Below are 112356 nucleotides of genomic sequence, written 5' to 3'. Positions count from 1 at the left end.
ATTCGGCCTGGGCTGCCGGCCTGCGCAACCAGGTCGATGTCTGGGGGCCGCCGACGCTGGATGCGATGACCAAGGCCTTCATGGAATCCATGAAGTTCGACATCGATATCCGCATCCCCGACGAGAGCAAGCCCGATCTGCGCAAGATGGTGAAAACGCACGAGTTCTCCAAGCCCGGCGTGATTCTGGAGAACGACAAGGTCAAGGTGACGGCGGTGCGCAATATTCATCCGCCCATCGCGGACTCGTTTGCGCTGCGCTTCGACACCAAGGACCGCTCGGTGGTCTTCTCGGGCGACACGACCTACTGCCCGGCCGTGGCCGAGCTGGCCAAGGGCGCCGATGTGCTGGTGCACGAGGTGATCTATGTGCCCGCCGTGGACGCCATGGTCAAGCGTGTGCCCAATGCCGCCACGCTCAAGGAGCATCTGCTGGCCTGCCACACCACCTCGGTGGATGTGGGCCGCATCGCTGCGGCTGCCGGCGTCAAGAAGCTGGTGCTCTCGCACATCGTGCCGGGCGACGACCCCAGCATCACCGACGAAATGCTGCTGTCCGATGTGCGCCAGCATTTCAAGGGCGATGCCGTAGTGGGCAAGGATTTGATGGTGATCTGATCACTTTTTCAAGATAAGGACTGGATTGATATGAGCCAATTTGAAAAAACCCCCGGCTGGCTGGACTGGTATGCCAACCCCAGCAAGCCCCAGTTCAAGCTGCCTGCCGGCGCTGTGGATGCGCACTGCCATGTGTTCGGCCCCGGCAACGAGTTCCCCTTTGCCCCCGAGCGCAAGTACACCCCCTGCGACGCCAGCAAGGCCCAGCTGTATGCGTTGCGCGACCACCTGGGTTTTGCGCGCAATGTGGTGGTGCAGGCCACCTGCCACGGTGCGGACAACCGCGCCATGGTCGATGCCTGCAAGTCCTCGGGCGGCAAGGCCCGTGGCGTGGCCACGGTCAAGCGCTCCATCAGCGATGCCGAACTGCAGGAGCTGCATGACGCCGGCGTGCGCGGCGTGCGCTTCAACTTCGTCAAGCGCCTGGTGGACTTCACGCCCAAGGACGAGCTGATGGAGATCGCCGGCCGCATCGCCAAGCTGGGCTGGCATGTGGTGATTTATTTCGAAGCCGTGGATCTGCCCGAGCTGTGGGACTTCTTCACTGCGCTGCCCACCACCGTGGTGGTCGACCATATGGGCCGTCCCGACGTGACCAAGGGCGTGGACAGCGAAGAGTTCGCGCTGTTCCTGAAGTTCATGCGCGAGCACCAGAACGTGTGGAGCAAGGTTTCCTGCCCCGAGCGCCTGTCCGTCTCCGGCCCCAAGGCGCTTCATGGTGAGCAGAATGCCTACCAGGACGTGGTGCCGTTCGCGCGCCGCGTGGTCGAGGAGTTCCCCGAGCGCGTGCTCTGGGGCACCGACTGGCCGCACCCCAACCTGAAGGACCACATGCCCGACGATGGCCTGCTGGTGGACTTCATTCCTCATATCGCTCCCACCGCGCAGTTGCAGCAAAAGCTGCTGGTGGACAACCCCATGCGTCTGTACTGGCCCGAAGAGGTCTGACGGAGTTCCGGCGACACATACACCCGGAAACAGGCCGCAGCCTTGTCGCATGGGCTGCGCCATCCGTAACGAGGAGAATTTATGGCTTTGGAAAAACCGTATCTGGACGTGCCCGGCACCATCATTTTCGATGCCGAGCAGTCCCGCAAGGGCTACTGGCTCAACCAGTTCTGCATGAGTCTGATGAAGGCCGAGAACCGCGAGCGCTTTCGCGCCGACGAGCGTGCCTATCTCGACGAGTGGGCGATGACCGAGGAGCAGAAGCAGGCCGTGCTGGCGCGCGATCTGAACTGGTGCATGCGCACCGGCGGCAATATCTACTTCCTGGCCAAGATCGGCGCCACTGACGGCAAGAGCTTCCAGCAGATGGCTGGCTCCATGACCGGTATGACCGAAGAAGAGTACCGCGCCATGATGATGGGCGGCGGCCGCTCTGCCGAAGGCAACCGCTATGTGGGCGAGGACGGTGATGCGCAGGCACACCATCAACCCCAGGGCAGCGCAGGCAACCAGAACAAGGAAGGCAACTAAGACATGGCACGCATCACCGCATCCGTTTTCACCTCGCATGTGCCTGCCATCGGCGCCGCCATGGACATGGGCAAGACCCAGGAAGCCTACTGGGCGCCCCTGTTCAAGGGTTATGACTTCTCGCGCCAGTGGATGAAGGACAACAAGCCCGATGTGATCTTCCTGGTCTACAACGACCACGCCACGGCCTTCAGCCTGGACTGCATTCCCACCTTCGCCATCGGCACGGCTGCGGAATTCCAGCCCGCCGACGAAGGCTGGGGCCCGCGTCCCGTGCCTAAGGTGGTCGGCCATCCCGACCTGGCCAGCCACATTGCCCAGTCCGTGATTCAGCAGGACTTCGACCTGACCATCGTCAACAAGATGGATGTGGACCATGGCCTCACGGTGCCGCTGTCGCTGATGTGCGGCGAGCAAGACCCCAAGACCGGCTCCTGGCCCTGCCCGGTGATCCCCTTCGCCGTGAACGTGGTGCAGTATCCCGTGCCCACCGGCCAGCGCTGCTTCAACCTGGGCCGCGCCATCCGCAAGGCCGTGGAGAGCTACGACCAGGACATCAACGTGCATATCTGGGGCACGGGTGGCATGAGCCACCAGCTGCAGGGTGCGCGCGCGGGCCTGATCAACAAGGAATGGGACAACCAGTTCCTGGACCTGCTGGTCGAGAACCCCCACGGTCTGGCGCAGATGCCGCACATCGACTATGTGCGTGAAGCTGGCTCGGAGGGCATCGAGCTGGTGATGTGGCTGATTGCGCGCGGTGCCATGTCCGATGTGGACGGCCCCGCACCGCTGCCCAAGGTGGCGCACCGCTTCTACCATGTGCCCGCATCGAACACCGCAGTGGGCCACCTGATCCTCGAGAATCAGTAAACGTTTCACCACGTTCGCTGCTTCGCGTATTCACTGCCCCCTGTGGGGGGCTTCGCCTCCCTGAGGCGGCTCTACGGAGACCCCAATCATGAGCAAGACCATCAAAGTAGCGCTGGCTGGCGCTGGTGCCTTCGGCATTAAGCACCTTGACGGCATCAAGAACATCGACGGCGTGGAAGTCGTCTCCCTGGTCGGTCGCCGCTTTGACCAGACCAAGGAAGTGGCCGACAAATACGGCATCAAGCATGTGGCAACCGATCTGGCCGAAAGCCTGGCACTGCCCGAAGTCGATGCCGTGATCCTGTGCACGCCCACGCAGATGCACGCCGAGCAGGCCATCGCCTGCATGAAGGCCGGCAAGCACGTGCAGGTCGAGATCCCTCTGGCCGATGCCCTGAAGGACGCGCAGGAAGTGGCCGAGCTGCAAAAGCAGACCGGCCTGGTGGCGATGGTGGGTCATACCCGCCGTTTCAACCCCAGCCACCAGTGGGTGCACAAGAAGATAGCAGCCGGCGAGTTCAACATCCAGCAGATGGATGTGCAGACCTACTTCTTCCGCCGCACCAATATGAATGCGCTGGGCCAGGCCCGCAGCTGGACAGACCACCTGCTGTGGCACCATGCTGCCCACACCGTGGACCTGTTCGCCTACCAGGCCGGCAGCCCCATCGTCAAGGCCAACGCCGTGCAAGGCCCCATCCACAAGGATCTGGGCATCGCCATGGACATGAGCATCCAGCTCAAGGCTGCCAACGGCGCGATCTGCACGCTGAGCCTGTCGTTCAACAACGACGGCCCTCTGGGCACTTTCTTCCGCTACATCGGCGACACCGGCACTTATCTGGCCCGCTACGACGACCTGTACACCGGCAAGGACGAGAAGATCGACGTGTCTCAGGTTGACGTGTCCATGAACGGCATCGAGCTGCAGGACCGCGAATTCTTCGCCGCCATCCGCGAAGGCCGCGAACCCAACTCCAGCGTGCAGCAGGTGTTCAACTGCTACAAGGTCTTGCACGACCTGGAGCAGCAACTGAACGCGGATTGATTGCCTGGCGCATCTCCGCACGAAAGCCCCCGCAGCCTGTGGCTGCGGGGGCTTGTTTCATTGCGCAAAGTCTCTGTCGCGGGAGATCGTGATCAGGCTTTTGCCTGCCCGAATCCAGGCCCTATACCCTATACCGAGGCTATCCCTCCCAGGAGCGATGGCGGAGTTGACGGGGGGATTGGCCAAACCAGCGCTGGCACGCTCGGGTGAGCACGGCCTGGTCTGAATACCCCAGCAGTTGCGCGATATGGCCCAGGCTCAGGTCGGGCTGCGCAAGCAATTGGGCCACCCAGGTCTTGCGCGCGCTATCGCGCAGCTCTTCGAAGGCTGCGCCTTCCGCCTGCAGGCGTCGCTGGAGGGTGCGCGGGTGCTGGCTCAGGGCGCGCGCCACCGAGGGCAGGTCGGCCATGCCCATGCGAACCAGATTGGCCAGCGCGTTGCGCACCTGGTCTGTCACGCCGGTATCTCTGCCTGGCGCTGCTCCCAACAAGAAACGTTCGACAAACTGCTGCAGCAGTCGGTTGTGCCGAGGCATGGGCTGACGCCAGGCCAGAGGGTCGATGGCAATGCCGTCAAAGCTGGAGCGAAAGCGCGGCAACTGACCCAGGTGCCGCCGGTATTGCGCGCTGCTGCCCACGGGGGCATGGCGCAGATGGATGGCCGCAGGGCGCAGTGTGCCTTCGGACAGCACATGGATCAGGCGGCACATATAGGCCACGCAGATTTCCGTACCCTGGGGCATGTGGGCTTGGGAGGGTAGGCGCGAAAGCACTTCCACGCATTCCAGCCCCTCGTCGGGCGCCATGAAGGTTCTGTAGCTCAGGGTGGGGTTGTGGAAGTGGACATACTTGCCGCCCTGCATCATGCCCTCGCGTACGGTGGGCGCGGACTGTATGACCAGTCCCAGCAGGCCCAGGGTTTCGACACCTTGCTGCGCACACAGGCGCAGCCCGAAATCCTGCACGCCCAGCACGCAGGCGGCTTCCTCTATGGCCAGGGCCACGGCGTGGCTGGGCAGGTAGCGCTCGGGGTCGGCCAGATCTTCCGGCACCAGGCCGCAGGCGCGCAGGATGGCGGCGGGGTCGCCGCCCTGTGCGCGCACCAGTTCCTCAAAGCCCGCGAGCGAGGCGGCGCGGACACTGGTCATGACGGCGGAATCAGCGTGTTTGGCTGGCATCGGGGTATGTACTGCATGTCGTTCAACATCAAAATCCTGTCGCGCAAACACAAGTTTTGCCAGAGGGCTAGACCTAGCATGGCTGCGTGACAGACACGATTGACGCAAGTCGGGCCCAGGCTGGAGCTTCACCTCAAGGCCGTGATCCCTGCTCATTCCTGTCGGCTCACGCCCTAGCAGACAAGCAGGAGACACGCGGTATGGCACAGCATTTCGACTTTCTCATCATCGGCGCCGGTATTTCCGGCATTGGTGCGGCCCGTCATCTGCGTGAGCAGTTCGCGGACCGCAGCCTCGCCATCCTCGAAGCCATGGAGGGCTTCGGCGGTACCTGGTGGACGCACCGCTACCCGGGTGCGCGCTCGGACAGCGACCTGTTCACCTATGGCTATGGCTTCAAGCCCTGGACGGGCAATGCCATCGCTACGGCGGACGAGATTCGCCACTACCTGGCCGAGACCATTGAGGAGAACGATCTGGCCCCGCTGATCCGCTACGGCCACAAGGTGCAATCGGCCCGCTGGTCGTCCGAGGACAAGCGCTGGACGCTGGAAGTCACCCACAGTGGCTCGGACGAGGTGCAGACCTTTACCACCGGTTTCCTCTGGGTCTGCGCCGGCTATTACGACCACGGCCAGGGCTATACGCCAGAGTGGCCGACGCTCAAGGACTTCAAGGGCCAGGTCATTCACCCGCAGCACTGGCCGCAGGACCTGGATTACACGGGCAAGCGCATCGTGGTCATAGGCTCGGGTGCCACGGCGGCCACGCTGATTCCCAGCCTGGCGCCGGATGCGGGCCATGTGACCATGCTGCAGCGCTCGCCCACCTTTTTCCTGCCCGCGTCCGAGCATCCGCTGGTGCCGCTGCTCAAGCCTTTGAACTTGCCCGAGGAGTGGTACCACGAGATCATGCGCCGCGCCTTTATCGCGCGCACTGACGAGATCGTGCAAACCTCCAGGCAGTATCCCGAAGCGATGCGCGCCTTCCTGCTTGGCGAGATCCGTTCCCATTTGCCCGAGGGCTTTGACATCGACAAGCACTTCAACCCCGGCTACCGCCCGTGGCAGCAGCGCATTGCCGTGGTGCCCAACGGCGACTTCTTCCAGGCCATGCGAGAGGGCAAGGCCTCGGTGGTGACGGACACCATAGAGAACTTCGACGCCAGCGGCATCCAGCTGAAGGGCGGCGGGCATCTGGACGCCGACATCATCGTTACTGCCACAGGCTTCAATCTCAAGCTTTTCGGCGGCATTGCGTTCAGCGTGGATGGCGCGCCGGTGGATTTTCGCGAGCGCATCTCCTACCGGGGCGTGATGATCGAGGGCGTGCCCAATATGGCCTACACCCAGGGCTACTTCCGCTCCAGCTGGACGCTGCGCTGCGACCTGGTGTGCGACTGGGTGTGCCGCCTGCTTGCCCATATGCACGAGCAAGGCCATGCCGAGGTGCGGCCCACCGTGGCTGCAGCCGATGCCGGCATGCAGCGCCTGTCATGGATAGAGGCCGACAACTTCAACGCTGGCTATGTGCTGCGTGCGCAGGATGCCATGTTCGGCCAGGGCGACCGCCAGCCCTGGAGGCACGACCTGGAGTACGCCGAAGAGCGCGTGGTTCTGTCCTCCGCATCGCTGCAGGACGCTGCCTTGGCCTATCGCTAGGTCCGCCCCCGTATCCGTTCCCTCACTCTTTATAACGACAGGAGACTTCACCCATGGCTCTCGATCCCCATCTGGCCGGCGTCCTGCAGCAACTGGCCGCTGCCAACAGGAAAGCCACCGCAGACGGCACGCCCGAAGAAGGCCGTGCCGGCTATCTGGCGCTGACCCGTGGCTCGCTCACACCGCAGCAGATCGTGCCTGTGGCCAGCGTTCAGGACATCACCGTGCCCGGCGGCGCAGGCCCTGTGGCCGCGCGCATCTATCGGCCCGAAGGCGCCGGGCCTTTTCCCACCGTGGCCTATTTCCACGGCGGAGGCTATGTCATCGGCAACCTGGACACGCATGACAATATGTGCCGCGAGATCTGCCGTGGCGCGCGGGCCGTGGTGGTGTCGGTGGACTACCGGCTTGCCCCCGAGCATCCCTTCCCCGCAGGCATAGAGGACGCCTTCGCCGCCGCCAAATGGGTGGTCGCCAATGCGCATGAGCTGGGGGGCAGCGCCACCGTGGCCGTGGCCGGCGACAGCGCCGGCGGCAACTTCTGCGCCGTGGTGGCGCAGCAGCTGCGCGATGCGGGCATTGCCCTGGCTGCGCAATTCCTCATCTACCCCGCGGTAGACCATGCCGCCGCGGAGTACGCCAGCGCCGAGGAGAACGCCAAGGGCTATTTCCTGGAGGCCGAGACCATGGCCTGGTTCTACAACCATTACGCTGGCACCTGCCCCGATGCGCTGGACCCGCGCCTGGCACCGCTGCAGGCCAAGAGCCTGGCAAACCTGCCGTCCGCTGTGATCGTGAATGCCGAGTTCGATCCGTTGCGTGATCAGGGCGCGGCCTATGCCCAGGCGCTGCGTGCTGCAGGCGGCCAGGCCGAGCTGATTGAAGGTGCAGGCATGATCCATGGCTTCTTCGACATGGGCCGTTGGTCGCCGGGCGCGCAGGCCGTCATCACGCGCAGCATCGAGCGCTTTGCCGCGCTGCTGAAATCGCAAACCCGTTGAGGAGACCAATATGACCCATGTGAATCATTTGACTGTCCTGGGGTCGGGTGTGCTGGGCGGGCAGATCGCCTGGCACAGCGCATTCAGGGGCAAAACCGTTGCCGTCTACGACATCTCGGAAGATGCGCTGGAGCGCTGCCGCACCGCACAGGCGCACTACGCAGCTATCTATCTGACGGAACTCGGTGCGAGCGAGGCCGACATCGAGGCCACGCGCCAGCGCCTGAGCTTTACCACGGACATGGGACGGGCCGTGGCCAAGGCCGATCTGGTCATCGAGGCCGTGCCGGAGATCCCGGATGTCAAGACCAGCGTCTACCAGCAGATGGCGCCGCTGCTTCAGGCCCACACCGTGGTCGCCACCAATTCGTCCACCTTTTTGCCCAGCGATTTCGCGGCTGCCACGGGCCGGCCCGAAAAGTTCTGCGCGCTGCACTACGCCAACTACATCTGGTCGGCCAATGTCGTGGAAATCATGCCGCACGCGGCGACAGCCCGGGCCACGCTGGAGACCGTCACCCGGTTCGGCATCGAGACCGGCATGGTGCCGATTCCGATCGCCACGGAGCACAACGGCTATGTCATCAACACCTGGTTCCCCGCACTGCTCAAGGCGGCCCAGACGCTGGTGACCAACGGCATCGCCACGCCCGAGGATGTTGACCGCACTTTCCTGATCGCCAACCGCGGTGCCCGCATGGGCCCGTTCGGCATGATGGACATTGTGGGCATGAAGACTTGCTACGACGTGTCCTCCTACTGGGGCCGGCTGCAGGGCGATGCGCAGCAACTGGCCAATGCCGAATACGTCAAGACCCAGTTGATGGACAAGGGGCGCACCGGCATGCTGGCGGGCAAGGGCTATTACGACTACCCGAATCCGGCCTATGCGGCGGCGGGGTTTCTGGATGTGCCAGCGTTGTCGCAGCTGTCCGCCATTGTCGATCGCTGTATCTCAAAAGTCTGAGCCCTTGGTGCACAGGTGGCGCATGCGGCCCCGCCTCTGCGCCTGTGCCTGGTGCTGCAGTGAGGCAGTGCCGGGCAGGAGCCTGACGAGCACAGATTTTGATGCGGACATTATTTGGGCTTGGCATCGGCCATACACGAACCGGAAGGCTGCTGCTGGAATAATATTGCTCCAGCTTGTATAGCGGCCTGCGCCCGCGCTTGGTTCGGTTGAAGGCCTTTGGATGCATAAGGAAAGATAATGGAAAACCGCAAAATCGGCCCATTCAGCGTCGCCAATGTCGCGCTGGGCTGCATGAATTTCTGCCATGCCTACGGCAACCCCGTCTCTGCCGCGCAATCGCACGCCGTGCTGCATGCGGCACTGGACGCGGGCGTTACGCTGTTCGACACTGCCGCGCTCTATGGTTTTGGCGCCAGCGAATCGCTGATCGGCCCCGTGCTCAAGCCCCATCGCAACCACATCACCCTGGCCAGCAAATGCGGCATGGCCGGAGTGCGCGGCGAAGACGGCGTGATGCGCCGCGTCATCGACGGTCGCCCCAAAACCCTGCGCCAGAACTGCGAAGACAGTCTCAAGCGCCTGGGCACCGATGTGATCGATCTCTACTATCTGCATCGCTGGGACAGGAACGTGCCCATCGAGGAGTCGGTGGGCGAGATGGCGCGCCTGAAGGAAGAGGGCAAGGTTCGCGCTCTGGGCCTGTCGGAAGTGGGGGCCGATGCGCTGCGCCGCGCGCACAAGGAGCACCCGATTGCCGCGCTGCAAAGCGAATATTCGCTGTGGTCGCGCAATGCGGAGCTGGGCACGCTCGCCGCCTGCAAGGAGCTGGGTATTGCCTATGTGGCTTTCAGTCCCATGGGCCGCGCCTTCTTCAGCGGCAAGCTGCAGCAGGTGGATAACCTGGTCAAGGGCGATATCCGCGCCACCATGCCGCGCTTTGCCGGCGAGGCCTATGCGCAGAACCTGCGCCTGCTGGCGCCCATGCAGGCCGTGGCGGAAAAGGCTGGCTGCACGCTGGCCGAGCTGGCCATCGCCTGGGTGCTGCACCAGGGCGAGCATGTGATCGCCTTGCCCGGCACCACCAGCGTGGAGCATCTGCACGAAGACATTCGCGGTGGCCGCGTCCATCTCGACGCCGAGCTGCTGGCTGAGCTCGATGACATCTTCAAGCCCGAAGCCATTGCCGGCGACCGCTATGCGCTGCAAGGCCAGGGCGAGGTCGATACCGAGAAATACGCCTTTGAAAAACGCCCAGGCTAGTGCCTTTGCGGACGCCCGGTCAGGGGCGGTCTGTGGCGTTGCCTCGCCGGCCGCGCAAATCCTCGCAATAGCACCACTATTGCTGCGGTATCGCGCGCGGGGGGCCGCCCCCTAGCATTCCATCCCGCGAAGGCCTTAGCGCGGAGGGGGAGCGTAAACAGGTTCTGGTTTGCTTCAGGTTTGGGGCAGGGCGTGCAGGGGAATATCCTTCTCCTGCGCCAGCTGCATCAGTTGCGTGCAGCTGCGGGCGGCCAGAAACCGTGCCACGCCCTGATGAATCTCGGGCTTGCGCATATCGGTGGGGTGGCCGAAGGGCAGGTCTGCCGCTTCGCACAGGCGCTGGGCAAAGTGAGGCTCCAGCGCGGCCACGGCCACGATGCCGTCGGCACAGGGATAGATGCGGTAGCCCGCATGGGCGCCACCGACATCGCCTGCGGGCTGGGTCAGGCCCCAGTGCCAGGGCAGGGCCAGCCATTGGGCGGCCTGGGCCAGGCCGACCTCGCGCAGTATGCCGCGCCCGCTGCGGCTGCTGACCAGCACGGCCTGGAGCACGGCTTCGCTGGCCATCAGCGCCCCCGCCATATCGGCAAACAGGCTGGGGGGCAGGGCGGTGCTGCGCACGAGGCCCGCTTCGGCCTGATAGGTGAGATCGTGGCCGGGGACATCGGCCAGCTCGCCTGCGCTGCCGACCACACGTACCAGCGACAGCCCGGGGTAGCGCTGCTGCAGGGCTTCCCAGCCCAGGCCCAGCTTGCTCAGGGCCGATGGACGGAACGAGGTCAGCAGCACATCGGTTTGCGCCAGTTGCGCATGCAGACTGGCCTGGCCTTCGGCGGTCTTGAGATCGGCCTGCAGGGTTTGCACCTTGTCATGCATCTGCGCGTAGGCATCGGGGCAGTAGAGGCCCATGGGGTCGGCGCTGCGGCCTGCGCCGGGGGCCAGAGGCTCGAGCTTGCGGCAATCGGCTCCCATGCCGGCGCAGCGCCACAGTGCGGCGGGGCCGGGCAGGTTCAGAGCCAGGCTGAGTATGCGAATTCCTTGCAGGGGTTGAATGGCGGTGCTGGGCATGAGTGGGAGTCTTCCTTGTCTGGGCTTGTGCAAGCCAGGGTGGCATCAGGATGGCTTGCTTGAAGCGAAGCCCTTGCCTGAGCCTGTTTGACGTGAGTCGTGCTTGTTCAACTGCTGTTGTAGTGCAAGCCAGGCCCTGACCCTGGCACTTTCAGGACAGTCTGTTGCGGTGGCGGTGCTTTCAGGCGCTGTTGCGCTGTGGCAAGCTTGTTCTATCTAAGAACGTGTTTACGATCTCTACGCAGCCGCGTTGGAGCGCAATCGGGATGAGTTCGAAGCGATGGCCCGCCGCTTGCACTGGGGTGCAAGCAAGAGACAGCGCACAGAAATCGCCCGATTTCGCTCCAACCCTCCGGGACAGTGTCTTTGCGGGCAGTCTGCGGCGTTGCGAATCCTCGCAATAGCACGGCTATTGCTGCGGTATCGCGCCTAGCATCCCATCCCGCAAAGCCTCTGTCGCGGCGCGAGGAGATCGTAAACATGTTCTATAAAACGCCCCTAGGGGCGTGTTCGATTGACCGAGATGCGTAGACGTACGCTTTTGTCCCTGGGCGCAGCCTCCATGCTGGCCGCCGGCGGGGGCTGGAAGGCTTTTTCCATGAACTCCACTTCTTCTTCCCTGTTGCCCGAGCAGCTGTTGCAGCAGCTCAAGCCTTCGCCGCGCATGCCGGTGATGTTTCTCGGCCACGGCAGTCCCATGAATGTGATCGAGGACACGCACTGGCGCCAGAGCTGGAAGGCGCTGGGCCAGGAGCTGACGGCCAAAGGCATTGCGCCGCAGCTGATTCTCTGCGTCTCGGCTCACTGGCTAACTGAGTCCGACTGGGCGCTGACCGGCATGGCCCAGCCGCGCACGATTCATGACTTTGGCGGCTTTCCGCAAGAGCTGTTCGACCAGCAATATCCGGCGCCCGGCGCGCCAGAGGTGGCCAGACAGCTGGCGGCCGAGCTGCATTCGCCGCTGGACGGATCGGCCTTGCTGCTGGACCAGAAATGGGGTTTTGACCATGGCACCTGGTCGGTGTTGCTGCCCATGTTTCCCGAGGCCAGCATTCCCGTCATGCAGCTGAGCATGCCCTATGGACTGGCGCCTGAAAAGCATTTCGAGATGGGCCGGCAACTGCGTGCGCTGCGCGACCGCGGCGTGCTGATCGTGGGCAGCGGCAATATCGTGCACAACCTGCGCGCCATGCAGCGCGGTGCCAGCGACAACCAGGCCTATGACTGGACGATCCAGTTCGACACCGAAGTGCAGCAGCGGCTGGACAGCGGCAATCTGGCGGATCTGAGCACCTTCCTGGACTGGGGTCCGCAGGCCCGTCTGGCCCATCCTACGCACGACCACTATCTGCCCCTGCTGTATGCGGCAGGTGCCGTGCAGGAGGGCGAAGCGCCGCGCGTGTTCAACACGGCCTACCAGTATGCGGCGCTGTCCATGCGCTCGGCCATCTGGGGGCTGAACGCCTGATCAGGACTTTGATAGCTTACTACGCTTGATTCAAAAGGTTTTCAGATGATTTCCTTCCTGAAAACAATATGAGAAGAGCGCTGGCAGCTATCAACTAATAGGTGGGCACTGAAGCAGGCATAAAAAAAGAGCAACGGACTTTTAATCCGTTGCTCTTTGGTTTTCAGGGACCAGGCCCTGAATCGTGAGCTTAGATCACGGCGGCGATGGCCTTGCAGACATAGTCGATGTTCTTGCTGTTCAGCGCAGCCACGCACATGCGACCGGTGTCGGTGCCGTACACGCCGAACTCGGAGCGCAGGCGCACCATCTGGTCCTTGGACAGGCCGGAGTACGAGAACATGCCGATCTGGGTGGTGATGAAGGACATGTCCTGGGTCACGCCGGCAGCCTTCAGGCCGTCGACCAGCTTCTGGCGCATGGCCTTGATGCGCACGCGCATCTCGCCCAGCTCCTTTTCCCACAGAGCGTGCAGCTCGGGGTTGTTCAGCACGGCTGCCACGACGGCGCCGCCATGTGTGGGAGGGTTGGAGTAGTTGGTGCGGATGACGATCTTCAGCTGCGACAGCACGCGAGCGGCTTCTTCCTTGTCGGAGGCCACCACGGACAGGGCGCCCACGCGCTCGCCATACAGGCTGAAGCTCTTGGAGAAGGAGGTCGAGACAAAGATGTTCAGGCCGGCAGCCACGAACTTGCCGATCACGGCGCCGTCTTCGGCGATGCCGTGGCCAAAGCCCTGGTAGGCCATGTCCAGGAAGGCGACCAGGCCCTTGGCCTTGACGACGGCGATCACTTCATCCCACTGAGCGGCGGTGATGTCGTAGCCGGTGGGGTTGTGGCAGCAGGCGTGCAGCACGACCACGGTGCCGGCAGCGGCAGCGTTCAGGTCGGCCAGCATGCCGGCGAAGTCGATGGAGCGGGTGGCTGCATCGTAGTAAGCGTAGGTGCCGACTTCAAAACCAGCGTTGGTGAAGATGGCCTTGTGGTTTTCCCAGCTGGGGTTGGAGATCAGGACCTTGGCGTTGGGGTTGAGCTTCTTGAGGAAGTCGGCGCCGATCTTCAGGCCGCCGGTGCCGCCGATGGCCTGCACGGTAGCAACGCGGCCGGACTTGACCACGTCGGACTCGGCACCGAACACCAGGGCCTTGACGCCGTTGTCATAGGCGGCAATACCGTCGATGGGCAGATAGCCGCGGGCGGTGGGCTTTTCCATCATGGCCTTCTCGGCGGCCTGCACGCACTCCAGCAGGGGCAGCTTGCCGTTGTCGTCGAAGTACACGCCCACGCCCAGGTTCACTTTGTTGGGGTTGGAGTCAGCGTTGAATTGCTCGTTCAGACCCAGGATGGGGTCGCGGGGGGCCATTTCGACGGCGGTAAACAGAGACATGAAAAAATCCTTGAGGGATGGAAATAAGTCAGGTCACCCCCAGCTACTGCTCCGAGCGCGTTAGACGGGCAGGGCATTGCCCGGTGCTCGAAAAAACGCATCAGCCTAGGTTAGGCTTGAGGGTTGGGCTGCCATTCTACTCCGCGCTTACCCTATGCGTCATGGACATGAGATCATGCAAGAACAAAATATGAATGCCGAGCCGCAAGGCCGTTTCGTGCAATACCCGGACTCGCCGTTCGAGCTGTTCCAGCCCTATCCACCGGCGGGCGATCAGCCTGCGGCCATCGAAAAACTGGTCGAAGGCGTCAATGACGGCGAGTCTTTCCAGACGCTGCTGGGCGTGACCGGTTCGGGCAAGACCTTCACCATGGCCAACGTGATCGCGCGTCTGGGCAAGCCCGCCATCGTGTTTGCGCCCAACAAGACGCTGGCGGCACAGCTGTACTCGGAGTTCAGGGAGTTTTTCCCGAAAAACGCGGTCGAGTACTTCGTCAGCTACTACGACTACTACCAGCCCGAAGCCTATGTGCCCCAGCGCGACCTGTTCATCGAAAAGGACAGCGCCATCAACGAGCACATCGAGCAGATGCGCCTGTCCTGCACCAAGAGCATCATGGAGCGGCGCGATGTGGTGATCGTGGCCACCGTCTCGGCCATCTACGGCATCGGCGAGCCCGAGAGCTACCACCGCATGATCATGACGCTGCGCGCGGGCGACACGCTCAACCAGCGCGACGCGATCGCGCAGCTGATCCGCATGCAGTACCAGCGCAACGACCAGGATTTCTCGCGCGGCACCTTCCGCGTGCGCGGCGACACCATCGATGTGTTCCCGGCCGAGCATTCTGAGCTGGCCGTGCGCATCGAGCTGTTCGACGACGAGGTCGAGAGCCTGCAGCTGTTCGATCCGCTCACGGGCCGGGTGCGCCAGAACATTCCGCGCTTCACCATCTATCCCAGCAGCCACTATGTGACGCCGCGCGACAAGGTGCTGGCGGCTGTGGAGACCATCAAGGAAGAGCTGGCCGAGCGCCTCAAGCAGCTCGTGGGCATGGGCAAGCTGGTGGAGGCGCAGCGCCTGGAGCAGCGCACGCGCTTCGATCTGGAAATGCTCAGCGAAGTGGGGCACTGCAAGGGCATCGAGAACTACACGCGCCATCTCTCGGCCTCCAAGCCCGGCGATCCGCCCAGCACGCTGACCGACTATCTGCCGCGCGACGCCATCATGTTCCTCGACGAGAGCCATCAGATGATCGGCCAGCTCAACGCCATGTACAACGGCGACCGGGCGCGCAAGACCACGCTGGTGGAATATGGCTTCCGCCTGCCGTCGGCGCTGGACAACCGGCCGCTCAAGTTCGAGGAGTTCGAGCAGCGCATGCGCCAGGTCGTGTTTGTCTCGGCCACGCCCGCCGAATATGAAAAGACTCATGCCGGGCAGGTGGTGGAGCAGGTGGTGCGCCCCACGGGCCTGGTCGATCCCGAAATCGAAGTGCGGCCGGCCATTCACCAGGTCGACGACGTGCTGCAGGAAATCCGCCAGCGCGTGGAGCTGGAGGAGCGCGTGCTCATCACCACGCTGACCAAGCGCATGGCCGAGCAGCTGACCGAATACCTGACCGACAACGGCGTGAAGGTGCGCTATCTGCACTCCGACGTGGATACGGTGGAGCGCGTGGAAATCATCCGCGACCTGCGTCTGGGAGCCTTCGACGTGCTGGTCGGCATCAACCTGCTGCGCGAAGGCCTGGATATTCCCGAGGTCTCGCTGGTGGCGATTCTGGATGCCGACAAGGAAGGTTTTCTGCGTGCCGAACGCAGCCTGATCCAGACCATCGGTCGTGCGGCGCGCAACGTCAACGGCAAGGCGATTCTGTACGCGGACCGCATCACGGAGTCCATGAAGAAAGCCATCGGCGAAACCGAAAGACGCCGCGAAAAACAGATGGCTTTCAATGAAGCCAACGGAATCGTGCCAAAACAGATTGTCAAGAGGGTGAAAGACCTGATTGATGGCGTCTACAGCGAAAAAAGCGGCAAAGAGGCCGAGCGTCTGCAGGAGCAGGCTCTACAACAGGCACGTGTCGAGGATATGTCGGAGAAAGACATCGCCAAGGAGATCAAGCGTCTGGAGAAGCAAATGCTGGAGCACGCGAGGAACCTGGAATTCGAGCAGGCAGCGCGTGTGCGAGACCAGCTTTCACTTCTCAAACAGCAATTGTTCGGGGCGGCGCCGTAGGAATATTTCTTCGCAAATCTCGGGGTTATTAGGTGAGTGCACGCTGTTACCCGACAAAATTGATGGGGAATGTGATATACTCGCCTCAAACACTCAACAACAAACTTCCCTCACAGAAGGGCTCTGAACCTAATCACAGGACGGAGTAAGGGCGGAGACTGTGCTCGTCTAGGTACTGTGACCGGGCGTGCGTTTCTGTAACGAACAATCCTGACTGAAGGAGCTCGTATGCGTCTTACGACCAAAGGCCGCTTTGCGGTCACCGCGATGATCGACCTGGCACTGCGCCAGAACAATGGCCCTGTGACCCTGGCTGCCATCAGCCAGCGTCAGCAGATTTCGCTGTCCTATCTGGAACAGTTGTTTGGCAAGCTGCGTCGCCACGAACTGGTGGAATCCACCCGTGGCCCCGGTGGCGGCTACACGCTGGCCCGTAAGGCAACGGACATCACCGTGGCTGACATCATCGTCTCGGTGGATGAACCTATTGATGCGACCCAGTGCGGTGGCAAGGAAAACTGTCTGGGCGAAGCCGGCCGCTGCATGACCCATGAGCTGTGGGCTGCACTGAATCAGCGCATGGTGGAATTCCTGGACTCCGTCACTCTGCAAAAGCTGGTGGACGAGCAACTGGCCAAGGGCATCCAGATCGAGGACAAGCCCGTGGTGCGCCGCGCCATCTCCACAGCACCCGTGGTCAAGCCCATCCGTGTGAACGCACCGAACTCGGTGTTCGCCCTGGGTAACGCCTTCGCGAAATCCTGATCCGGGGCCGCTTGAGCAGTGCTCGGGCGGCAACCAGATCGGCATGAAGCCCGACTCCGATAGTCAGGGCCTGGATGCATGCATGGCTGTGCGGCATGTTTCTTCGCCCTGATGGCACCACAAGGTGCATCGATTCCTCACGATTTGTCAGCCAAAAACAAGACGAGCCAGTCATGGACATGACCCCGCACTTTCCCATTTATCTCGACTACGGTGCAACCACTCCGGTGGATCCCCGCGTGGCGGACGCCATGATTCCCTGGCTGCGTGAACATTTTGGCAATGCCGCATCGCGCAGCCATGCCTGGGGCTGGGAAGCCGAAGAAGCCGTCGAGAAGGCCCGCAAGCAGGTCGCCGATCTGATTGGCGCCGACCCGCGTGAAATCGTCTGGACCAGCGGCGCGACCGAGTCCGACAACCTGGCCATCAAGGGTGCAGCGCATTTCTACCAGGGCAAGGGCAAGCACCTGATCACCGTGAAGACCGAGCACAAGGCCGTGCTGGACACCATGCGTGAACTGGAGCGCCAGGGCTTTGAAGTCAGCTATCTGGATGTGCAGGAAAACGGTCTGCTGGACATCGAAGTGTTCAAGGCCGCGATCCGTCCCGACACCATCCTCGCCAGCGTGATGGCCGTGAACAACGAGATCGGTGTGGTTCAGGATCTGAACACCATTGGCGCTCTGTGCCGTGAGAAGGGCATCATCTTCCACGTCGACGCCGCTCAGGCTTCGGGCAAGATGGATCTGAACATGCAGACCATGCCCATCGACCTGATGAGCCTGGCTTCGCACAAGACCTACGGCCCCAAGGGCATCGGTGCGCTGTACGTGCGCCGCAAGCCGCGCGTGCGCCTGGAAGCTCAGATGCACGGCGGCGGTCATGAACGCGGCATGCGTTCCGGCACGCTGGCAACCCACCAGATCGTGGGCATGGGCGAAGCCTTCCGCATCGCCAAGGAAGAGATGGCCAAGGATATGGCGCACGCACGTGCACTGCGCCAGCGTCTGCTCGATGGTCTGAAGGACCTGGAGCAGGTGTTCGTGAACGGCGATATGGAGAACGGAGTTCCCCATTACCTGAACATGAGCTTCAACTTCGTCGAAGGCGAGTCGCTGATCATGGGCATCAAGGGTCTGGCCGTGTCCTCGGGTTCCGCCTGCACATCCGCCAGCCTGGAGCCCAGCTATGTGCTGCGTGCCCTGGGTCGCAGCGATGAGCTGGCACACAGCTCCTTGCGCATGACCTTTGGTCGCTTCACGACGGAAGAAGAAATTGACTACGCGATCAAGTCGATCCGCGAAAACGTGCTGAAGCTGCGCGAGCTGAGCCCTCTGTGGGAGATGTACAAAGACGGCATCGACCTCAGCACTATTCAATGGGCTGCACACTAAGCATAGATTACAAAGAGTTCAAGAGGTAGACACCATGGCTTACTCCGAAAAAGTTGTTGACCACTATGAAAACCCCCGCAACGTGGGCTCGTTCGACAAGAGCGATGACTCCGTGGGCACGGGTATGGTGGGTGCGCCCGCTTGCGGCGACGTGATGAAGCTGCAGATCAAGGTCAATCCTGCCACTGGCGTGATCGAAGATGCACGCTTCAAGACCTATGGCTGCGGCTCTGCCATCGCCTCGTCTTCGCTGGTGACCGAATGGGTCAAGGGCAAGACGCTGGATGAGGCTGCCGCCCTGAAGAACAGCCAGATCGCCGAAGAACTGGCGCTGCCACCGGTCAAGGTTCATTGCTCCATCCTGGCTGAAGACGCCATCAAGGCTGCTGTGAACGACTACCGCGCAAAGCGCACGGCGACGGAAGCCTAAGGCCATGGCCATCTCAATGACCGAGGCGGCTGCCCGTCATGTGAACCGCTATCTTTCGCGTCGCGGCAAGGGGATTGGCGTGCGCCTCGGCGTGAAGACCACGGGCTGTTCCGGCTTGGCCTACAAGCTGGAGTATGTGGACGAAGTCCAGCCCGATGATGTGGTGTTTGAAGACCACGGCATCAAGGTGCTGATCGACCCCAAGAGCCTGGCCTATATCGATGGCACGGAACTGGATTTTGTGCGCGAAGGCCTGAACGAGGGCTTCAAGTTCCACAACCCCAACGAGCGTGATCGCTGCGGTTGTGGCGAGAGCTTCAGGATTTGACTCCCCCTGAGTCGCTTCGCGCCTTCCTCCCAAGGGGACGACACCTTCGCTGCGAGGCGGCTCTTGCTCGGTGTCCCTGGCGTGTGTAGCGCCCAAGCGTAAGAACGGAACCGCCTCAGTGCTGCTGCAGGCGGTTTTTTAATGCCATGAATCTGCAATCTGACGACTTTGAATTGTTTGGCCTGCCGCGCAAGTTTGCGCAGGAGCGCAGCCAGATCGACGCACGCTGGAAAGAGCTGCAGCGTGAAGCACATCCAGACCGCTTTGCCGCCCAGGGCGCAGCGGCGCAGCGCGTGGCCATGCAATGGTCGGTGCGCATCAACGAGGCCTATCAGCGCCTCAAGGACCCGCTCAAGCGCGCGGCCTATCTGTGCGAGCTGGCGGGAGCACCAGTGCGGGCCGAAGACAACACGGCCATGCCTGCGGCATTTCTGATGCAGCAGATGGAGTGGCGCGAAGCGCTGGAAGACGCTGCCAGCGAGCAGGAGCTGGATGCTCTGGAGGGCGAGATGCTCGCTGCCAAAAAGCAGATGCTTGGCGAATGCGGTCGTCTGCTGGACGAGGCTGGCGATGCCGCCGCTGCCGTGCAGCAGGTGAGAGCCCTCATGTTTGTTGCGCGATTTGCGCAAGATGTGGATCGCCGTCGCGATCAACTGGGACAATAAGAGCCAGAGCAACGCGCTGTGCCCTAGGCACGCAGCGTATCCACCTTGAGCGGGCCAGCCACGCTGGCCTCTGATGTTTCAAAAGAAGAATTTCATGGCGCTTTTGCAGATTTCCGAGCCCGGCCAATCCCCCGATCCCCACCAGCGACGCATTGCTGTAGGTATCGACCTGGGCACCACGCATTCTCTGGTCGCTGCAGTGCGCAACGGCGTGGCCGAGTGCCTGCCCGACGATCAGGGGCGTGTGCTGCTGCCATCGGTGGTGCGTTACATGGAAATGGGCCGCCGACAGATCGGTTTTGATGCCAAGGCCGCGCAGGCGCAGGATGCCGCCAACACCATCAGCTCGGCCAAGCGCTTCATGGGGCGAAGCCTGGCCGATATCGAATCGCCTGAGAAGCTGCCTTATCGCTTCAAGACCGATGACAGCAGCGTCATCTCTGTCGAAACCGTGGATGGTGCCAAGACGGCCGTGGAAATCAGTGCCGAAATTCTGGCGACCTTGCGTTTCCGCGCCGAAGACACGTTTGACGACGATCTCTATGGTGCAGTCATCACCGTGCCTGCGTATTTTGACGATGCTCAGCGCCAGGCCACCAAGGATGCAGCCAAGCTGGCAGGCATCAACTTGCTGCGCCTGATCAACGAACCCACGGCAGCAGCCATTGCCTACGGTCTGGACAACGCGGCAGAGGGCGTCTACGCCGTCTACGATCTGGGTGGCGGCACCTTCGATATCTCGGTGCTGCGTCTTGCACAGGGTGTGTTCGAAGTGATCGCCACAGGTGGTGACTCGGCATTGGGCGGCGACGACTACGATGACGCGCTGGCGGCCTGGGTGGCGGAAAAGACCGGCACGCAGCTGGAGTCGGCAGCAGACAAGACCGCCTGGCGTATTGCCGCGCGCCATTGCAAGCAGGCCCTGACTGAATCAGAAGTTGTAGCGTTTACCGCTGATATTTCCTCGGGTTCAGTGTCTTTTGATGTCAAGCGTGAGGAATTCATTGCGCTGACTGCTCACTTAACCAGCAAGAGCCTTGCTGCTGTGCGCCGCGCGCTCAAGGATGCAGACCTGGGCCGCGATGAGGTGCAGGGCGTGGTCATGGTCGGCGGCTCCACCCGCATGCCCCAGATTCGCCAGGCCGTGGCCGACTTCTTCGGCAGCGAGCCGCTGACCAATCTCAACCCTGACGAAGTGGTGGCCCTGGGCGCTGCCATTCAGGCCAATCAGCTGGCCGGCAACAATACCGCCGGCGACCTGCTGCTGCTGGACGTGATTCCGCTGTCGCTGGGTGTGGAAACCATGGGCGGCCTGTCCGAGCGCATCATCACGCGCAACGAGACCATTCCCACGGCTCGTGCGCAGGATTTCACGACCTACAAGGACGGCCAGACCGCTCTGGCCATTCACGTGGTGCAAGGCGAGCGCGATCTGGTGGCGGACTGCCGCAGCCTGGCGCGTTTCGAGTTGCGCGGCATTCCGCCCATGGCTGCCGGTGCGGCGCGCATCCGCGTGACCTTCACGGTCGATGCCGACGGCCTGCTGTCCGTCAGCGCCAAGGAGCAGACCAGCGGCGTCGAAGCACATATCAATGTCAAGCCTTCCTACGGCATTTCCGATGACCAGATCGCCCAGATGCTGCAGGACGGTTTTGCCACGGCCCAGGAAGACATGAAAGCCCGCGCCCTGGTCGAGGCCCGCGTGGATGCCGATCGCATGCTGCTGGCCACGCAGAGCGCGCTGGACGTGGATGGGGATGTGCTCAGCGCCGAGCAGCGCGACAGCATCGACGGCCTGATGACAGTGCTACGCGCGGCCGTCGCCAGCGATGATCCGGCCGTCGTGGAGGGCGCAACACAGGCCCTGGCCAAGGGAACCGAGTCGTTTGCGGCCGAACGCATGAATCGCAGCATCCAGCAGGCGCTGGCTGGCAAGAGTGTCAACACCATTTAATTCATAAACAGAACAATGCCCATTATCAAAATTCTTCCTCACGCCGAGTACTGTCCCAATGGCACGGAAATCGAAGCTCCCGTCGGCACTTCGATCTGTGAAGCCATGCTGGACAACGGCATCAATATCGAGCATGCCTGTGATATGAGCTGTGCCTGCACGACTTGTCATGTCATCGTCAAGGAAGGCTTCAACTCCCTGAACGAGGCGGAGGAAGAGGAAGAAGACCTGCTCGACAAGGCCTGGGGTCTGCAGCCTCAGTCGCGCCTGTCCTGCCAGGCGATTCTGGCGCGCGAGAATGTGACGGTGGAGATCCCCAAGTACTCCATCAATCACGCCAAAGAGAATCATTAAGCACCCCCTGAGGCGCTTTGCGCCTTCCCCCTCTCTCTACGCGCTTCGCGCTAGGGGAGGGGGACGACACCCTCGGTGCGCGGCGGCGCTTCCTCGGTGTCCTGGCTTTGGTGCGCGCTTGTTTTAGAAATTGTTGGGCGATGTGAGCGCCGCAGGTAATTGGGAGAAATTGAATGTCGCGCCAAATTGTTCTGGATACGGAAACGACCGGCCTGTCGGCCATCGATGGCGATCGTCTGATCGAGCTGGGCTGCGTGGAGCTGGTCAATCGCAAGCTCACCGGCAACAATCTGCATCTGTACTTCAATGCGGGTCGGGACAGCCATCCAGATGCCTTGCGCGTGCACGGCATCACCACGGAGTTCCTCAAGGACAAGCCGCGCTTTGAGGAAAAGATCGACGAGATCTGGGAGTATCTGCAGGGGGCAGAGCTCATCATCCACAATGCGCCGTTCGACCTGGGCTTTCTGAACAACGAGCTCAAACTGGCCAAGCGCCCGCCACTCAAGCAGTGCGTGGGCGGAGTCCTCGACACCCTGGTCATGGCCAAGGAGATGTACCCGGGCAAGCGCAACTCGCTGGACTCGCTCTGCGATCGCCTGGGTGTCGACAATTCCAATCGCACGCTGCACGGTGCTTTGCTGGATGCGGAGCTGCTGGCGGATGTCTACATCAATCTCACGCGCGGGCAAGATGCCTTGCTCATGACCGAGGAGCCGGCAGATGCTCCGGCGGCTGGAGCGATTGTCGTTCCCTTGGTGGACCTGAGCAGCTTCAAGTTGCCAGTGCTGCGCGCCAATGAGCAGGAGCAGCAATCCCACGACGATGTGCTCAAGCAGATGGATAAATCCAGCGGTGGCAAGACTGCCTGGCGCAACTTTGAAAATGTGAGCGCCAATCCTTGATATAATCACGCCTATCGGGTGATTAGCTCAGCGGTAGAGCACTGCCTTCACACGGCAGGGGTCACATGTTCGATCCATGTATCACCCACCAGATAGCAAGCCCTCTTGAATCACTGATTCAAGAGGGCTTTTTGTTTCGGGCTGCGGGTCGCATTCATCCTGTTGATGCATGCCGAGCTGCTTCAGACCTGTGGTGTTCGGGCTCGCGTGCGAGCCATTGGAACCTGGCGGGCGCCGTGTGCCCAAGAGCATGACTCAGTGGCAGAGCGTTTGCTCAGCCTCAGCAGCTCGCGCAGGACCAGGCAGTCAGTTGCCGGTGATGCGGCGCACAGCCAAGAAGTACCAGGCATCGGGGAGGCAGCGCAGCAGACGCATCCAGCGGGTGAAGCGTCGCGGAAAATTCATCTCGAAACGTCCCTGGGCCCAGCCTTGCAGCATATGCTGGGCGGCCTCGTCGGCATCGATCAGTGCGGGCATGCTGAATTGGTTCTGCGCCGTCAGCGGTGTATCGACAAAGCCGGGGTTGATGATGGATACGCCCAGCCCCCGGTCGTGCAGGTCCAGATAGAGGTTTTCGGCCAGGTTGTTGAGTGCTGCCTTGGTCGGGCCGTAGGCAAGGGACATCGGCAGCCCGCGATAGCCGGCCACCGAGCCGACCAGTGCCAGATGGCCTTGCCCCGCCGCAAGCAGCATCGGAAGCACGGCATCGAGCAAATGCAGGGCGCCGCCATAGTTCACGGCCAGGTGGCGCTGCATTTCGGGGAGCTCGAACTCCGTGGCGCGTTGGGGCTTGTAGCAGCCTGCGCAATAGAGAATCAGGTCGGGAGCCTTGCCGCAATGAACCTGCACCTCCCGGGCTGCAGCAGTCACGGCAGCGGCGTCGGTCACGTCCAGTGGCAGGGCCAGACAGCCGTCGTGGCTGCGCACGAAATCCTGCAGCGCGTCGCCTTGGCGCGCAGAGACGATCAACCTGGCTCCCTGCCTGTGCAGCGCGTCGGCCGTGGCCCGACCTATGCCCGAGGATGCTCCCAGAATCCAGGCCGAGCGACCCTGCCAGTCGCGCAGTGGCGGGTTCAGCCGTGCACAGAGCAGCGACATGATCTTCACTCCTTGACGATGGCAAGTGTCACATCGCCCAGATGCAGGCCCAGCTTGCTCATGGCGGTGCGGTTGAGCAGGGTGCGTCCGTCGATTAGGAACATCCAGTCATCCATGCTGACATTCCAGACTCTTCCATTCACGGGCAGGGCCAGCACATAGCTCCAGTGGATGGCATTGCCAGCGCTTAGGCCCTGGGCTTCGCCCACCACGTCGTCGGCGCGGCCGCTGTAGCGCCCGTCGCCCAGATGGCGGAGATGCCAGACGCGTTGCTGCGTGCTGCCGTCGCTGTAGACAAAGTGCTCGTCCAGCGTGCCCTCGTCACCCTTCCAGCTCCCTGTCATGCGCACGGTGAAGCGCTTGACAACCTTGCCCGAGCGGTCCGTGAACATGCCGTGCGCCGTCAGCGGCCCGTTGAAATACTGGCGCAGGTCCAGTTGCGGCTGCTCCCTGGCATAGTCCTGCACGGAAGGCCCGGCGCAGCCCGCAAGGCTCAACGCCAATGCCGCGCCCAGGAAGGCACGCCGCAGCGGCGAATACGAGGTGGAACGGATGATGTGGCTCATATGTGCCTCCAGGAAGAATGCAGACGCTCGGCGCGCCAGAGCAGGGTCGCTGCTGCGAGCTTGAGCAGGCAGGGCAGGCCACCATAGGCCCAGGCCAGCGCCTGCAGGCCTGCGGGCTCGCTGGCACCGCTGCGGTAGCCGGCTGCTGACAGCAGCGGCAGGGCCAGGCCCGCCGCCAGGGCCAGGTTGAACTTGGTGGCGCAGGTCCACCAGCCCAGGTAGCGGCCTTCGCTGCGGCCGCCTTCGCCGGATTCGTGAATCACGCCTGTGAGCAATGCACTCGGCAGGGCCAGATCCGCGCCCAGGGCCAGACCGCTGGCCAGGCAGATCACGGCAAAAGCCATTCTGTCGCCTTCGCCCAGCCAGGGCGTGAAGCCGAAGGCCAGCACGCTGGCCAGCATGCCGGCCCGCCAGCTGGGTGCCAGACCCCAGCGTGCAACGGCTTTTACCCACAGCGGCAGGCCCAGGGCCGCAGCGCCGAAGAAGCAAAGCAGCAGTACCGGCTGCAGTTCCGAGGCCTGCAGCCGGTCTGCCACGAAGAAAGGCAGCAGGGTGGCGGGAATGGCGGCAGCCACCCCGTTGACCATGAAGATGGCCAGCAGCCGCCTGAAGCCTGCATTGGCCCATGGCGAGCTTGCAGGCCCGGTCACGGACTGCGGTTGTTGTTGTGGAACCGGAGTCTTGAGCCGCAACAGGCCGGTCAGGCCCAGTGCCAGGCCCAGGGCGAGAAAGCCTGTGGTCGCATCCAGTCCCAGCCAGGCCGGCAGCACGCTGGCCAGCAGCACGCCGGCCAGCGTGGCGCCCTCGCGCCAGGCCGTGACGCGGGCACGCCAAGCGGGTTGACCGCCCCAGCGCGTGCCCCAGGCCTGGTGGAGAATGGTGACGAAGCTGTAGGCCAGCGTGCAGGCCAGCAGGCTGCAGGCCAGCCAGCCCAGCATGGCGGCCTGGCCACCGCGCGGCGGATGCCACAGCGCCCAGAAGCCCAGCGCCATCAACAGGCTGGCCAGCGCCGCCGCGCACCATGCTGGGCGTGTACCCCCGCGCAGCAGCCTGTCGGCCTGGCGGCCGATGGCGGGGTCTAGCAGGGCGTCGAAGGCCCGTGTGGCCAGCAGCACGGAGCCCAGTCCCGCCAGCGGAGCGCCCGCCACGCTGGCGTAGTGGTAGGGCAGGTTCACATACAGCGGCAGGGACACAAAGGCCAGCGGCGTAGCCAGAGAGCCATAGGCCAGCCCTGTGCGCCAGGGTAGCGTGGGGGCTGCGGCAGCGGGCGTGGCCATGACAGGGTCCGTTGGTGCTCAGCCCAGGCCCAGCAGCGAACTGCGCATGGCAGGGGCAGAAGTCTGTGGCGACAGCCAGATGCCGAAGAACAGGCGTGCATACTCTGCATCGCGCAGCTGCGCGGTCTGGCGGCCGTTGTGGAAGAAGCGCACCTCGCCCTGGCCGTCGTTCAGGCCCAGCAGCCGGTCCTGGGTCCGTACATCGGGGAAGGCCTGTTTCATCAGCTCCAGCCATTGCCGAGCCTGCTCCCCGGTGAAGCTGCCTACCCTGCGCATTTCGGCGATGGAGCGCTCGGCAATGGCCATGCCTTCGAGCTTGCGGTCATAGACCAGCTCCAGCGCAAAAGGATGGCGGGCGTAGTCTTCGAGAGAGAAGCCGGGAGCGGCCCACAGCCTCGCCTCGTAGACACGCAGCCCGAAGAAGCGCAGCACGCCCGTGCCCACCAGGCGCGCGGCCGGTAGGGCACTGCGCAGCTCGGCTGGAAGGTCTGCAGTAGGGGTCATGGCGTGGGTCAGGTTGGACATGGCGGTCAGTGAAGGTGCAAGAGCGCAGGCAGCGCCCCAGGCCAAGGCCTGGCGGCGGTGTGCGCGGGGTTGAGGTGCGGTCATGGCAGAGGCCTGCGCAGGGTGAACTGGACGACATCAGTGTTGCCGGTGTCGAAGGCCGCTTCGCAATAGGCAAGGTAGAAGCGCCAGATGCGCACAAAGCGCTCGTCAAAGCCCTGGGAGCGAACGGCGTCGAGTTGGTGCTCGAAGGACTGGCGCCAGCGGCGCAGCGTTTCCGCATAGTCGCGGCCGAAAGCCATGCGGCGCTCCACCACCAGGCCGGCACGCCGTGCTTCCTGCTCGAAGGCCGGGATGCTGGGCAGCAGGCCGCCCGGGAAGATGTACTGCTGTATGAAGTCGGTGGAGCGCAGATAGCGCGCGAACAGGTCCTCGCGCAGCGTGATGGTCTGTATGCAGGCCAGGCCGCCGGGTTTGAGGCAGTCGCGCAGTATCTGAAAGTAGCCGCGCCAGTATTCGCGGCCCACGGCCTCGAACATTTCGATGGAGACGATGGCGTCGAAGGGCTCGCCTGCATGCCGCGCGGGCAGGTCGCGGTAGTCCTGGTAGCGCAGCTCCACGGCATCGCCCAGGCCGGCCTGCAGCATGCGGCGCTGCCCCCAGGCCAGCTGCTCGCGCGACAGCGTCACGCCCGTGACGCGGGCGCCGAACTCGTGCGCCGCAGCCTCGGCCAGGCCACCCCAGCCGCAGCCGATTTCCAGCAGGCGCTGGCCGGGCTGCAGACTCACCTCGTTCAGCGTGCGCCTGAGTTTGGCCTGCTGGGCGTCCTGTAGGTTGGCGTGGTGCAAGGCCTCGCCCGTGCGGCCCTCGAACCAGGCTGCGCTGTAGCTCATGCCGGGGTCCAGCCACAGGCGGTAGAAATCATTGCCAAGGTCGTAGTGAGCATGGATGTTCCTGGCGCTGCCGGCTCGCGTATTGCGTTGCAGCAGGTGACGCAGGCGGTAGCCCAACCGGCCCCACCAGCTGCCGTAGATCAGGCTTTGCACATGATCGCGGTTGGCCATGCACAGCCGCAGCAGCGCAGCCAGGTCGGGGCTGTCCCATTCGCCGGCGATATAGCCTTCGGCCAGGCCGATGTCGCCCGACTTCAGGGTGCGCTCCAGAGCCTGCCAGTCATGCAGCACGCAGTGCGCGTCGGCGGGGCCGGGCGCAGAGCGAGGCGGTGGCAGGTGCAGTAGCCGGCCATCGGGCTGCTGCAGGTCCAGGTGACCGTGCGGCAGACGTTCGAGCAGATGGAGCACACGGCGGGCCTGCGCAGGCGTGCGGCGCGGCGCTGCGGCGGTGGAGCTCAGCAGGGGGGCGGCAGTGGTGTTCATCGTGTGACGAAGCGTTTGGGCTTTGAGGGTTTGCCATGGAAAGGCAGGCGCTTGGCCCAAAGGCGCAACGCCTGCCAGTGGATGCGGGAGATCACGCCCAGTGTCATCAAAGGGGTGCCGAAGAAGGCGCGGCGCACGGTGGCGGCGTTCAGCGTCTGCAGCACGCCGCCCACGCTGGTCTGCAGCAGCGGGCCGTCATCGTCATGCAGGTCCACGCGCGTCAGGGTGCGGTCCTCGCTGCGCTCGAAGCGAAAGCGGTACTCCCCGTGCACTTCGCAGAACGGCGAGACATGGAATTGCTTGCGCGCCACCTGCTCACGGCCCCAGCCCAGCTCCGGCCCGGCCAGAAGATAGGCATGGCGCTCGCCAAAGGTGTTGTTGACCTCGGCCAGCACGGCGGCCAGCGAACCATCGGCACGGTGCGCATACCAGAAGCTCACGGGCTTGAACACGTAGCCCAGCACGCGCGGGAAGGTGTGCAGCCAGACTTCGCCGTCGGCATCGTCAATGCCTTCGCTGTGCAGCAGTTGCTCGAACCAGGCCAGGGCATCGGAGCTGCCCTCGCCGTGGTCGCTGTCGTGAAAGCTGATCCAGCCCAGCCGGTTGCGCTGCAGCACTGCATCCGGCCGTGCGCGCAGGCTGCGCATGGGGAGCATGAGGAAGTAGCTCGGGTAGCGAAAGGCATGCTCTAGCGGCCGCAGGCGACGGTGCCAGACATGACCGAAGCCGATGAGGGGGCGGGCGTTCATGCTGCCCCCTTGATGGCAGGGCTGGCGGACAGGACGGGCAAGACGTCCAGCAGGCCATCGGCCGCATCGAGTCCCGAACGCAGACCATCTTCGTGAAAGCCGTAGCCACACCATGCTCCGCAGAACCAGGTCCGGTGCTGGCCTTGCAGGGTGACCACCTGGCTCTGGGCCTCGATGGCGGCCAGATCGAACACCGGGTGGCTGTACTCGATGCGCGCATGGACCTGGCTGTCGTCAATCGGGCGCACCGGGTTCAGCGAGACCATCACGGGCTGTTGCCAGGGCAGGGGTTGCAGGCGGTTGAGCAGGTAGTGCAGGCAGACGCCGGCCTGATTCCCTCCTGCATCTGCCGCGCGTTCGTAGTTCCAGGCGGCCCAGGCTGCTTGACGGCGCGGCAGCACGCTGGCATCGGTGTGCAGCACGGCCTGGTTGGGCTGGTAGCGGATGGCGCCCAGCACGCTGCGCTCCTGGGGCGTGGCATCGCTGCCCAGCAGACGCAGGGCCTGGTCGCTGTGGCAGGCCAGCACCACGGCGTCGAACTGCTCCGTGCCATGCGCCATCTGCAGCAACACGCCATGTTCCACGCGGCGCAGGCCCAGCACGGGCGTGTTCAGACGGGCCTCGTGGCGGCCATCGTGCTGCAGCGCGGCCAGCATGCGCCGCACATACTGGCGCGAGCCGCCCCGCACGGTGTACCACTGGGGCCGGTCCGTGATCTGGGTCAGGCCATGGTTGTGGCAAAAGCGGATCAGCGTGGCCACAGGAAAGCGCAGCATCTGGTTCGTCGGGCATGACCAGATGCAACCCATCATGGGCAGAAGGTAGTCCTGCCGGAAGGCGGTGCCGAAGCCGTGTTCATCCAGAAAGACTTTGATGGAGCTGCGCAGCCGCGCTTCATCGCCTTCCTGCGCAATGCGTGTGGCCAGCCGATTGAAGCGCAGGATTTCGGCCAGCATCTTCAGAAAACGGGGGCGCAGCAGATTGCTGCGCTGGGCGAACACGCCACTCAGCGAGCTGCCGCTCCATTCCAGACCCGCTTGCCCGTCTGCCTGAGGGACCTGTACCGAGAACGACATCTCGGCTGGCGCCGTGGGTACCTGCAGTTCATCTAATAAACGGGTCAGCAGCGGATAGGTGCGGTGATTGAACACCAGGAAACCCGTGTCCACGCCCTGGCTCACGCTGCCCAGCGTCAGATCGACGGTGTTGGCATGGCCGCCGAAATGGCTGCCTGCCTCCAGCAGGGTCACCCCATGCCCGCTCGGCGCACTGGCCAGACGCCACGCTGCGGCCAGACCCGCAATCCCCGACCCGATGACTGCTATGCGATGCATGGGAGCGTCCTTCCTGGTTGAATCGAGTAGCTGGACCATAAAGATCAAACTGTGAACTGATTAGTTCAAACTATAAACCAAACATTTCAACTTTGCACTATCTAGTATTTGGCGTGGCCTATCAGGTCTAAAATATGTCCATGACAAGCCGCTCCTCCATCAAACAGCAGATACAGCGCGTGCGTGAGCAAGCCATCGTGGCTGCCGTCAACCGGCTGCTGGCCACCAAGGGCTATGACGCCATGACGGTGGACGAGGTCGCGGCCGAAGCCGGCATGGCCAAGGCCAGTCTCTACAAGCTGTTCACTTCCAAGGAAGAGCTGGCGGGAGCCGCCATGGTCGGCGTGCTGGACCGAGCCCTGGCCTTCGTGGACGGCCTACGCGACCAAGCCAGCCAGGTGGCCGAGGCCGGTGTGCCCACGCGCCCGCTGGACCAGCTCAAGGCCGTGACGCGCTGGGCCATGCAGACACAGCTGGAGGGTGAAATGCCTTCCCTGCCGGCGCAGAACTCGAATCTCAGCGCCTCTTTGCAATCCAACGATGCCTATATGGATCGGTTGATTGCCCTGAGCAACCGGCTCAGCATCTGGATCACCGAGGCCCAGACCAGCGGCCAGCTGCACGCCGCGCTGCCCCCCGAACTGGTGCTGTATACCCTGTTCGCACGGGCTTGCGATCCCGTCGTGGCCCTGCTCAAGGAATCGGGCCAGTACACGCATGTGCAGATCATTGATTGGGTGACGAGCACCACTTTTGACGGACTGGCTGCGGCGGGTTGACGGGGCGGCGTAAGCAAATACGCCAAGTCCTAGCGCACTCGAAACGAGCAAACAGCGCTGTTTGGAGAAGTCTGTTTCCGGCTCAGGATTGCATGATGACCGGCCCGCCCTTGCTCAAGGCTCGCTGGTATGCCGCACGCTCATGCATGCGCTGGCGATAGGCGATCAGATGAGGCCAGGCGTTCTCGTTTTCGCTGCGGACCAGAGCCGCTTCAACGGCAAAGCTCATCTGGAAGTCGGCCACGCTCAAGTGCTCGCCGGCAAACCAGCGATGCTTTGCCAGATGCTCATCCATGAAGGCCAGCGCGGTCTGCACATTGGGCGCAACAAGTGTTTGCTGGACCCGGCGGCACAGAGCGCGGGCGATGGGACGCACGAAAAACGGCATGGGCTGGCGAGGGATGGTGTCGAAAACCAGTTTCATCAGCAGCCAGTTCATCAGCGAACCCTCGGCATAGTGCATCCAGAAGCGGCACTCACGGTATTCTTTCGTACCGCGCAGGGGCTCAAGGTGAGAAAGCTCCGAAGGCGCCTGATGGCCATAGCGCTCAGCCAGATACTCGATGATTGCACCTGATTCGGCGACAACAATGTCCTCATCGGTGATCACTGGCGATTTGCCCAGAGGATGCACGCGCTTGAGCTCCGGTGGCGCCAAGCGGGTGCCGGGGTCGCGCTGGTAGCGACGCAGTTCGTAAGGAACACCGAGCTCCTCAAGCAACCAGAGTATGCGCTGCGAGCGCGAAGTTTCAAGGTGATGAACGGTGAGCATGGGGCGTCTTCCTGGAAGCAGAACCTGCTTTGCGCAGCCAGCGCATCAAGAATCCAAGCAGTGGCAGCTTTTCATAAAGTTCTTCGGCCGCATCCCAGTAATCGCGATGCTGGCAGACAAGACCTTGTGCATCGAAACTCAATAAGGTTGCGCCACGAATGCATTGCTCGGAGTCGGGCCGCCTGCGTCGAAAGCGAAAGTGAAACTCCCAGGCCAGGAAAGCCTGCCGGCCCTGTACCAAACGCTCGGTGACGACAAAGCGCGGCTCTTGCAGCGTGTCGAACATATGGGCGAATATGCCGGCGATGGCTGTCACACCACGCACTTCATTGAAGGGGTCCTTGAAGTGCGCATCACTTGCGTAATAGCTGTCGAGTCGCTGCAGGTGGCCAGGGGTCAGTTGTTCGTACAGCTGGACAAGCCGCTCAACTGCAGCAGCAACATCGGTTGAGGAGGAGGGGCTTTGCTGCATGCATCAAATTGTAGGCAAACTGCTCCGCATCCCCGTGGCGGCTGCGCCACGGCTGTCCTTCAGACTAGCCTTGCCAGGCTTCCAGTGTCGGACTGCTACGGGTGCGTTTTCTTGGTCAGCACCGGTTCGCTCCGGTAGAGGTCCGGGAAGAAGCGCTTGAGGTTGTTCACCTTGGGAATATCGTTGAAGACGATATAGGGGTGGTGCGGGTTTTCGGTCAAGAAGTCCTGGTGGTAGAGCTCGGCCGGATAGAAGCTGGCCTTGTCCTCGAGGCGGGTGACTATGGGTTTGGGATACAGGCGCGCTGCATCGAGCTGCGCGACGTAAGCCTGCGCTGTCTTGAGCTGGGCCGGGCTGGTCGTGAAAATTGCAGAGCGATATTGCGTTCCTGTGTCCGGACCCTGTCGGTTGAGCTGGGTGGGGTCGTGGACGACAGAGAAAAATATCTGCAGCAGCTTTCCATAGCTCACCTGGGTCGGATCGAAGGTGATCTCGACCGATTCTGCATGGTCGGTATTGCCGCGGCTGACCAGCTCGTAGGAGGCGGTGGATGCAGCACCTCCGCTATAGCCGGAGACTGCGCGTTGCACGCCCTTGACGTGCTGGAATACGCCTTGTACTCCCCAGAAGCAGCCGCCGGCAAAGATTGCACGTTGCGGGGACGGTCCGGTGGCCGGGAGGTCCAGGACAGGGGCAGGAAGGCGAACCGCTTCTTCGGCCGAGAAGGCCATTGGTTGCCAGAGCAGTCCGCCGCCCAGCAAAACGATGCTGCCGGCCAGTGTCTGGAGCAGGCCGCGCCGATTCAAGGCGGCCCCTGGGATGATGTGTGTGTTCATATGGCTATCCGAAAGTGAAGGCATAGGCGGAAACGCCGCTGTCCAGGAACTCGATGCTGAAGGTGTGCTCGGTAATGACTCCGGATTGGCGCACCAGCTGGTAAAGCCGCTGGCCGGTGACAGTGCCGCTGCCGTCGGCGGCCACGTCCACGCCGTGGGCGGTGCCGGGTGGTTTGCCGTCAATGCGGACCTTGAAGCGCACGGGCTTTCCGTCAGGGCCGGGGCTCAGCACCAGGTGTAGGTCACGCGCCTTGAACCGGTAGACGATGCTGCCTGATGGACCGGTCAGCAAGGCGCTTTCCGCTCCAACCATCCATTGCCCGGCAAGGCCCCAGGTGTTCAGCCTGGGCCGTTCCGGTTCCCGATACGTTGCCGTCCTGTCGGGAACGGCTTTGGGTGTGGAGAGAAAGTTCTCGGCACGCTCATAACCCAGATAGGTTTCGGGGGACGCGACCTCATCCATGTTGGCGGCCAGTTGAACGCCCCCGGCATCTACCTCCGTCAGGCCCATGGTTGACTGGGAGCTGCCCGCCTCTTGGAGAAGCTGTTGTATCACCCGCTCCGACTCGGCGTAGCCGCCTTCGCCAAAGTGGTGGTGGCGGATGCGTCCCGTGGCATCGATGAAGTAGTGAGCAGGCCAATACTGGTTCTTGAATGCGCGCCAGATTGCATACTGGTTGTCAACGGCCACCGGATAGTTGATGCCCAGGTCTTTCATGGCCTTGCTCACGTTGCCTATGTCGCGCTCAAAGGCGAACTCGGGGGCGTGCACACCGACCACGATCAGACCTTGATCACGGTATTTTTCTGCCCATGCCTTCACATAGGGAAGGGTGCGCAGGCAGTTGATGCAGGAGTAGGTCCAGAAATCCACCAGCACCACCTTGCCACGCAGGTCTTGCCCGCTCAGAGGCTTGGAGTTGAGCCATTGGGTTGCCTCGCCCAGCGATGGTGCGATGCCTTCATCGGGCAGTGCAGGGGCTTTATTCGATGGTCCGCTCATGCGCATTGCGGCTCCTGCAGACATCATGGCGGCTCCCTCAGCGGGTGCCTGGGATGCTCCCCGCATCATCGTGCCCGGATTGCCGCGCATGGTCGTGGGGTCTTCTCCATGAGGCTGGTTCAGGCGCTCGACCAGTTTCTGCTCCAGGCCGCCGGTGGATGCCGTTGACAGTCGAGCCAGTACGCCGGTATCGATCCCCAGGGCGATGGCGGCCACGCCCGCGAGCATGGCTGCACCGAGGCCGCGACGTACCCATTCACCGGCACCCAGCGAACGCTTGAGCGCGGCAAATACCCGTCCGCCGAGCAGCAAAGCCGCAGCCATGGAAGTCGCAGCCCCGGCGGCATAGGCCAGAAGTAGCAGGGTCGAGGTGGTGTTGGCGCCCTGCAGGGCGGCACCGGTCAATATCAGTCCCAGGATGGGCCCGGCACATGGAGCCCATAGCAGCCCTGTTGCGATTCCCAGCAACACCGAGGAAGCCATCTTCGGTGTACCGTCTTGCTGCACCGACTCGGACAGGCGCGATCCGGCAGTCACCAATGGGCGGGTCAGCCTCTCCGACAGATGCGGTAGCAGCAGTGTCAGCCCGAAAACGGCCACCAGAGCCAGTGCCAGCCAGCGGCCATACTGATTGGCAGCCACCACCCAGCCGCCGCCGACGGCGGCGAGAGAGGCAACGATCGCAAAGGTCAATGCCATGCCTGCCAGCAATGGCAGGCCGTTGCGCACAAAGGGCTGGTTCGCGCGAGAGAACACAAAAGGCAGCACGGGCAGGATGCAGGGACTGACGATGGTCAGCACACCACCCAGATAGGCAAGGACGATCAGCAGCATGGCCTGTTTCTCCTCAGGCCGGCCTGGGCGTGAAAGCCAAGGCCAGGCCGTTCATGCAATAGCGCAGACCTGTGGGAGGCGGCCCGTCTTCGAAGACATGGCCGAGATGGCCGCCACAGCGCCGGCAGTGCGCTTCGACACGCACCATGCCGTAGCTTCGGTCCTTGCGGGTGGCGACGGCGTTGTCCAGCGGCTTCCAGAAGCTGGGCCAGCCGGTGCCGCTGTCGAACTTGGTGGAGGAGGCAAACAAGGGCAAGGAACAGCCTGCGCAGGAAAATGTTCCAGGACGATGCTCCTTGTTGAGCGGGCTGCTGCCGGGCGGCTCCGTCGCCTCCTGGCGCAGCACCGCATATTGCTGAGGGCTGAGCCGTGCACGCCACTGGGCGTCGGTATAGCTGACTTCGAAGGTCTCTGTCGCTGCAGTCGCGTGGCGCTGGAAGATTCCGGTGGCAAGCGCTGCACAGGAGGCTGCTGCGCCCAGCAGCATATGGCGTCGGGTGGTCATGGCATCGGCTTTCTGGGTTCGATGACATTGAGCTTATGGAGTGGCGATCCCGAAGTCCTCACGCAAAGTTAAAAAAAACGTGATAACTCCCCGCGAGCAGTTTGAGCACAATATGAAAGTACGCGGTTCTGCATCGACCGTCCCTCCCGGAGACCTGATTACCCATGACTAACGTCCGTCGCATTCTGCTGGTCGAGGACGATGCCCACATCGCCGATCTGCTTTCGCTCCACCTTCGGGACGAGGGGCTGGAGGTCGTGCATTGCGCCCGCGGCGACGACGGCCTCGCGCATCTGGAGCGCGGAGGCTGGGATGCGCTGGTGCTGGATCTGATGTTGCCTGGCGTGGATGGCTTGGAGATATGCAGGCGTGCGCGTGCCATGACCCGCTACACGCCGATCATCATCATCAGTGCTCGCTCCAGTGAGGTGCATCGCATTCTGGGGCTGGAGATCGGCGCGGACGACTATCTGGCCAAGCCGTTTTCCGTTCTGGAACTCGTGGCACGGGTGAAGGCTCTGCTGCGCCGGGTCGATGCTCTGGCTCAGAGTGCGCGCCTGGAATCCGGCAGCCTGTCGGTCAATGGGCTGGTCATGGACCCGGTGGCGCGGGAGGCCAGTCTGAGCGGGCGTCGTCTCGATCTCACGCCGCGCGAGTTCGATCTTCTGTATTTCTTTGCCCGCCAGTCGGGCAAGGTGTTCTCGCGCATGGACCTGCTCAATGCGGTCTGGGGCTATCAGCACGAGGGCTACGAGCACACCGTCAACACCCATATCAACCGGCTTCGCGCCAAGGTGGAGCTCAATCCAGCACAGCCGACGCGGATCCTCACGGTTTGGGGGCGCGGCTACAAGTTCGCTGAAACTGGAGAGAGCGAATGAACCTGACTCTGACCCAGCGGCTGGCGATCGTGTTTGCCGTGTTGCTACTGGTCTGCAGCGGTACCTCGGCCTGGCTGCAGCTTCGCTCCAACCGCATGCATGAGCTGGAAGTGGTGCAGGCCTTGTCGCGCGATGTCGCCGAGAGTATTGCCCGCGATGCCCAGCTGACCGATGCGAATGGCTTGATGCCTAACGCGGTGCGAAATCTTTTCAACCAGCTGATGATGGTGAACCCGAGTGTGGAGGTCTATCTGCTGGAGCCCGACGGCCGCATCGCCGGCCACGCGGCACCCGAGGGGCGTTTGCGTCGCGACCGGGTCGATCTTGAGCCGGTGCATCGATTTATCGATGGACAGATGCTGCCGATTCTGGGCGATGATCCGCGCAGCCGCGATGGCCGCAAGGTTTTCAGTGCGGCCCCTTTGAGCGTGAGCGGGCGGCAAGTCGGCTTCATCTATGTGGTGTTGCTTGGCGAGGCCCATGATCTTCTTGCTGCCAGAGGCTCGGCAGATGCAGTGTTGAAGACGGCACTGCTGTCGATTGGCATGGTCGGGCTGCTCTGTCTCGCTGCGGGCCTTGTCGCCTTCACCTTGATCACGCGTCCCTTGCGGCGTCTGACCGAGTCGGTTCGGCAGTTTGACATGCATGGCGCTCCCCCCGAGATGCCGGAACGCTCCCCGGATGTGGCCAATCACAGCCGTGACGAGATTGCAGTGCTGGACGCTGCCTATCGGCAGATGGTGCTGCGCATCAGCGAGCAATGGGAAGCTCTCACGCGGCAGGATCAGGAGCGCAGGGAATTGATCGCGAATATTTCCCACGATCTGCGCACACCGCTGTCATCCTTGCATGGGTATCTGGAGACCTTGCTTCTGAAGGATGCAAGCCTGGAGCCTGCAGAGCGTAGGCGCTACCTTGGCATTGCGCTCGACCAGAGTCGAAGAGTAGGGGCCCTGTCCCAAAGCCTGTTCGAGCTGGCCAGACTGGAATACGGCTTTGTGCAACCGGAGCTCGAATCATTCTCTCTGGTTGATCTGGTGCAGGACGTTTTTCAGAAGTTCGAGCTTGCGGCAGAGTCGCGTCATATTGCCCTGCAGGCGGACCTTGCTCCTCAACTTCCGGCAGTTCGTGCGGATCTGGGAATGATAGAGCGCGTCCTGAGCAATCTGCTGGATAACGCCTTGCGCTATACCCCCGAAGGCGGGGCGATCAGGATAGCCATAAGAGCAGTGGGCCAAGAGCTGGAGGTGACGATCAGTGACTCCGGCCCGGGCATCCCGCCAGAGTTGCGCGAAGGCCTGTTCAGGCGTCCATTTACCGTAGGTGGTGCCCGCCGTGACGGTGGCCTGGGCCTGAGAATCGTGCATCAGATGCTGGAGCTGCATGGAGTCTCCATTCATCTTGTCGAGAGTGGCGGACAGGGCACCACGTTCCGGTTTTCATTGCCACGGGCTCCCGCTTAGATGTTCAGTCCCACAGTGAGATGGTGCGGATGAAGTCTAAAGCGACTTGGATCTTTTTCCCACGCCTCGCACATCGCACGGAATGGTGTCTTCCACCTGAGCGCTTTCAAGTGCTTGCCGAAGTTGTAGCTTTGACCAAATGCCTGGACATGCTCCCGTAGCTGCTCCAGGCCCTCGTACTCATACGCCTTGATCGTGGATTCCTTGATGGTCCGGTTCATGCGATCGACCATGCCGTTAGTCCAAGGGTGGTACGGCTTGGTATGTCGTTTCTCGATTCCATTGAACTTGCAGATGCGTTCAAAGATGTGATCGATGCATGTGTCGGTGACGCCACCTTTGAAGCGTTCTTGCCCTGTGAAGGCCATGCCGTTGTCCGTCAGAACGGTATGTATGCGGTACGGGAAGGCCACAAGCACCTGCCGAAGGAACTGCGCTGCGTTGGCTTTCGTGGCCCTGTCAAAGAACGCAACATGCGTAAACTTTGTGACGCGGTCTATGGCAACAAACATGTGCTGTCTGCCGCTGGAGATCTTCATTTCGGCGTTGTCGATGTACACGAAGCCCAGCGTCGTTTCTTCAAACTTTCCGCGCCTTCGCGGCACCTGCATTGCTGGCTGTCGACTGATTCCGTGACGCTGCAGGCATCGATGCAAGGCGCTGCGGCTGAGCTTGGGTGCCGTCTCCAGGAGCTGCCCCATGAGATCGTCCAGCGACAGATGCCCTTGCTTGCGTAATGCAATTGCCAGATGTTCTTGCTCTTGAGAAAGATGCTGGCTTGCTCTGTCCCGAAGACCCATGGGCTCATCGAGCACCGAGGTGCGCGCACGCACTTGGCCACGGCCAAGCTGCTGAAATCCGCGTCTCCCGACATGCCTTTGGGTGCTCGCCTGTATCTCGACAATTGCGCCGCCTGTCACTTTGTCAGTGGCAAGGGCGCTCCCGAGATCTTCCCCGAGCTGCAAGGCAATGCCATGGTGCTGGGCAAGGATGCCAGCCCGCTGGTATCGGTGATTCTCAAGGGCGCTTCATCGCCCGCTACGGAGCGCCGTCCCATGCATCTGGTGATGCAGGACTATGCCGACCGCCTTACCGACGGTGAGGCGGCCGCACTGGCCACCTTTCTGCGCACGGGCTGGGGCAACCAGGCTTCGGATGTGAGCGAAAGTCTGGTTAGCAAGGTGCGCAAGCATGTGCAAGTCGATGCTGCTCCGCCGCGAGCCCTGTAGACAGCATGAGCGTCCGCCAGGTGCCTTGTGCGCCGGGCCGGCTCCCGAAAACCCGGCCCGATGGAAATCCGGCCGGGTTTTTTCATGCCGCTGTCGTTTGCCGGAGTGACTGAGCAGTCCAAATATCAACAGGCCGCACCACTGTGCTTAAGTGATGCGGCCTGTTGCATATGCGTATTGCGGATCAACCAACCGGATGCTGACGGTAAACGGCGCGGTATGTTGAATGGTTTTGCTGCGTCGGTAAACGTGCTTCCATGGACTCAAGTGTGCATGTTGCAGTGCAGAAAATGTTGCTTCAAATTCTGTAAATACAGTGTTGCTACAGAAAATTTTTCTGTTTTTGAATTTTTAGCGGTAAATTCCAAGATATGGATACTCTGGATAAAAAGATTCTTGCTGCATTGCAGGCTAACGCGCGCGCCAGTCTGCAGGAGATTGGCGCGGCCGTGGGTCTGAGTGCATCACCATGCTGGGCACGCATCAAGAAGATGGAGGAGGCCGGCGTGATCGAGGGCTATACCGTGCGTCTGAACCCGCAGGCGCTGGGACTGGCCGATTCGGTTCTGGTCATGGTCACGCTGGACAGCCACTCGGACAACACGCTGGAGAAGTTCGGCGAGGTGCTGGCCACCATTCCCGAGGTAGTGGAGGCGCATCTGGTTTCGGGCGAGTACGATTATCTGCTGCGTATCGTTGTCAAGGACACGCGCGATTACGAGCGCCTGCTGCGCGAAAAGCTCTACAAGATCAAGGGCATACGTCATAGCCAGTCCAGCTTTGTGCTGCGCACGCTGAAGAAGGCCGACCTGCCCCTGGGAGTGTGAAGCAGCATCGCTCTAAGCGGTGCCAGGTGTGGCTGAAGTCATTCAGGTTTCAACTCTCATCGAGACCTGGATGCAGACCGGATCGCTGGCCGCGTTGGCCCATCTGGGGGGCTGCGCGGCGGATGTGATGGAGGAACGGATGAAGCTGATTCGGTGCCTGGGCACCGCGTCAACTGTCTCAACGCATGGCACGGCGCAGGCCGGCGCTGCTCCAGTCCACGGCAATGCTCAGCAAAAGCATGGCCATGATCACGGTGCTGGCCTGGGCATAGTGGAACAGCGAAAGCTCGAAGTACAGCAGCTGGCCCAGACCGCCGGCACCCACAAAGCCCAGAATCGCCGCCATGCGGATATTCATTTCCCAGCGGTACAGCGTGTATGCCAGCAACTGCGGCGCTGCGCCAGGGAGGGTGCCATAGCAAAATGCCAGCAGGCGATTGCTGCCGCTGAGCTTGAGCGCATTCGCGGGGGCGGCCGGAGCATTCTGCAAGGCCTCGGCAAACAGGCGGCCCAGCACGCCGGTGGTATGCAGGGCCAGGGCCAGCGCACCGGCAAACGGGCCCAGGCCCACGGCCAGCGCGGTGATCGTGGCCCAGACCAGCTCGGGCACGGAGCGCAGCACGTTAAGCACCACATTCCATGGCGCACGCCAGCGCGGCAGGGCCAGCAGCAGGCCCGCGATCGCGGCCAGCAAGGTGCCGACTATGGAGATGGCCAGGGTCTCCCAGATGCCTTGCAGCACCTTGAGCAGCCAGGACTGGCTCAGATCGGGCGGGAAAAAGCCACGCACGAAGTCGCCCATGCTGGCGGCAGCATCTGCCGTGAACAGCGCAGAGAAATCAATATCCAGAAGCCGCAGACTGGCCCATAGCGCCGCGCAGGCAGCCAGCAGAAATGTGCCGGTTCGCCAGCCGAAGGGCTGGGCGCGCGCAGCAGGCGCGGCGTCGAGCGCGCGACGCAGCCACCAGGAAAGCAGATCGGCCGCCGCCACCAGCAGCATGAAGGCCAGCAGAATGCTGGCGGCTTCGCCGCCGTTGAGCATCTTCATGGCCTGATCCATGAGCTGGCCCAGGCCCCCCGCCCCGACAAAGCCCATGACCACCGAGGCACGGACCGCGCATTCCCAGCGGTAGACGGTGTAGGAGGTCAGCTCCTTGGCAGCCTGGGGCAGCAGGCCATAGAGCAGGGCCTGGATACGGCCGGTGCCGCTGGCACGCAGGGCGCGGGCCGGGGCGGGGTCGGTGGATTCGAGAATTTCCGCATAGACCTTGGCCAGCATGCCGCCATAGGTCAGGCCCAGGGCCAGCACACCGGCTGCCGGGCCCAGGCCGAAGACACGCACGAACACCAGAGCCCAGACCAGCTCGGGAATGCCGCGCAGGATGGTGAGCACGCTGCGGGCGATGGGGTTGAGCGTGACTCTCTCGCGTGCCGCGCCCGTGGACAGATAGGCCATGGGTACGGCAATCACAAAGGCCAGCGCCATGCCGGCCGTGGCGATGGCCAGGGTCTCCAGCGTGGCCTGAGCCAGATAGGCCAGAAACTCCCTACTGGTCTCGGGCGGCAGAAACTGCGCGAGAAAGCCGCCGATGACTTTGAGATTGTCGGCATCGAAAAGCGGCTTGAGCGAAAAGCCCGAGGTCTGCAGCATGGGCCAGAGCACGACCAGGGTCAGGATCAGGCCGCTCAGGCGGCCGCGAGCAGAGGGGTCGCGGCGTGATGGCCGGGCTTGCTCGAGCATGTCTACCGGCATGCGTTCACCTGGATGGGAGTGGGCGTGATGCTGGCGGGATCGCGCTGAGCCAGGCGGTTGTGCAGCATGGGCAAGTCGGCCGCTCTGCCATCGGTATGGGCATAGAGCGCTTGCAACTGCGCATCGCTGACCTGCGCGGCCGGCAGGTCAAAGGCCAGGCGGCCATCGCGCACGCCGACGATGCGGGCAAAGTTGGCCAGCGCCAGATCGACGGCATGCAGGCTGGCCACCAGCGTGGCCTTGCGCGCGGCGGCTTCCCGCACCAGCAACTGCACCGTGGCCTGCGAGAGTGCAGGGTCCAGGGTCGAGACCGGCTCGTCGGCCAGAATCAGTTCGGCCTGCTGGTAGAGCACGCGGGCAATGCCCACGCGCTGCAGCTGGCCGCCGGAGAGCTGGTCGCAGCGTGCAAACAGCTTGTCCTCGAGCTGCACGCGGGCCAGGGCCTCGCGCGCGCCCGCAATGTCCTGCGGATAGGCCAGCGATGCCAGCGCCTTCCACAGCGGCCACTGGCCGAGCTTGCCGGCCAGCACGGCCGTGACTACGCGCTGACGCAGCGGAATGGGGGCGGCCTGGTGCACGGTGCCGATGCGGCTGCGCAAAGCCTTGAGTTCGCGGGCGGCGGATTGCGCAGACGCGGTCCGGCCCAGCACCTGCATGCGACCTGCCGTGGGCAGGTAGGCTGTGCCTATGGTGCTGAGCAGCGAAGTCTTGCCGGCGCCCGAGGGGCCGATGAGCGCAATGCTCTCGCCCTGGATGGCGGACAAGGAGATATGGGACAGGGCGGTAAAGCCGTTGCTGTGGGTCAGGCCCACATCGTCCAGCATGAAGCTCATGAGACGAATACTCTGAAAACAATAGCTGCCAACGCCTGATAAATAAGCGTTGGCAGTCAAAAAAGCTGAATTTCTTACTTCAGCAGACCGGCGGACTTGGCGGCAGCTTCGATGCCGTCGTAGTTCTTGGAGTCGGTGGCGATGAACTTGGAGGCGCGCTGCAGGTCCATGATGGCCTTGTGCTCTGGCTTGCTGGGGTCCAGTGCCAGGAAGGCAGTAGTCAGTTTCTTGACGATGGCTGGGTCCAGGTCGCCGCGCACCGTCCAGTTGTAGTCAAAGTAGGTGGGCGTCGTGGCGAACACGCGCACCTTGCTCGTGTCCACCTTCTTGGATTCGACCAGCTTGTCCCACACCGAAGTGTTGAGCACGCCGGCCTCGGCCTTGCCTGCGGCCACAAAGGCCACGGTGGCGTCATGCGCGCCCGAGTAGGCCACGGTCTTGAAATCTTTTTCGGGATTCAGGCCGTCCTGCTGCAGGAAGAAACGCGGCATCAGGCTGCCTGAGGTGGACGAAGGTGCACCGAAGGCAAAGGTCTTGCCCTTGAGGTCGGCCAGCGTCTTGATGGCGGGGTCGGCCGTGATGAACTTGCTGGTGAAGACCGCATCTTCGGCCCGTTGCACAATGGGGATGGCCGTGCCGTTGGTGCGAATCTTGGCCTGCACATAGGTGAAACCGCCCAGCCAGGCCAGGTCCAGCTTTTTGGTGGCCAGGGACTCGACCACGGCTGCGTAGTCGGATACGGGGGTGAACACCACCTTCATGCCGGTGGCTTGCGAGAGGTATTCGCCCAGGGGCTTGAACTTGCGCTGCAGCTCGGTCGGTGCCTCGTCGGGAATGGCCGAGACGCGCAGCACGGCGGGGGTGTCTGCATGCGCTGCGGACAGCAGGGAAGAGGAGGCGAGAGCTGCCACGGCCAAGCCGCGCAGCGCCTGGCGGCGAGCGAAAGAGTGCGTCATTAAGTGCTCCGTTCAAAAAGCCACCGCCGTCCGGATACACGGCGGTTTAGTAGGTCGCAAGCGTCTGGCTTGCGGCGAATGGGAACCCATAGGCGGTACACCGACCGCTGGCGCTTATTGTTACGTAATTGAGAAACCCTCGGTGCAGTCTTTGCTTGATTTGAATAGCAAAAAGCCCCGTGGGGACGAGGCTTGGCATGAAAGCGATTGCTTGTCTGCAGGTTTCAATATTGCAGATTGAGCTGGTAGATGGCCGTGGTGCCGCTGACCTCGTTGCCCACCATCAGCAAGGGTTTGCCGTTGGGTGACTTGGCGGCAGAAATGAAGTGCAGGCCTTCGGGGCCCAGATCGCCCACATCGCTGAGTGCAGTGCCTGCCAGCGCGGATTTGCTGTCAAAGCTGGCGGTCCAGTTTTCGCGAGTGTTCAGATAGTCGATCTGCTTGGGTGCCTTGGGGTCGGTGATGTCGAACACCAGAATGCCTCCCATGCGTTCCAGGCCCACAAAGACAAAGGTCTTGGTGCCGATCTGGCCCACGGTCAGTCCTTCGGGCTCGGGACCCTTGGCGCTGCTGCGCGCATCGAGCCTGGCCGTTTCGTCATGACCGGTGTTGAAGTAGGTGGCGCAGGCAATGTCACGTCTGGCGCCCAGCTTGCATTCGGGGCTGGCGATGAATTTTTCGATGGCCGCGCCAGAGTCCCAGACCTGCTTGCCCTTGGCATCCCAGATGGAGATGGAGCGGCCGCCATAGGCGTATAGCCTGTCATAGGTCAGGTAGCCCTTGCCATCCTTGACGGGGCTGCCGCTGCTGTCGGTCTGGTAGCCCATGGTCCAGGTGACCTTGAGGCGGCCCAGTTTGTCATCGTCGCGGCAGGTCTTGGGGTCTGTGCCGACCGCGCCGCACCAGGCAAAGTTGCTGGCATTCAGATAGGCGCCGCTGGCCAGCTGAGCCAGATGGGCAGGCAGATCGTCGCCCGCGCGGCGCAGAAAGCCGTCCTTGTGCACCAGGTGCTTGATGCGCCACTCTTCCACAAAGCCCTTGCTCATATCGCCCGCCGTGGCCGGGGTGTTGGCCGTCTTGTCGGCGGCCGTGCCGAAATAGCTCTTGTTGCCTTCACCCCAGGCGCGTGCATCGCCTTCGTTGGCAGTGACCAGATAGGTCGCACCGTCGGCGGCCTTGTAGGCGGCGATGGAGTCGGGCTGGTACATGCCAAACACATTGGCGGCCTGGGTGATGTTGATGACCGGGCTCTTGCCGTCGCTGTCGGCGAAGTCCAGCTCGTTGCCGGCCGCGCCATGATCCTTGTAGCCCAGAGCCACCACATCGGTCACGGTGGCGCTGGCGATGTCCACGATGGCCAGCGCATTGTTTTCCTGCAGCGTCACCCAGGCCGTCTTGCCGTCCGGGGCCACGGCAATGTATTCGGGCTCCAGGTCGTTGGCCACGGCGGCCGTTCCCAGGCCGTCTGCGGTCGGGCCGAAGATGCGCACGCCCTTGGCCAGCAACTGGGCCTTCTGGCTGTTGAAGGCCTTGAAGTCGGCAGTGCGCGCCACGGGCTTGGCGGGCGTGCTCACATCGATCACGCTGATCGAGCCTTCGGGGTCGATCTGGTAGTCATCGCTGGGCTCGCCCTCGTTGGCGACCAGAATGGTCTTGCCGTCGGGGGTGAAGGTCAGCATATCGGGCAGGGCGCCCACGGGCACTTCGGCGATCACGCCGAGCTTGTCGGCGTCATAGATGACGACCATGCCCTTGTCCGTCTTGACCGATGCCTGCACGGCTGCAGCCACCAGGCCGCCATGCACGGCCACGCTGTTGATGGAGGCCCCCGCACCCAGCGAGAGCTTTGTGGCATCCAGGCTGGCCAGCATGCGCGGTGCGGCGGGGTTGCTCATGTCCAGCACGTCGAGCGCACCCTTTTGGGCGTTGACCACAAAGCCGCGCTTGGTGACAGGATCGAAAGCCGTAATTTCGGCGGCGCTCTGCAGAAAAATGCCCGACTGATAGCTGCCGATTTTCTCCAGCGTGAGCGAGGTGGGCGTCTTCTCGGGCTCGGGTGCCGGCGCCGGGACTTCAGGAATCGGAGCAGGCGCTGGTGTGGTGCTGTTCGTGTTGTTGTCACCGCCACCACAGGCGGCCAGGGCAGCGGCTGTGATCAGGGAAATCAGAAGAGGTTGGCGCAAGGTCTGTGCAGATGTCATTGAGAGTTTGGCAGGTGCAGGAAGAAAACTACGATTTGTAACCAGCCTCTGTTTCATCTCTGTGAAACCGTTTCGTGTTCTTTGCGCAACAAGTTTCGGTCAAGCGCTTGGCAGTTGGGCTTGCAAGCAAATACACTCGCCAGCCTTGCTCCACCTGCGCTATTCGCTCTCATTTTCGAGGTGCACCATGTCCCGCCGTATTCGTTTGAGCTAAACGACTTCGTCACACGCTGATCTTTCTCGCGTGTGCGCTGCGGTGTGGAACTCCCGCTCTGTGAAGGGTGGCAATCTTCCTGCTTGGCGTCTCTGGCCTGAATTGCATTCGGGCTCCAAGCTCCTCCCACTCTCTGAACTCTAGGCCGGCCCTTTGCTTGGCTGCTTGGGTTCTGTCTTTTTCCGATGGCAGCGGAGAGCGGCGCTGTCCATGTCCTTGATTTGTCTGCCGCGCCTTTTTTGCGCGTGGCTTATTCCCTTTTAGGAAAGCACAACATGACTTCACCACATCTATTCAATCTGGAGATCCTCAAATATCCGCGCACGCCGCATCTGCGTGGCTCGCGGCTGCAGATCGGCGATCAGGCAGATGCCGTGCCTTACGATGCGCTGGCCGGCCGGCATATCGTGGTCGAGGAAAAGCTGGACGGCGCCAATGCGGCACTGAGCTTTGGTGCCGACGGCAGCTTGCTGCTGCAGTCGCGCGGCCACTATCTGCAAGCCGATCAGATGGGCGGGCGCGAGCGTCAGTTCAACGCCTACAAGCAATGGGCCCGAGCTCATGAGAGCGCGCTGATGGCGCTGCTGGACGATCGCTATGTGATGTATGGCGAATGGCTGTATGCCAAGCATTCTCTGTACTACGACGCCTTGCCGCACTGGTTTTGCGAGTTCGACATCTGGGACCGCTCGGCGCAGCAGTTTCTGGACACGCCGCAGCGCCACGCGCTGCTGGACGGTGTGCCCGTGGTGTCCGTGCCCGTGCTCTACGCGGGCATCGCACCGAGGCGCATGCAGGATTTGCTGGCATTGCTGACACCATCTCTGGGGCGCAGCACAGGCTGGAAGGCGATGTTCGAGGATCAGGTGCAAAGACAGAAGCTGGATCTGCCGTTGGCCTGGCGCCAGACCGACCGATCCGAGCTGGCCGAAGGTCTGTACATCAAGGTCGAGGAAAACGGCCAGACCGTGGAGCGCTACAAGTTCGTGCGCTCCGACTTCGTGCAGGTGATCCTGGAGTCGGGCTCGCACCACAGCGAGCGGCCCATTGTCGCCAACGGTCTGCGCACAGGCGTCGATATTTTTGCCAACAAGATTCAAAAAAGCTGGTGAGGCTTGTCCAACAAGCGTTGATAGCTATCAAAACCGTGGTTTTCATGAGGAGGCTGCGGTGAAAGGAGAATTTATGTGGAGCTGGAAACAGATCGCGGCCCTGGTGCCGCATTCCGCTCACCATGCGGTGGACTGGGCGGCCTGCCTGGAGGCTTTTCCGCAACTGGAGCTGGCCAAGACCACGCCGCAAGATCCGATCTACCATGCCGAAGGCGATGTCTGGACGCATACGCAGATGGTGGTGACCGAGCTGCTGCAGGACGGCGACTATGCAGAGCTCACCAACGAGGAGCGCGAGACAGTCTTTCTGGCCGCGCTGCTGCACGATGTCGCCAAGTGCTCGACCACGCAGATAGCCGACGACGGCCGCATCTCGCAGCCCGGCCATTCGCGCCGGGGTGCACTCGATGCGCGGCTCATGCTCTGGGAGGCTGGCGCGCCCGTGGCCCGGCGCGAGGCGGTCTGCCGCCTGATTGCAGTGCATCAGGTGCCGTTCTTCGCCTTTGCCGATTCGCGCCGAGGCGTCTCGCCCGAGTTCATGGTCAGAGAGCTGTCCTGGCAGGTCGATCTGCATTTGCTGGTGCTGCTGGCCCGTGCCGATATTCGCGGACGCTTCTGCCCCGATGTGGGCAATGTGCTGGTGAATATCGAGCTGTTCAGGGAGCTTGCGCTGGAAGAGGGCTGTTTGCGCAAGCCGCGCAGCTTTGCTTCGGCCGAGACGGCAGTGCGCTATTTCCGCGGTGCCGAGTTGCACCCGGACTACGCCTTGCACGAAGAGCCGGGCTCGCGCGTCATCGTCATGTGCGGTCTGCCTGCATCGGGCAAGAACCACTGGGTGGCCCGGCATCATGCGGGCCTGCCCGTGGTGTCGTTTGACGATGCGCGCACCGAACTGGGCCTGCGCCACGGCGAGAACGAGGGCGCTGCGGCCCATCATGCGGTGGACAAGGCCAAAGGCCTGCTGCGCGCCAAGGCCGCTTTTGTCTGGAATGCCACGCATCTGTCCAGGCAGATGCGCGGCAAGACGCTGGAGCTGTGCCTGGCCTATGGCGCGCAGGTGGAACTGGTGCATCTGGAGGCAAGCAGGTCCACTTTGCTGGCGCGTAACAGCAAGCGCAACACCACGCTCGGCAATGCCGCATTGCTGGGCATGTTGCACCGATGGGAGGTACCCTTGCCGACCGAGGCGCATGGGCTGCAACTGCTGGTCAACGAGTAGTCCGCGCAAAAACGAAAAGGAAAAAGGGCCTGGAAGTTTCCAGGCCCTTTTTTTGGGGATCGCAATGCCGTGCTCAAGGCTGTTGCATGGCTTGCGGGTAGCCCTGGGGGTTGAAGCGTGTCACCAGCAGGCAGACCAGCGCGGCGACGCCGGCCTGATAAAGCCAGCCCGTCATCCAGCTGTCGCTGATCTGGTGCAGCTGTGCCATGACCAGAGGGGCCAGTGCGGCGAGGATGAAGCCGCCGCCCTGCATCAGCGAGTTGAGGGCACCGGCCTGTGTTGGCGATGGCAGATGGTCCAGCGCCACCAGCATGAAGAGCGAAAAGCAGCCGCCCAGACCCAGACCCAGCACGATGGCATTGAGTGTGGGCATGGCATCGGGCCAGAGCCCGAGGCCGGCAAAGCCGATGATCTGCAGCAGCAAGGCCAGCATGAGCCAGCAGCGACGGTCCAGGCTGCGGCGCGCGAGAGCGGGCATGGCCAACGCCGATGCGGCCTGCGCAATCGACAAGATGGCCAGCAGCGAGCCGCTTTGCGTGGCCGTCCAGCCATGGGTTTGATAGAACGGAGCGAGCCAGGCAACGGTGGAGCCATAACCGCCGTTCATCAGGCCGAAGCTGATCAGCAGCAGCCAGGTGCGGCCACGGCGCAGCAGCCAGCCGGTGTCGCTGTCGGCTTGTACCAGCGGCACGGAGGGTGCAGGGGCAACGGGCTCGTGCATCAGCGTCAGCGCATGCCAGGCCAGCGGCAATGCCAGCAGCACTGGGATGGCCCAGATGGCCAGCGAAGCCTGCCAGCTCAGACCCAGCTGCATGGCCATGGGCGAGAGCTGGGCGCTGAGTGCACCGCCGCCCATGAGCGCGGCTGAATACAGGCCCATCATGGGCGCCACGTTGTGGGGAGACTGGCGCTTGATCAGCCCCGGCAGAATGCTTTGTGCCAGCGCCACGCCCGCGCCGCAGAGGCCGGCCGTGACGATCAGCAGACTGCCGGTCGCAGCTCCTGCAGGCGTCAGGCGCAGGGCGCAGCCCAGCGCAATCAGCAGCAACGAGGCGCAAATGGCGGCGCGCGCGCCCCAGCGTCGCAATGCCGTGGGAGCAAGCCAGCCACCAATGCCCATCAGCGCCATGGGCAGCAGCGTGAGCCAGGAAAAGCTGCGCAAATCCATGCCCGTGGCCTGCTGTATGGTCGGTGCCAAGGGGCCCGGAGCCGTCAGAAAGGGGCGCAGATTGATGGTGACCAGTATCACCACGGCCAGCCACAGCAATGGTGGCACGTGGTGTGTTCGGGAAGATGTCGATGTCATGAAGCTCGGGGGCTGGCTGCGCTGCGGCGCGCCGGTGTGCGCGCCGCTCGTCCTGGGCAGCACGGTTTGTTGTTATGGTTTTGGCGGCAACGAGGATCAGGCGACGGGCCAGGCCTCATCCCCATAGAGCTGGGACGCGCGGATGCCGGTGTCGATGCGGGTGATGGGCAGCGGCTGCGGCGTCAGCGACAGGCGCAGGCGCTGGTATGTCCCCTCGCTGGACAAGCCGTAAGGCGCGGCGTCTTGGTTGTCGAAGGCGAAGAACACCTGTTCGGCGCCATTCATGACCAGGGCGGCCAGGCACATGGGGCAGGGGTGGCCGCTGGCATAGATGGACAGGCCTGCCAGGCTGGGGTTGGCGCGTTTTTGCGTGCCCGCGCGTATGGCCTGCATTTCGGCATGGGTGCTGGGGTCGTGGCTGGCAATGATTTCGTTGACGCCGGTGGCAACGACTTCATTTCCCTGGGCGAGCACGGCGCCGAACGGGCGGCCGCCCTTGAGGCGGTTGGCATGGGCCAGGTCCACGGCCAGGCGCATCAGTTGTTGTGGGGTGGCGGAAGTTGGACTCATGACTAAGAAAGATATGGCGGCGAGCGTCGGATGCTTGATGCATCAGCGTCGAGGTACTGTGTTTGAAAGGGGCGGGGCGGCGCCCGGCGCCGTGCAGCGTACACCTGCACGGCCATGCCGCTACCCGTCTGGAGAGCAAAGCTTATTTGCTCTGAGGACGTTGGCGGCCTATTAGTTCCGCCCAGGCCGAGCAGGCGAGCTCGACCTGCTGACGCGCCGCCGGGCTGGCAGCCAGCATGCGCGCAAAGCCGTGGACCATGGCCGGCGCGCGCAAAAGCTGCAGCGGTGCGCCCAGGGCCTGGGCTGCATGGGCAAAGGCTTCGGCCTCGTCGCGCAGAATATCGTGGCTGGCCGTCATCAGCAGCGTGGGCGGCAAAGCAGCGATGGCTGCGCTGCAGCAGCCCGGCGTCAGCCATTGCGAGGCCTGGCCCTCGGGCCTGCCCAGTTCCTGCCAGTAGCGCTGCATGGCGGCGGGCGTGAGCCCGAAGCCTGTGGCAAAGCGGCGCATGCTGTCATTGTCCTGATCGGGCTCAAGCGGCGGGTAGAGCAGCAGCAGGCCCGCGATGCGGGAGGCATCGCTGGGTTGCTGAATCTGGCGTACGGCCGCTGCCAGCGCCAGATGGGCGCCAGCGCTATCGCCTCCGAGCAGGACCTGCTCAGCCACAAAAGGCAGCAGTCCGCGCATATCGCTCAGCCACTGCAGCACGGCCATCACATCGTCCAGCGGCGCGGGAAAGCGGCTCTCGGGGGTGCGGCGGTAATGCACGGACAGCACGGTATGGCCGCTAAATTGGGCCAGATGCTCGCACAGGTCGTCATGGGTGTTGAGATCGCCCACCATCCAGCCGCCGCCATGCAGCCAGACCAGCGTCCGGCCGCTGCCCGCACCTTGCTTGCGATAGCTGCGCACGCAGATCTCGCGGCCCTCGGCCGCCACGAAATGCTCGGCCCTGGAAATGCCGGGCAGGGCGGAGCGAATCAGCCCTGCCTGCAGCTCGCTGAGCAGACGCCGGCGTTGCACATAGTTGAGCTGCGGGGTCGGCGTCTCCGCATCGAGCCGGGCAAAGCGCTGCAGCGTGCGTGCCAGAGCCGGGTCCACGGGCTGCAGAGGCAGGCTGCGGCCCTGATGTGTGCCCTCGCTCATGGCTGCTGGTCCGCCGCCAGCGCAGGAGCGCGATAGACCATGACCTTGAGGCTGCGCTCTTCGTTCACATCGGCAAATACGGCCGGGTTGGCCAGGCGCTCGACAAACTGCAGCTCGGGAGCGATTTCCGTCATGTGCTCGCGCAGAAAGTCGGTGCCGAGTTCGGGGGCGTTCAGGCACAGCAGCACCTGGCCGCCCGGCACCAGCAGATCGGGCAGGCGGCGCATCAGGCGCGCATAGTCCTTGGTGGCGATGAAGCTGCCTTTTTGGTAGCTGGGTGGGTCCACGACGATCAGGTCGTACGGTCCGCTGCGGTTGATCTTGCCCCAGCTGCTGAAAATATCGTGGGCGGCGAAGCTGGCGCCGGCCTTGACGCCGTTGAGTTGATGGTTGTGCTGACCCGTGGCCAGAGCGCCCTTGCTCATGTCCATATTGAGAACCTGGCCCGCGCCGGCCAGCTTGGCCACGACCGAGAACGCGCAGGTATAGGCAAACAGATTGAGCACCTTCATGCGCTCGGGCCGCTCATGGGCCAGTACCTGCCGGCGCACCCAGTCGCGGCCGGCGGCCATGTCGAGGAACAGGCCGTGGTTCTGCCCGCGTGCGATATGGATCAGATAGCGGGCGCCGTTTTCTGTGACCACATGAGGCTCGGGCAGCTCGCCGGCCATGACGCGGGTTTCGACCTTGCCGCCGCTCTCACGGCTCTGGAAGGCCCAGGTCAGAGGCTGGCCTGCCGGGGCGATCTGCTGCCAGCGCTGCTCCAGCGCCTGACCGATCTGGCTCAGCTGTGTTTCCTCCATGGGGGCAAAGCTGGTCAGCACGATGACAGGCGCAAAAGCATCCAGCGAGATCTGCTCGCAGCCTGGATACCGCCCACCGCGGCCATGAAAGATGCGCTGGGCATCGGTGGGAAAGGGCATCTGGGCAATGGCGGCTAGCAGGGCTTGCATGGAGAGAGAACAGTCACACGGTCAAACAAGCCGCCAGTGTAGGCATTGCAGCGAGCTCCGGTGGCCAGGGCGGCACATGCCCCTTGCAATGGTTGGCGGCCCGGGCCGGCGCTGACGGCCTCGGGACTCGCGCCGCCCGCGTCCGTTCACTCAGTGGTAGATGCGCCGCACATCGAAAAAACAGCTTTCGGTGCCGCCAATGCCTTGCAGGCCGGCCTCGGCCGCGGCGCGAGCCGCTTTCATCCAGCGCTGGAAGGTGAGCTTGGCGTCGTCGGTGATCTCTTCGGGCGGGGTGTCTTCCAGGCCTTGCACCAGAGACAGTGCTTCGCCGACCTGTTCCTCTCCGCCGAGCTGGCGGGCCAGTACACGCGCATAGCGTGCCTCGGCCTGCTGGCGTTTGTCCTCGGGCAGCTCGGGGTAGTCGCAAAGAGAGACGGTGAAATGGGCTTCTTGCATGTCCGTATATCCACAGTGTTTTGACTGTTTAAATATACAGTAATTAGCTGTTTTTGTATCCAGTTATTGGAGAATTTTTAAACAGCCACCTCTGGCTGCGTTTTGTAGACTGTGGCCATGAATCACGCTGCTTCATTGCCTTTCCCCGGACATGCCCTGTTTGTCACGCGCATCGGTGCATGCGGGCTGGCCTGGAATGCCAGTGCCATCTGCGCCGTGCAACTGCCAGAGGCCAGCTGGGGCGAGACCCGGGAGCGCATGCTGCTGGGCCTGAGCAAACGCCATGCGCTGCAGCCGCAGCGCGGGCCTGCGGCCTATGGAGCCGTGACCTCCATCTCCGCGGTTCCGGGCTTTGCGCTGCAGGCCATGGCCGGGGTGCAGTGTCTGCTGGCAGGCCTGAGTTCTCAGGGCGAACAGGCCTGGGCGCAGCCCGGTGCAGAGGCCGTGGCTGCCGGCGTGCTGGGAGATATGCGGCAGGACAGGGGGCAAGGCGCGGTTGGTGTTCTGCCTGACCTGCAGGAGATTGCACTCGACGAGTTCGCCGTGACTGCATTTCACAGCCGGGTCTATGCCTTCACGCGCGCCCTGGCGCCAGGCCGGACCAGCACTTATGGTGAAGTTGCAGCAGCGCTGGGTGAGGCCGGTGCTGCGCGCGCCGTGGGCCAGGCCCTGGGTGCGAATCCGTTTGCGCCGATTGTTCCCTGTCATCGCGTGCTGGCCGCAGGGCGGGCACCGGGAGGCTTCTCGGGCGGTCAGGGCGCTTTGACCAAGCTGCGCATGCTGGAGATCGAAGGCGGGGCCTGGGGCGGCACGCAGTCGCTGTTTGCCGATTGATGCCGATTGAAGGCGCCGGATGCGCTTTGCCTTGCTGCAGCTGGCAGACCCTGCAAGCCGCGCCAGCGCGGGCTCTGCCACCTGCGGGACAGCGCCGACACGCAGGTGACAACACAGCGTCTGAGGCGCCCGCACAATTCATGCAGCTTTTGACGGGCAGGCCTTGCAAGGCACTGCGCACCCGGTTTGAACCTTGAAAACAAACAGGAGACATGAGAATGACACGTACGGTGCAGCAACTTTTCGACCTCTCGGGCAAGACGGCCCTGGTGACCGGCGGCTCGCGTGGCCTGGGTCTGCAGATGGCGCATGCGCTGGGCGAGGCCGGCGCGAAGATTTTGCTGAGCTCGCGCAAGGCCAAGGATCTGGAAGAGGCCGCTGCCGAGCTCAAGGCCGCTGGCATAGAGGCCGACTGGATTGCTGCCGACTGCTCGGACGAGGCCGATATCACGCGCCTGGCCAAGGAGGCCGTGCAGCGTCTCGGCCATGTGGACATCCTGATCAACAATGCCGGAGCCAGCTGGGGTGCGCCGGCCGAAGACCACCCGACGGCGGCCTGGGACAAGGTGATGAACCTGAATGTGCGCGGCTATTTTCTGCTGAGCCAGCAGATCGCCCGCCTGTCCATGCTGGAGCGCAAGAGCGGCCGCATCATCAATCTGGCCTCGATCGCCGGCCTGGGCGGCAATCCCACGGGCATGAAGACCATTGCCTACAACACCTCCAAGGGCGCAGTCATCAATTTCACGCGCGCGCTGGCCGGCGAGTGGGGCGAGCACGGCATCACCGTCAACGCCATCTGCCCGGGCTTTTTCAAGACCAAGATGGCAGCCGTGCTGATCGAGACATTGGGCGAGGACGAAATGCGCTCCCATGCGCCGCTGCGCCGCCTGGGCGACGATGAGGATCTCAAGGGCCTGACGCTGCTCTATGCCAGCGATGCCGGCAAGCACATCACGGGCCAGTGGATGGCCGTGGATGGCGGCGTGAGCGCTCTGGTCGGTGGTTGATAGTGGCGGATGAAGAGTGAGTCATGTTTTTTGTGCGGTGCAGCATTCTGAGGCTGTCCGCCGCGCTTACATTCACGGTTCAGCAGCTGCAGTCTGCGGCGCATCACTCTTCTGAAAGGTTTCGCGGTGTTGTCATTTGGTCCTGAAATTCCCTTTGTGCATGAGCTGGGCTTCACCCTCCACAAGATGGAGAACGGTGAGTCCGAGCTGCACTTCACACCGCGTCCCGAACATCTGAATTCCTTTGGCATCACCCATGGCGGAGCCTCGATGACGTTGATGGATGTGACCATGGCCGTGGCTGCGCGCAGCGTGGACTTCGAGCAAGGTGTGGTCACCATCGAGATGAAAACTTCGTTCATGCAGGCGGCCAATGGCCCGCTGGTGGGCAAGGGCGTGCTGCTGCATCGCACCGGCACCATGGCTTTTACCGAAGGCCGCATCTACGATGCACAGGGCCGACTCTGCGTGCATGCCACGGGCACCTTCAAGTACATGAAGCGCAGGCCTGCGGCCGAAGGCGGATTGCAAGCCCTGCCCACGGATTGAGTACGGATCGGTTGCTCTGTTTTTATGAGCAGCCACCGCTTTTCCTATTGTTGTTTTGTGTGTTATCGGCTTCAAGTGTGAGGCATGTCAAGCGCTTGCAGCTATGAAATCTGAAGTTCAAACAGGAGACGAAACATGACGGTCAATCAGCAAATCCTTCTGGACAATCGCCCCCAGGGCGAGGCGGTGGAGAGCAATTTCAAGCTGGTGCAGTCGCCTCTGCCCGCCGTGGGCGAGGGCCAGGTGCTGGTGCGCCACCACTATCTGAGCCTGGACCCCTATATGCGCGGCCGCATGAACGACTCCAAGAGCTATGCCCAGCCCCAGCCGCTGGGCGAGGTCATGCAGGGCGGCACGGTAGGCGAGATCGTCGAGAGCCGCCACCCCAAGTTCAAGGCCGGCGACAAGGTGGTCGGCATGGGCGGCTGGCAGGAATACTCGCTGCTCGACCCCAGCGTGCCCGGCGCGCTGCGCAAGGTCGATACCACCCATGTGCCGCTGTCCTACTATCTGGGCGCCGTGGGCATGCCGGGCGTGACGGCCTGGTATGGCCTGGTCAAGATCATCAACCCCAAGGCCGGTGAAACCATGGTCGTCAGCGCTGCCACCGGTGCCGTGGGCAGCGCCTTTGTGGCGCTGGCCAAGGCACGTGGCTGCCGCGTGGTGGGCATTGCGGGCGGTGCCGAGAAATGCCGCTACGCCGTGCATGAACTGGGCTTTGATGCATGCATCGATTACCGCGAGCACCCCGATGTCAAGACCATGGCCAAGGCCTTGAAGGATGCCTGCCCCAACGGCATCGACGGCTATTTCGAGAACGTGGGCGGCTATATTTTCGACGCCGTGCTGCTGCGCACCAATGCCTTTGCGCGTGTGGCCTTGTGCGGAATGATTGCCGGCTATGACGGCCAGCCCCTGCCGCTGGCCAACCCGGCGCTGCTGCTGGTCAACCGCATCAAGCTCGAAGGCTTTATCGTCAGCGAGCACATGGAAGTCTGGGGCGAGGCCCTGACCGAGCTGGGCGGTCTGGTGGCAGCTGGCAAGCTCAAGCCGCGCGAAACGATCTCCCAAGGTCTGGCCTCGGCGCCCGGCGCGTTCCTGGGCCTGCTCAAGGGCAAGAACTTCGGCAAGCAGCTGGTGAAGCTGCTCTAACCCCCTGAGGCGCTTTGCGCCTTCCCCTAGCCGGGCGCCCCCTTTCTCTACGCGCTGCGCGCTATGGAAGGGGGGCGACAGCCTCGCTGCGGGGCGGCGCGGCCGGCATAGGCCCTTGCTTGCTGTCCCTTGGTTGTGCCGCACCGGTTTCGAGTGTGGAAGCGCATTTGAGCTGCGTCCAAATAAATACGGAGACAAGAATGATCACGAATTTCGCGGGAAAGACGGCGGTTCTGACTGGTGCGGGCTCGGGCTTCGGGCTGGAGTGCGCGCGCATCGGAGCCGCCAGAGGCATGAATCTGGTGCTGGTCGATGTGCAGCAGGAGGCGCTGGACAAGGCCGAGACCGAGCTCAAGGCTGCTGGTGCCAAGGTGCTGGCGCGCAGGGTCGATGTCTCGGATGCGGCGCAGATGGAGCGACTGGCAGCCGAAGTCAAGGAAACCTTTGGTGCGCCGCACTTTGTCTTCAACAACGCGGGCGTCGGCGCGGGCGGCCTGGTCTGGGAAAACACTGTTGCCGACTGGCAATGGGTGCTGGGCGTCAATGTCTGGGGCGTAATCCATGGCGTACGCCTGTTCACGCCCATGATGCTGGAGGCCGCCAAGGCCGATCCCGCCTTCGAAGGCCATATCGTCAACACCGCCAGCATGGCAGGTCTGCTGGCGCCGCCGAACATGGGCATCTACAACGTCAGCAAGCACGCTGTGGTGTCACTGACCGAGACGCTGTACCAGGACCTGGCCCTGGTCTCGGACCAGGTCAGTGCCAGTCTGCTCTGCCCCTTCTTCGTGCCCACGGGCATAGGTCATAGCGAGCGCAACCGTCCCCAGGGCCTGGAGGCGCAGCCTTTGACGGCCAGCCAGAAGATAGGCCAGGCCATGACCGACAAGGCCGTGGGCTCGGGCAAGGTCACGGCGACCGAGGTGGCGCAGAAGGTGTTCGATGCCATGGCCTCGGGCCAGTTCTATATCTACAGCCACCCGCAGGCCCTGGGTTCGGTGCAGGTGCGCCTGGAAGATGTGGTTCAGGGCCGCAACCCGACGGATCCGTTTGCGCACAAGCCCGAACTGGGCGAGAGCCTCAAGGCAGCGCTGCGCGCTGGCTGAGCCGGCGGGAGTTGAAAAAGCCTTGCCAAAGCGGCAAGGCTTTTTTCATGGTGCGGCCGGAGCCTGGGTGCCGAGTTCGGCCTCGGTGGCAGGGCGCACCAGGCGCAGCAGCAAGGCATTGCCCTTGCCCATATCGGGCACGGCCTGCAGTGTCTCGGTGTTGACCGCCCAGGCCTGCTGGGCCGAGAGGCCGGAGAGGCTGCTGGATTTGTCCACCTGGGCGTAGTTGTAGGTGTTCAGGCGCTGGGCATTCACGGCGGCCGTACCCGTCCAGTGCCAGTCGCGTGGCGCATTGGGAAAGAGTTCCGGGTTCAGGCCCTGGGGCTTGCTGCTGCGGTCCAGCAGGCGTTTGAGTTCATTGACGCGCGGCAGGCGCCAGCGCAGGTTTTCGGCCTTGCTGCGTTCTGCGGCATGGCTCATGGCCTGCTTGTAGCTGAAGACCTCGGCCTGGCCGCTGCAGGCCTTGCCATTCCAGCTCATGCCCTCGGCGCAGCGCGGCCAGGCCAGCCTGGCGCGCGTGTCTATCACCATGCTGGCATCGGGCGAGAGCTGAAAGGCAGGGGCAGCAGGCGCGGGCTGTGCACCAGTTGGTCCAGCCGCCAAGCATAGTGCAGCGAGCGCGGTGGGCAGCGAAAAGGGCAGACGTGGGAAGGAGCTTGCAGCAGTCACGGCGAGAGCAGGGAAGGGTGGTTGAGCCCATTGTGCTGGTTGTCCATGCAGTCATCGCCTGGATGACCGGGTCTAAAGCCTCGTAATTGAAGGCTTAGGCACAGGCGCTGCCCGGCGGACTGGCGTGAGCCTGCAAGGTCATACAGGAAACCGGCAATTGCTCAGCACATAAATCAAGTTACCACGACAATCACACCCCTATGCAAGCTTCTGTCTCCCTGCGTCTGGTTCTGATCCTGGGCCTGTTGTCGGCCATCGGGCCTTTCGCCATCGATATGTATCTGCCGGCCTTGCCCCAGATCGGCGCCAGCCTGGATGCCCAGGTCGGGGCCGTGCAAGCCAGCCTGACCGCGTTCTTTCTCTCCATTGGTGTGGGCCAGCTGCTCTATGGGCCGGTCTCCGACATGCTGGGCCGCAAGCCGCCGCTGTACTTTGGTCTGACGGTTTTTGCCGTCGCCAGCGTGGGATGCGCGCTGGCTCCGAATATCGAGACCCTGGTGGCGTTTCGCTTTGTGCAGGGTCTGGGCGCTGCGGCCTGCATGGCCGTGCCGCGTGCCGTGGTGCGCGATCTGCATACCGGCCACGCGGCCGCGCGCATGATGTCGCTGCTGATGCTGGTGTTCAGCGTCTCGCCGATTCTGGCGCCCCTGGCCGGCAGCGGCGTGATTTCCCTGGCCGGCTGGCGTGCCGTGTTCTGGGTGGTGGCGGCAGCAGCCGTGCTGGGCCTGATCGCCACGTGGCGTGGCGTGGAAGAGACCCGCACGGCCGAGGCGCGGCTGGACAGCAGCCTTGGCGGTGCGCTCAAGGCCTATCTGGTCCTGCTGCGTGACTGGCATTACCTGGGCCTGGTGTTCATCGGCGGCTGCGCCATGGCGGGCTTTTTCGTCTATCTGGCGGGCTCGCCCTTTGTGCTCATCAACTACTACGGCCTCTCGTCCACCCAGTACAGCATGGCGTTTGCGCTGAACTCCATCGCCTTTATCGGCGCGGCGCAGCTGACGGGGCGGCTGGGCCAGCGCTTTGGCCTGGTCAATGTGGTCAAGGCTGCGGCTTCTGCTTCGGGCCTGACCATGGCAGCATTGCTGCTCTATTACCTGCTGGGCGGCGAGAAGCTGGCGGTGCTGATCGTGCTGTACTTCATTGCCAGCGCCTTCATGGGCCTGGTGATTCCCACGACCTCGGTGCTGGCCCTGGAAGAGCATGGCGAGATTGCGGGCACGGCCTCCGCCTTGCTGGGAACGCTGCAGATGCTGAGCGGCGCTGCGGCCATGCAGATCGTGGGGCACTTTTCCAATGGCAAGCCCCTGCCCATGGTGGTGGGCATGGCGACCGGCGCCCTGGTGGGCGTGGCGCTGACCTGGATCACGCTGGGCCGTGTGCACCGAGTCGCCCATGACTGAGAGCACTGCTCAAGCTTCCCCTGCCTACGACGGCCTGCCTGAAGGTGCGCGTGGCCGCGCCATGCTGGTCATCATTCTGGGACTGACGCTGTCGGTGCTGGACAGCAGCATTGTCAATCTGGCCTTGCCCGCCATTGCGCGCGAGCTGCAGGCCAGCTCGGCCCTGACGCTCTGGGTGGTCAACGCCTATCAGCTGGCCGGCCTGGTGCTGCTGCTGCCGCTGGCAGCCCTGGGCGAGCGCCTGGGTTATCGGCGCATCTATCTGCTGGGCATGACGGTGTTTGTCATTGCCTCGGTGGCGGCCACGCTGGCCAGCTCGCTGAGCACGCTGATTGCAGCGCGCGTGTTTCAAGGCATGGGTGCAGCGGGCATCATGAGCGTCAATGCGGCGCTGGTGCGCTTGACCTATCCGCGTGCCATGCTGGGGCGCGGCATGGCCATCAACTCGCTGGTGGTGGCGACCTCGTCCATGGCCGGGCCTTCGGTGGCCGCTGCCATCCTGTCGGTTGCCAGCTGGCCCTGGCTGTTTGCCATCAACGTGCCGCTGGGCTTGATGACCTTGTGGATGGGGCGCAAGGCGCTGCCGGCCAACCCCGTGGTGCGCAAGAATGGCGAGCCGATAGCGGCGCTTGACGTATTGCTCAATATTCTGATGTTCACCCTGCTTTTCCTGGGCGGTGAGCAACTGGGCGTGCGCATGGGGCAGGATCAGGGGGCTGCGGGCAGCCCGCTGATGCCTTCGGGCTGGTGGCTGCTGGGCGCCGGGCTGGTGGTCGGCTATGTCTATCTGCGCCGTCAGTGGCACAAGACAGCTCCGCTGTTCCCCGTCGATCTGATGCGCATTCCCGTGTTCCGGCTGTCGATGTGCGGCTCGGTCTCGGCCTTCTGCGCGCAGATGCTGTCCTATCTGGCCTTGCCGTTCCTGCTGCTGGAGGCGCGCGGTCTGTCACCCATGGAGGCAGGCATGCTGATCACGGCCTGGCCGCTGGCCACCGTGCTGACGGCGCCGGTGGCCGGACGCCTGATCGGCAAGTATCCCGACGGGTTGCTGGGCGGCATCGGCATGGCCATGTTTGCCTGTGGACTGTGGCTGCTGGCGGCCATGCCGGTCGATGTGGCGCACTGGGACATGGTCTGGCGCATGCTGCTGGCGGGCAGCGGCTTCGCGCTCTACCAGTCGCCCAACAATCACACTATCGTCACTTCGGCCCCCATGTCGCGCAGCGGTGCCGCGGGCGGCATGCTCAGTTCTGCCCGCATGACAGGTCAGACACTGGGTGCCGTGGTGCTGGCCACCATCTTTGCCATCTCGGGCGGGCATGGCGGCAATGCTGAACTGCTGGCGCTGGCTGTGGCCGGCGGTTTTGCGGCGCTGGCCGGAGTTTTCAGCATCTTGCGCGTACGTCCGGGCAAGCAGCAGCATTGATTTGGCAGCAAAAGCTGCTTTTGTCCTGATATAGAGAGCGCAGCCAGTTGCCGATTCCGGGGTTTTGCGGGTTCCGGCTCTAGTCCGTTATGACGAGGAGCCTTGCTGCCAAGGTTTTCTACAGTGGTGTCTCAAGCCAGAGACCGCTGCGACGCCGCATGCCCGCATGACAGGAGAATGGCAAGCGGGTGATTGCCGGCATGTCATTGCGCCTTTGGCTACTTTACATTTTATTAATATTGTCGGCGCACAATGTTGACAAGTTCTTTAGTTCAGACCGCTCCACGTATGAAGATTGACCAGCCCGCTTCGCTGAGCCCGCGCCGAGAGGCGCATTTTTCTTGCCTTCCCAGTGCAAGCCAGCAAGGTCATCGCCAGCAGCGCTGGACACTGGCTGTGGGAGCCATGCTGATTGCCGCTGCGCTGGCGGGCTGCTCCAAGTCCGAGGCGGAGCAAAAAGGCCCGCCCAAGTCCGAGCCGAAGGTCGGCGTGGTCACCTTGCAGTCGCAAAGCCAGCAGCTGGATGCCAGCCTGCCGGGGCGCACCCGTGCCTTCATGACGGCCGAAGTGCGTCCCCAGGTCTCGGGCATCATTCAGCAGCGCTTGTTCACCGAAGGTGCTCTGGTCAAACAGGGCCAGCAGCTCTATCAGATCGACGCCGCGTCGTTGAAGGCGGCCGAGGCCAGTGCTGCGGCCGCCGTGGCCAAGGCCGAAGCCAGCCAGCGCACGCTGGCTGCAACGGCACGGCGCAATGCCGAGCTGGTCAAGATCGACGCGATCAGCAAGCAGGCGTTTGACGAAAGCCAGGCGGCAGCGGCCCAGTCCGCATCGGATGTGGCCGTGGCCAAGGCGAATCTGGAAACCGCACGCATCAATCTCAAGTACAGCCGGATCGAAGCCCCTATCGGCGGTCGCATCGCGCTGTCTGCCGTCACGCCCGGTGCGCTGGTCACGGCCAATCAGGCCACGGCGCTCACCACCATCGTGCGGTTGGACCCCATGTATGTGGACTTCACCCAGTCCAGCACCGATCTGATGCAGCTCAAGCGCGATCTGGATTCCGGCCGCTACCAGAAGGTGGAAGGCAACAAGATTCCCGTGCGCATCCAGCTCGACGACGGCAGCGACTACCCGCATCAGGGCAAGCTGGCCTTTGCGGGCGTGATCGTCAACGACACGACCGGCACGCTGACCCTGCGCGCCGAGGTGCCCAATCCCGACGGCATGCTCATGCCCGGCATGTATGTGAAGGCCTTGCTGCCAACGGCCCTGGCACCCGATGCCTTGCTGGTGCCGCAGCAGTCGGTGACCCGCGATCTGACCGGCCGTGCCAATGTCATGGTCGTCAAGGACGGCGATGTGGTTGAAAAGCGGGATGTGGAACTGGACCGCGCCGTAGGCGCTTTCTGGTTGCTCAAGACGGGCCTGAAAGCAGGCGAGCGTGTGATGGTGGATGGCTTTCAGCGCATCAAGCCCGGCGACAAGGTTCAGACCGTGGAGGTGGATCTGAAGGCCAAGGCCGAGCGCAAGAGCCAGCGGGGCGAGCCGCCCGTGCAGGCCGCTGCCGATGCACCTGCCAAGAAGTAAGCAAGGCAGGCGACACACATGGCTCAGTTCTTCATCAATCGGCCCATCTTTGCGTGGGTCATCGCCATCATCATCATGCTGGCCGGGGCTTTGTCGATCAAGCTGCTGCCGCTGGAGCAGTATCCCGAGATCGCTCCACCCCGCGTGACCATAGGCGCCCAGTACACGGGTGCTTCGGCCGAGACGGTCGAAAACTCGGTGACGCAGATCATCGAGCAGCAGATCAAAGGCATCGACAACATGCTCTATATGAGCTCGACCAGCAATGCCTCCGGTCAGGCTCGCATCACGCTGACCTTTGCTCCGGGCACCAATGTCGACGTGGCGCAGGTGCAGGTGCAAAACAAGATCCAGGGCGCGGTCAACCGCCTGCCGGACTCCGTGAAGACGCGTGGCGTCTTCATCAACAAGGGCGGCCAGGATTTTCTGGTCACCTACAGCTTCTATTCGCCCGATGAAGATGTGACCGCAGTGGACATCGGCGACTACATCAACAGCAATCTGGTGGACATCATCGGTCGCATCGAAGGCGTCGGTGACATCAACGTCTTCGGCACGCCCTATGCCATGCGCATCTGGATGGACCCCGCCAAGATGGAGAAGTACGGGCTGATCCCCTCCGATCTGAGCAGCGCGCTCAACGCGCAAAATGCCCAGGTCTCGGCGGGTCAGCTGGGGGCCTTGCCCGCGGTGCAGAACCAGCAGCTGAACGCGACCATTACGGCGCGTACCAAGCTCAAGACCGTGGAGCAGTTCGAGGACATCGTGCTCAAGTCGTCGAATGACGGCTCGGTCGTCACCATCAAGGACGTGGCCCGGGTGGAACTGGGGGCCGACAATCTGTCCATCCAGGCCAAGCTCAATGGTATGCCGGGCGCAGGCATGGGCATCATCCTGGCCGATGGTGCCAACGCCATGGCGGTGTCGGATGCAGTGGCGGCCAAGCTGGCCGAGCTCAAGCCCTTCTTTCCCAATCAGATCGACTATTTCGTGAGTTCGGACTCCACGCCCTTTGTGCGGGCCTCGATCAGCGAAGTGGTGCATGCGCTGGGCGAGGCCATGGTGCTGGTGGTGATCGTGATGTTCGTGTTCCTGCAGAACTTCCGCGCCACGCTGATCCCCGCCATTGCCGTGCCGGTGGTGCTGCTTGGGACCTTCGGCGTGCTGTCCGTCGCGGGCTTCTCCATCAATACCCTGACCATGTTTGCCATGGTGCTGGCCATCGGCCTGCTGGTGGACGATGCCATCGTGGTGGTCGAGAACGTGGAGCGGGTGATGCACGAGACGGGCAAGTCTCCCAAGGAGGCGACGCGCCAGTCCATGAAGGAAATCACGCCTGCGCTGGTCGGCATCGGGGTCACGCTGTCGGCGGTGTTTGTGCCCATGGCCTTCTTTGGCGGCTCCACGGGTGTGATCTATCGCCAGTTCTCCATCACCATCGTGGCGGCCATGGCGCTGTCCGTGTTCGTGGCCCTGACGCTGACACCGGCGCTGTGCGCCACGCTTCTCAAGGCACCGGATCGCAGCCATGGCGACGGCCATGAGCGTCCCATACGCTCCGGGGTGCTGGGCATCAACGACCGGTTCTTCCGCTGGTTCAACCGCAATTTCGATGCCGCCGCCAATCGCTACCAAAGCACCGTGGCCTTCAGCCTGGGCCGGGCCAAGCGCATGATGCTGATCTTCCTGGCCGTGCTGGCCGCGGTCTGGCTGCTGATGGCCAAGCTGCCGACTTCCTTTCTGCCCGATGAGGACCAGGGCTTTGTCTACGTCAACGTGAACCTGCCTTCCGGTGCTTCGAATGCCCGTCTTCAGGAAGTGCTTGACCAGGTGCGCGAGTACCTGGCCAAGCAGCCAGATGTGATCAGCTTCAACCAGGTGTCCGGTCTCAACGGCGACCAGAGTTCGGCGCGCGGCTTCATCCGTCTGAAGCCCTGGAGCATGCGTCCGCTGCCTTCTCAATCGGCCGCGGCCATTGCGAATAAGGCGACCAGGGAGCTGGCCAGCATCCGTGATGCGCGCGTGCAAGTGGTGCTGCCGCCTGCAGTGCGCGGCCTGGGTTCGAGTTCGGGCTACAACTTCATGATCAAGGACATCAATGGTGTGGGCCACGAGGCACTGCTCGCCGCGCGTGATCAGGTGCTTGGCGAAATGCGCGCCAACAATCTGCTGACTGCCGTGCGCACGACCAATCTGGAAGACGCCAGCGAGCTGCGCGTGGATGTGGATGACCGCAAGGCCGCCGCGCTGGGACTGGCGTACAGCGACATCAACAGCGTGCTCTCCAGCGCCATGGGTGGCACCTATGTGAACGACTTCTTGAACAATGGTCGTGTCAAGCGTGTCTACGTCATGGGCGATGCCCAGTACCGCATGCTGCCCACCGATATCGCCAAATGGACGGTGCGCAACAACAAGGGCGAGATGGTGCCTTTCGGAGCCTTCTCCAAAAGCTACTGGGCCTACGGCTCGCCCCAGCTGCTGCGCTACAACGGCAGCCCGGCCTATGAGTTCGAAGGCCGTGCCGCAGCCGGCATCAGCTCGGGTACCGCCATGGAGACGGTGGAAGATATCTTGAAGAAGCTGCCCAACGGTATTGCCTACGAATGGACTGGCGCTTCTTTGCAGGAGCGCCAGTCCGGTGCGCAGGCGCCCATGCTGTATGCCATCTCGATTCTGTTCGTCTTCCTGTGCCTGGCTGCACTCTATGAAAGCTGGACGGTGCCGCTGTCGGTGATGCTGGCCGTGCCGCTGGGTGTGGTCGGCGCACTGCTGGCGACCTATACCCGTGGCTTGACCAACGATGTGTATTTCCAGGTCGGTCTGCTCACGACCGTGGGTCTTGCGGCAAAGAACGCGATCCTGATCGTGGAGTTTGCGGTGCAGCTGCAGGAGCAGGGCAAGAAGCTGTTCGATGCGACGGTGGAAGCCGTGCGTCTGCGTCTGCGACCCATCCTGATGACTTCTCTGGCCTTTGGTTTCGGCGTGATCCCGCTGGCCATCGGCACCGGCGCTGGCGCCGGTGGTCGCAATGCCATCGGCACGGCCGTGCTGGGCGGCATGGTGGCATCGACGGTGCTGGGTATCTTCCTGGTGCCGGTGTTCTTCCTGCTGGTTCGCAGCTGGTTCAAGAGCCGCTCGCGCAGCGATGAGGCGCCTGACGTCAACAAGGAGAGCGCAGCATGAGGCGCCCGAGCATGAAATTTTCTACCATGGCGGCCGCCGCAGTGACGGCCTTGCTGGCGGGCTGCAATCTGGCTCCGGCCTATAAAACGCCTGATCTGCCCGTGCCCGAGACTGTCTCCGGCAACGTCTTGCCGGCCCAGGCGAGCGAGGCGGCGCTGCAACAGGCCCAGGCGCTGCAATGGTTGCAGTCGCCGCAGCTGCGCGAGGTGGTGGCGCTGGCGCTGAGCAACAATCGCGATCTGCGTGTCGCGCTGGAAAACATCGAGAAGGCGCGCGCCCAGTACGGCATCACAAGAGCCGATCTGCTGCCTGGCATCACGGCCCAGGCGCAGAGCAATCGCACGCGCACCGCAGGGGATCTGACGACGGCCGGGCGTTCCAGCATCACCGAGCAATACACGGCTCAGCTGGGTTTCGCCAGCTATGAGCTGGACCTGTGGGGGCGCATCCGCAATCTGAGCGAAGCCTCGCTGCAGCAGTTTCTGCAAAGCCAGGACAACCGGCGCAATGTGCAGATCGGCCTGGTGGCCGATGTCGCCAATGCCTGGCTGACGCTGGCGGCCGATCAGGCGCGCCTGCAGCTGGCCAAGGACACGCTGGACAGCCGCATCAAGGCTTTTGAGCTGACACGGCGCATGCATGAACTGGGCTCGACCTCCGGTTTGGTGCTGGCCCAGAACCAGACCACGGTCGATACGGCGCGCGGCGATGTGGCCAGCTATACCTCCCAGGTCGACAGAGATCGCAATGCCCTGCAACTGCTGGTGGGGGGGGCGGTGCCCGTGCAACTGCTACCTACTGCGCAGACCCTGACGGGTGCGGCAGACACTGCGGCTCTCAAGGTCGTGCCCGTACCCCTGCCATCATCGGTACTGCTCAAGCGTCCCGATGTGCAGGCCGCCGAGCGCAATCTGCAGGCCATGAATGCCAATATCGGCGCAGCCAGAGCGGCGCTGTTTCCCAGCATCACGCTCACTGGCAGTGTCGGTACCGGCAGCAACGAGCTGGACCGTTTGTTCGGCAACAACAACAGCACCTGGAGTTTCATCCCTCTGGTCAAGCTGCCGATTTTTGATGGCGGTCGCAACCGCGCCAATGTACAGGTGGCCGAAAGCAATCAGCGCATTGCGCTGAGTCAGTACGAGAAGTCCGTGCAGACGGCCTTCAAGGAGGTGGCGGATGTGCTGGCCGACCGAGCCCAGTGGGATGAGCGGCTGGCCGCCCAGACAAGCATGGTGGCCAATACCCAAAAAGCCTTCGATTTGTCGAATGCTCGCTTCAAGGCCGGCGTGGACAACTATCTGACGGTGCTGGATGCGCAGCGCAGCCTCTATACCGCGCAGCAGACCCTGATAGGCCTGCGCCTGTCTGAGCAGCTCAACCGTGTGACTCTGTGGAAGGCGCTGGGCGGGGACGAGGCCGCACAGCAGGGTTGATGGGCGGACTCGCTCGATAAAAAAAGCTGCAGCCTGAAAGACTGCGGCTTTGTTTTTTGATAGCTACTAGCGCTTTACCAGAAAGCGATTGAGCCGGATTTCATTGAAATTTCGGCGCGTCAACATCCAAGGTCATGGCATCTTGAATAGCAGAGCCACCTGGAGTCGGAACAGGGTTCCAGCATTCATGGGCACTTCGGGATGGATGACGGTGTTGTTCATCATCGCCAGCCACAGCGGTGCGAGCAGCAATTCCGGGTGCTGCACCAGCTCGGGCGCCTTGAGTTCGCCACGTTTGGCGGCCAGCTGCGCGAGCCGGGTGAAATGCTCGAGCAGGGCATCGTGCACGTAGCGGCGATACATCTGCGCCAGCAGCGGAAACTCCAGGCCTTCGGCGACGACCAGCCTGGCCGTGGCAGAGCGGCCGCTGCTGTCGATGACCTCTGCCGCAGCCCCCACCGTGCGCAGCAGATACTCGCCCACGGATTCATGCTCGTGCATGGGGCTGGACTGCAAGGCCACGGCGGCAGAGGCGATATGTGTCTGGATCACTGCCTCGAACAAGGCTTCCTTGCTGTCGAAATAGCGAAACAGCGTGACCTTGGACAGTCCTGCGCGCTGTGCAACCGAAGCCGTGGTGCCACGCGCATAGCCGTGTTCCAGAAATTCTGCAAACGCAGCCGCCACGATGGAGCGGCGTGTGGCCTGGGTCTTTTGTGGACTGGGGCCGCGTGGCGTGCGCTTGGGGCGTGCGGTGTCTGGTTCAATCATGGACGCAAGAGCTGGTGAAGTCGCAGACTATGCCTGCATGGGAGCGCGCATCGGGGAAAAGCGTGCGCAAGCAATGATGGCACATTTATACAAGCCGATTCGAAGGCTCCATTTTTGCCTTTGTATGGAGCCTGTCCTGCCCGGAATGATGCGGGCAAACCCTTGTTTTTCTAAAAAATGCCCAAGGCCAGTCCCGTGGCCAGTGATTGCCCCAATTCTTCGCAGCGCTGCAAATCGGCGGACGGTATCTGTTTGGGGGCGAGTATGGCCTCCGGCGTCTGGGCATGGGTGCAGATGATGAGCGGCTCTGCCACGGCCTTCAGGCGCCAGCCGGTGGCAATGCGTTCCATCTGCCTGGCTGCGTTATGACCGTCGCTGCCGGCGCAGACCAAACTGGCATAGGGTCGGCCCTGTATCCGGTCGAGCACGCCGTAATAGCTTCGATCGAAGAAGTCCTTCATCAGACCGCTGATGGCGGCCAGATTCTCCGGTGTGGCAAACAGATAGCCCTGAGCTTGCAGCAGGTCTTGCGGGCCGGCCTGGGAGGCATGCAGCACGCGGACCTCGACGGATTCCTCCTGCCGGGCGCCGGTGCTGGCCGCTTCAACCATCTGGAGTGTGCCGCCAGTCAGTGAGTGGTAGACGATCAGCAGGGTCGTGCGTTGTGACATGGTTGCTTTATTGCCGGTGGACAAACCGCAGGCGCTTGCAGGCGGGAATAACCGGGTAGAGCGCTGTGGTTCTGCTTGATTGTTGCTAAAAAGATACGGGTTGCCGTGGTTTGTGATGCGGCCTGAATGGGACTAAGCTCCGACAAATATTGACATTTGTCAATTTTGCGACCTGGGGTTGCTCTTGATTTTGCAGCGCTTTGTATTGGATATACAAGCTTATGCCTATGATTTGATCTAAATCCAGACGCAATCATGCCAAGGCTTTCAGGGTAATCACTTGGTGTGACTGTTCTTTGGATGTAGGTTTGCTCCTACAAACTATGTCGCTCCTCATCTTGGCTCATGGTGCTGCAGCCTTTGCTGCAAGGCGCCACTGCCGACTGGAGCCACCTCGCAACTCAGGAATCTTGTGTTTTTTGCATGTCGCAATTCGCAACTCAGCCAGTGATGAAAATGCGTAAACCCTGGTTGGCGCTGCTGGCATTGGGTTTTGGAATTTCCTGTGGCAGTTTGGGGGGCTGGATGCTCCATCAACGCCAGGAGTCGCGCATGCAACAGCGCTTGCAGCTCAGTGCCGATATGGCGACGCGAGCTATGGAGCAACGCCTGGGCAGCTATGACCGTCTGCTCGTCAAGCTCGCCGAGCAAATGGCCGGCAATGCGGATGCGGGCCAGCAGGTGTTTGCCCAGCATGCCCATGCTCTGCTCAGTCAGGATAGTCTGGTGGGGCTGCAGGCCCTGAGTCTGACCCGTGCAGTGACTGCGGAGCAGCACACCGATCTTGCGCGTGATTCACAGGCCTTCGAGGTTTCCTACGTCTGGCCGTTGATAGGCAACGAGGCGCTGGCGGGAAGCAACGCGCGTCAGCCGGCGGCGGCATTTCATTCCTTGATGCAGGCGTGGAACTCTCGCCAGATGTCGATGTCGGCTCCATTTCGCTTTCTGCAACTGCCCGATAGCCCCAAGGGCGTGGTGTTGCGGGCTCCGCTGTGGGCTGCAGAAGAGGGGGGCGGCGGCGCCGCGATCGGGAAATCTTCCGGAAAGCCGCTCGGGACGCTCAATGCCAGGATCCGTCTGGGCGAATTTGCGAGGGGGCTGGTTCCGGCCAACCTCTACCCTCAGGTCGCCTTCAAGCTGGTGGATCTCAGCCCAGCCGACCCATCGCCAAAGGCTGGTGGGGACCACATGAGACTGACCACACCGCTGTCGATGCTTGCTGGCGGTGCGGAGATCTTGTTCACTGGCTCACTGTGGGCGGAGGCGGAAACCCATCCTGAATTTGCCTTGATCAAGCCGCTGGAGCGGCAGATACAGGTGTATGACCGCATCTGGTCGCTGCAGTTCAAGCCTGCGCTCAGCACTCAGAGACGGTTTGAGAGGTATCTGCCCTGGCTGGTATTGGGCCTGGGTCTGCTGGCGGGGCTGGTGCTGGCTGCCTGGGTCTCGGGCTGGTGGCAGAGCCGCTGGAGCTGGAGCCGGCGCCTCAAGTTCAGTGCGCAGGCAAGGCAGGAGAGTGATGCGCGCTTTCATGCTATGTGCGAGCAGGCGGCCATGGGCGTGCTCGAGCTTGATATCGCCACGCGCAGCGTACTCAAGGCCAACCAGCATTTCTGTCAGTTGCTGGGCTATGAGGCCCAGGAAATTCACAGACGCAGCGTGCTGGAGTTGGTCATGCCCGAAGACCAGGCGCACTGTGCGCAATTGCTTGAAGGACTGGACCTGCAGCAGTTCCAGCACAACGCGGGCGAATTCTGTCTGCGTTCCAAGGAGGGCGCGCCAGTCTGGGTCGAACTCAATGCGTTTCTGACCGGACGTCATGAATCACGGCGCCTGCAGGTGCTGGTGCAGGACATCAGCGGGCGCAAGCGCCTCGAGCAGATGGAGCGGCTGGGTCATCAGCAGTTGCGCAATCTCATGCAGAGACTTCCGGTGGGTCTGGTCATGGAGGATCTGGATGGGCGCCTGGTCTACTGGAACGAAGAGTTTCTGCGTCTGGCCGGCCATGGGGGCAAGCCCGGCGTATCAACCCAGCAGTGGTGGGAGCGCATGTTCCCCGATGCCGCTGAGCGCGAGCGCGTCATCCAGCGATGGGAAGCCGCCAAGGCTCAGGCCCGCCGGACGTTGCAGCTGCGCCAATCCGAGCGTGTCGACGATGTGCAGGCTCAGTGGGACGAGCTCGCCACCGAGGCGTCGGCTTGCACGGTGTCTGCGCAGACATTGATGCTCAGTGGGGTAGACGGCCTGCGCCGCCCGGTCGCGGTCAGTGCCGTGTTGCAAGCCGAAGGGTGCTTGATGGTGCTGCAGGATCAGAGCCAGCGCATGGCGGCCGAGCAGGAGGTCCGCCGTCTGGCCTTCTACGACGCCTTGACTGGCCTGCCCAACCGGCGCCTGCTGGCTGATCGGCTGCAACAGGCTCTGGCCGTGGCGCAACGCAAGGCCCATTTTGGTGGTGTGGTGCTGCTGGATATCGACAACTTCAAAGCCTTCAACGAGACCTATGGCCTGGATCAGGGCGATTTGCTGCTGCAGTCGATGAGTCAGCGCATCCGTGGTCTGCTTCCTTCAGGGGCCACGATTGCTCGTCAGGGCGGCGATGATTTTGTGCTGCTGATCGAGGACCTTGGCAGCGATTCCGTGGCGGCAGCCGCCAGGCTGGAGCAGCAGGCCGACCAGTGGCTGAGCCGCTTGCGTGAGCCCATAGAGATCGGCGGCATTCCGCGCTCCATCACCGTCAGCATGGGCCTGAGCCTGTTTGGCGAGCCAGAGCTGACGGGTGAAGAAGTGCAGCGCCGCGCTGAAATGGCCATGTACCAGGCCAAGAGCCAGGGGCGCAATGTCAGTTGCTTCTTTGACCCCCAGCTGCAATCGGCGCTGCAGGAACGCCGCACGCTTGAGCAAGACATGCGTGCCGGTCTGCAGGCCGGTGAATTCGAGCTGTTCTATCAACCCCAGGTGGAGATGGGCAAGGTGATTGGCGCCGAAGGTCTGCTGCGCTGGAAGCATCCTGAAAAAGGCTTTGTCCCCCCTGCGCATTTCATTCCGCTGGCCGAGGAAACAGGCGTCATCCTCCCCCTGGGCGACTGGGTGCTGCAAGCCGCCTGCCAGCAACTGGCGAAATGGGCCAAGCACCCCCGTTATGCGCAACTGGTGCTCTCGGTCAACGTCAGTCCCAAGCAGTTCCATCAGAGCGGATTTGTCGAACAGGTGCTCAAGGCGCTGGCCGAGCATGGGGCCGATGCGCGTCGGCTCAAGCTGGAGCTGACCGAAGGCATGCTGGTCTCCGACGTGGACGACACCATCGCCAAGATGATGCGTCTGAAGTCCTACGGCATCGGATTTTCGCTGGACGACTTTGGTACCGGCTACTCCTCGCTGTCCTATCTGAAACGGCTGCCGCTCGATCAGCTCAAGATCGACCGCAGCTTTGTGCGTGACGTACTGACCGATCCCAATGACGCGGCCATTGCCCGCACCATTGTGGCTCTGGCCAAGAGCCTGAGTCTGCATGTGATCGCCGAAGGCGTGGAAACCCAGGCCCAGTGCCGTTTTCTCGAAGGCATACGCTGCTATGCGTGGCAGGGGTATCTGATGAGCCCGCCCGTGCCGGTCAGCGAGTTCGAGAGCCTGGTCACCAATGGCAATGTGCCGGGATCTCCGACGCCAGCTCTCAGTCCGGTGTCCATGCGCTGAGGCGGTTCATGCTCTCTACAATGCCCGCATTTCGCTGTGTGAGAGATTGAATTGCCTGAAATCAAGACCCTGCTGTTATTTGTCCTGACCGCCGTGGCGGAGATTGTGGGCTGCTATCTGCCCTGGCTCTGGCTCAAGCAGGGCGGCAGCGCCTGGCTGCTGCTGCCCGCCGCGGTCAGCCTGGCCTTGTTTGTCTGGCTGCTGACTTTGCATCCCTCGGCCTCGGGTCGTGTCTACGCGGCCTACGGCGGCATCTACATCAGCGTGGCGCTTCTGTGGCTGTGGCTGGTGGATGGCATCAAACCCAGCGTTTGGGATATGGCAGGGGTGGCCATCTGTCTGCTGGGGGCGGGTTTGATTGCTTTTCAGCCGCGCACCTGAGGCATCCGCTGCTCTCTTATTCGATCTAAATCTGCCCCAATCCCTTGCCGATCCTGCGCAGGCCGCTATGGTTTGCGTGTATGCAGCAATCTTGGCTGACGAGGGGGCAGGCCGCGTTATGATTCCCGTCTGTTGACGGTTGCGAGCAAGAACAGGGCTTTTTCAAGTTTTGCGTTTGTGCAACCGCTTTTGCCGTTTTTCTTTCCCAATCACAAGCCTTTGCTGGCCAGCCTCTAGACCGACACCGACACCGTGCGCCTGAATTCCATCAAGCTCTCCGGCTTCAAATCCTTTGCCGAGCCCACCAATTTCATTCTGCCGGGGCAGATGGTCGGCGTGGTGGGGCCCAACGGTTGCGGCAAGTCCAACATCATGGATGCGGTGCGCTGGGTGCTGGGGGAGAGCAAGGCCAGCGAGCTGCGTGGCGAGTCCATGCAGGACGTGATCTTCAACGGCACCACGCATCGCAAGCCGTCCAGCCGTGCCAGTGTGGAGCTGACCTTCGACAACAGCGACCACCGCGCAGGCGGTCAGTGGGGGCAGTTCGGCGAAATCGCCGTCAAGCGCGTGCTCACGCGCGAGGGCAACAGCAGCTACTTCATCAACAACCAGCCCGTGCGTCGTCGCGACGTGCAGGACGTGTTTCTGGGCACGGGTCTGGGACCGCGTGCCTACGCCATCATCGGTCAGGGCACGATCAGCCGCATCATCGAGTCGCGCCCCGAAGAGCTGCGCCTGTTCCTTGAAGAAGCGGCCGGGGTTTCCAAGTACAAGGAGCGTCGTCGTGAGACGGAAAACCGCCTCTCGGCCACGACCGAGAACCTCACCCGTGTGGAAGACATTCTGCGCGAGCTCAATGCCAATCTGGACAAGCTGGAAAAGCAGGCCGAAGTTGCGGCCAAGTACAACGGCCTGAACGCCCAGGTCACGCTCAAGCAGCACCAACTGTGGTTCATGAAGCGGGCCGATGCCGAGGCCGAGCAGGACCGCGTGCGTGTCGAAGGCCTCAAGGTCGTCAACGAGCTCGAAGAGCGCATGGCCGATATCCGCAACAACGAGAGCGGACTCGAGACCCTGCGCCAATCGCACTACGACGCCAGCGATCAGGTCAATCAGGCGCAGAGCAAGCTCTACGAAGCCACGGCCGAGGTCGGCAAGCTGGAGGCCGAAATCCGCTATGTGGTCGAAGGCCGCCAGCGCGTGCAACTGCGTCTGCAGCAACTGGCCGAGCAACTGCTGCTGTGGAGCAGCCGCAGCGAAGAGGCCCAGGGCGAGATCGAGAACATCGAGGGTGCGGGCATGGATGCCGAAGAGCAGGCCGAGATGCTGGCTGCCCAGCTCGAGGAGCAAAGCACCCGCCTGCCCGATCTGGAAGATTCTCTGCATAAGGCGCAGAAAGCCGATGCAGACCAGCGCAACTCGGTGGTGCAGGTGCAGCAGCAGATTCAGGTGCTGGCCGCCGAGCAGCGCAGTCTCGATGAGCAGCGCCGTCAGTTTGAAACCCGTTATGAACGTTTACGGGCCGACCGCAATGCACTGGAAACGCCGGACGAAGCGCGCCTGAACAATTTGCAGGCGCAACTGGCCGAGGCGCAGGAGCTGGCCGAGATGGCCGATGCCGTCCTCAATGAGTTGCAGGACAGCGTGCCGCAACTCGATGAGGATAGGCGCGCACGCCAGCAGGCCGTGAATGCCGAAAACAGTCGTCACGCCGATCTGTCGGCGCGGCTGGATGCGCTCAAGGCCTTGCAGGAAAAGGTCAAGACCGATGGCAAGCTTCAGCCCTGGCTGGCCAAGCATGGGTTGGACGGCATGCAAGGCCTGTGGAGCCGCATAGCCATCGAGTCGGGTTGGGAAAATGCGCTGGAAGCCGCACTGCGCGAACGTCTGGGTGCGCTGGAAGTCGGTCGCCTCGACATGGTGCGCGGTTTTCTGGGCTCCGGGGGGCTGGACGCTCCGCCGGCCCGGCTGGCCTTTTTCAGCCAGGCTCAGGCAGCGGGCGCACCTGTGGCTGCGCGCTTTGCGCGTCTCAGCGATCTGCTCAAGATCAATGATGCCGGCCTGCGCGCCGTGCTGGTGGACTGGCTGACGGGCTGCTATACCGCGCCCACGCTCGACGAGGCCCTGGCCAAGCGTGCCGATCTGCAGGCTGGCGAGACCATTTATGTGCCCACCGGCCATGCGGTGACCGCGCACAGCGTGACCTTTTATGCGCAGGACTCCGAACAATCGGGGCTGCTGGCGCGGGCGCAGGAAATCGAGCACCTGGAAAAGGAAGTCCGCGCCCAGGCGCTGATCGCCGATGAATCGCGTTCGGCCTTGGTGCGCGCCGAAAGCGCTTACGCCGATGCCTCGCAGCGTCTGGTGTCCGCACGCCGCGAAGCGAGCGAGTCGCAAAGCCGTGCCCACGAGCTGCAGGTCGAGACCTTGCGCCTGTCTCAACTGGCCGAGCAGGCGCGCGCACGCAATGCGCAAATTTCGGCGGATCTGTCCGAAGTCGAAACCCAGCTCTCCGATATCGAAGAGCGCAAGGTCGCCGCCGAGGCCCGCTTTGAAGAGCTGGACATGCAGTTGGCCGACAGCCAGGAGCGCCATGCCCAGCTGGGGGATCGCGTGCTGGAGGCCGAGCGCCGCCTGAACGAATCGCGCGAGCAGTTGCGCAGTCTGGAGCGTCAGGCCCAGGAGGCGACCTTCTCGCAGCGCACGCTGCACGCGCGTCGCGCCGAGCTGTCTCGCACCATCGAAACCGCCAGCCAGCAGGCCAAGTCCCTGGCCGAGGAGCAGCAACGCGCTCAGGACGAACTGGCAAGACTGTCTGATGCCGCAGCGCAGGGCGGCCTGCAGGATGCGCTGGATCTGAAGATGCAGCGCGAAAAAGACGTCGCCGAGCGCCGCAGCGAATATGAGGATCTGACCAATAAGCTGCGTGCCAGCGACGAGCGCCGCCAGAGCCTGGAAAAGGCACTGGACCCGCTGCGTCAGCGCATCACCGAATTCCAGCTCAAGGAACAGGCCGCGCGCCTGGGTCTGGAGCAGTACAGCAATCTGCTGACCGAAGCCGAGGCCGATCTGGCTGCTGTGGCTCAGTCGATTGCCGAAGGAAATGTGCGCATGCACGGCCTGCAAGGTGAAATCGACCGCCTGCACCGCGAAATCCAGGCCCTGGGGGCCGTGAATCTGGCCGCGCTGGATGAGTTGACCCTGGCGCGTGAGCGCAAGACCTTCCTCGATGCGCAGATGGATGATCTGACCAAGGCCATGAACACCTTGGAAGAAGCCATTCGCAAGATCGATGCCGAGACGCGGGATTTGCTGACCGGCACCTTCGACATCGTCAATCGCCATTTTGGCCGCATGTTTCCCGAGCTGTTCGGTGGCGGTCAGGCCAAGCTGGTGATCACTGGCGACGAGATTCTCGACGCCGGGGTGCAGGTGATTGCCCAGCCGCCCGGCAAGAAGAACCAGACCATTCACCTGCTCTCGGGCGGCGAGAAGGCGCTGACCGCGATTGCGCTGGTGTTTGCCATCTTCCAGCTCAACCCAGCGCCATTCTGTCTGCTGGACGAGGTGGATGCGCCGCTGGACGACGCCAATACCGAACGTTATGCCAAGCTGGTTTACAGCATGAGCAAGGGAACCCAGTTCCTGTTCATCAGTCACAACAAGATCGCCATGGAGATGGCTGAGCAGCTGATTGGTGTGACCATGCAGGAACAGGGCGTTTCACGAATTGTTGCGGTGGACATGGAGTCCGCCCTCTCCATGGCTGAGCTATCCTGAGCCCGGCCATCCCCTATTGAAGAACCGTTTTCTCACATGAGTAACTTGCAAATCAGTCTGGCCGTCCTGGGTGTGGTGCTGTTGGCGCTGATCGTTGCCTACAACTCCTGGACTGCGCGTCGCAATGCGCCCAAGCGGGCCGAGCCTGAGGAAGAAAGCACAGATCCTCAGCGCCTCGAGCCCGGAATGAACACCGTCGGTCATGGTGCGGACCTGACCAAATACCAGCATGAGCCCGTGCTGGGGGATTTCGGCAAGGCCATTCCCGGTACCGAGCCCCTGCAGATGCCCGAATCCGCAGGTCGCTTTGCCGAAGCCGATGCCGAGCTGGCCCGCCTGGTGGCGCGCGAAGCCCATGAGGAAGCGCAGCGTCAGGAAGCTCTGGCGGCCGCCCAGCACAAAGCCGAGACGACCGAGGCTGCGCATGCTGTGCAAGAGGTGAACGCTCAGGGAACGGATGCAGCCATTGCTGCAGTGACCGAGCAGGCCGCGCAGGCTGTGGAGCCCGTGTTGACGGACGCTCCTCTGGCCGCCTCGATTCCTCCCGCCCCGTCAGTGGAGCGACGCGGCCATCTGGATGCGCTGATCGATGCGATTGCTCCGATCACTGTGGCCCAGATTGTTCCTGGTGAAGTGGCCTTGCAGGCCCAACCCAGTACCCGCCGTGCCGGCAACAAGCCCTTTGCCATTGAAGGCATGAACCAGGACAGCAAGCAGTGGGAGCCGTTGCAGACCGGCCAGCGCTATCTGGGCTTTCAGGCCGGTGTCCAGCTGGCCAACCGTACCGGTGCACTCAACGAGATCGAGTTTTCGGAGTTCGTCACCAAGGTGCAGCGCTTCGCCGATGCGCTGGGCGCCATGGCCGACGTGCCCAATATGCTCAACGAGGTCTCGCGTGCACGCGAGCTCGATCAGTTCGCCAGCGAGCACGATGCGCAGCTGAGCTTTATGCTGCGTGCGCGTCAGGCGTCCTGGAGTGCTGGTTATGTCCAGCAAAATGCCCAGCGCCTGGGCTTTGTCATCACGCCCATGCCGGGCCGCATGGTGCTTGCCTCGCCCATCCAGGGCCTGCCTCCGGTGCTGGTGCTGAACTACGACCCCCAGGCCGCCATGGGCGATGATCTGGATCAGTCCGTCGTGCGCGAATTCCTGCTCAGCCTGGACGTGGCCCAGGTGCCGCGCGGGCAGCAGCCGTTTGCGCGCCTGCGTCAGGTGGCGGAGCAACTGTGCCAGACCATGGACGGCGTGCTCTGCGACCAGAACGGCTATCTGCTGCCGGTCTCGGCGCTGGACCCGATTCAGCATGACCTGGAGCTGCTCTACGACAAGCTCGACAGCGCAGAGCTGTCGGCCGGCTCACTTCTTGCCAGAAGGCTTTTCAGCTAAAACAAACAGGCCAACAATGTTGGCCTTTTTTATCCCGGACTTTGAATTTCCAGCGGGCAGAGCATGACCGAGAATTTAGATCTTTTTTCCGCTGAACCCCAGGGCCAGAAGCCATCGACAGCTATCAATGCAGGCGTGCCCGAAAGCGTGACGAGCAAGGTGGCGGCATTGCGCGCCCAACTCCATCAATGGGCACATGAGTACTATGTACTCGATACGCCCACGGTTCCCGACGGGGAATATGACCGCGTCTATCAGCAACTCGAAGCGCTGGAGGGGGCTTACCCCGCACTCGTTACGCCGGACTCTCCCACGCAGCGCGTGATCGGTGCGGTGCTGGACGGTTTGACTCCGGTTCGCCATGCCGTGCCCATGCTGAGCATCCAGACAGAGACCGATAACGAGGCCACGGGTGCCATTGCCTTCGACCAGCGTGTGCGCAAGGAGCTGGGGCTGGATGAGTCCGCTGCAGCCATCGAATATGTGGCCGAGCCCAAGTTCGATGGCCTGGCCATGAATCTGCGTTATGAAAACGGTCGCCTGGTGCAGGCCACCACGCGCGGCGATGGCGAGGTGGGGGAAGACGTCACGCACAATATCCGTACCATTCGCCAGATTCCCCTGACCCTGTCCGCAGGCCGCGATGTACCCCCCGTGGTGGAGGTGCGAGGCGAGGTGCATATGGCCAAGGCCGATCTGGACAAGCTCAACGCGCGCCAGCAGGCCGCAGGTGCCAAGACCTTTGCCAATCCGCGCAATGCGGCGGCCGGATCGGTCCGTCAGCTCGACTCGAATATCGCGGCCCAGCGTCCGCTGTCGTTCTTCGCCTATGGTCTGGGCGAGATCACGCCGCCGCAGCAGGGCGGGCCGGACTTCGGCACGCACTACGCCATGCTGCAGACTTTGAAATCCTGGGGCTTTCCGGTTGCACCGCAAGTCAGTATTGCGCTGGGCGCTTCTGAACTGGTAGCGTTTCACGAACGCATCGGTGCCGAGCGCACCAATCTGCCCTATGAAATCGACGGCGTGGTCTACAAGGTCAACAGCCTGGCTCTGCAGCGTCAGCTGGGCTTCAAGTCGCGAGAGCCGCGCTGGGCCGTGGCGCACAAATACCCGGCGCAGGAGATGCCTACGCTCATGGAGGCCATCGATGTGCAGGTGGGGCGCACGGGCAAGCTGACGCCCGTGGCCCGCCTGGCTCCTGTGCAGGTGGGCGGTGTGGTGGTGACCAATGCCACGCTGTCCAATCTGTTCGACATCCGCAAGAAGGGTGTGCGCGTGGGCGATCAGGTCATAGTGCGCCGTGCGGGCGATGTGATCCCCGAGGTGGTGGGACGGGTGCCGGGCGAGCGGCCTGCTTATGTGCCCAACTTCCGCATGCCCAAGACCTGTCCCATCTGCGGCAGCGAGGTGGTGCGTGAAAAAGGCGAGGCCAACCACCGCTGCACGGGCGGCCTGTTCTGTGGCGCACAGCGCAAGGAGGCCATCTTGCACTTTGCGCATCGCCGAGCCATGGACATCGAAGGTCTGGGCGACAAGCTGGTCGATCAGCTCGTGGATGCCCAGGTGGTGCGCGTGCTGCCTGACCTTTACAGGCTGGGCCTGAGCTCGCTGGCAGCGCTGGATCGCATGGCCGAGAAATCGGCCCAGAACGTGCTGGCAGCCCTTGAAAAATCCAAGAGCACCACGCTGCAGCGCTTTCTGTTTGGCTTGGGCATTCGAAATGTGGGCGAATCCACGGCCAGGGATCTGGCCAAGCATTTCGGCAAGCTCGACGCCATCATGGACGCCAGCGTGGAGGAGTTGCTGCAAGTCAAGGATGTCGGGCCGGTGGTGGCCGACAGCATTCACACCTTTTTTGCCCAGCCCCATAACCGCGAGGTGGTGGAGCAGTTGCGCGCCTGCGGTGTGCATTGGGAGGAAGGTGAGCCGGCCGAGAAGGCTCCTCAGATTCTGGCCGGCCTGACCGTGGTGCTGACCGGCACCTTGCCCACGCTGGGCCGCGACGCCGCCAAGGATATGCTGGAGGCGGCGGGTGCCAAGGTTTCGGGTTCGGTCAGCAAAAAGACCAGCTATGTGGTCGCAGGTGCGGAGGCGGGCAGCAAGCTGGCCAAGGCCGAGGAGTTGGGCGTGCCCGTGCTGGACGAAGCTGGCATGCTGGCTCTGCTAAGGGGCGAGCAGCCCGGTTGAGTCGGCTGTAGAAGCAGCAAGGAGGCTACATGAACAAATTGCGACGCAAACCCGTGGTGGGCCTGGCCCTGGGCAGCGGCTCTGCAAGAGGCTGGGCGCATTTTGGCGTGCTGCGCGCGCTGCGCGAGGCCGGTGTCAGCCCCGACATCATCTGCGGCACCTCCATTGGCTCATTGGTCGGTGCAACCTATGCCGCCGGCGAAATGGATGCCTTCGAGAGCTGGGTGCTGGGCCTGGGCAAGCGAAAGGTCTTCGGCTTCATGGACTTCAATCTGGGCGGTGGATTGCTCAAGGGCGAGAAGATCATCGAGTTCTGGCGCGAGAATTTCGTCCAGGAAACCGTGGAGCAACTGGGCACGCCGTTCGGCTGCGTGGCCACCGATCTGCAGACAGGTGCCGAGGTCTGGCTGCGCAAGGGCTCGATTGCCGAAGCCGTGCGCGCGTCCATCGCCTTGCCCGGCCTGTTCACTCCGGTGATGCGGGAAGGGCGGCTGCTGGTCGATGGCGGTCTGGTCAACCCGGTGCCGGTGTCGCTGGCGCGCGCCATGGGTGCGGACATCGTCATCGCCGTCGATTTGAATGCCGACATCATGCGCAGGCATATGAAGCCCGTTGATATGAGCGAGAGCGAGATCAACCTGCATTCCCGCGAGCTCAGGGTCTCGCAGCTGCATCTGGATGAGGAAGAGCCTCCGGTGCCGCTGGGCCAGATTCCTGAAGCGCTGGCGGCGAATGGCTCACCGCTCGGTTGGGCGGGCGCATGGATGCGCAGTATGACGAGCGTGAAGACATTGTCCTCATCCGTCATGCGCAGGGGGCGCAAGGGGGAGGGAGATGCCGAGGACGGTGCTTCTGTGCCTGTACCCTCGCTGGTCAATGTGGTCATGGCCAGTGTCAACATCATGCAGATGCGCATCACCCGCAGCCGCATGGCGGGTGACCCGGCCGAGGTGCTGATTGCTCCGCGCCTCTCGCATGTCGGGCTGATGGACTTCTACCGGGGGCGCGAGTCCATCGATGAAGGCTATGCCGCAACCCAGCTGGCGTTGCCTGCGCTCAAGGACTGGGGTCTTTAGCCCGGAGTGCGCACGGCTCTGGAGTGCCGAGGACGCAGCCTGCTCAGCTGCGGATATAGGTCCAGCCACCTTGCTGCATGCGGGCGATGGCTTCGACGGCGCCCATGGGCAGCACCTGAATATTGTCCGGTGCGCTGATGCCGGCGTTCCTGAGCGTGTTGGGGCACAGCAGCACATGTGCCAGAGCAGGACCCATGTCGTCCGGCTGGTCCAGCACGGCTTGCACGGCCTGGGCATTGACGACAATCCAGACTTCCAACTCGGGGTTGGCGGCTTTCAGGTTCTTGAAGTTGCCGCGTGCGCGGACCAGTGCTTGTGTGCTGGGTGCGTGCAGCACGATGCGGGTGCTGGGGCGCAGGGCGGGCAGCAGGGTGTTCCAGTCAGGTCGGCTCATGGTGTTGGGGCAGATTTGCTAGCGCGATGATAGCCGCTTGCAAATTCTGTGCAGGGGCTATGCGGTGACTTGAATCCTAATGTGCTGGCGACTTGGCGGGAGCTTTGTCCATCAACTCGTCCAGCAGCCCGGGCGGCATGCCGGTGCGGATCTGCACCAGCCCCTGGGCATTCTTCCAGATCGTCGCGGGTGTGGCACGCAGGCCTGCATTGCTCATCAGCGCGGCGTTGTTGGCTAGTGCATCGCGGGCCGACAGGGGGATGCGCTGCAGCGGTGCAATACCCAGGACATCGGGATTCTTGCCATGAGCGTCGGCATAGGCCATGGCATGGCTGGCAAGGGCCTGCTCGGGTGCCTTGGAGGCCAGAATGGCGGCGGCCTTGCCTTCGCTGCTGGGGCGCAGCATGCCCACCAGAATATGGCGCAACTGCAGCTGGCCAGCTTGCACCAGTGGTCTGGCATCGCGCCAGAGCTGGTTGCAATAGGGGCAGTTGGGATCGGTGAACACATAGGCGATGCGGGCGGCATCGGGCTTGCCGTCGCCAATCCAGTGTGTACGCTCCAGATCGATCCAGAACTCCTGGCCCATGGGCTTTTGCACGGCGTTGTGCAAAGCTTTGGCGTTGACATCCTTGCCCTGGGCATCGATGACGGTGCCAATCACCCAGTGCTTGCCGTCAGGCATGCGGTAGATGGGGATGGGCTGCTGGTCGCGGTAGGCGGCCCAGGCCTTGAGGCCGCCGGCGCTTTGCATGGGGCCCACGATCTGCAGGCCTTGCTCGGCGAGAAACTGCGCTGAGGGCAGGTCGCTGCTTGCCGCACCGCTTGCTGCAGCGCCGCTGGCGGCAATCACGTCGCGGGTATAGGCCACGGCGACTACGGTGGCTGCGGCTGCAGCGAAGATGGGGAGAATCAGCGCCATCCATTGGCGTGACAGGGGCTGTAAACGTGGCACGATAAACCTTTGTCCATCTTGAGTCATGGGGCCTGTGTTGGAGGCGCAATGATGCGCAACTGCTCGCTCAGGCTTGCGCGGGAGAGCTCCCCCGTACGCGTGGACCGCAGGCGTCCGTTCGCGTCATAGAAATAGGTGGATGGCAGGGCGCGCTGCTGCCAGTGCTGACCGGCGAGCTGCTCTGGGTCCAGGAGCACCTGGGCTGGGGGGAGAGGCATGGACTGCAAATAGCGCAGCACTGCAGCGGCGTCTTCACCCTGGTTGATCCAGATGAAACGCACACCTGGATGGTCTTTTTGCGCTTGGGCCAGTACCGGCATCTCGCGCTTGCAGGGCGGGCACCAACTGGCCCAGAGGTTGATGACCAGCGGTTGACCGCCGTAGCTGCGCAGATCCGTGGGCTGAGCGGCAGCGCTGACCAGCGTCAGAGAGGGGAGTGAAGACTCTGAAGGCTCAACCCAATTTCGCAATGTGTAAGCTGCCATCAGGATGAATGCACCCACACCCAGGGACTGCAGCACGCCACGTTTCAGGAGTGCATGGCTGCGGCAGCTCCAGGCTGCCCAGAGAACCGCCACCAGCAGTCCGGCCCAAAGGTTCCAGCCACCGTCGCGAATATCCAGAATCTGCAGCACGCTGGCGGGAGATGCGCTCACGGGCCCCCAGTACTCGGGCCACCATTGCACGACGTAGGCCGTGCGCGCCGCTACCAGTCCGGCAAGCGTGGCGTGAAGCAGCACAGTCTCTACAGGCTGATTGCTTTGCCGCTGCCTGAGCCGCGCCCACCACTGGCTGGCAAACAATGCCAGAAATGCGGCAAGAGCCATGGTAGGCAGAGCGAGAGGGCCTATCCGCACACTGGCGGGCAAGGCCAGTGCCTGCAACAAGCCGGGTTGAGCTGCTTCGGTATTGCCTTCGCCAAGGGCTGGAGTCGGGGCATCCGCATTCCCGTCCATGCCTGCTTGAGCGGCGCTGATGCTCTGCTGCTGTACCGGGTAGCAGATGCCTATCTCGGCACAGCCCTGCCATTGCAGCTCCAGCGGCCATTGCGCCGGCCGTTCAGGCAGCGCGGCCTGAATGCGCAACTCCCGGTGAAAGACCTGCACACGGCCAAAGAAGGCATCGCTCAGGGTCCGACCTTCAGGGATCTGCAGTGGTATTGGCTGACCCTGAGCATCGAGCAGGCGCAACTGGTCGCGGTAGAGATAGTGACCAGGAGCAATATTCCAGCGCAGCTCCAGCAGGCGGCGGCCATCAGCCTCTGTTTGGATGGCGCTTTGCTCGGTGTGGACCAGCTCGAAAGCCTGTTCGGCAGTCAGAACTTCGGGTTGCGCAGCGGGCTTGTCGGCACTCAGGCCGGGCAGGGTCAGCGGCTGTGCCCAGGCAGTCATTCCCGTCAGCAGGACTGAAAGCAGAGCTAGGGCTGCGGCAGAGCGAAGAGACATGAAGGGTGGTGGCTGAGTGTCTTGGATGAGGCAGCCCCGCATCTTGGGCGCAAGGGATTAAGCAGGGGTTAACGCTGCGAAAAGACAAATCTGCGATGCTCGATCGCTTCGGATAAACAAGGTGCGTAACGGGTACTCACATCTCCGGATGTGATGGTGAGGGTGGCGGTTGCGCAGTGAAAAAATGCATGTGCTGTTAGTGGAAGATAACGCTTTGGTCGCCAGCGGGGTGAAGGCGGGCCTGCAGCTACAGGGCTTTGGCGTGGACGTGGTGGGTTGCGCCAGCCAGGCTGATGCGGCACTCAAATCCTCCCACTTCGATGTATGTGTGCTGGATCTGGGTCTGCCCGATGAGGACGGTCTGCATCTGCTGGCGCGGTGGCGCCGTCAGGGGCTGGAGCTGCCGGTGCTGGTGCTGACCGCACGTGATGCAGTGGACCAGCGCATCGAAGGCTTGCAGACCGGAGCTGACGACTATCTGGTCAAGCCCTTCGATCTGCACGAGCTGGCGGCGCGGCTGCATGCGCTGCTGCGACGGGCGGCGGGGCGTACCGTGGACTGGATTGTGCTGGGCGATGTCAAAGTGGATCTGGCCGCCGGCCAGGCCATACGGGAGGGCAGCATCGTGGACCTGTCGCGTCGTGAATGGGCGTTGCTGCGCGCGCTGCTGCAGTCGCCCGGGCGAGTGCTGAGCTTGGAGCAACTGCGCGACAGCCTCTATGGCTACAGCCTTGATGTGGAAAGCAACGCGGTCAATGTGCATGTGCACCATCTGCGTCGCAAGCTGGGCTCGGACATGGTGGAGACCGTGCGTGGTGTGGGCTTCAGATTAGGGCGCGTGCATGGAGGCAGTTGCTGATGCGCAGCCTGCGGGTCCGTTTGCTGGTCTGGCTGTGTCTGGCGCTGTGCACTCTATGGGGCGGTGTGGCGGCATGGATGTTTGCCGACATGAGGCATGAGCTGCGTTCCGTGCTCGACGACCGGCTGATTGCATCGGCCCGCATGGTGGCGGGCATTGTTCACCAGTTCAAGCCGCACAACACCAGTCCCGAGGACTGGGGTCCCATGCTCAATGTGGTGGCACGTGATGGTGTGGCTTGCGAGGTCAGCATGATTCGCAGCGAAGTGCATACCGCACCTACACATGATGCTATGGATGCAGATGCTGTGTCGGACGAGGCGAGCGGCAAGGCGGCTCGCCCAGCCCTGATTCCGGCATCTCCGCTGGATGCACCGCGCGCCAAAACTGCAAAGACCGGCCGCGCCGAGGACTCCGCAGATACGGCCTCCGAGCAGGCGGCCGAGCCTACCGATTCTCAGGTGCTGGCTCGCACTGCGGGTGCGCCCAGCTTCCAGGGGCCGCTGCCGCTAGGCTTCTCGAGCATCACCAAAGGCGGCAAGCCCTGGCGTACCTATGTGCTTGAGGAGCATGGCGTGCGCATTGCCACGGCCGACCGCATCGATGTGCGCGAGGGGCTGATACATGGTTTCGCCTACACCATCATCCTGCCCTTTGTGCTGGCGCTGCTGGCCAGCATGGTGTTGATGTGGTGGGGGGTGACACGCGGCCTGCGCCCCCTTGAGTCGCTGCGCCAGGAGTTGAGCGAGCGTCCGCCCGGAGACGATTCGCCCGTGGCGCAAGGCAGGCAGGTCAAGGAGCTGGCGCCACTGGTGCAGACCATCAATCACCTGCTGCAGCGCGTGCACAAAGCCATTGAGCGCGAACGTCGCTGGAGCGACGATGCCGCCCATGAGCTGCGCACTCCGCTGACTGCCGTCAAAACCCATGTACAGGTGGCGCAGATGGCGGTGGCCAATGCGGGGTCTCAGATGGTCGCTTTGAGGGATCAGCCCGGCGCTGGCAAAGAGGATGCTGCGCCCAGGCCGATTTCGGAGACCGCACAGTGGCAGATGACCCGGCAGGCGCTGGAGCAGGCGGGGGAGGGCGTGGAGCATTTGCAGCACACGCTGGAGCAATTGCTGCTCTTGGCCCGGCTGGATTGTCAGCCGGTGGGCGAAGGTGCAGGAGGCTCTCGTGCCATGGCCTGCGGTAGCGAGCCCGCCTGTGCGTGGGAGGCTCTGGAAAAAGCCTGGGGATTGGCCGCCACGGCCATTCCTTCAGGCTCGCTGCGCTTGCGCTGGTTGCCTCAGCAAGCCCTGAATGACGCCAGGCTGCAGGACTTGCGTGTGGCCGTGCCTCAGCCCCTGCTGGTGTCGGCATTGCGCAATCTGATGGAAAACGCCTTGCGCTATGGGCAGCAGGCAAGTGGCGAGCCGGACGACTCTGCGGTGCTGCTCGGCCTGCGCCACATTCCGCAGCTGGCGCAGGTCGGCGGCGACAAGCCACAGACGATGCCTGTCAATCCTGCCGGTTATGTGGAGTTCACAGTGATTGACCATGGGCCCGGGCTGAGTAGCGAGGACTGTGCCGTGGCGACCCAGCGCTTCTGGCGCAAGCAGCATCAGGCCCATGGCAGCGGTCTGGGGCTGGCGATAGTGCAGCGCATTGCACAGTGCAGCGACGGTGAGCTAGAGCTGCTGCCCTTGGCCCAGTGGCAGCAGCATAAGGGCTATGCATTCGAGCAGGTGCACAGCGGCCTAGCGCCAGAAGCGGTGACAGGGCTGGTGGTGCGTTTATGCCTGCCGGTGAAGTCCTGTGCTGCGCCGCCTGATTAGTCAGATTGGGGGCCAATTGTTTGCAGCATTAATTGGCTCTTAATCTTCTATAAGTATCTTCGGGCAATGTGCTTGCTGTCATTGGGCTGCTTTGGCTCGTGACATTCCAGGTCAGACGTCGGCGTTCAGCACACGCCTGATGTGCGGCAGATCTGAGCCGCTTAAATCTCCATTCCCAAGATGAATCGCTTGAACACAAAGACTCTGCCCCGGTCGTGGGTGGCTGTCGGCATTTCCATGCTGATGGCGACCAGCGCCTGGGCGCAAGAACCTGCTGCCGCCAAGGCTGCATTGAACGGCAATGTCGCTGCCGGTGCAAAGATCGCTCAGTCCGGCTCGGCCGGCGGCGCGGCCGCCTGCGTCACCTGCCATGGTGCCAAGGGCGAGGGCCAGCCTGGCTTCCCCGCACTGGCGGGTCAGCACGCCGGTTACCTGGAGCGTCAGTTGAACCAGCTGGCGGCCGGTGCCCGTCAGTCCGCTGTCATGGCTCCCATGGCCAAGGCCTTGAGCGAGCAGGAACGCGCCGATGTGGCCGTCTATTACGCCAGCCTGCAACTGCCTATCAAGAGCGTGCGTGGTGCCTTGCCCGGCAAGAGCGACGATAGCGGTGCCTGGTTGGTCGAGCGTGGTCGCTGGGCCGACGGCATTCCTGCCTGTGCGCAGTGCCATGGCCCCGGTGGCGTGGGCGTGGGCAAGGACTTTCCGGCCATCGGCCATCTATCTGCCGACTATATGCAAAGTCAGATCGATGCCTGGAACAAGGGGCAGCGTGAGGCCGGCCCACTGGGTCTGATGGGGGCTGTAGCCAAGAAGCTCACGGCCGATGACGTCAAGGCCGTTGCTGCGTACTACCAGCGCCTGCACAACCCCGCTGCTGCCGCAGCAACCGCCAAGCCTTAAGAGTTCGGGAGTTGACAATGTCGGACAAACAACAAACTGCTTCCAAAAGCTCCAATCTCGCTGAATACGCGGTGGTGGCCTGCCTGTTCGCCGGTCTGGGCGGCGCGCTCTGGTATGGCATGAGCATCAGCAGCCCCAAGAAGGCTGAAGAACCAGCCAAGGTGGCCGCGCCTGCTGCAGACGCCAAGGCCGTGACAGTGGCAGCCAAGCCCGGTGAATTCACACCTCCCGGCGTCAGCGACTATCCGGAAGGCCCCATGGGCGAGTGGGTGCGCCGTGGCGAAGCGATCTTCACACGCACGCCGGTCAATGCCGTAGGCTTCTCGGGCAACCCGCTGAGCTGCACCAATTGCCACCTCGACGCAGGTCGTTTGAAGGGCGCAGCCCCCATGTGGGGGGCCTACCCCATGTACCCGGCCTATCGCAAGAAGACCGACCATGTGGACACCTTTGCCGAGCGCGTGCGCGGCTGCTTCATGTACTCCATGAACGGCAAGGCACCGGACGACGGTCATGACGTTCTGGTGGCACTGGAGTCCTATGCCTACTGGATGGCACAGAAGGCTCCCACGGGCGAGAAGCTGCCCGGTGCAGGTTTCAAGAAGGCGGGCAAGCCCGAAGAGACTCCCACCTATGAAGCCGGTGCCAAGGTTTATGAAGCCAAGTGCGCGCTATGCCACGCTGCAGACGGCAAGGGCCAGTTTGTCGGCGATGTGGCCGTGTTCCCGCCGCTGTGGGGCAAGGACTCCTATAACTGGGGTGCCGGCATGCATGACATCGACAAGGCGGCCAACTTCATCAAGAACAACATGCCCTACGGCAATGCAACGCTGAGCGATCAGGAAGCCTGGGATGTGGCGACCTTCATCAACAGCCAGGAGCGTGGCCAGGATCCGCGCTTCAACGGCAATCTGCAGGCCACGGCCGAAAAGCACCATGGAAAGTACTCCATGTACGGCAAGGAAGTGAACGGCAAGCTGCTCAAGGGTCTGTAAATGGACGCTTGATTAGGTCTGCCGGATGCAGGCTCAAGGCCAGCCCTGTAGCCGGGGCCGGCCTTTTTTGGTGATCGGGGTGATCAGAGTGGGTGTCCGGCCAAGCCGCCGTTGAGCCGTCGGCGGTACGTTGCGTCCTGGTCACGGAGCCCGGGGTTTGGCTGGGCTGCACAAGATCCATTCAATCCGCACTCAAACCTAGACTCGGAAAGCACGGGAAGATCACTTTCCGACAGGCGTAGAAAAGCCCGGCGAGCCGGGCTTTTGCAATGGCAGGGCTTGAAAGATCAGGCCATGAACAGGTAGTGATCCACGAGCAGGGCGAGAAACAGCAGGCTCAGGTGAAGCAGTGAAAAACGGAAGGTGCGGCGCGACAGCTCGTCCGAGTAATTGCGGTACAGGGCCACGGCATAGGCGATGAAGCCTGCACCCAGAACGACAGCCGCGAACAGATACAGCCAGCTGCTCATGCCGTACATGAAGGGCAGCAGACCGGCCGCAAACAGCACAACGGTGTAGAGCAGAATCTGCAGGCGCGTGTATTCGCTGCCATGGGTCACGGGCAGCATGGGCAGGCCGGATTGGCGGTAGTCCTCCACGCGGTACAGGGCCAGTGCCCAGAAGTGGGGCGGAGTCCAGAGGAAGATGATGAGGAACAGAATCAGCGCCTCGGGGCCGACATTGCCCGTCATGGCGGCCCAGCCCAGCACGGGTGGCATGGCGCCTGAAGCTCCGCCGATCACGATGTTCTGTGGCGTGGCGGGCTTGAGAACCACGGTGTAGATCACCGCATAGCCGACAAAGGTGGCCAGCGTCAGCCACATCGTCAGCGCATTGGTCCAGACCAGCAAGATCGTGGCGCCAATCATGCAGAGAATGGCCGAGAAGGCCAGTGCCTGCTGACTGGAGAGTTCGCCGCGCGCCGTGGGACGCCATGATGTGCGCTTCATCTTGGCATCGATATGACGCTCCACCAGGCAGTTGAAGGCCGCAGCGGCAGCCGCCACCAGCCAGATGCCGACGCAGGCGACGCCCATATGGATCCACTGATTGGCTGTGGGCCAGCCGGGTACGGCCAGCACCATGCCGATCAGGGCGCAGAACACGATGAGCTGCACCACGCGCGGCTTGGTCAGCGCGTAGAACTGGCTGATTCGCGAGGTGTTGTTCAACAAGGCTTCACTTTGACTCATGCAATCACTCTTTTGCGCTATGCCTCAGGCAGGGCGGTGCGCCATTTCAGGGTCGGGGGCGGTGACGGCATGGCTACGCGTCACGGCTAGGCTCCAGACCACAATCGTTACCAGGGCCGCAGCTCCACCGGTGTGGAGCACGGCCGCCACCAGGGGCCAGTCCAACACCACATTGGACAGACCCGTCAGAACTTGCAGCACCGCAAAAAATCCCAGCAGCCGGCGCTGCCTGGCCAGTGCAGGGGCATGACGCAATGCCCACCACAGGCTGGCCAGTGCCAGAACCACCACATAGGCTGCCAGCCTGTGGGTGTAGTGGATCGCGGTCAGCGCTTCGAAGCTGATGTGGCTGCCGTCCTTGAGCATGCCCAGCGGGCGCCAGATCTGCAGCGCTTCGGCGAAATTCATGGCCGGCCACCAACTGCCCTGACAGCCGGGGAAGCTCGTGCAGGCCAGCACGGCGTAATTGGTGCTGACCCAGCCGCCCAGGCTGACCTGGACGATGAGCAGCGCCAGACACAGCCATAGCGCGATGCGCAAGCGTCCGGCAATCGGGGCCGCAGAGCGACCGGCCTGCTGCTGGCTCAGTCCCGATGCAGGAATGGCCAGCAAGGCCAGCAAGCCGGTACCGCCCAGCAGATGCAGGGTGACGATGGCCGGAAACAGCTTCATGGTGACCGTCAAGGCGCCGAAAGCGCCCTGTATGCAGACCCATACCAGAGCCAGAGTCGGCCACCAGGGGTTGGCCGCGTCGCTGAAAGACGCGTGCTGACCCTTGCGTCTGGCGGCCCGCGCCTGCTTCCAGCTCATGACCGTCATGGCAATGATGAGCACGCCGACCGTGGTCGCCAGATAGCGGTGAATCATTTCCACCCAGGCCTTGCCATGGGTGACAGGGCCGGTCGGCATGGCGGCTTGCGCCTCGGAGATCTGGGCATGTGCTGCGATAGGGCTGGCCGTGCCATAGCAGCCAGGCCAATCAGGGCAGCCCAGGCCCGAGTCCGTCAGCCGTGTGAAGGCGCCGAACAAGACCAGATCGAAGGTCAGGAACAGCGTCAGCACGCAAAGGGCCTGCAGACGTTTGCCGGGGCCGGTGCCGCGACTGCGCCACCAGACCCAGCACAAAGGCCCCAGGGCCAGCACCAGACCGAAAGCCATCAGCTCCAGCGCAGGAGCCAGGTCATAAAGCTGCTGCTCCGTCATGCCGCAGCTCCGCGGGCCGGCTTCCATCGTCCAGCCGCCTGTGCTTCAGACAAGGCACGGTGGTCAGCGGGCAGGAAAAAATCGCAGAAGCAAAGCGGCATGATTCGGCAGGGGCGGTCAGTACTTGGCCAGTATTTACAGAAATTATTGAAGATCTTGGTCAAGCGCAAAACGAGAGCAACCTGCTTGCCCGTAGCGAGACTTGCGTGCTCCAGGACCAGGACTTTGCTCGACGCTTGGAGCAGCAGTTGAATGCAGGCTCTTTGATCCCGCACAATTTTACCCATGTGATTTGAGGCTAGGCAGTCGTGACCGGAGTGTCCCTAACAACGAGGAAGAAAGGCTGGTCCTCAAAACCCTGCTTTCGGGGAAACTCCGAGGCAAAAAATTGCCAAAATGCTCCGATTTTGAACGGAGGCTACACAGCCTTGATGTACGATAGCCCAAGCTCGCAGCCTGGAACTGTGAGTGTGTCGAAGACAGCTGCAGTCGTGGCTTCGTCGCAGACGCGGGTGTCGTTCAATGGTAGGACTCTTGCTTCCCAAGCAAATAACGTGGGTTCGATTCCCATCACCCGCTCCACTCCAGCCTTCCAGGGATTTCCACTAACGTCCGTGGAGCACTGCAAGTCATTGAAAACAAACTGTTTTTCTTCTGACTCAATCCAGTGACTCCACCGAAATCCAAGCCAAGCCAAGACTTTTTAGTCCATTATTTAGTCCATCTTTAGGACGGCGCGACTTTCGGATTGTTGCAGGGAGAGCGGATTGATCGTGATCAGCATCTGGTTCCTGACCCAGGTTCAGGAACTGGAACATGGCACTGTCCGATCTCGCCGTCCGCAAAGCCAAAGCCACCGGCAAGGCATACACCCTTTCCGATTTGGATGGACTCTCACTGGCTGTAGCCCCTGGCGGGGGCAAATCCTGGCATTTCCGCTATCAGTGGTTCGGCAGGCAAAGGCGGATGTCGCTGGGGTGCTACCCAGAGGTCTCTCTGCGAGACGCCCGGATCCTTCGGGATGAAGCCCGCGCCCTGTTGGCCAAGAGCACCAACCCTCACGCTCATCGCAAGCACAAGCGTGCCACTGCCTGACTGACCAACTTCAAGGCGGTCTTCCTAAAATGGCTCGTCCACTGGGGCCTGTCCTGCGACGAGGGGCGCCAGACCAGCCAGTCCCTGATCCCGCGCATCTTCGCCAACGACGTGCTACCCCTCCAGGGAAAGCGGTCCATCTACGAAATCAGGCGTGTGGACCTGCTTGAGGTCATCGGCAACATCGAGCGACGCAAGGCGCTTTCGGTCGCCGAGAAAGTCCGGATCTGGTTCAACCAGATGTTCCGCTATGCCCTGGTGGTCGTGCCGGCCTTGGACACAACCCCGCCTCCGATCTGGATGTGGTGGCTGTGCCGCTGCCGCCAGTCAACCGCAACCCGTTCCTGCGCATGGCCAAACTGCCGAAGTACCTGCAGCGCGTGCGCAGGTACCGTCGCCGGCTGCAAACGCATTGGGACTGCGGTTGCTGATGCTGACCGGCGTGCGCACCGGTGAGCTGCGCCAAGCCACCCCCGACCAGTTCAGCCTGGACCAGGGCCAGCGGTTCATGCCATCGACACCCTGTGACAGCAGATGCGCGCGCAGTTTGTCGGCCACAGTCTTGCTTACAAGCCACAGTGCATCTTGAGTCAGCCATGCGTTGGCCGGCCCTGCCGATTGGGCGGTGCGTGATGCCTCCATAAATGGAACGTCACCCGGCAAGCCGGAAGGCATCTGCCATTCGGTCCTGCTCCCACGCTGATAGGCCTAGGCCCTGAGCCAGGGCTCGCCATTGACCGACGATGTCTCGAAAATCCTCAATGATCTCGTTTGCCTCATGAAGGTTCAGCCGGAAGTAACCGGCAACCTCCCGAGCCAATTCAAGATCGAGAGCGTTATCCGCTTCGGTAATGTTGAGCTTGAGGCCGTCTGCATGAGAGACGGGGTTCATGTCGTAGGCTTGTGAAAGCTTCCAACCAGCGCCCGGCACCAGGATGAAGCCATGGTTGCGAAGGTGGTCGTCAGTGTTGGAGACCAGGATGTTGAAGACGATTCGCGACCATAGTTCGCGCAGATCCTCATTGGGCTGCGAGCCCTGATTCATCAGTACCTCCGCGAGCTCCAGGTAGCTCACCCCTGTCGAGGCATCGTCGCCATCGCTGTGTCCAGTCATGGTCATTGCCGAGGCAAAATGTAGCCGGCGCCCCGCATCGGTACGATCAAAGCGGCGCACCATGAAACAGTGGTAGTCGCTGGCAAACTTCCGAGCTTGCGCCGGAGCGACGTTGAGGCCGCAGCCGTTGGCCAAGGCATTGACCACCATCTCCCATCCACCGACATCGTAGGTATCCCGCGTGCTTGGGAACTTGGCGATGTAAAGATGCCCCGCATCGTCCGCAACGCTCGCCTTGGGCCTGGCACCGCCGAGCGAGCCCCCTGGCGCGATGAGCATGCGCAACCAGTCCTGGCCCTGGGCAGCGACGTTGTCGGGGTCCAGCTCAAGCGCGCGACTGGCCTGCTCCAGGGCGCGAATTTCAGTAAAAGGCGGGGCTGCGACGTTGACTCGGTCATCGAGAAAGTCTCCAGCATCCTCGAGGCGGTACCGCAGCGCGCCCACTCGATAGAGGTCATGCACCCCGAGCAGGAAATCCGATTCGTAGAGACGAGCTCCCGCAGGCACCAAGCCTGCCCGCTTGTCACGCTCGAATCTTCGCCCCATCAGGAGGCGCCCCCAACGGTCAGGGCTGGAGTCATCGAAAACCCCGAATTTTTCCCTGGGTGGGGCGGGGTACTGCGGACCGCCAAAGGGCTGAATGCTCGGGTCCAACTGCAGCCCGGCCAGGAGAGGATCGGCGAGCGCGGCATCGTCGTATTCGAACTCGAATCGCTCAGTCGCTCTGGTCCTACGGCTGTGCAAGAAGCCAAGTCGTCGGGGGCTAGGCAGTCCATCCCAGTCCGCATATACAGCGATCATGCTCATGACGGTGCGTTCCCTTTACGCTTCGGCTTCCGAAGCAAAGAGGCCAAACTGTGCGTGCTCGCGGCGTCGATGAACGCCACCGTTTCTCCTTCGACTTTCTTCCAAGTGCCTTCAGCCACCGGCTTGTCGCCATTCGTTTCCACTCTCTTCGCCTGAGTTGGAGAGGAACTGCGCGGCGCACGGGCTATCGGCTCCGGACCGCGAACGGTCTTCGAGGCAGCCCCTTGGCGGTTACGTACAACGTCATTCCTTATCAAGCGAGCGTCCTGGAGCTGTCGGCCAAGGTCATCCGCAACTGCAAGTTTCGCTAGGTCGCCGGCCAATCCAAGAACTTGCATGACAGACAGGTATGCACCAATCGTGACGCCGGATCCGCCACTCTCCAGCGAACGCAGAGTCATGGGAGACATCCCCGCGCGTTCGGCGACTTGTTTGGCTGTCAACTTTCGGCGCAGACGCGCAAGCCTGAGCCGCTCGCCGAATTCGATGAGAAGCTTGTTTGTCGCCGGCAAGAGTGGGGCTGTCTTCTTGGCCATAGCTAATATTTCATCTCTTTTAACAAAAAACAGCCAAAATAATAGCACTTTGAAGGCTGGATCCCAACATGAGGTGTTGCTGTATCACGTCCCAGCAAGGCTGTGAGTGATAATATTCCATGCTTTTGATGAAAAAAGAGACAGAATATTTACACTTTAGATCGCTAACAAAATCGGCCTCCGTTAGAGTTCTTGAGCAGATTTCTGCCTACTTTGACGTTTTGCATCAAGAGTTAACGTTTTGGGCAGGCCAAGCGAATGCTCATTAGCTCTGGGCAGTCCGCTTCCTGGAGTCCGACCGAACCACACGGAACCGTTGGGGCACTGGCCATTGCTCGGCCTCCATCGGCCGGCATCGCCATAGTGAATGACCGTGCCGTCAGAACCTCGTGTCAAGAAGCGCTTAGCCATCCTTCCCCACCATGGGCAAGCTGCTTGTGCAGTCAATACCAACAGGATGCGCAGACCTGAGAAGAATCGAAACGCGATCAAGTTGGCGACCGTGGGCGCAAAGTTGGTGTGCGCGTGGTCAATGATCTTCTCCACTTCCTCACAGTCGAACGGGTCGGGCGGTTCTCGCTCAGCAGCTTGTCGAGCACGGCCAGGTCCATAGCGGACCTGGGGGCCGACACATAGTTGTTGATGGTCTGCTCGCCCGCCAGTCGCACCAGTTCGCCGCGGTCTGAGGCAAGACTTCTTGGTGATTAAAAAAGCCCGCGTGTGCGGGCTGTTCCATTGATTGCATCCTTAATCTGGGCTTTCTTCGTTTAACGCTTCTTGAGCAATCTGTTCGGCTTCGTTCAGTAGCTCCTCTGTGCAGCCTTTGGCTATGAACATTTTTCGCTTGCTGATTGACAAAGCGCCATCGTTTTGCACGAGTAGTCTTGCGATCAGGTTCATGAGGTTGTTGTTCATGTCAATGGCTTTATTGAGCCGTGAATACACACGATCAAATCGGCCGAGGAAATGAACTTCTTCATGCAGGTCACGCTGGAGTGCCTCTTTGGCCATCTCCAGGCCAAACTGCACGCACTGTGTGGCGTCCCAGAAATGGTAGATCTCGGGTGAGCCCTCAAAGGCGCAGTCGTACTCCAGGTCTGAGACTTTGGCCACTGTCCATAGGTCGCGCGCGGGGGCAGAGAAGGACTTGAGGGCCCTCAGGTAGTGGCCTTCATGGCGTGCCATCGCTGTAGAGATGGGGAGTACCAGACCGTTGGGTAAATTGGCATTGCGGCAGGCAATTTTGTGGAACAAGAAACGCGATAGGCGACCGTTTCCGTCCATGAAGGGGTGGGCGAATACAAATCCAAAGCTGACCAGCGATCCCAGAACCAGTGGATGGATGCCGTTGTCTTTTTGGTTGGCCAGTGTGAGCAGGCCTTCCATTACGGGGAGGAGGTGCTCAGGTGCTGGCGGTACGTAGGTGATGCTGCTGTCGCGTCGCAGCCAGTTTTGCTGGTTGCGGTACTCCACTGCCTGATCCATGGCCGATTGCACGGTGAGATTTTGAAGCTCGACCAGATACTCTTCAGTGAGAAGGATCTCTTCATGAGCGCGAGCAAGAAGCTTGGCAAATGCTTCTGTGCGGTTGCCTGTAGGCGCTTCGCGCTCAATCGCGTATGAACCTTCGGTCTCGCTGAGATACGCCCAGCGCACCGCGCGCTCGACCATGTCGGGGTCCATGGATTGGATGAACTCGCGGGCCTGACCAAGGGTATCTTCGGCCAGCAGAGCCTTGATTTCAGGGGTGAGTCTGACGGTGGGGCTGTACTGTAGGGAACCTATGCCGTTGAAGTCCACGCGCCATCGGGTGTATTTGCTCGATGGGCCGGTGAGAAATAGATTGGGGTCAAATAGCGGCTTGGTCGCACCTTTGGCTGGTGGTGCATTCAAAGTTTGCTGGTTGGCTATTTCCCAGAGGAAGCAGGCTTGCTGGAGATAGCTGCTGCTGGTGGCCTGTGAAAACTGCTCCACCAGCGGTACTGGGTCGATTTTTTTGAGGGCTAGTATCGCGGCTTGCAGATCCAGCTCTTCATGCTTGAGGGCGAAGAGCAGATGCTCCAATGCACTGGCATCGGAGGCAGGAGCGGCGTGCTCAGGTACTTGCACGCAGTCAGACAGTCGCACAAATTTCTGGACAGGGTAGACTTTGGCAGGTTGTGACGGCTCGAATGCCCCTGTGCTCAGGCGCTCACGTAGATGTGCATAACCAACTTTACGGTGATGTGCCATCTGCTCCTCGAGGAAAAAAGTTATTTGGCAAATGCTAAACAAAATTTTTCCGACTTCACTGAAGAAAAAATTACTTTCTTTGTCTTTTTGAGGATTTTTCTTATCTCTGATGCCTCTGCTTAGCTGCGAAGCAATTGTTCGCGGTCTGAGCTGTCGGTCATCAAGATTCCTTGGGAATCAAGAAAGCCCGCCAAGTCTGGAACCTTGCGGGCTTTTGTTGGGGTGAGAGGTGCTTAGCTTTTACAGAAAGGCCTGTCTCTGCGATCTGAGCGCGTCGCGGTCGATGCTGGCGGCGAGCAACTCCATGTCGGACTTGCTGACCCCCAGCGCAGTAAAGTGCGCGGCCCAGCGATCGACGGCGGCGGCCACCTGCCGTATCAGTTCGACGGCGCGGGGCATTTTGATGCCGTACTCGTTGATCTGGGTGAGTGCGTTTTCCAGGCTGGATTCGGAGCCTGCGGTACCCACGACGAGTGCCTGATAGCCAAGGTTTTGCAGGCTGGGCACCACGTCATAGGCGGGCGTGAGGTCGTAGTAGCCGTCTGCCAAATTGAGGCTGATGCTGTGATTGCGCTCGTGGTCGTCGGTGTTGTCCATGAGGATGTTGAAGACCATGCGTTTGAACAGCTCCTCGCGCATGGCGGTCTGCCGGTCCGGGTGGCCCAGGCGCAGCACGATGGTGGCCAGATTGCTGTAGCTTTGCTCCAGCCCCGCAGCGCGCAGGGCGGTGTGGGCGGACTGGCAGTGCACGCGGTAGGGGCCCAGCCGGTCGAAGCGCTCGATGGTGAGAGCGTGCCGAGCCTTGCCGTAGCGTGGTGGCAGTGGCAGCACGGCGGTGTCGGCCACATACATGCCGGCCTGTGCGGCCAGCGTCATGGTGGCATGCTCGATGAGCGGGGTGTCCACGGGGTCGTCGAGCTCGCTGAACTTGATGACGCAGGGGCCGTTATCCGTCTGCAGCAATGCCTTGGGCCGCGCGCCGCCGAGGGTGACGCCGGGCTGGATGAGGCGCTGTATCTCTGCGGTGATCGGGGCCTGGGTCTGCACGTCTTCTACCGCGGCGGCGAGCTGGGCCAGATCCTTCAACTGCGGATACGGCCCGAGGTAGCGGGGAATGTACTGCTCTGCCGAGGTCGACACGCCCAGCGCGCCAAAGCGGTCGTCACCCGCGAAGAGCAGCATTTCCAGAATGGACAGGCGGGCAGGCCGGTCGATGTGACGAATGATGCGCTCGCCCCAGCGGTCGGGGCGGGCGTCGTCGATTGCGCCGGGGGCCGTGTTCCTCTCGCCCGTGCTGAAGATCTGCCCTTGGACGATGGGCATGTCCTCGCTGAGCGCAAAGTTCCACCAGTCCTGTGTGTAGGTAAAAGTGGCGCAGTCTGCCACCAGCTGCGAGAGGCTGAGCTCGCCCACCAGTGTGGGCGCCGCAGGGTTGACCATGGCCCACACATAAAGCTGGTCTTGCGGCGCGTAGGTGCGTGGCGAGACGGCGTTGATGGGCAGGCTCATAGCTTTTGAGGCGTTGATTTGTTCATGAGAGCGGCTAGTCCTGCTGCTGCAGCTGTCTTTTTGTCGCCCTGAGCTTGCATCTCTTGCTCTAAAGCGTACTTGGCCATCTGCTCAACCAGTCCAGCCAAGCCTTTCGTTTCTGAAGTCGATGGCTGAGGCGATGCAGCTTTCGTTGCCGCCGTGGACGGCTTGTTCTTTTTGGGAGCGCTGCTCTTGCGCCTGCTGCCAATCTTCGCGACCTCCTTCTCCAGCGCCGCATGGTCGTTCTGCGGCGCAATCAGGTCGGCCAGGCCGCCGGCCTGATTGATCAGCCACATGCACATCACATACGAGGCCATGGCGACGGACGGGTCGCCGCGCTCTATGCGCGCCATGGTGGGCTGCGATATGCCCAGCTTCTTGGCCCACTGCGCCTGCGACTCGCCGCGCCGTTTACGGGCGATGACGATGTTCTGCGCAAGCTGCTCGATCTGCTGGAGTACGGCTTGCGGGTAGTCTGCGGGCGATGTGTTCTGGCGTGGCATGCATAGATATTAGTGTTTTGGCTAAAACATGTAAATCTATGAATTATTTTTGTCTCTAAAGCATTGCTTGCATGCGACAGCAGGCGACTTCATTGTTGTCTGCGTGCTTGTTTGATACATAGATATATTTAAATATATATTTTTGATTCATCTATGAATAATTTTGTGCTTTCTATATATGAATTTGTGAGCACATTGCGCTTTCTCTAACTGCATTTGAAAGCAGTTTGCTGCCGATAGCTTTGCTGGGCTGGCGGTGGCTGCTTTGCTTTTCATAGCGCGTGGCAGGCGGCTGCGCTGGCGGTCGAGGTGCTGCAGCTCATGCAGCACGGTGTCTATCGGATGCATCGGCAGGAGATACTCAAGCCCAGGTGGCCCGGCGCGGCAAAGCCATGGTCAAGCCATTGCCAGCGACGTTGGCATGTGCCGCAAGACGCCAGTACTACTGGCGCAATGAACTTCTGGCGCAATGAACTACTGAGCCCAGAGGCTCTTTCAATGATTCATTCCTTGTTGAGGTAACTTTTCTGCAGCAAATACATGCGCAACACGCTTCGATATTGGCCGTTGGCAAAGAATTCATCGACCAGTTCACCTTCCGGCTGAAAGCCAAGCTTCGTATAGACATGGATAGCCTTGGCATTCTCCTTGTCCACATGCAAAAAGATCTTGTGCAGATTGAGAACCTTGAAGCCATAGTCAAGCGCCAGACGAGTAGCACGAGTGGCAATCCCCTTACCCTGCTGATCAGGGGCAACAATGATCTGGAACTCCGCTCGGCGGTGTACCAGGTCGATTTCCACCAACTCAACCAACCCCCCACGGGCTCCTTCATGCTCGACTACAAAGCGACGTTCAGTTTGGTCGTGAACGTGTGAGTCGTAGAGGCTGGTCAGTTCATCAAAGGTCGCATAAGGCTCTTCAAACCAGTACCGCATGATGCTGGCGTTGTTATCCAGGTGGTGCACAAAGCGCAAATCGTCGCGCTCCAATGGTCTTAGCTGAATGGATGTCGTCATGGATTCTTTCGTTCAATGATTGGAGAGGCCGCTTGAAGCGACCATGTTGCCAATGATCAATCAATTTTTTGTTTGAGAAAAGTTCAGATCAATCAGTAAAATTGATTTATGGAATGGACACTAGAACGTTTGAGCCAATTCGTCGCCGTGGCGGACTGTGGCTCGATGACCCAGGCCGCTCGGCGCCAGGGCCGAACTCAATCTTCAGTGAGCATGGCCATGGGACTGCTGGAGGCGGATCTCGGGCTGGAGTTGTTTCATCGTGTAGGCCGGTCGGTGCGACTCACGCAGGCTGGCGAAGTCATCTTGCTGGAGGCACGGGCCCTGCTCAATCAGGCCCAGGCGCTAGACCTGCGCGCGCGCAAGCTGTCACATGGCCAGACAGCCAAGCTTTGCGTGGCTATCGACGAAGCTTTGCCCTATCCGCCGATTGCCAGACTGCTGCAGGAGCTGGCGCACCAGTTCCCGGCTTTGGAGTTGACCCTGCTCAATGGCACGGCGGCCGAAGTCGCACGCCAGGTGCAATCAGGTCGAGCTGAGCTTGCCTTTCAGTTTGACCGGGGCCCGGCAGGCGCTCAGTTTGCTCAAACTTATGTGGCTGGCGTACCTCAGATGGTGTTCGTATCGCGCGACCACGAGCTGGCCAAGTGCAATGGAATCAAGCGCGAGGACCTGGCCTCTCACCGGCAGTTGGTGATGCACATCGAGGGTGTTGAAGACCTCGTGATCAGTCCGAGCATCTGGCGCTCGGAGAGCTTCTACGTGCTTGCCGACATGCTGGCCGACGGCATAGGCTGGGGAATTCTGCCGCGCAATATCGCCCAAGCACCCGATATTGAGCCCCGCATCGTGGCACTGGACTGCGCGGAACTGCAGCTTCCGCCGTTAGCCGTGCGTATGCTCAATTTGCAGGGTGCAGAGCTGGGCGCTACGGCCTTGTGGATCGAGCAACGGCTGGCAACGCTGCTGCGTTCGAGTTAGCAAGGAGGCCTCAGCACCTGGGAAGATGAAGCCATGAAGAGGTCGAGGGCGCGGTGAGGCTGGTGCAGGAGCCACATGGGGGAGGGCCCATCACTGTGGGCAAGCATCGAATCCGTCGCTTCCAGTATTGACTGCGTGTCGCAGACCTTGAACGAATGGGTCAAGCGTGCCGAGGTCGATGCCGGCGTACACGAAGGCACCACGACCGGCGAACTTCGGCGCAGGAAGGAACCGGAGCGCGGGTCAAGGAACTGCGCCGGCCCAGCGAGATATTGAAGCTGGTCAGCGCGTTTTTCGCCCAGGTGGAGCTCGGCCGCCGGCTCAAGCCCTGAAGGACTTCAAATCTTGGAGCCGGTAGCCTACAAGTAGCTCATGATGAATATCAGCTCTGAATTTGCTGTTCCAGGCTTGTATCTAGGCTCGTTTGTTAATCGGTAATAGTTCGCCTTCAGCGGTATCTGAAAACTACCACCTTGGCGGGAGTCGTAGCCTGTAAATTTATGGGGAGTATCCAATGCAAGAGGTACGTCATTGCCGTCTCTGATTTGAAGCCCGACTCCAATGGCATCTGATCCATTATTAAGCCCGACGATTCCCTGACTGGCGTCAATGACCTTTGTCAACGCAACAAACGTGTAGTTGACTTTGCCAATTCCAGGCGGACATCGGTTTAGATTCAGGCTGAAGGAGACCGGTATGGTACGGGTGCCTGGTCCACCAAAATCAGATGAAATATAGTCATCCCCCATGGCAACGTTCACGTCCGGACTCTCGCAGGAGCCCGCGATAAAGTTTATGGGTCGAGCCAGTCTATACGTGACGAGGATATCGGGTCCAATCTTTAGGGTTCCTATATCGCCTGCTTTAATCTGGCCGCTAGGCTCAAATGCCGAAGTCTTGAGAAGTTCCAGTGTCATGTTGCCGACCAGCATCCATTGGCCAGCTGATTGCTCTATTATCGGAGGAGGTATGATGTCATCGTTTCGCCCCTTTATTCGAAACGACAGTCCAGGTGTGCCGGTAGGAAAGTAAAACGAATCTACTGGATTAGGTCCTCGCGCAGGAGCGGCGTGAATCCCAAACGAAGTTCCGGTGTAGCAGGTGAAGCGGATGTCCCTAGAGAGTGGCTTAATGTCAGTAAAGACCAAAGTCTCATCCGAGATATCACGAGGCACCATGATTTCCCCCGGGCCATCGAAGGTCAACGTTTGGGAGCCCCCAGTCACATCACACCGCGCCTTCGCCTGAGACGAGATTCCCATCAAGGCCACCACCAACCAACAGAACGTTATTCGCCCCCCCATTTGGCATTTGGCATTTGGCATTTGGCATTTTTTTACCAAGACCTTTTCGTGCGCCTTCCTGCCCGGCGTCTGCACGATGGCGCTCCGTTTGAATGCCCGCACAAGTGCCCAACTCGTACTGCAACATGGCTTGGGAGTGGTGCCAGCCCTTGCTGCTTCAAGCGCGGGCGTGGTTGGAGTGCTGGTCAGCCTGGTCGAACGCCGAGATGCCCAGGTCAATGCCTTGATAGGGCAGGTGTAGGTGGACAGGCAACTGCTGGCGACCCACTGACCAAGCCCGCAGAAAAGGTGAAAGCCCCAGGCGTTCAGACCGACTGAGGCTTTCGTTCCCAACCCTTGAAAGCCCAAGGATCGGAGCGCTGATGATGCTTTCCAAAGTGACCGTCACCACACCATTGAATGCCGCCGCCGCCGCCGCAGACCGCCATGTCCGCCGCATTGCCGTGGCCTATGTGCTGGCCGGATCGGGCATCACTGCCGCAGGCTTGGGCGGCTTGATCGCCTCCATTCGCGGGTTGTGAGTAGCTTTACTCTTTGACCACAGGCCTATGCACCAGCACCGGAATGCCGCTGTTCACCAGCACGCGCTGGGTCTCGCTGCCCAGCAAAATGCCGGCAAGGCCCTTGCGACCGTGGGACGCCATGCAGATCAGGTCGCAGTGGCTGTCCTTGGCCTGTTGGATGATGGCCTGGTGCACCGAGGCGTTCATGACTCGCGCAGTCTTGCAATACACCCCCTCGGCCCTGGCAATGTCCTGCACCTCCTGCAGCACCCTGTCGGCCGTTCTCTCGGCGTCCTTGTTCAGGTCGCTGGTGTTGTAGGTCATCATCGCCTCGCCGCTGTACATCAAGGCGGCATAGTCCGGCATCACATACAGCACCGTCACCTGGGAGTCTTGCTCCTTGGCCAGCTGCATGCCCGCGCGCAGCGCGGCTTCGGAGAGTTTCGAGCCGTCCGTAGGAATCAGAATGTGCATGAACATTTTCAGCCTCCTTGCGCGCCAGCGCCTGTGGGGTTGCCACGCAATCCGAACGATTGCCAAACCCATACTCACACTCCGGGGCAGCTGATGCAACACCCAGAAGTAGGTATTCAAGCGGTTTTTTTGATGGGCAAGAAAAGGCCTGAAATTCAGTGGGAATCGGCTCGGACCTCTTTGACCACAGGCCTATGCACCAGCACCGGAATGCCGCTGTTCACCAGCACGCGCTGGGTCTCGCTGCCCAGCAAAATGCCGGCAAGGCCCTTGCGACCGTGGGACGCCATGCAGATCAGGTCGCAGTGGCTGTCCTTGGCCTGTTGGATGATGGCCTGGTGCACCGAAAAGTTCATCGTCCGCTCCAACTTGCAATCCACTCCCTCGGCCTTGGCAATGTCCTGCACCGCCTTTAGCACTGTGTCGGCCGTTAGTTCGGCGTCCCGGCGCATCTCGCTGGGGTTGTAGGCCACCATCCCCTCGCCGCTATACATCAAGGCCGAATAGTCCGGCATCACATAAAGCACCGTCACCTCGGAGCCTTGCTCCTTGGCCAGCTGCAGGCCCGCGCGCAGCGCGGCTTCGGAGAGTTTCGAGCCGTCTGTCGGAATCAGAATGTGCTTGAACATTTTCAGCCTCCTTGGGCATCAGCGGTAGCTACGCAATCCGAACGATTGCCTACCCATACTCACACTCGAAGGCAGCCGTTGCAACACCTGGCGTCAATATTCAAGCATTCCCCCGCTTGTGCTTGTTGCCGCATGACGGTGGCGGCGGCGCGACAGGGCGCAAGGCAAGCGCCAGGCTTGGGTAGCATGCTGGCAATGTCCTCATCTTTCGGATGACAAGGAAGTCCCATGCTCAATACGGATACCGTTGCGAAGAGGCTGTTTGGTGCCTCCGCAGATACCTTGGATGCCAGAGCGCTCAAGGTCGCCCAGCACATTGCCCGGCGCAAGCACATTTCACGCAATGTGGACCAGGAGCTAGATCAGACACCGCCCACCTTCGGCCAGCGCGCAGCCGATGCCGTCGCCACCTTTGGCGGCTCCTGGGCCTTTGTGGCGCTGTTTTGCGCAACCATGCTGGTCTGGGTGGGCCTCAACGCCTTTCTGCTTTGGGCGCGCGGCTCCACGTTCGACCCGTATCCCTACATTCTGCTGAACCTGTTCCTGTCCATGCTGGCGGCCATACAGGCGCCCATCATTCTCATGTCGCAGAACCGCCAGGCAGACAAGGACCGCATTCGCGGCGAGCACGACTACGAAGTCAACCTCAAGGCCGAGCTGGAAATCATGCTGCTGCACCAAAAAATCGACGAGCTGCAGAAAACGCAGTGGAGCGAGCTCATCACCATCCAGAGCGAACAGCTCCAGCTGCTGCGCCGGTTGGCGGAAGGGCATCGGCCCGTCTAGCCACGCAGGCATTGTGGGAGGTGCTCTCGCATCCACTGTGCAGATCGCCGTCAGTGGCTAGGGCAGTAGTACGATTCGCCAATAGCAACTTGGAGAGGGTATGGGCAAATCGACGTATCGCGCATTGGTGATTGCTTCGCTGGGCATCCCATTATTCGGAATGCTGGTGGAATATGGCTTCGATCTGGTGCCTCATGAGCTAACCGATCTTTCCCAGAGCCTTTTGATGCAGTCAGAGGTCGGCCCCACGGACTGGATCTTCTTGCTGGCGCTTTCGGTGCTCGTGGTGCTCGGCCTCATTTCCTTTTACGGGCTGCTGTGGTTCAGAGCATGGGCGCCTCGGTTTACCCTGTGGTCTTCTGTTGCGACTGCAGTCGTCGCATGTTTCAGCCCGCCGATTGTGCTGTCCGGCCTGGGGAACGCGACATCGGGCTTGGGCTTTGCTCTGTTTGGCGCTGTGCTTGCATTGCCGTACTACTCTCCCGAAGTGCGAGAGATGTTCTGGCCCTCCAAGCCAGAGGCCTGAACAAAAGCCCCTGCCCAGGGGCTTTTTGTATGGCAAAGCGCTTCGGGCTGCAGAGCAGACTATCGGAACGTCATACGCAGCAGGCCTTCATCGGGTGCAGGGAGCTGCTTGGCTGACAGGGCCTGTGCAGACGCGGGGCGCTGGCCGGGGGAATTACCGGGGTAGATCGGCAGCGTCACCTGCTTTTCGCGGTGCTGGGCGCGCTGGGTCAGCCGCTGCGTGCAGGCCGTTGCCAGTGTGGCCAGCTGCGCATCGGTCGCGGCCATGATCTCGCCGTCGGCAATGCGCTGCGGCAGGCTGTTGAAGGACACCACCATCTGGTCGGTCGCAATCGGCTGGGCATGGGGCAGGGTAGGGCGGCCCTGGCTGTCGTAGTTCAGGTTCAGCAAATAGCGGCTGTGCTGCCATTCATCGGTGTCGCCCTGCATCACGGCATTGAACACCGTGCGGTGCACCTGCGCCGCGGCCTCTGCGGCCAGAGAGAAGGCCAGCTCCATACGCGGCGTGTTGGCAGGCTGGTGCAGCTCGGCCTCCATGCGGTTGAATGCGTCGATATAGGCAACCTTCCAGCGTTGTGCCTCTTTGCCGGTAAAGCCCATGGCCAGCAGCGTGAAGCCGTCGCGAGTGATTCGGTAAGCCGGAAGCGTGCGTCCTGTTGAGTCAGTGAAATCGCTCAACGCAAAATTGCGTTCAGTGAATTCGGCAGGGGCGTCGAGTCTTTTGATGGCGCGAATCACATCAGCGTGGCGTTTGCCAAAGTGCTCTGCGATCTGAAGACTGGTGGTGGTGACGGTTCCGTGTTCGACGGAAAGCTCGGGACGAGCGGGGAGGGAGGTTACGGGCGAACCAATGTTGATGCCAGCCATGATGAGGCTCCTTGGTGACGAGTGTGGAACTCATCGCCTTCCCGACCAAGAGAAGGTGATGGACCGTGCAGGGTTGGTCGACCGGACCAAGGAGCCGGCACACCCTCGCGGGTGTCCCCACACGGCCCACCGTAAAGCGGAGCCATGCGCGCGCAGGCATGCTCATAAAAGCAAATAAGCCGCAGACCATGTTGATGGCGCGGCTGCTGCGCCTTGGTTACCGGGCGACCAAGCCCAGATCACGCTTAACGGGCGTGATAGCTTGAATTCTAGCCGCTTTACTGATTGCTTGTAGAAAAATCGCAATCTTTATTTATGCATTATCTTGGGATTTTACGAAAAAGCATTTCCATTAACAAACCAGTCAGATTCAGATAATCCTAAGTACAAGGCGGGTTGCCATGAATGTGGATCGGCTTGGTACCTGGAAATTGCTTGCCGAACTAAATATGACCGAAGACCTTCAGATCCAAAAATTAGGAACTCTTCCCTGGTATACCTAATTATTTGAGCTAGCTCTGATGCAGCCTTGGTAGAATATAGTTCTTGTAAATTAAAAGTTGTGAAATGTGATTCTAAACGTTTCTTTAAGTCGGGATCCCAATGATCTGGAGGTTTCGCTTCGAAAATCACCCCTGTTGGAGAATCCTCAATAATTTCGGCTGTTATCCAAGGTTCATCTGTTGGTATGGTGTCAAAGTATGGATGTAATGTTTGATCTGTTTTTCTTTCAGAAATTCTAGATAGTTTTATTTTGTTGCAGTCAGAGCATGAAGGTATTAAGTTGCTTGGGGTTACAATGAATTCTGCAAAAACAGATTGTGGAAGATAGTGATCTAAGGTACTTGTTACTCTTGAATTGCATAAGGGGCAAGTACTAGTCTTTGATTTGATTTCATTGTAAATTTTTCTGCATGGATGACCAAGCTTCGAAAATTTATTCTTATAGATCCACTTCATTTCGTCTCGGGTAACAGTATTGACTACCGAGTCGGTAGCTGCGAGAGTGAAGAGGAGTGAATTCCCCGCAAGTGCTTTGTAGTTCTTCTCTGAAGTAGATAAATGCTGTTCTGTAGCTATTAATCGATGAACAAGATCTTGATTTTCTATGTTTCCCGTGCATAGGCGAACAGCTTCTGTGACAGTTCTATTCGGGATAGGTAATGAAATCATTCGGTATCCTTTTTTTTCTTGTCGCGAATAGCAATCAAGCTTCTGGCAATTAGTTGGGCTTCGCTGCCTAACTGATTTTCGAAGCGTTGTAGTAGAGTCTCAAATGATGTATCAGATTTAATATTCTTTTTAATAAGTGAATGAAATCCTGCATTAGTCACTTCTAAACCAAATATTTCCCTAGTAAGAACTCCAACTGATTCACCGAAGGTTTCGAGACTTGGCTGAGAAATCTCACTAAAAGATCCAGATCTATTTAAGATGGAAACACATGAAGTAGGGACTTCTTGCAGTACAACTGGCGAGTGAGTCGCAACAATGGCAACACCGTTTCTCTCTATTAGTAGATTACTGACTGCTCTGATGAATGCTGACAGCAAAGGTGGATGAAGATGGCCCTCAGGCTCGTCAAGAATTACAAGTGTTTTCTCATCTACTAGCTCAACCAGTCGGGTAATTGATAAAAGCACTATTGCATGGCCAGAGCTTAGTTTTTTAAAAAGCCAGATGGCATGCTCTTTCCAATCTTCACTTTGATCCGCTAACTCAAGTATGTTCGCCTCTTCAAACATAGGGTCAGAGTAAAGCATGTTAACCGCAGAACGCCAGCGTTGTGCTCGCAATTCGGTTTTGCATGCCTCAAAGCTTTTGACAAAGCTGTTCGCTAGAATCTCTTTGAGTGATTTTGCGTTCTCAATACTTAACAATGGAAGGTCTGCTAACCCAACGAATGTGCCTCTTATCTGATTACTATTCTTTGTAGCAGGAAAGGAGAAAGCATCGAATGCACTAAATGATACGTGAACCAATCCTGAAAAAGACCATTCATTTGAGTTGTGCCCAAGCTTTTCTAACCTTCCCTTCCTTATATCTTCTGAGTCTGGTAGGTCCAGAACTGTTGCGGTTAAGCTTTGAATGCAGCGAGATTTTCCAACCCCATTTCTTCCTATTAGGACGTGAACATTCGATGGAGGGATGGACTCTGGTACTACCTTGAATTTTATGACTGGTTGGGATTCTTCGCTCTGTCCGGGTAAATGGAAATTAAATTGATACTTTGTTAATATGGCATTGCCATTTGCAAGTCTGTTAAATCTATTTTTGATATTCTCTTCTGTTACGTACCTCAATAGTGAGGTCTCCATTACCGGCTCTTTTTTGTATTTTTCAAAAATTTTCAGATTGAATGCGCAATCCTGTAATGCCATTAGTACTGTTTTTTTTGTTTTTACGGGAAGCAAATTTAGAGTTGCGTAATAGTCATCCCCTTGACCTACGGAAAAAAAATTGTCGTCGAGAGTCGCGAATTCTTCAGGTAAGTCGGGCGACCTTTTCGCTGGATCCTTACCCGGTTTGTCGGCACCAATAAGATCCTTTTGGCCTATTTTTAATTCCCCAGGGATGTGGCACTTGCCATTTTCATCAAAAATATAGAGCTCATATCTTGTATCAAATTCAAACCAGTCATCCCATGGGTTTCGAACCAAGTAGGAGAAAGAAAATGCTTTTTTTGGTAATTGTGAAGAAGAGATTATTTTAAATAGCATTTGATGCTCTATATGAATGGTGGTGATTAAATATTATTTAAATAAATAATGCTGAATATTTTGTAGTATCACGTTTTAGCATCGCAACCGATACTGCTCATCTCTCGCGACCTTGCGCTCTCTACGCACCCAGTCCAAGTCGTAATACTGACTACCTGTCCGCCCCATGCTATCCAGCGCTTTGACGCGTTCTTCCAGTGCATCACAGACCTGTTTTTTGCCGGGTTCGGCAGGCTGGGCAGGGCGGGTCTGATAGACAACCGCAGGGGCTGCGGTATTGCGCTGGGTTTTGCGCCATTGGGCTTCGGCTTGGGCTACTTTTTGATCCCAGGGCAGGCCGGAGGGCACGGTTTCCGTGCGTTCGAGAAAAGCGTTGTGCTGGCCGCATTGCGCGCTGCTCCAGAAAAGCCCGCCGCCATGGCCTTTGCACAGATAAACGGTGCTGCCCGAGTGGCCGCTGTGCAGGGTGGTGGTTTTGTCTTCCACCACTTTGCCGCCTTTGCATGCTTCTTGAGAATAGGAATTGCCGCAGCGATAAATAGGCTGCGCTATGGCTTGATTCATAGCGGTGGCTGGCAGCAAAAATGCTGCGGCAGTCAAGGCAGGCAGAAAATGCATGCGGAGCATTATCTGTAAAAATTAGTTACTGGCGCATTAACCCCGGCCCGCAGTGCGATGTTGGGTCACTGTAATAAATCAAAGAAAAAGGCAATGTAGAGAACTACATTGCCTTTCTTCGTTAGCAGGTGCTTTTTTTGGGGCGCTAATCAGATTTCAGCGGCAGCCTGTGTTGTGCTGGCGCGCGCATGTATTCACCTTGCAAAGCGCTTGATGCAGCTGGTGACGACACCCCAGATTTCCAGCGTCTGTCCTTCTGGCGGCACGATGTCGGGGTAGGTGGGGGCGCCTGCCCTGAGCTTGCAAGTGTCGCCATCGCTGTCCAGCGCTCTGATGACGAGCTCGCGCTCGACAACTGCCACGACGATGCTCCCATCACGAGCGCGCAACTCCCTGTCCACCACGACGATATCGCCGTCATCGATGCCGTGTTCCTGCATGGACGGGCCGGCCACGCGCAGCAGGAACGTGGCCTTGGGGTGCGTGACCAGCAGGTCAGTAATATCCAGTCGCTTGCCAGCGAAGTCATTGGCGGGCGAGCCTGCACGTGCGCTGCGATCAGCCAGCGGCAAAGTAACCGGGGACGCGATCAGTTGGACGGGCATACCGCTCATAAGACGATGACTGTGCATATGTACAGTGTAGCGGTTGATGCGACTCCGGTGTCATGAATCCACGTTGATGTCGCATGCTTTCCACTCGATCTTGCACCCGGTTCTGTGCGGAGCCGGGGGGCCATGTTGAGTTGCATATGCTGTGCCGAAAGCTGGCCGGCCCGCAGTGGTGACTGTGGCGGGCGGCCATTAGCGGGCATTAGCGGGCTGGAAAATGACTAGCCGCATGCATTGCAGATGCATAACGGCATTACCGGAATTACTGTGCTACGCAGCGGCTAGAGCAGCCAAGTGAATATCCGCAGCCCCTGCAGTGCTGGCTGCATTCACATGGTCAAAATAATCGTACCAGCCGCTGGCTTTGATGCCCGCCAGCAGAGCGTCACGAGCGTTTTGATCAGGAAAGCGCCAAATACCAAGGAATGTATGCGCGGTTCCTTGGTCAATGTTGGAGTCCGTTTCTGCCAGAGAGAGAACTTCGACACCGAGGCTGGAGAGTTGATTCAATGCGAGTCCGATGCCGCCAAGAAAGTGTTGCCTTTGTTCGGCAGGCAGCGCGAGCCAAGCCGAATTGGGGGTGTAGAGCTCTACAAGGTAATGAGACATGGTTCCACTTTCACTTGAGATTGCGCAGTGCGCGTTGACATATACGTTGTGTGGCGGCGGCTTGGGTGCTTTGAAGCCATTGGGCACAGATGTCACGCACCCAGTTTGGCTGGTCCTTGGCGGCATCATTGAGCCAATTGGCGACCGAGTCCTGCACATAGACCGAAGGGTCGCTCTTCAGAGCTGAGAGCAAAGGCAGTGCCTGCTCGGGCGAGCGTTTGAGCTGCGAGATATGCGTGCTCCACACACCGCGGGGACGCAAGACCTCGCACGCGAATCGTCGGACACGCTCGGAAGGATCTTGTGTCCATGGCATCAGCTGAGCGATAGCCGCAGCCAGGTCTTGCACCAGGTGCAGCCGCATCGCCATCCAAGCCCATTCGCGCACACCAAAATGGGCATCGTCTGCCAGCGGGTGCATTGCGGCCAGCCGTGCACCGAGATCCAGGTTAGGCTGAGCACCGATCATGAAACACGCCCAGCCTCGTGCCATATCGGCGCGGTGCGTTTGGCATTGTGCGATGCCCTCAGTACCCAAGACCTCCAGCAAGACTGCGCCGATACGGGCCATGCGTTTGAGCACACCCAGTTGGCAGGCTTCATCGATCGTGCTCAGTGCTTGAGCCGTAAGTGCCGGAAAGAGTGTTCGTGCCAGTACGGCCTGGTCGACTGCCAGGCACTCAGCCAGCGTCGCACATTGCAACTCCCCGCGCGATAGCGCATGAAGAACGTCCCGAGGAATGTCAGCGGTGCGCGTCGCACCCTTGCGGACTTGATCACTCATGATTCAACGTCCGATTCAGGGCCTCGTACTTTCTCCAGCAACGCTGCCAACTGCTTTCGCTCATCTACAGACAGGTTGCCAAACAAGCCTGCAATCCACCGACCATGCTGGTCGATAACGGTACCGGCTAGTTGTTTTCCTTTTGAGGTCAGCCGAATGCAAAGAGCACGGCGGTCTTCGGCGTTGGCGTGACGTTCAATCAGACCTTCGCGCTCCAGTCCGTCTAAGAGGCCGGTCACCGTGGCGCGTGTCACGCCAGCCTGTTCGGCCAGCGCGTTGGGTGCGAGTCCGTCAGGCGCCACATCGAGAAGGAACAACAGCACAAAGCGCCCCTCAGACAAACCATGAGGGGCCAGCAAGGCAGCGCAGTCGCGGTCGATGTTTGCAGCCATCGACAGCACTTGAAAGCACAGCTGGATGCCATCCACATCGGGAAGTTTGCGTCGTTGTGCCTCTTCAATTAGCGCCTGGTACTTCTGTTCAAGCTTCATTAGTTAGCCAAAATATAATATGGTGGCTAATTATATGGGCAACATCACTTCATGAATAGTGGACCGAGCACCACCTCATCAGATGCCGGCTTGTCGATTGCAGACCTTGGCCTAGCTGAGCGCCGATTCAATGACCAAGCAGAGTAGGGTGGCGGTGAGCACTGAATCGTCAGGGGCGCTCAGGGACGGCGCTTGCTTGCGATCAAGTTGGGCAGCGATGTCGGTGTGCCGGGAGCGTGGTGATCTTCATGGTCTTGTTCAAGCAGGGCAAGCGAGCCCTGCTTGCACTTGGGCGGGCCGAGGCCCGCGCTTTCATCCCGCTCAGTTGGTCGCGAAGCAGTACATCAGCCCGGCACTGCCGCTCTGCTGCAACTGCTCGACGCTGCAGCCGCGCGTGCCGTGCGATGAGTTCCACGAGGCATTGGCCACAGGGTCGGGGTTGGTGCCCTTGTGGTCGTGGTGGCCCACGATGGCAGAGCCGCCGTCGCTCTTGGTCCAGTTGCCGCAGGTGGTGTCTTTGCCGGGCTCGGGCACGGCCAGGGTGCCGTCAGGGCGCGAGCCGGTCAGGATGTCGTGGCGGTTGACCTCATCGCCAAAGCCCGAGACGACTTCGCCCTTCTCGGTCAGCGAGGTTTCCTTGCCAACCTTGGCATTGGCACTGTGGAGGTCGGCCACGCTGGTGGCAATGACCACGCCCTTGGCGTTGCGCCACGGGCCGTTGCCGATGCGGTCGCGCGCATTGACGGCCGGTTGTCCGTTCAGCGCTGCATTGCTCAGGTAGGCGCGCCAGGTCTTGTTGCCTGCGCCCACGCTTGCGGCCAGCGACTGGCAGTAGCGGTCGGCCCCGGCCAGCCCGCCCAGGTCGCCGCCCTTGCCGGGGTTGGTGCTGGTGATGAAGAAGCTCATGGGGTTGCCGCCCGACGACCCCATGGCGCCGCAACCAACAATCAGTGCGGCAGCCGCAAGGGCGGTGCTGGCAGAAAGAACCAAACGACGGGACATGGCAGGCTCCTGAGCAATAGTGGAGCCCGCAGGCTAACGCAACGTGGTGTCAGCGGCAATATGGGCGGGGTTGCGAGTTGAATTCATCGCCATGATCGTTGTTTGGATAAACAGTGCAGCTTTTGCATGTTCGTTCGCTATCATTGCCATTGCTAGATGTCGGGTCCCGGATGATTACGCACGTTCTTGACGAATAAATCAGGAGCTTTCATCTTCCATTTTTTGAGTGCTTGGACTGGGGCTTCATGCCCCAGTGCCTTTTGTGGCAAGTGGTGGTTGTACAG

At 61.5% G+C, this 112356-nt stretch carries 101 protein-coding genes, 2 tRNA genes and 4 pseudogenes (1 of these 107 only partly in view); 54 read left to right on the top strand and 53 right to left on the bottom strand.

Annotation, left to right across the window (positions count from 1 at the left end; translation table 11 throughout):
* The 5 genes from FSY45_RS07115 to FSY45_RS07095 all read left to right on the top strand — a co-directional run.
* Positions 1 to 617: the 3' portion of an MBL fold metallo-hydrolase gene (locus FSY45_RS07115; RefSeq protein ID WP_080944370.1), read on the top strand. 373 nt of this gene lie to the left of the window's left edge; 617 of the gene's 990 nt are visible here — the last part of the coding sequence; the start codon falls outside the window, past its left edge; it ends in the stop codon at positions 615 to 617.
* A 30-nt stretch (positions 618 to 647) separates the two neighbouring features.
* Positions 648 to 1565, top strand: coding sequence for an amidohydrolase family protein (locus FSY45_RS07110; protein WP_046460216.1), 918 nt, complete (start codon positions 648 to 650; stop codon positions 1563 to 1565).
* Positions 1566 to 1646: 81 nt separating this feature from the next.
* On the top strand, positions 1647 to 2096 hold the full coding sequence (gene ligA / locus FSY45_RS07105; RefSeq protein WP_046460217.1) for a protocatechuate 4,5-dioxygenase subunit alpha: 450 nt from the start codon (positions 1647 to 1649) through the stop codon (positions 2094 to 2096).
* 3 nt (positions 2097 to 2099) lie between these two features.
* Positions 2100 to 2969: a class III extradiol dioxygenase subunit beta gene (locus FSY45_RS07100; RefSeq protein ID WP_003054198.1), complete on the top strand. Its 870-nt coding sequence runs from the start codon at positions 2100 to 2102 to the stop codon at positions 2967 to 2969.
* Between the two features lie 88 nt (positions 2970 to 3057).
* Positions 3058 to 4017: a Gfo/Idh/MocA family oxidoreductase gene (locus FSY45_RS07095; RefSeq protein WP_003067562.1), complete on the top strand. Its 960-nt coding sequence runs from the start codon at positions 3058 to 3060 to the stop codon at positions 4015 to 4017.
* A 139-nt stretch (positions 4018 to 4156) separates the two neighbouring features.
* On the opposite strand, the gene FSY45_RS07090 is transcribed toward FSY45_RS07095, so the two are convergent.
* Positions 4157 to 5164 (bottom strand): AraC family transcriptional regulator, encoded by a 1008-nt coding sequence (locus FSY45_RS07090; RefSeq protein WP_223305597.1) that lies wholly within the window; start codon positions 5162 to 5164, stop codon positions 4157 to 4159.
* Between the two features lie 230 nt (positions 5165 to 5394).
* Here FSY45_RS07090 and FSY45_RS07085 point away from each other — a divergent pair, with 230 nt between their 5' ends.
* The 4 genes from FSY45_RS07085 to FSY45_RS07070 all read left to right on the top strand — a co-directional run bounded on the left by FSY45_RS07085 (position 5395) and on the right by FSY45_RS07070 (position 10086).
* Positions 5395 to 6855, top strand: a complete 1461-nt coding sequence (locus FSY45_RS07085) for an NAD(P)/FAD-dependent oxidoreductase (RefSeq protein WP_046460219.1) — start codon at positions 5395 to 5397, stop codon at positions 6853 to 6855.
* Positions 6856 to 6908: 53 nt separating this feature from the next.
* Positions 6909 to 7856: an alpha/beta hydrolase gene (locus tag FSY45_RS07080; protein WP_046460220.1), complete on the top strand. Its 948-nt coding sequence runs from the start codon at positions 6909 to 6911 to the stop codon at positions 7854 to 7856.
* Positions 7857 to 7866: 10 nt separating this feature from the next.
* A complete protein-coding gene (locus tag FSY45_RS07075; protein WP_046460221.1) occupies positions 7867 to 8823 on the top strand; it encodes a 3-hydroxyacyl-CoA dehydrogenase in 957 nt (318 codons plus the stop codon).
* Between the two features lie 240 nt (positions 8824 to 9063).
* Entirely contained in the window at positions 9064 to 10086 is a 1023-nt protein-coding gene (locus FSY45_RS07070) for an aldo/keto reductase (RefSeq protein ID WP_046460222.1), read from the top strand.
* Positions 10087 to 10260: 174 nt separating this feature from the next.
* Here FSY45_RS07070 and FSY45_RS07065 read toward each other — a convergent pair whose 3' ends face one another.
* Positions 10261 to 11154, bottom strand: coding sequence for a CoA transferase (locus FSY45_RS07065; protein WP_046460223.1), 894 nt, complete (start codon positions 11152 to 11154; stop codon positions 10261 to 10263).
* Between the two features lie 541 nt (positions 11155 to 11695).
* Between FSY45_RS07065 and ygiD the strand changes: the two genes are divergently transcribed.
* Entirely contained in the window at positions 11696 to 12622 is a 927-nt protein-coding gene (gene ygiD, locus FSY45_RS07060) for a 4,5-DOPA dioxygenase extradiol (RefSeq protein WP_080944371.1), read from the top strand.
* Positions 12623 to 12812: 190 nt separating this feature from the next.
* Here the strand turns inward: ygiD and FSY45_RS07055 are convergent, their stop codons facing one another.
* A complete protein-coding gene (locus FSY45_RS07055) occupies positions 12813 to 14009 on the bottom strand; it encodes an amino acid aminotransferase (RefSeq protein ID WP_003067573.1) in 1197 nt (398 codons plus the stop codon).
* A 175-nt stretch (positions 14010 to 14184) separates the two neighbouring features.
* Here FSY45_RS07055 and uvrB point away from each other — a divergent pair, with 175 nt between their 5' ends.
* The 10 genes from uvrB to FSY45_RS07005 all read left to right on the top strand — a co-directional run bounded on the left by uvrB (position 14185) and on the right by FSY45_RS07005 (position 23137).
* The gene (gene uvrB / locus FSY45_RS07050; protein WP_012838731.1) at positions 14185 to 16251 is read left to right on the top strand and encodes an excinuclease ABC subunit UvrB; all 2067 of its coding nucleotides are present in this window, start codon (positions 14185 to 14187) and stop codon (positions 16249 to 16251) included.
* Between the two features lie 228 nt (positions 16252 to 16479).
* Positions 16480 to 17016, top strand: a complete 537-nt coding sequence (gene iscR / locus FSY45_RS07045; protein ID WP_003054211.1) for a Fe-S cluster assembly transcriptional regulator IscR — start codon at positions 16480 to 16482, stop codon at positions 17014 to 17016.
* A gap of 173 nt (positions 17017 to 17189) precedes the next feature.
* Positions 17190 to 18410 carry an IscS subfamily cysteine desulfurase gene (locus FSY45_RS07040; RefSeq protein ID WP_003067577.1) on the top strand — a complete coding sequence of 407 codons (1221 nt, stop codon included), beginning with the start codon at positions 17190 to 17192 and terminating at the stop codon, positions 18408 to 18410.
* A gap of 34 nt (positions 18411 to 18444) precedes the next feature.
* The gene (gene iscU, locus FSY45_RS07035; RefSeq protein WP_003054213.1) at positions 18445 to 18840 is read left to right on the top strand and encodes a Fe-S cluster assembly scaffold IscU; all 396 of its coding nucleotides are present in this window, start codon (positions 18445 to 18447) and stop codon (positions 18838 to 18840) included.
* A gap of 4 nt (positions 18841 to 18844) precedes the next feature.
* Positions 18845 to 19168 carry an iron-sulfur cluster assembly protein IscA gene (gene iscA / locus FSY45_RS07030; protein WP_003054214.1) on the top strand — a complete coding sequence of 108 codons (324 nt, stop codon included), beginning with the start codon at positions 18845 to 18847 and terminating at the stop codon, positions 19166 to 19168.
* 146 nt (positions 19169 to 19314) lie between these two features.
* Positions 19315 to 19833 carry a Fe-S protein assembly co-chaperone HscB gene (gene hscB / locus FSY45_RS07025; RefSeq protein ID WP_003067580.1) on the top strand — a complete coding sequence of 173 codons (519 nt, stop codon included), beginning with the start codon at positions 19315 to 19317 and terminating at the stop codon, positions 19831 to 19833.
* Between the two features lie 94 nt (positions 19834 to 19927).
* Entirely contained in the window at positions 19928 to 21787 is a 1860-nt protein-coding gene (hscA, locus tag FSY45_RS07020) for a Fe-S protein assembly chaperone HscA (protein WP_046460272.1), read from the top strand.
* 15 nt (positions 21788 to 21802) lie between these two features.
* Positions 21803 to 22141, top strand: coding sequence for an ISC system 2Fe-2S type ferredoxin (gene fdx, locus FSY45_RS07015; RefSeq protein WP_003054218.1), 339 nt, complete (start codon positions 21803 to 21805; stop codon positions 22139 to 22141).
* Positions 22142 to 22314: 173 nt separating this feature from the next.
* Positions 22315 to 23046, top strand: coding sequence for a DNA polymerase III subunit epsilon (dnaQ, locus tag FSY45_RS07010; protein ID WP_046460225.1), 732 nt, complete (start codon positions 22315 to 22317; stop codon positions 23044 to 23046).
* A 16-nt stretch (positions 23047 to 23062) separates the two neighbouring features.
* Positions 23063 to 23137, top strand: a tRNA-Val gene (locus tag FSY45_RS07005).
* A gap of 215 nt (positions 23138 to 23352) precedes the next feature.
* Here FSY45_RS07005 and FSY45_RS07000 read toward each other — a convergent pair.
* The 7 genes from FSY45_RS07000 to FSY45_RS06970 are packed head-to-tail and all read right to left on the bottom strand — an operon-like array spanning position 23353 to position 29950.
* Positions 23353 to 24144, bottom strand: coding sequence for an SDR family oxidoreductase (locus FSY45_RS07000; protein ID WP_046460273.1), 792 nt, complete (start codon positions 24142 to 24144; stop codon positions 23353 to 23355).
* Positions 24145 to 24149: 5 nt separating this feature from the next.
* Complete coding sequence (locus FSY45_RS06995; RefSeq protein ID WP_003067589.1) at positions 24150 to 24710, bottom strand: DUF3833 domain-containing protein; 561 nt, start codon at positions 24708 to 24710, stop codon at positions 24150 to 24152.
* The gene (locus FSY45_RS06990) at positions 24707 to 25987 is read right to left on the bottom strand and encodes an MFS transporter (RefSeq protein ID WP_046460226.1); all 1281 of its coding nucleotides are present in this window, start codon (positions 25985 to 25987) and stop codon (positions 24707 to 24709) included. The genes FSY45_RS06995 and FSY45_RS06990 overlap by 4 nt, the downstream gene beginning before the upstream one ends.
* Positions 25988 to 26005: 18 nt before the next feature.
* Positions 26006 to 26596 (bottom strand): hypothetical protein, encoded by a 591-nt coding sequence (locus FSY45_RS06985; RefSeq protein ID WP_046460227.1) that lies wholly within the window; start codon positions 26594 to 26596, stop codon positions 26006 to 26008.
* Positions 26593 to 27867: a cyclopropane-fatty-acyl-phospholipid synthase family protein gene (locus tag FSY45_RS06980; protein WP_046460228.1), complete on the bottom strand. Its 1275-nt coding sequence runs from the start codon at positions 27865 to 27867 to the stop codon at positions 26593 to 26595. Before FSY45_RS06980 ends, FSY45_RS06985 begins: the two co-directional genes overlap by 4 nt.
* Complete coding sequence (locus FSY45_RS06975) at positions 27864 to 28616, bottom strand: DUF1365 domain-containing protein (RefSeq protein WP_046460229.1); 753 nt, start codon at positions 28614 to 28616, stop codon at positions 27864 to 27866. Before FSY45_RS06975 ends, FSY45_RS06980 begins: the two co-directional genes overlap by 4 nt.
* The gene (locus tag FSY45_RS06970) at positions 28613 to 29950 is read right to left on the bottom strand and encodes an NAD(P)/FAD-dependent oxidoreductase (protein ID WP_046460230.1); all 1338 of its coding nucleotides are present in this window, start codon (positions 29948 to 29950) and stop codon (positions 28613 to 28615) included. Before FSY45_RS06970 ends, FSY45_RS06975 begins: the two co-directional genes overlap by 4 nt.
* Before the next feature lie 140 nt (positions 29951 to 30090).
* Here FSY45_RS06970 and FSY45_RS06965 point away from each other — a divergent pair, with 140 nt between their 5' ends.
* Positions 30091 to 30729, top strand: a complete 639-nt coding sequence (locus FSY45_RS06965; protein ID WP_171832524.1) for a TetR/AcrR family transcriptional regulator — start codon at positions 30091 to 30093, stop codon at positions 30727 to 30729.
* Between the two features lie 82 nt (positions 30730 to 30811).
* On the opposite strand, the gene FSY45_RS06960 is transcribed toward FSY45_RS06965, so the two are convergent.
* The 5 genes from FSY45_RS06960 to msrB form a co-directional block, all read right to left on the bottom strand.
* On the bottom strand, positions 30812 to 31501 hold the full coding sequence (locus tag FSY45_RS06960) for a glutathione S-transferase family protein (RefSeq protein WP_003067604.1): 690 nt from the start codon (positions 31499 to 31501) through the stop codon (positions 30812 to 30814).
* Complete coding sequence (locus tag FSY45_RS06955; protein ID WP_046460232.1) at positions 31479 to 31973, bottom strand: nuclear transport factor 2 family protein; 495 nt, start codon at positions 31971 to 31973, stop codon at positions 31479 to 31481. The genes FSY45_RS06960 and FSY45_RS06955 overlap by 23 nt, the downstream gene beginning before the upstream one ends.
* Before the next feature lie 95 nt (positions 31974 to 32068).
* Positions 32069 to 32809, bottom strand: a complete 741-nt coding sequence (gene msrA / locus FSY45_RS06950) for a peptide-methionine (S)-S-oxide reductase MsrA (protein WP_046460233.1) — start codon at positions 32807 to 32809, stop codon at positions 32069 to 32071.
* Positions 32810 to 32813: 4 nt separating this feature from the next.
* Positions 32814 to 34646, bottom strand: a complete 1833-nt coding sequence (locus tag FSY45_RS06945) for a cytochrome c biogenesis protein DipZ (RefSeq protein ID WP_046460234.1) — start codon at positions 34644 to 34646, stop codon at positions 32814 to 32816.
* 13 nt (positions 34647 to 34659) lie between these two features.
* The gene (msrB, locus tag FSY45_RS06940; protein ID WP_046460235.1) at positions 34660 to 35151 is read right to left on the bottom strand and encodes a peptide-methionine (R)-S-oxide reductase MsrB; all 492 of its coding nucleotides are present in this window, start codon (positions 35149 to 35151) and stop codon (positions 34660 to 34662) included.
* Between the two features lie 164 nt (positions 35152 to 35315).
* Here msrB and FSY45_RS06935 point away from each other — a divergent pair, with 164 nt between their 5' ends.
* Both FSY45_RS06935 and FSY45_RS06930 read left to right on the top strand, forming a co-directional pair.
* Positions 35316 to 36032 (top strand): response regulator transcription factor, encoded by a 717-nt coding sequence (locus FSY45_RS06935; protein WP_003067613.1) that lies wholly within the window; start codon positions 35316 to 35318, stop codon positions 36030 to 36032.
* The gene (locus FSY45_RS06930) at positions 36029 to 37495 is read left to right on the top strand and encodes a HAMP domain-containing sensor histidine kinase (RefSeq protein ID WP_003067615.1); all 1467 of its coding nucleotides are present in this window, start codon (positions 36029 to 36031) and stop codon (positions 37493 to 37495) included. Before FSY45_RS06935 ends, FSY45_RS06930 begins: the two co-directional genes overlap by 4 nt.
* Here the strand turns inward: FSY45_RS06930 and FSY45_RS06925 are convergent.
* Entirely contained in the window at positions 37492 to 38295 is an 804-nt protein-coding gene (locus FSY45_RS06925; protein WP_046460274.1) for an integrase core domain-containing protein, read from the bottom strand. The two genes, FSY45_RS06930 and FSY45_RS06925, sit on opposite strands and share 4 nt — an antisense overlap.
* A 33-nt stretch (positions 38296 to 38328) precedes the next feature.
* Between FSY45_RS06925 and FSY45_RS06920 the strand changes: the two genes are divergently transcribed.
* Positions 38329 to 38724 (top strand): cytochrome c, encoded by a 396-nt coding sequence (locus FSY45_RS06920; RefSeq protein WP_046460236.1) that lies wholly within the window; start codon positions 38329 to 38331, stop codon positions 38722 to 38724.
* Positions 38725 to 39095: 371 nt separating this feature from the next.
* A complete protein-coding gene (locus FSY45_RS06915; RefSeq protein ID WP_003062481.1) occupies positions 39096 to 39551 on the top strand; it encodes an Lrp/AsnC family transcriptional regulator in 456 nt (151 codons plus the stop codon).
* A 178-nt stretch (positions 39552 to 39729) separates the two neighbouring features.
* On the opposite strand, the gene phnE is transcribed toward FSY45_RS06915, so the two are convergent.
* From phnE to FSY45_RS06895, 4 genes are all read right to left on the bottom strand, one after another.
* The gene (gene phnE, locus FSY45_RS06910) at positions 39730 to 41304 is read right to left on the bottom strand and encodes a phosphonate ABC transporter, permease protein PhnE (protein WP_046460237.1); all 1575 of its coding nucleotides are present in this window, start codon (positions 41302 to 41304) and stop codon (positions 39730 to 39732) included.
* Positions 41295 to 42137, bottom strand: a complete 843-nt coding sequence (locus FSY45_RS06905) for a phosphonate ABC transporter ATP-binding protein (protein WP_148747976.1) — start codon at positions 42135 to 42137, stop codon at positions 41295 to 41297. The genes phnE and FSY45_RS06905 overlap by 10 nt, the downstream gene beginning before the upstream one ends.
* Before the next feature lie 74 nt (positions 42138 to 42211).
* A complete protein-coding gene (locus FSY45_RS06900) occupies positions 42212 to 43093 on the bottom strand; it encodes a putative selenate ABC transporter substrate-binding protein (RefSeq protein WP_003062471.1) in 882 nt (293 codons plus the stop codon).
* 224 nt (positions 43094 to 43317) lie between these two features.
* Positions 43318 to 45294, bottom strand: a complete 1977-nt coding sequence (locus tag FSY45_RS06895; RefSeq protein WP_046460239.1) for a choice-of-anchor I family protein — start codon at positions 45292 to 45294, stop codon at positions 43318 to 43320.
* A 489-nt stretch (positions 45295 to 45783) separates the two neighbouring features.
* Here FSY45_RS06895 and FSY45_RS06890 point away from each other — a divergent pair, with 489 nt between their 5' ends.
* Together FSY45_RS06890 and FSY45_RS06885 are read left to right on the top strand one after the other, a co-directional pair.
* On the top strand, positions 45784 to 46620 hold the full coding sequence (locus FSY45_RS06890; protein WP_057092440.1) for an RNA ligase family protein: 837 nt from the start codon (positions 45784 to 45786) through the stop codon (positions 46618 to 46620).
* A 73-nt stretch (positions 46621 to 46693) separates the two neighbouring features.
* Positions 46694 to 47839: an AAA family ATPase gene (locus FSY45_RS06885; protein WP_046460241.1), complete on the top strand. Its 1146-nt coding sequence runs from the start codon at positions 46694 to 46696 to the stop codon at positions 47837 to 47839.
* 73 nt (positions 47840 to 47912) lie between these two features.
* Here the strand turns inward: FSY45_RS06885 and FSY45_RS06880 are convergent, their stop codons facing one another.
* From FSY45_RS06880 to FSY45_RS06860, 5 genes are all read right to left on the bottom strand, one after another.
* Positions 47913 to 49145 (bottom strand): cyanate transporter, encoded by a 1233-nt coding sequence (locus tag FSY45_RS06880; protein WP_039048935.1) that lies wholly within the window; start codon positions 49143 to 49145, stop codon positions 47913 to 47915.
* Between the two features lie 96 nt (positions 49146 to 49241).
* The gene (locus FSY45_RS06875) at positions 49242 to 49682 is read right to left on the bottom strand and encodes a nucleoside deaminase (protein WP_046460242.1); all 441 of its coding nucleotides are present in this window, start codon (positions 49680 to 49682) and stop codon (positions 49242 to 49244) included.
* 175 nt (positions 49683 to 49857) lie between these two features.
* Positions 49858 to 50859 (bottom strand): alpha/beta hydrolase fold domain-containing protein, encoded by a 1002-nt coding sequence (locus FSY45_RS06870; RefSeq protein ID WP_046460243.1) that lies wholly within the window; start codon positions 50857 to 50859, stop codon positions 49858 to 49860.
* On the bottom strand, positions 50856 to 51812 hold the full coding sequence (locus FSY45_RS06865) for a class I SAM-dependent methyltransferase (RefSeq protein WP_046460244.1): 957 nt from the start codon (positions 51810 to 51812) through the stop codon (positions 50856 to 50858). Before FSY45_RS06865 ends, FSY45_RS06870 begins: the two co-directional genes overlap by 4 nt.
* A gap of 150 nt (positions 51813 to 51962) precedes the next feature.
* The gene (locus FSY45_RS06860) at positions 51963 to 52268 is read right to left on the bottom strand and encodes a hypothetical protein (protein WP_034380842.1); all 306 of its coding nucleotides are present in this window, start codon (positions 52266 to 52268) and stop codon (positions 51963 to 51965) included.
* A 117-nt stretch (positions 52269 to 52385) separates the two neighbouring features.
* On the opposite strand from FSY45_RS06860, the gene FSY45_RS06855 reads away from it, so the two are divergent.
* From FSY45_RS06855 to FSY45_RS06835, 5 genes are all read left to right on the top strand, one after another.
* Complete coding sequence (locus tag FSY45_RS06855; protein WP_046460245.1) at positions 52386 to 53102, top strand: methylated-DNA--[protein]-cysteine S-methyltransferase; 717 nt, start codon at positions 52386 to 52388, stop codon at positions 53100 to 53102.
* Positions 53103 to 53320: 218 nt separating this feature from the next.
* Positions 53321 to 54112: an SDR family oxidoreductase gene (locus tag FSY45_RS06850; RefSeq protein WP_003062433.1), complete on the top strand. Its 792-nt coding sequence runs from the start codon at positions 53321 to 53323 to the stop codon at positions 54110 to 54112.
* Positions 54113 to 54238: 126 nt separating this feature from the next.
* A complete protein-coding gene (locus FSY45_RS06845; protein ID WP_046460246.1) occupies positions 54239 to 54661 on the top strand; it encodes a PaaI family thioesterase in 423 nt (140 codons plus the stop codon).
* A gap of 135 nt (positions 54662 to 54796) precedes the next feature.
* Positions 54797 to 55813, top strand: a complete 1017-nt coding sequence (locus FSY45_RS06840) for an NADP-dependent oxidoreductase (protein ID WP_003062427.1) — start codon at positions 54797 to 54799, stop codon at positions 55811 to 55813.
* Positions 55814 to 56013: 200 nt separating this feature from the next.
* Entirely contained in the window at positions 56014 to 56919 is a 906-nt protein-coding gene (locus tag FSY45_RS06835; RefSeq protein ID WP_046460247.1) for an SDR family oxidoreductase, read from the top strand.
* 45 nt (positions 56920 to 56964) lie between these two features.
* On the opposite strand, the gene FSY45_RS06830 is transcribed toward FSY45_RS06835, so the two are convergent.
* Positions 56965 to 57450 (bottom strand): DUF1566 domain-containing protein, encoded by a 486-nt coding sequence (locus FSY45_RS06830; RefSeq protein WP_034361446.1) that lies wholly within the window; start codon positions 57448 to 57450, stop codon positions 56965 to 56967.
* Positions 57451 to 57788: 338 nt separating this feature from the next.
* On the opposite strand from FSY45_RS06830, the gene FSY45_RS06825 reads away from it, so the two are divergent.
* The 5 genes from FSY45_RS06825 (at position 57789) to FSY45_RS06805 (ending at position 66623) form a co-directional block, all read left to right on the top strand.
* Positions 57789 to 58988, top strand: a complete 1200-nt coding sequence (locus FSY45_RS06825; protein ID WP_003062420.1) for a multidrug effflux MFS transporter — start codon at positions 57789 to 57791, stop codon at positions 58986 to 58988.
* Complete coding sequence (locus FSY45_RS06820; protein ID WP_046460248.1) at positions 58981 to 60414, top strand: MFS transporter; 1434 nt, start codon at positions 58981 to 58983, stop codon at positions 60412 to 60414. The genes FSY45_RS06825 and FSY45_RS06820 overlap by 8 nt, the downstream gene beginning before the upstream one ends.
* Before the next feature lie 288 nt (positions 60415 to 60702).
* Positions 60703 to 62001, top strand: a complete 1299-nt coding sequence (locus FSY45_RS06815) for an efflux RND transporter periplasmic adaptor subunit (protein WP_046460249.1) — start codon at positions 60703 to 60705, stop codon at positions 61999 to 62001.
* A gap of 18 nt (positions 62002 to 62019) precedes the next feature.
* Positions 62020 to 65187, top strand: coding sequence for an efflux RND transporter permease subunit (locus FSY45_RS06810; RefSeq protein ID WP_046460250.1), 3168 nt, complete (start codon positions 62020 to 62022; stop codon positions 65185 to 65187).
* Positions 65184 to 66623 carry an efflux transporter outer membrane subunit gene (locus FSY45_RS06805; RefSeq protein ID WP_046460251.1) on the top strand — a complete coding sequence of 480 codons (1440 nt, stop codon included), beginning with the start codon at positions 65184 to 65186 and terminating at the stop codon, positions 66621 to 66623. Before FSY45_RS06810 ends, FSY45_RS06805 begins: the two co-directional genes overlap by 4 nt.
* A 132-nt stretch (positions 66624 to 66755) precedes the next feature.
* Here the strand turns inward: FSY45_RS06805 and FSY45_RS06800 are convergent, their stop codons facing one another.
* Both FSY45_RS06800 and FSY45_RS06795 read right to left on the bottom strand, forming a co-directional pair.
* Entirely contained in the window at positions 66756 to 67394 is a 639-nt protein-coding gene (locus tag FSY45_RS06800) for a TetR/AcrR family transcriptional regulator (protein WP_003062413.1), read from the bottom strand.
* Positions 67395 to 67564: 170 nt separating this feature from the next.
* Positions 67565 to 68065, bottom strand: a complete 501-nt coding sequence (locus FSY45_RS06795) for a flavodoxin family protein (RefSeq protein ID WP_003062406.1) — start codon at positions 68063 to 68065, stop codon at positions 67565 to 67567.
* Positions 68066 to 68617: 552 nt separating this feature from the next.
* Between FSY45_RS06795 and FSY45_RS06790 the strand changes: the two genes are divergently transcribed.
* From FSY45_RS06790 to FSY45_RS06765, 6 genes are all read left to right on the top strand, one after another.
* Positions 68618 to 71758: an EAL domain-containing protein gene (locus tag FSY45_RS06790; RefSeq protein ID WP_003062405.1), complete on the top strand. Its 3141-nt coding sequence runs from the start codon at positions 68618 to 68620 to the stop codon at positions 71756 to 71758.
* Positions 71759 to 71809: 51 nt separating this feature from the next.
* Positions 71810 to 72139, top strand: a complete 330-nt coding sequence (locus FSY45_RS06785) for a YnfA family protein (protein ID WP_046460252.1) — start codon at positions 71810 to 71812, stop codon at positions 72137 to 72139.
* 252 nt (positions 72140 to 72391) lie between these two features.
* Complete coding sequence (gene smc, locus FSY45_RS06780; RefSeq protein WP_003062399.1) at positions 72392 to 75919, top strand: chromosome segregation protein SMC; 3528 nt, start codon at positions 72392 to 72394, stop codon at positions 75917 to 75919.
* A 36-nt stretch (positions 75920 to 75955) separates the two neighbouring features.
* The gene (locus FSY45_RS06775) at positions 75956 to 77305 is read left to right on the top strand and encodes a cell division protein FtsZ (protein WP_039048927.1); all 1350 of its coding nucleotides are present in this window, start codon (positions 75956 to 75958) and stop codon (positions 77303 to 77305) included.
* A gap of 63 nt (positions 77306 to 77368) precedes the next feature.
* Positions 77369 to 79495 carry an NAD-dependent DNA ligase LigA gene (gene ligA / locus FSY45_RS06770; RefSeq protein WP_046460253.1) on the top strand — a complete coding sequence of 709 codons (2127 nt, stop codon included), beginning with the start codon at positions 77369 to 77371 and terminating at the stop codon, positions 79493 to 79495.
* 29 nt (positions 79496 to 79524) lie between these two features.
* Positions 79525 to 80571 (top strand): patatin-like phospholipase family protein, encoded by a 1047-nt coding sequence (locus tag FSY45_RS06765; RefSeq protein WP_003062395.1) that lies wholly within the window; start codon positions 79525 to 79527, stop codon positions 80569 to 80571.
* A 43-nt stretch (positions 80572 to 80614) separates the two neighbouring features.
* On the opposite strand, the gene FSY45_RS06760 is transcribed toward FSY45_RS06765, so the two are convergent.
* From FSY45_RS06760 to FSY45_RS06750, 3 genes are all read right to left on the bottom strand, one after another.
* Positions 80615 to 80965: a hypothetical protein gene (locus FSY45_RS06760; protein WP_003062392.1), complete on the bottom strand. Its 351-nt coding sequence runs from the start codon at positions 80963 to 80965 to the stop codon at positions 80615 to 80617.
* Positions 80966 to 81041: 76 nt separating this feature from the next.
* On the bottom strand, positions 81042 to 81887 hold the full coding sequence (dsbG, locus tag FSY45_RS06755; RefSeq protein ID WP_052951031.1) for a thiol:disulfide interchange protein DsbG: 846 nt from the start codon (positions 81885 to 81887) through the stop codon (positions 81042 to 81044).
* Positions 81888 to 81943: 56 nt separating this feature from the next.
* Positions 81944 to 83311: a prolipoprotein diacylglyceryl transferase family protein gene (locus tag FSY45_RS06750; RefSeq protein WP_046460254.1), complete on the bottom strand. Its 1368-nt coding sequence runs from the start codon at positions 83309 to 83311 to the stop codon at positions 81944 to 81946.
* A gap of 238 nt (positions 83312 to 83549) precedes the next feature.
* Between FSY45_RS06750 and FSY45_RS06745 the strand changes: the two genes are divergently transcribed.
* The 4 genes from FSY45_RS06745 to FSY45_RS06730 all read left to right on the top strand — a co-directional run bounded on the left by FSY45_RS06745 (position 83550) and on the right by FSY45_RS06730 (position 87936).
* Positions 83550 to 84224 carry a response regulator gene (locus tag FSY45_RS06745; protein ID WP_046460255.1) on the top strand — a complete coding sequence of 225 codons (675 nt, stop codon included), beginning with the start codon at positions 83550 to 83552 and terminating at the stop codon, positions 84222 to 84224.
* Complete coding sequence (locus FSY45_RS06740; RefSeq protein WP_052951032.1) at positions 84224 to 86041, top strand: ATP-binding protein; 1818 nt, start codon at positions 84224 to 84226, stop codon at positions 86039 to 86041. Before FSY45_RS06745 ends, FSY45_RS06740 begins: the two co-directional genes overlap by 1 nt.
* 180 nt (positions 86042 to 86221) lie before the next feature.
* Complete coding sequence (locus FSY45_RS06735) at positions 86222 to 86941, top strand: c-type cytochrome (RefSeq protein WP_045839462.1); 720 nt, start codon at positions 86222 to 86224, stop codon at positions 86939 to 86941.
* Positions 86942 to 86958: 17 nt separating this feature from the next.
* The gene (locus tag FSY45_RS06730; protein ID WP_003062380.1) at positions 86959 to 87936 is read left to right on the top strand and encodes a c-type cytochrome; all 978 of its coding nucleotides are present in this window, start codon (positions 86959 to 86961) and stop codon (positions 87934 to 87936) included.
* 287 nt (positions 87937 to 88223) lie between these two features.
* On the opposite strand, the gene cyoE is transcribed toward FSY45_RS06730, so the two are convergent.
* The gene (gene cyoE / locus FSY45_RS06725) at positions 88224 to 89129 is read right to left on the bottom strand and encodes a heme o synthase (protein WP_003062379.1); all 906 of its coding nucleotides are present in this window, start codon (positions 89127 to 89129) and stop codon (positions 88224 to 88226) included.
* 24 nt (positions 89130 to 89153) lie between these two features.
* Positions 89154 to 90332, bottom strand: coding sequence for a heme A synthase (locus tag FSY45_RS06720; protein WP_046460256.1), 1179 nt, complete (start codon positions 90330 to 90332; stop codon positions 89154 to 89156).
* A 508-nt stretch (positions 90333 to 90840) separates the two neighbouring features.
* On the opposite strand from FSY45_RS06720, the gene FSY45_RS06710 reads away from it, so the two are divergent.
* Together FSY45_RS06710 and FSY45_RS28190 are read left to right on the top strand one after the other, a co-directional pair.
* Positions 90841 to 90914: transfer RNA gene (locus FSY45_RS06710), tRNA-Gly, on the top strand.
* Between the two features lie 234 nt (positions 90915 to 91148).
* A pseudogene (locus FSY45_RS28190) lies at positions 91149 to 91941 on the top strand (tyrosine-type recombinase/integrase); the annotation flags it as partial.
* Here the strand turns inward: FSY45_RS28190 and FSY45_RS06700 are convergent.
* The 7 genes and pseudogenes from FSY45_RS06700 to speG form a co-directional block, all read right to left on the bottom strand.
* Positions 91935 to 92042 (bottom strand): annotated as a pseudogene (locus FSY45_RS06700) (TraI domain-containing protein); the annotation flags it as partial. The pseudogenes FSY45_RS28190 and FSY45_RS06700 sit on opposite strands and share 7 nt — an antisense overlap.
* A gap of 37 nt (positions 92043 to 92079) precedes the next feature.
* On the bottom strand, positions 92080 to 93348 hold the full coding sequence (locus tag FSY45_RS06695; RefSeq protein WP_046460257.1) for a type II toxin-antitoxin system HipA family toxin: 1269 nt from the start codon (positions 93346 to 93348) through the stop codon (positions 92080 to 92082).
* The gene (locus FSY45_RS06690; protein WP_046460277.1) at positions 93345 to 93884 is read right to left on the bottom strand and encodes a helix-turn-helix domain-containing protein; all 540 of its coding nucleotides are present in this window, start codon (positions 93882 to 93884) and stop codon (positions 93345 to 93347) included. The genes FSY45_RS06695 and FSY45_RS06690 overlap by 4 nt, the downstream gene beginning before the upstream one ends.
* A 747-nt stretch (positions 93885 to 94631) precedes the next feature.
* A complete protein-coding gene (locus FSY45_RS06680) occupies positions 94632 to 96116 on the bottom strand; it encodes a Fic family protein (RefSeq protein WP_046460278.1) in 1485 nt (494 codons plus the stop codon).
* Positions 96117 to 96356: 240 nt separating this feature from the next.
* Positions 96357 to 97625, bottom strand: coding sequence for a type II toxin-antitoxin system HipA family toxin (locus FSY45_RS06675; RefSeq protein WP_046460258.1), 1269 nt, complete (start codon positions 97623 to 97625; stop codon positions 96357 to 96359).
* Positions 97622 to 98149 (bottom strand): helix-turn-helix transcriptional regulator, encoded by a 528-nt coding sequence (locus FSY45_RS06670; protein WP_046460259.1) that lies wholly within the window; start codon positions 98147 to 98149, stop codon positions 97622 to 97624. Before FSY45_RS06670 ends, FSY45_RS06675 begins: the two co-directional genes overlap by 4 nt.
* Positions 98150 to 98652: 503 nt before the next feature.
* On the bottom strand, positions 98653 to 99168 hold the full coding sequence (gene speG, locus FSY45_RS06660) for a spermidine N1-acetyltransferase (protein ID WP_034354104.1): 516 nt from the start codon (positions 99166 to 99168) through the stop codon (positions 98653 to 98655).
* A gap of 108 nt (positions 99169 to 99276) precedes the next feature.
* Here speG and FSY45_RS06655 point away from each other — a divergent pair, with 108 nt between their 5' ends.
* Positions 99277 to 100149 carry a LysR family transcriptional regulator gene (locus FSY45_RS06655; RefSeq protein WP_034354101.1) on the top strand — a complete coding sequence of 291 codons (873 nt, stop codon included), beginning with the start codon at positions 99277 to 99279 and terminating at the stop codon, positions 100147 to 100149.
* A gap of 53 nt (positions 100150 to 100202) precedes the next feature.
* Positions 100203 to 100489, top strand: a pseudogene (locus tag FSY45_RS28185) (IS3 family transposase); the annotation flags it as partial.
* Between the two features lie 19 nt (positions 100490 to 100508).
* Here the strand turns inward: FSY45_RS28185 and FSY45_RS28180 are convergent.
* A complete protein-coding gene (locus FSY45_RS28180; protein WP_223305599.1) occupies positions 100509 to 101066 on the bottom strand; it encodes a fimbrial protein in 558 nt (185 codons plus the stop codon).
* A gap of 749 nt (positions 101067 to 101815) precedes the next feature.
* Between FSY45_RS28180 and FSY45_RS27785 the strand changes: the two genes are divergently transcribed.
* The gene (locus FSY45_RS27785; protein WP_187427538.1) at positions 101816 to 101974 is read left to right on the top strand and encodes a hypothetical protein; all 159 of its coding nucleotides are present in this window, start codon (positions 101816 to 101818) and stop codon (positions 101972 to 101974) included.
* 6 nt (positions 101975 to 101980) lie between these two features.
* Here FSY45_RS27785 and FSY45_RS06645 read toward each other — a convergent pair whose 3' ends face one another.
* Together FSY45_RS06645 and FSY45_RS06640 are read right to left on the bottom strand one after the other, a co-directional pair.
* Positions 101981 to 102436 (bottom strand): universal stress protein, encoded by a 456-nt coding sequence (locus FSY45_RS06645; RefSeq protein WP_148747975.1) that lies wholly within the window; start codon positions 102434 to 102436, stop codon positions 101981 to 101983.
* Between the two features lie 149 nt (positions 102437 to 102585).
* Positions 102586 to 103059 (bottom strand): universal stress protein, encoded by a 474-nt coding sequence (locus FSY45_RS06640; protein ID WP_003062354.1) that lies wholly within the window; start codon positions 103057 to 103059, stop codon positions 102586 to 102588.
* A 228-nt stretch (positions 103060 to 103287) separates the two neighbouring features.
* On the opposite strand from FSY45_RS06640, the gene FSY45_RS06635 reads away from it, so the two are divergent.
* Both FSY45_RS06635 and FSY45_RS06630 read left to right on the top strand, forming a co-directional pair.
* Positions 103288 to 103845, top strand: a complete 558-nt coding sequence (locus FSY45_RS06635) for a DUF1003 domain-containing protein (RefSeq protein ID WP_046462357.1) — start codon at positions 103288 to 103290, stop codon at positions 103843 to 103845.
* A 100-nt stretch (positions 103846 to 103945) separates the two neighbouring features.
* Positions 103946 to 104371, top strand: coding sequence for a hypothetical protein (locus tag FSY45_RS06630; RefSeq protein ID WP_046462356.1), 426 nt, complete (start codon positions 103946 to 103948; stop codon positions 104369 to 104371).
* A gap of 59 nt (positions 104372 to 104430) precedes the next feature.
* Here FSY45_RS06630 and FSY45_RS06625 read toward each other — a convergent pair whose 3' ends face one another.
* From FSY45_RS06625 to FSY45_RS28175, 10 genes and pseudogenes are all read right to left on the bottom strand, one after another.
* Positions 104431 to 105237: a Rha family transcriptional regulator gene (locus tag FSY45_RS06625; RefSeq protein ID WP_046462355.1), complete on the bottom strand. Its 807-nt coding sequence runs from the start codon at positions 105235 to 105237 to the stop codon at positions 104431 to 104433.
* Between the two features lie 333 nt (positions 105238 to 105570).
* Complete coding sequence (locus FSY45_RS06620; protein WP_131667148.1) at positions 105571 to 106410, bottom strand: HNH endonuclease; 840 nt, start codon at positions 106408 to 106410, stop codon at positions 105571 to 105573.
* Positions 106407 to 107957 carry an AAA family ATPase gene (locus FSY45_RS06615; RefSeq protein WP_080944554.1) on the bottom strand — a complete coding sequence of 517 codons (1551 nt, stop codon included), beginning with the start codon at positions 107955 to 107957 and terminating at the stop codon, positions 106407 to 106409. The genes FSY45_RS06620 and FSY45_RS06615 overlap by 4 nt, the downstream gene beginning before the upstream one ends.
* Positions 107958 to 108032: 75 nt before the next feature.
* The gene (locus FSY45_RS06610) at positions 108033 to 108557 is read right to left on the bottom strand and encodes a hypothetical protein (protein ID WP_255443213.1); all 525 of its coding nucleotides are present in this window, start codon (positions 108555 to 108557) and stop codon (positions 108033 to 108035) included.
* A 212-nt stretch (positions 108558 to 108769) separates the two neighbouring features.
* Entirely contained in the window at positions 108770 to 109180 is a 411-nt protein-coding gene (locus FSY45_RS06605; protein ID WP_012838621.1) for a LexA family transcriptional regulator, read from the bottom strand.
* Between the two features lie 276 nt (positions 109181 to 109456).
* Positions 109457 to 109795 (bottom strand): DUF6616 family protein, encoded by a 339-nt coding sequence (locus FSY45_RS06600; protein ID WP_080944553.1) that lies wholly within the window; start codon positions 109793 to 109795, stop codon positions 109457 to 109459.
* Between the two features lie 10 nt (positions 109796 to 109805).
* Positions 109806 to 110579: a DNA alkylation repair protein gene (locus FSY45_RS06595; RefSeq protein ID WP_046462352.1), complete on the bottom strand. Its 774-nt coding sequence runs from the start codon at positions 110577 to 110579 to the stop codon at positions 109806 to 109808.
* Entirely contained in the window at positions 110576 to 111070 is a 495-nt protein-coding gene (locus FSY45_RS06590; RefSeq protein ID WP_046462351.1) for a MarR family winged helix-turn-helix transcriptional regulator, read from the bottom strand. The genes FSY45_RS06595 and FSY45_RS06590 overlap by 4 nt, the downstream gene beginning before the upstream one ends.
* 321 nt (positions 111071 to 111391) lie before the next feature.
* On the bottom strand, positions 111392 to 112072 hold the full coding sequence (locus FSY45_RS06585; protein WP_046462350.1) for a hypothetical protein: 681 nt from the start codon (positions 112070 to 112072) through the stop codon (positions 111392 to 111394).
* 152 nt (positions 112073 to 112224) lie between these two features.
* Positions 112225 to 112356: pseudogene (locus FSY45_RS28175) on the bottom strand (IS481 family transposase); the annotation flags it as partial.

This window comes from Comamonas sp. Z1, from assembly GCF_008121555.1.
In the GTDB taxonomy this organism is placed as follows: Bacteria; Pseudomonadota; Gammaproteobacteria; order Burkholderiales; family Burkholderiaceae_C; genus Comamonas; species Comamonas thiooxydans.
This window is presented reverse-complemented; position numbering and strand designations above follow the sequence as displayed.

Bases quoted from the DNA above. Each gene is read 5' to 3' on its own strand.
- FSY45_RS07110 (WP_046460216.1), top strand. From the start codon at position 648: ATGAGCCAATTTGAAAAAACCCCCGGCTGGCTGGACTGGTATGCCAAC.
- ligA (WP_046460217.1), top strand. From the start codon at position 1,647: ATGGCTTTGGAAAAACCGTATCTGGACGTGCCCGGCACCATCATTTTC.
- FSY45_RS07100 (WP_003054198.1), top strand. From the start codon at position 2,100: ATGGCACGCATCACCGCATCCGTTTTCACCTCGCATGTGCCTGCCATC.
- FSY45_RS07095 (WP_003067562.1), top strand. From the start codon at position 3,058: ATGAGCAAGACCATCAAAGTAGCGCTGGCTGGCGCTGGTGCCTTCGGC.
- FSY45_RS07090 (WP_223305597.1), bottom strand. From the start codon at position 5,164: ATGACCAGTGTCCGCGCCGCCTCGCTCGCGGGCTTTGAGGAACTGGTG.
- FSY45_RS07085 (WP_046460219.1), top strand. From the start codon at position 5,395: ATGGCACAGCATTTCGACTTTCTCATCATCGGCGCCGGTATTTCCGGC.
- FSY45_RS07080 (WP_046460220.1), top strand. From the start codon at position 6,909: ATGGCTCTCGATCCCCATCTGGCCGGCGTCCTGCAGCAACTGGCCGCT.
- FSY45_RS07075 (WP_046460221.1), top strand. From the start codon at position 7,867: ATGACCCATGTGAATCATTTGACTGTCCTGGGGTCGGGTGTGCTGGGC.
- FSY45_RS07070 (WP_046460222.1), top strand. From the start codon at position 9,064: ATGGAAAACCGCAAAATCGGCCCATTCAGCGTCGCCAATGTCGCGCTG.
- FSY45_RS07065 (WP_046460223.1), bottom strand. From the start codon at position 11,154: ATGCCCAGCACCGCCATTCAACCCCTGCAAGGAATTCGCATACTCAGC.
- FSY45_RS07055 (WP_003067573.1), bottom strand. From the start codon at position 14,009: ATGTCTCTGTTTACCGCCGTCGAAATGGCCCCCCGCGACCCCATCCTG.
- uvrB (WP_012838731.1), top strand. From the start codon at position 14,185: ATGCAAGAACAAAATATGAATGCCGAGCCGCAAGGCCGTTTCGTGCAA.
- iscR (WP_003054211.1), top strand. From the start codon at position 16,480: ATGCGTCTTACGACCAAAGGCCGCTTTGCGGTCACCGCGATGATCGAC.
- FSY45_RS07040 (WP_003067577.1), top strand. From the start codon at position 17,190: ATGGACATGACCCCGCACTTTCCCATTTATCTCGACTACGGTGCAACC.
- iscU (WP_003054213.1), top strand. From the start codon at position 18,445: ATGGCTTACTCCGAAAAAGTTGTTGACCACTATGAAAACCCCCGCAAC.
- iscA (WP_003054214.1), top strand. From the start codon at position 18,845: ATGGCCATCTCAATGACCGAGGCGGCTGCCCGTCATGTGAACCGCTAT.
- hscB (WP_003067580.1), top strand. From the start codon at position 19,315: ATGAATCTGCAATCTGACGACTTTGAATTGTTTGGCCTGCCGCGCAAG.
- hscA (WP_046460272.1), top strand. From the start codon at position 19,928: ATGGCGCTTTTGCAGATTTCCGAGCCCGGCCAATCCCCCGATCCCCAC.
- fdx (WP_003054218.1), top strand. From the start codon at position 21,803: ATGCCCATTATCAAAATTCTTCCTCACGCCGAGTACTGTCCCAATGGC.
- dnaQ (WP_046460225.1), top strand. From the start codon at position 22,315: ATGTCGCGCCAAATTGTTCTGGATACGGAAACGACCGGCCTGTCGGCC.
- FSY45_RS07000 (WP_046460273.1), bottom strand. From the start codon at position 24,144: ATGTCGCTGCTCTGTGCACGGCTGAACCCGCCACTGCGCGACTGGCAG.
- FSY45_RS06995 (WP_003067589.1), bottom strand. From the start codon at position 24,710: ATGAGCCACATCATCCGTTCCACCTCGTATTCGCCGCTGCGGCGTGCC.
- FSY45_RS06990 (WP_046460226.1), bottom strand. From the start codon at position 25,987: ATGGCCACGCCCGCTGCCGCAGCCCCCACGCTACCCTGGCGCACAGGG.
- FSY45_RS06985 (WP_046460227.1), bottom strand. From the start codon at position 26,596: ATGACCGCACCTCAACCCCGCGCACACCGCCGCCAGGCCTTGGCCTGG.
- FSY45_RS06980 (WP_046460228.1), bottom strand. From the start codon at position 27,867: ATGAACACCACTGCCGCCCCCCTGCTGAGCTCCACCGCCGCAGCGCCG.
- FSY45_RS06975 (WP_046460229.1), bottom strand. From the start codon at position 28,616: ATGAACGCCCGCCCCCTCATCGGCTTCGGTCATGTCTGGCACCGTCGC.
- FSY45_RS06970 (WP_046460230.1), bottom strand. From the start codon at position 29,950: ATGCATCGCATAGCAGTCATCGGGTCGGGGATTGCGGGTCTGGCCGCA.
- FSY45_RS06965 (WP_171832524.1), top strand. From the start codon at position 30,091: ATGACAAGCCGCTCCTCCATCAAACAGCAGATACAGCGCGTGCGTGAG.
- FSY45_RS06960 (WP_003067604.1), bottom strand. From the start codon at position 31,501: ATGCTCACCGTTCATCACCTTGAAACTTCGCGCTCGCAGCGCATACTC.
- FSY45_RS06955 (WP_046460232.1), bottom strand. From the start codon at position 31,973: ATGCAGCAAAGCCCCTCCTCCTCAACCGATGTTGCTGCTGCAGTTGAG.
- msrA (WP_046460233.1), bottom strand. From the start codon at position 32,809: ATGAACACACACATCATCCCAGGGGCCGCCTTGAATCGGCGCGGCCTG.
- FSY45_RS06945 (WP_046460234.1), bottom strand. From the start codon at position 34,646: ATGCTGCTGATCGTCCTTGCCTATCTGGGTGGTGTGCTGACCATCGTC.
- msrB (WP_046460235.1), bottom strand. From the start codon at position 35,151: ATGACCACCCGACGCCATATGCTGCTGGGCGCAGCAGCCTCCTGTGCA.
- FSY45_RS06935 (WP_003067613.1), top strand. From the start codon at position 35,316: ATGACTAACGTCCGTCGCATTCTGCTGGTCGAGGACGATGCCCACATC.
- FSY45_RS06930 (WP_003067615.1), top strand. From the start codon at position 36,029: ATGAACCTGACTCTGACCCAGCGGCTGGCGATCGTGTTTGCCGTGTTG.
- FSY45_RS06925 (WP_046460274.1), bottom strand. From the start codon at position 38,295: ATGGGTCTTCGGGACAGAGCAAGCCAGCATCTTTCTCAAGAGCAAGAA.
- FSY45_RS06915 (WP_003062481.1), top strand. From the start codon at position 39,096: ATGGATACTCTGGATAAAAAGATTCTTGCTGCATTGCAGGCTAACGCG.
- phnE (WP_046460237.1), bottom strand. From the start codon at position 41,304: ATGCCGGTAGACATGCTCGAGCAAGCCCGGCCATCACGCCGCGACCCC.
- FSY45_RS06905 (WP_148747976.1), bottom strand. From the start codon at position 42,137: ATGAGCTTCATGCTGGACGATGTGGGCCTGACCCACAGCAACGGCTTT.
- FSY45_RS06900 (WP_003062471.1), bottom strand. From the start codon at position 43,093: ATGACGCACTCTTTCGCTCGCCGCCAGGCGCTGCGCGGCTTGGCCGTG.
- FSY45_RS06895 (WP_046460239.1), bottom strand. From the start codon at position 45,294: ATGACATCTGCACAGACCTTGCGCCAACCTCTTCTGATTTCCCTGATC.
- FSY45_RS06890 (WP_057092440.1), top strand. From the start codon at position 45,784: ATGACTTCACCACATCTATTCAATCTGGAGATCCTCAAATATCCGCGC.
- FSY45_RS06885 (WP_046460241.1), top strand. From the start codon at position 46,694: ATGTGGAGCTGGAAACAGATCGCGGCCCTGGTGCCGCATTCCGCTCAC.
- FSY45_RS06880 (WP_039048935.1), bottom strand. From the start codon at position 49,145: ATGACATCGACATCTTCCCGAACACACCACGTGCCACCATTGCTGTGG.
- FSY45_RS06875 (WP_046460242.1), bottom strand. From the start codon at position 49,682: ATGCGCCTGGCCGTGGACCTGGCCCATGCCAACCGCCTCAAGGGCGGC.
- FSY45_RS06870 (WP_046460243.1), bottom strand. From the start codon at position 50,859: ATGAGCGAGGGCACACATCAGGGCCGCAGCCTGCCTCTGCAGCCCGTG.
- FSY45_RS06865 (WP_046460244.1), bottom strand. From the start codon at position 51,812: ATGCAAGCCCTGCTAGCCGCCATTGCCCAGATGCCCTTTCCCACCGAT.
- FSY45_RS06860 (WP_034380842.1), bottom strand. From the start codon at position 52,268: ATGCAAGAAGCCCATTTCACCGTCTCTCTTTGCGACTACCCCGAGCTG.
- FSY45_RS06855 (WP_046460245.1), top strand. From the start codon at position 52,386: ATGAATCACGCTGCTTCATTGCCTTTCCCCGGACATGCCCTGTTTGTC.
- FSY45_RS06850 (WP_003062433.1), top strand. From the start codon at position 53,321: ATGACACGTACGGTGCAGCAACTTTTCGACCTCTCGGGCAAGACGGCC.
- FSY45_RS06840 (WP_003062427.1), top strand. From the start codon at position 54,797: ATGACGGTCAATCAGCAAATCCTTCTGGACAATCGCCCCCAGGGCGAG.
- FSY45_RS06835 (WP_046460247.1), top strand. From the start codon at position 56,014: ATGATCACGAATTTCGCGGGAAAGACGGCGGTTCTGACTGGTGCGGGC.
- FSY45_RS06830 (WP_034361446.1), bottom strand. From the start codon at position 57,450: ATGGTGATAGACACGCGCGCCAGGCTGGCCTGGCCGCGCTGCGCCGAG.
- FSY45_RS06825 (WP_003062420.1), top strand. From the start codon at position 57,789: ATGCAAGCTTCTGTCTCCCTGCGTCTGGTTCTGATCCTGGGCCTGTTG.
- FSY45_RS06820 (WP_046460248.1), top strand. From the start codon at position 58,981: ATGACTGAGAGCACTGCTCAAGCTTCCCCTGCCTACGACGGCCTGCCT.
- FSY45_RS06815 (WP_046460249.1), top strand. From the start codon at position 60,703: ATGAAGATTGACCAGCCCGCTTCGCTGAGCCCGCGCCGAGAGGCGCAT.
- FSY45_RS06810 (WP_046460250.1), top strand. From the start codon at position 62,020: ATGGCTCAGTTCTTCATCAATCGGCCCATCTTTGCGTGGGTCATCGCC.
- FSY45_RS06805 (WP_046460251.1), top strand. From the start codon at position 65,184: ATGAGGCGCCCGAGCATGAAATTTTCTACCATGGCGGCCGCCGCAGTG.
- FSY45_RS06800 (WP_003062413.1), bottom strand. From the start codon at position 67,394: ATGATTGAACCAGACACCGCACGCCCCAAGCGCACGCCACGCGGCCCC.
- FSY45_RS06795 (WP_003062406.1), bottom strand. From the start codon at position 68,065: ATGTCACAACGCACGACCCTGCTGATCGTCTACCACTCACTGACTGGC.
- FSY45_RS06790 (WP_003062405.1), top strand. From the start codon at position 68,618: ATGCAACAGCGCTTGCAGCTCAGTGCCGATATGGCGACGCGAGCTATG.
- FSY45_RS06775 (WP_039048927.1), top strand. From the start codon at position 75,956: ATGAGTAACTTGCAAATCAGTCTGGCCGTCCTGGGTGTGGTGCTGTTG.
- ligA (WP_046460253.1), top strand. From the start codon at position 77,369: ATGACCGAGAATTTAGATCTTTTTTCCGCTGAACCCCAGGGCCAGAAG.
- FSY45_RS06765 (WP_003062395.1), top strand. From the start codon at position 79,525: ATGAACAAATTGCGACGCAAACCCGTGGTGGGCCTGGCCCTGGGCAGC.
- FSY45_RS06760 (WP_003062392.1), bottom strand. From the start codon at position 80,965: ATGAGCCGACCTGACTGGAACACCCTGCTGCCCGCCCTGCGCCCCAGC.
- dsbG (WP_052951031.1), bottom strand. From the start codon at position 81,887: ATGGCGCTGATTCTCCCCATCTTCGCTGCAGCCGCAGCCACCGTAGTC.
- FSY45_RS06750 (WP_046460254.1), bottom strand. From the start codon at position 83,311: ATGACTGCCTGGGCACAGCCGCTGACCCTGCCCGGCCTGAGTGCCGAC.
- FSY45_RS06745 (WP_046460255.1), top strand. From the start codon at position 83,550: ATGCATGTGCTGTTAGTGGAAGATAACGCTTTGGTCGCCAGCGGGGTG.
- FSY45_RS06740 (WP_052951032.1), top strand. From the start codon at position 84,224: ATGCGCAGCCTGCGGGTCCGTTTGCTGGTCTGGCTGTGTCTGGCGCTG.
- FSY45_RS06735 (WP_045839462.1), top strand. From the start codon at position 86,222: ATGAATCGCTTGAACACAAAGACTCTGCCCCGGTCGTGGGTGGCTGTC.
- FSY45_RS06730 (WP_003062380.1), top strand. From the start codon at position 86,959: ATGTCGGACAAACAACAAACTGCTTCCAAAAGCTCCAATCTCGCTGAA.
- cyoE (WP_003062379.1), bottom strand. From the start codon at position 89,129: ATGAGTCAAAGTGAAGCCTTGTTGAACAACACCTCGCGAATCAGCCAG.
- FSY45_RS06720 (WP_046460256.1), bottom strand. From the start codon at position 90,332: ATGACGGAGCAGCAGCTTTATGACCTGGCTCCTGCGCTGGAGCTGATG.
- FSY45_RS06695 (WP_046460257.1), bottom strand. From the start codon at position 93,348: ATGAGCATGATCGCTGTATATGCGGACTGGGATGGACTGCCTAGCCCC.
- FSY45_RS06690 (WP_046460277.1), bottom strand. From the start codon at position 93,884: ATGGCCAAGAAGACAGCCCCACTCTTGCCGGCGACAAACAAGCTTCTC.
- FSY45_RS06680 (WP_046460278.1), bottom strand. From the start codon at position 96,116: ATGGCACATCACCGTAAAGTTGGTTATGCACATCTACGTGAGCGCCTG.
- FSY45_RS06675 (WP_046460258.1), bottom strand. From the start codon at position 97,625: ATGAGCCTGCCCATCAACGCCGTCTCGCCACGCACCTACGCGCCGCAA.
- FSY45_RS06670 (WP_046460259.1), bottom strand. From the start codon at position 98,149: ATGCCACGCCAGAACACATCGCCCGCAGACTACCCGCAAGCCGTACTC.
- speG (WP_034354104.1), bottom strand. From the start codon at position 99,168: ATGACGACATCCATTCAGCTAAGACCATTGGAGCGCGACGATTTGCGC.
- FSY45_RS06655 (WP_034354101.1), top strand. From the start codon at position 99,277: ATGGAATGGACACTAGAACGTTTGAGCCAATTCGTCGCCGTGGCGGAC.
- FSY45_RS28180 (WP_223305599.1), bottom strand. From the start codon at position 101,066: ATGACACTGGAACTTCTCAAGACTTCGGCATTTGAGCCTAGCGGCCAG.
- FSY45_RS27785 (WP_187427538.1), top strand. From the start codon at position 101,816: ATGATGCTTTCCAAAGTGACCGTCACCACACCATTGAATGCCGCCGCC.
- FSY45_RS06645 (WP_148747975.1), bottom strand. From the start codon at position 102,436: ATGTTCATGCACATTCTGATTCCTACGGACGGCTCGAAACTCTCCGAA.
- FSY45_RS06640 (WP_003062354.1), bottom strand. From the start codon at position 103,059: ATGTTCAAGCACATTCTGATTCCGACAGACGGCTCGAAACTCTCCGAA.
- FSY45_RS06635 (WP_046462357.1), top strand. From the start codon at position 103,288: ATGCTCAATACGGATACCGTTGCGAAGAGGCTGTTTGGTGCCTCCGCA.
- FSY45_RS06630 (WP_046462356.1), top strand. From the start codon at position 103,946: ATGGGCAAATCGACGTATCGCGCATTGGTGATTGCTTCGCTGGGCATC.
- FSY45_RS06625 (WP_046462355.1), bottom strand. From the start codon at position 105,237: ATGGCTGGCATCAACATTGGTTCGCCCGTAACCTCCCTCCCCGCTCGT.
- FSY45_RS06620 (WP_131667148.1), bottom strand. From the start codon at position 106,410: ATGATTTCATTACCTATCCCGAATAGAACTGTCACAGAAGCTGTTCGC.
- FSY45_RS06615 (WP_080944554.1), bottom strand. From the start codon at position 107,957: ATGCTATTTAAAATAATCTCTTCTTCACAATTACCAAAAAAAGCATTT.
- FSY45_RS06605 (WP_012838621.1), bottom strand. From the start codon at position 109,180: ATGCCCGTCCAACTGATCGCGTCCCCGGTTACTTTGCCGCTGGCTGAT.
- FSY45_RS06600 (WP_080944553.1), bottom strand. From the start codon at position 109,795: ATGTCTCATTACCTTGTAGAGCTCTACACCCCCAATTCGGCTTGGCTC.
- FSY45_RS06595 (WP_046462352.1), bottom strand. From the start codon at position 110,579: ATGAGTGATCAAGTCCGCAAGGGTGCGACGCGCACCGCTGACATTCCT.
- FSY45_RS06590 (WP_046462351.1), bottom strand. From the start codon at position 111,070: ATGAAGCTTGAACAGAAGTACCAGGCGCTAATTGAAGAGGCACAACGA.
- FSY45_RS06585 (WP_046462350.1), bottom strand. From the start codon at position 112,072: ATGTCCCGTCGTTTGGTTCTTTCTGCCAGCACCGCCCTTGCGGCTGCC.